The 115,343-nt window shown below is 27.7% G+C and carries 105 protein-coding genes, 1 pseudogene and 1 other annotated feature (2 of these 107 cut by a window edge); of the genes and pseudogenes, 25 read left to right on the top strand and 81 right to left on the bottom strand.

Annotation, left to right across the window (positions count from 1 at the left end; all coding sequences use genetic code 11):
- The 17 genes from RH95_RS01065 to RH95_RS00990 form a co-directional block, all read left to right on the top strand.
- Positions 1-795, top strand: the 3' portion of a protein-coding gene (locus tag RH95_RS01065) for a DHH family phosphoesterase (protein WP_026038554.1). It extends 183 nt beyond the left edge of the window; only the last 795 of its 978 coding nucleotides appear in the window; its start codon lies off the left edge, out of view; it ends in the stop codon at positions 793-795.
- Complete coding sequence (truB, locus tag RH95_RS01060; protein WP_010242397.1) at positions 792-1,679, top strand: tRNA pseudouridine(55) synthase TruB; 888 nt, start codon at positions 792-794, stop codon at positions 1,677-1,679. Before RH95_RS01065 ends, truB begins: the two co-directional genes overlap by 4 nt.
- Complete coding sequence (locus RH95_RS01055; protein ID WP_010242396.1) at positions 1,676-2,584, top strand: bifunctional riboflavin kinase/FAD synthetase; 909 nt, start codon at positions 1,676-1,678, stop codon at positions 2,582-2,584. Before truB ends, RH95_RS01055 begins: the two co-directional genes overlap by 4 nt.
- Before the next feature lie 113 nt (positions 2,585-2,697).
- Positions 2,698-2,964 carry a 30S ribosomal protein S15 gene (gene rpsO, locus RH95_RS01050; RefSeq protein WP_010242395.1) on the top strand — a complete coding sequence of 89 codons (267 nt, stop codon included), beginning with the start codon at positions 2,698-2,700 and terminating at the stop codon, positions 2,962-2,964.
- 43 nt (positions 2,965-3,007) lie between these two features.
- Positions 3,008-5,116, top strand: coding sequence for a polyribonucleotide nucleotidyltransferase (locus RH95_RS01045; RefSeq protein ID WP_010242394.1), 2,109 nt, complete (start codon positions 3,008-3,010; stop codon positions 5,114-5,116).
- 57 nt (positions 5,117-5,173) lie between these two features.
- Positions 5,174-5,605: a dUTP diphosphatase gene (dut, locus tag RH95_RS01040; protein ID WP_010242392.1), complete on the top strand. Its 432-nt coding sequence runs from the start codon at positions 5,174-5,176 to the stop codon at positions 5,603-5,605.
- Positions 5,606-5,644: 39 nt separating this feature from the next.
- On the top strand, positions 5,645-7,999 hold the full coding sequence (locus tag RH95_RS01035; RefSeq protein WP_010242390.1) for an FtsK/SpoIIIE family DNA translocase: 2,355 nt from the start codon (positions 5,645-5,647) through the stop codon (positions 7,997-7,999).
- Positions 7,992-9,308 carry a 30S ribosomal protein S12 methylthiotransferase RimO gene (gene rimO, locus RH95_RS01030; protein WP_010242388.1) on the top strand — a complete coding sequence of 439 codons (1,317 nt, stop codon included), beginning with the start codon at positions 7,992-7,994 and terminating at the stop codon, positions 9,306-9,308. The genes RH95_RS01035 and rimO overlap by 8 nt, the downstream gene beginning before the upstream one ends.
- Positions 9,305-9,838 (top strand): CDP-diacylglycerol--glycerol-3-phosphate 3-phosphatidyltransferase, encoded by a 534-nt coding sequence (pgsA, locus tag RH95_RS01025; RefSeq protein WP_010242386.1) that lies wholly within the window; start codon positions 9,305-9,307, stop codon positions 9,836-9,838. The genes rimO and pgsA overlap by 4 nt, the downstream gene beginning before the upstream one ends.
- An 8-nt stretch (positions 9,839-9,846) precedes the next feature.
- Entirely contained in the window at positions 9,847-11,079 is a 1,233-nt protein-coding gene (locus RH95_RS01020; protein WP_010242384.1) for a competence/damage-inducible protein A, read from the top strand.
- 2 nt (positions 11,080-11,081) lie between these two features.
- Positions 11,082-12,149 (top strand): recombinase RecA, encoded by a 1,068-nt coding sequence (gene recA / locus RH95_RS01015; RefSeq protein WP_010242382.1) that lies wholly within the window; start codon positions 11,082-11,084, stop codon positions 12,147-12,149.
- Between the two features lie 11 nt (positions 12,150-12,160).
- The gene (locus RH95_RS01010; protein WP_010242380.1) at positions 12,161-13,135 is read left to right on the top strand and encodes a metallophosphoesterase family protein; all 975 of its coding nucleotides are present in this window, start codon (positions 12,161-12,163) and stop codon (positions 13,133-13,135) included.
- Entirely contained in the window at positions 13,135-14,175 is a 1,041-nt protein-coding gene (locus RH95_RS01005; RefSeq protein ID WP_010242378.1) for an AAA family ATPase, read from the top strand. Before RH95_RS01010 ends, RH95_RS01005 begins: the two co-directional genes overlap by 1 nt.
- Positions 14,162-14,587 carry a hypothetical protein gene (locus RH95_RS09740; RefSeq protein WP_010242376.1) on the top strand — a complete coding sequence of 142 codons (426 nt, stop codon included), beginning with the start codon at positions 14,162-14,164 and terminating at the stop codon, positions 14,585-14,587. The genes RH95_RS01005 and RH95_RS09740 overlap by 14 nt, the downstream gene beginning before the upstream one ends.
- Entirely contained in the window at positions 14,588-14,821 is a 234-nt protein-coding gene (locus RH95_RS01000) for a hypothetical protein (protein WP_010242374.1), read from the top strand.
- A gap of 5 nt (positions 14,822-14,826) precedes the next feature.
- Positions 14,827-15,477 carry an ATPase gene (locus RH95_RS00995; RefSeq protein ID WP_010242372.1) on the top strand — a complete coding sequence of 217 codons (651 nt, stop codon included), beginning with the start codon at positions 14,827-14,829 and terminating at the stop codon, positions 15,475-15,477.
- A gap of 103 nt (positions 15,478-15,580) precedes the next feature.
- Positions 15,581-15,892: a YerC/YecD family TrpR-related protein gene (locus RH95_RS00990; protein WP_010242370.1), complete on the top strand. Its 312-nt coding sequence runs from the start codon at positions 15,581-15,583 to the stop codon at positions 15,890-15,892.
- Between the two features lie 21 nt (positions 15,893-15,913).
- Here RH95_RS00990 and RH95_RS00985 read toward each other — a convergent pair whose 3' ends face one another.
- The 5 genes from RH95_RS00985 to RH95_RS00965 form a co-directional block, all read right to left on the bottom strand.
- A complete protein-coding gene (locus tag RH95_RS00985; RefSeq protein ID WP_010242368.1) occupies positions 15,914-17,632 on the bottom strand; it encodes an Rqc2 family fibronectin-binding protein in 1,719 nt (572 codons plus the stop codon).
- Between the two features lie 493 nt (positions 17,633-18,125).
- Complete coding sequence (locus tag RH95_RS00980) at positions 18,126-18,764, bottom strand: copper amine oxidase N-terminal domain-containing protein (RefSeq protein ID WP_010242366.1); 639 nt, start codon at positions 18,762-18,764, stop codon at positions 18,126-18,128.
- 18 nt (positions 18,765-18,782) lie between these two features.
- Positions 18,783-19,754, bottom strand: a complete 972-nt coding sequence (locus RH95_RS00975) for a tyrosine recombinase XerC (protein WP_010242364.1) — start codon at positions 19,752-19,754, stop codon at positions 18,783-18,785.
- A gap of 52 nt (positions 19,755-19,806) precedes the next feature.
- Positions 19,807-21,342 carry a ribonuclease Y gene (gene rny, locus RH95_RS00970; RefSeq protein WP_010242362.1) on the bottom strand — a complete coding sequence of 512 codons (1,536 nt, stop codon included), beginning with the start codon at positions 21,340-21,342 and terminating at the stop codon, positions 19,807-19,809.
- Between the two features lie 123 nt (positions 21,343-21,465).
- A complete protein-coding gene (locus tag RH95_RS00965) occupies positions 21,466-21,762 on the bottom strand; it encodes a LysM peptidoglycan-binding domain-containing protein (RefSeq protein ID WP_010242361.1) in 297 nt (98 codons plus the stop codon).
- A gap of 202 nt (positions 21,763-21,964) precedes the next feature.
- Here RH95_RS00965 and lexA point away from each other — a divergent pair, with 202 nt between their 5' ends.
- Positions 21,965-22,585, top strand: coding sequence for a transcriptional repressor LexA (gene lexA, locus RH95_RS00960; RefSeq protein WP_010242360.1), 621 nt, complete (start codon positions 21,965-21,967; stop codon positions 22,583-22,585).
- A gap of 150 nt (positions 22,586-22,735) precedes the next feature.
- On the opposite strand, the gene RH95_RS00955 is transcribed toward lexA, so the two are convergent.
- The 15 genes from RH95_RS00955 to der form a co-directional block, all read right to left on the bottom strand.
- Entirely contained in the window at positions 22,736-24,022 is a 1,287-nt protein-coding gene (locus RH95_RS00955) for a methionine gamma-lyase family protein (RefSeq protein ID WP_010242359.1), read from the bottom strand.
- Positions 24,023-24,116: 94 nt separating this feature from the next.
- Positions 24,117-25,028 carry a tRNA (adenosine(37)-N6)-dimethylallyltransferase MiaA gene (miaA, locus tag RH95_RS00950; protein WP_010242358.1) on the bottom strand — a complete coding sequence of 304 codons (912 nt, stop codon included), beginning with the start codon at positions 25,026-25,028 and terminating at the stop codon, positions 24,117-24,119.
- Position 25,029: 1 nt separating this feature from the next.
- The gene (mutL, locus tag RH95_RS00945) at positions 25,030-26,904 is read right to left on the bottom strand and encodes a DNA mismatch repair endonuclease MutL (RefSeq protein ID WP_010242357.1); all 1,875 of its coding nucleotides are present in this window, start codon (positions 26,902-26,904) and stop codon (positions 25,030-25,032) included.
- The gene (gene mutS / locus RH95_RS00940) at positions 26,901-29,519 is read right to left on the bottom strand and encodes a DNA mismatch repair protein MutS (RefSeq protein WP_316054580.1); all 2,619 of its coding nucleotides are present in this window, start codon (positions 29,517-29,519) and stop codon (positions 26,901-26,903) included. The genes mutL and mutS overlap by 4 nt, the downstream gene beginning before the upstream one ends.
- The gene (miaB, locus tag RH95_RS00935; protein ID WP_010242353.1) at positions 29,500-30,900 is read right to left on the bottom strand and encodes a tRNA (N6-isopentenyl adenosine(37)-C2)-methylthiotransferase MiaB; all 1,401 of its coding nucleotides are present in this window, start codon (positions 30,898-30,900) and stop codon (positions 29,500-29,502) included. Before miaB ends, mutS begins: the two co-directional genes overlap by 20 nt.
- 80 nt (positions 30,901-30,980) lie before the next feature.
- Positions 30,981-32,357 carry an NAD(P)/FAD-dependent oxidoreductase gene (locus RH95_RS00930; RefSeq protein ID WP_010242352.1) on the bottom strand — a complete coding sequence of 459 codons (1,377 nt, stop codon included), beginning with the start codon at positions 32,355-32,357 and terminating at the stop codon, positions 30,981-30,983.
- 1 nt (position 32,358) lies between these two features.
- Positions 32,359-33,261 carry an RluA family pseudouridine synthase gene (locus RH95_RS00925; RefSeq protein WP_010242351.1) on the bottom strand — a complete coding sequence of 301 codons (903 nt, stop codon included), beginning with the start codon at positions 33,259-33,261 and terminating at the stop codon, positions 32,359-32,361.
- 3 nt (positions 33,262-33,264) lie between these two features.
- The gene (lspA, locus tag RH95_RS00920; protein WP_010242350.1) at positions 33,265-33,720 is read right to left on the bottom strand and encodes a signal peptidase II; all 456 of its coding nucleotides are present in this window, start codon (positions 33,718-33,720) and stop codon (positions 33,265-33,267) included.
- Between the two features lie 9 nt (positions 33,721-33,729).
- Complete coding sequence (locus RH95_RS00915) at positions 33,730-34,512, bottom strand: YlmH family RNA-binding protein (protein ID WP_010242349.1); 783 nt, start codon at positions 34,510-34,512, stop codon at positions 33,730-33,732.
- Positions 34,506-34,955, bottom strand: a complete 450-nt coding sequence (locus RH95_RS00910; protein WP_010242348.1) for a cell division protein SepF — start codon at positions 34,953-34,955, stop codon at positions 34,506-34,508. The genes RH95_RS00915 and RH95_RS00910 overlap by 7 nt, the downstream gene beginning before the upstream one ends.
- A 9-nt stretch (positions 34,956-34,964) precedes the next feature.
- Positions 34,965-35,675: a YggS family pyridoxal phosphate-dependent enzyme gene (locus tag RH95_RS00905; protein WP_010242347.1), complete on the bottom strand. Its 711-nt coding sequence runs from the start codon at positions 35,673-35,675 to the stop codon at positions 34,965-34,967.
- A gap of 9 nt (positions 35,676-35,684) precedes the next feature.
- Positions 35,685-36,857, bottom strand: coding sequence for a biotin/lipoyl attachment domain-containing protein (locus tag RH95_RS00900; protein ID WP_010242346.1), 1,173 nt, complete (start codon positions 36,855-36,857; stop codon positions 35,685-35,687).
- Positions 36,858-37,000: 143 nt separating this feature from the next.
- Positions 37,001-38,008, bottom strand: a complete 1,008-nt coding sequence (locus RH95_RS00895) for an NAD(P)H-dependent glycerol-3-phosphate dehydrogenase (protein WP_010242345.1) — start codon at positions 38,006-38,008, stop codon at positions 37,001-37,003.
- Positions 38,005-38,595, bottom strand: coding sequence for a glycerol-3-phosphate 1-O-acyltransferase PlsY (gene plsY / locus RH95_RS00890; RefSeq protein ID WP_010242342.1), 591 nt, complete (start codon positions 38,593-38,595; stop codon positions 38,005-38,007). Before plsY ends, RH95_RS00895 begins: the two co-directional genes overlap by 4 nt.
- Entirely contained in the window at positions 38,592-39,932 is a 1,341-nt protein-coding gene (gene der, locus RH95_RS00885) for a ribosome biogenesis GTPase Der (protein WP_010242340.1), read from the bottom strand. Before der ends, plsY begins: the two co-directional genes overlap by 4 nt.
- A gap of 107 nt (positions 39,933-40,039) precedes the next feature.
- Between der and RH95_RS00880 the strand changes: the two genes are divergently transcribed.
- Complete coding sequence (locus tag RH95_RS00880; protein ID WP_010242338.1) at positions 40,040-40,819, top strand: threonine/serine exporter family protein; 780 nt, start codon at positions 40,040-40,042, stop codon at positions 40,817-40,819.
- A complete protein-coding gene (locus RH95_RS00875) occupies positions 40,816-41,262 on the top strand; it encodes a threonine/serine exporter family protein (RefSeq protein ID WP_010242336.1) in 447 nt (148 codons plus the stop codon). The genes RH95_RS00880 and RH95_RS00875 overlap by 4 nt, the downstream gene beginning before the upstream one ends.
- 43 nt (positions 41,263-41,305) lie before the next feature.
- Here the strand turns inward: RH95_RS00875 and RH95_RS00870 are convergent, their stop codons facing one another.
- From RH95_RS00870 to crcB, 52 genes and pseudogenes are all read right to left on the bottom strand, one after another.
- Entirely contained in the window at positions 41,306-42,457 is a 1,152-nt protein-coding gene (locus RH95_RS00870) for a TraB/GumN family protein (RefSeq protein ID WP_026038549.1), read from the bottom strand.
- A gap of 26 nt (positions 42,458-42,483) precedes the next feature.
- On the bottom strand, positions 42,484-43,455 hold the full coding sequence (locus RH95_RS00865) for a hypothetical protein (protein ID WP_010242334.1): 972 nt from the start codon (positions 43,453-43,455) through the stop codon (positions 42,484-42,486).
- On the bottom strand, positions 43,439-44,266 hold the full coding sequence (locus RH95_RS00860; protein WP_010242333.1) for a hypothetical protein: 828 nt from the start codon (positions 44,264-44,266) through the stop codon (positions 43,439-43,441). Before RH95_RS00860 ends, RH95_RS00865 begins: the two co-directional genes overlap by 17 nt.
- Positions 44,267-44,273: 7 nt before the next feature.
- Positions 44,274-44,696, bottom strand: a complete 423-nt coding sequence (locus RH95_RS00855; protein WP_010242332.1) for a SoxR reducing system RseC family protein — start codon at positions 44,694-44,696, stop codon at positions 44,274-44,276.
- A gap of 11 nt (positions 44,697-44,707) precedes the next feature.
- Positions 44,708-46,489: an aspartate--tRNA ligase gene (aspS, locus tag RH95_RS00850; protein WP_010242331.1), complete on the bottom strand. Its 1,782-nt coding sequence runs from the start codon at positions 46,487-46,489 to the stop codon at positions 44,708-44,710.
- Between the two features lie 148 nt (positions 46,490-46,637).
- Positions 46,638-48,173, bottom strand: a complete 1,536-nt coding sequence (locus RH95_RS00845) for a Mur ligase family protein (RefSeq protein WP_010242330.1) — start codon at positions 48,171-48,173, stop codon at positions 46,638-46,640.
- A 2-nt stretch (positions 48,174-48,175) separates the two neighbouring features.
- Positions 48,176-49,444, bottom strand: a complete 1,269-nt coding sequence (hemZ, locus tag RH95_RS00840; protein WP_235777701.1) for a coproporphyrinogen dehydrogenase HemZ — start codon at positions 49,442-49,444, stop codon at positions 48,176-48,178.
- A 56-nt stretch (positions 49,445-49,500) separates the two neighbouring features.
- Positions 49,501-50,127, bottom strand: coding sequence for an MBL fold metallo-hydrolase (locus RH95_RS00835; protein ID WP_010242328.1), 627 nt, complete (start codon positions 50,125-50,127; stop codon positions 49,501-49,503).
- Positions 50,128-50,134: 7 nt separating this feature from the next.
- The gene (dtd, locus tag RH95_RS00830; protein WP_010242326.1) at positions 50,135-50,584 is read right to left on the bottom strand and encodes a D-aminoacyl-tRNA deacylase; all 450 of its coding nucleotides are present in this window, start codon (positions 50,582-50,584) and stop codon (positions 50,135-50,137) included.
- Positions 50,585-50,588: 4 nt separating this feature from the next.
- Positions 50,589-52,736 (bottom strand): RelA/SpoT family protein, encoded by a 2,148-nt coding sequence (locus RH95_RS00825; protein WP_010242324.1) that lies wholly within the window; start codon positions 52,734-52,736, stop codon positions 50,589-50,591.
- A complete protein-coding gene (gene recJ / locus RH95_RS00820; RefSeq protein WP_010242322.1) occupies positions 52,720-54,510 on the bottom strand; it encodes a single-stranded-DNA-specific exonuclease RecJ in 1,791 nt (596 codons plus the stop codon). The genes RH95_RS00825 and recJ overlap by 17 nt, the downstream gene beginning before the upstream one ends.
- A gap of 186 nt (positions 54,511-54,696) precedes the next feature.
- Positions 54,697-59,925 (bottom strand): CehA/McbA family metallohydrolase, encoded by a 5,229-nt coding sequence (locus RH95_RS00815; protein ID WP_010242320.1) that lies wholly within the window; start codon positions 59,923-59,925, stop codon positions 54,697-54,699.
- 139 nt (positions 59,926-60,064) lie between these two features.
- Entirely contained in the window at positions 60,065-61,417 is a 1,353-nt protein-coding gene (scfB, locus tag RH95_RS00810; RefSeq protein WP_010242318.1) for a thioether cross-link-forming SCIFF peptide maturase, read from the bottom strand.
- Positions 61,418-61,467: 50 nt separating this feature from the next.
- Positions 61,468-61,614: a six-cysteine ranthipeptide SCIFF gene (gene scfA / locus RH95_RS00805; protein WP_010242317.1), complete on the bottom strand. Its 147-nt coding sequence runs from the start codon at positions 61,612-61,614 to the stop codon at positions 61,468-61,470.
- A gap of 8 nt (positions 61,615-61,622) precedes the next feature.
- A complete protein-coding gene (gene yajC / locus RH95_RS00800; protein WP_010242314.1) occupies positions 61,623-61,922 on the bottom strand; it encodes a preprotein translocase subunit YajC in 300 nt (99 codons plus the stop codon).
- Between the two features lie 69 nt (positions 61,923-61,991).
- Complete coding sequence (tgt, locus tag RH95_RS00795; RefSeq protein WP_010242312.1) at positions 61,992-63,104, bottom strand: tRNA guanosine(34) transglycosylase Tgt; 1,113 nt, start codon at positions 63,102-63,104, stop codon at positions 61,992-61,994.
- A 5-nt stretch (positions 63,105-63,109) separates the two neighbouring features.
- A complete protein-coding gene (gene queA, locus RH95_RS00790) occupies positions 63,110-64,129 on the bottom strand; it encodes a tRNA preQ1(34) S-adenosylmethionine ribosyltransferase-isomerase QueA (RefSeq protein WP_010242310.1) in 1,020 nt (339 codons plus the stop codon).
- A gap of 12 nt (positions 64,130-64,141) precedes the next feature.
- Positions 64,142-65,263, bottom strand: a complete 1,122-nt coding sequence (locus RH95_RS00785; RefSeq protein WP_010242308.1) for a SpoIID/LytB domain-containing protein — start codon at positions 65,261-65,263, stop codon at positions 64,142-64,144.
- 1 nt (position 65,264) lies between these two features.
- A complete protein-coding gene (ruvB, locus tag RH95_RS00780; RefSeq protein ID WP_010242306.1) occupies positions 65,265-66,266 on the bottom strand; it encodes a Holliday junction branch migration DNA helicase RuvB in 1,002 nt (333 codons plus the stop codon).
- Between the two features lie 4 nt (positions 66,267-66,270).
- Positions 66,271-66,855: a Holliday junction branch migration protein RuvA gene (ruvA, locus tag RH95_RS00775; RefSeq protein WP_010242304.1), complete on the bottom strand. Its 585-nt coding sequence runs from the start codon at positions 66,853-66,855 to the stop codon at positions 66,271-66,273.
- Complete coding sequence (ruvC, locus tag RH95_RS00770) at positions 66,855-67,349, bottom strand: crossover junction endodeoxyribonuclease RuvC (protein WP_026038547.1); 495 nt, start codon at positions 67,347-67,349, stop codon at positions 66,855-66,857. The genes ruvA and ruvC overlap by 1 nt, the downstream gene beginning before the upstream one ends.
- Before the next feature lie 38 nt (positions 67,350-67,387).
- Positions 67,388-68,149, bottom strand: a complete 762-nt coding sequence (locus RH95_RS00765; protein ID WP_010242300.1) for a hypothetical protein — start codon at positions 68,147-68,149, stop codon at positions 67,388-67,390.
- Positions 68,150-68,232: 83 nt separating this feature from the next.
- Positions 68,233-69,228, bottom strand: a complete 996-nt coding sequence (asnA, locus tag RH95_RS00760; RefSeq protein ID WP_010242298.1) for an aspartate--ammonia ligase — start codon at positions 69,226-69,228, stop codon at positions 68,233-68,235.
- 56 nt (positions 69,229-69,284) lie between these two features.
- Positions 69,285-69,902 (bottom strand): zinc dependent phospholipase C family protein, encoded by a 618-nt coding sequence (locus RH95_RS00755; RefSeq protein ID WP_174265920.1) that lies wholly within the window; start codon positions 69,900-69,902, stop codon positions 69,285-69,287.
- Between the two features lie 90 nt (positions 69,903-69,992).
- Positions 69,993-71,633, bottom strand: a complete 1,641-nt coding sequence (locus tag RH95_RS00750) for a glycosyl hydrolase family 18 protein (RefSeq protein WP_010242295.1) — start codon at positions 71,631-71,633, stop codon at positions 69,993-69,995.
- A gap of 71 nt (positions 71,634-71,704) precedes the next feature.
- Positions 71,705-72,052, bottom strand: coding sequence for a 50S ribosomal protein L19 (gene rplS, locus RH95_RS00745; protein ID WP_010242293.1), 348 nt, complete (start codon positions 72,050-72,052; stop codon positions 71,705-71,707).
- Positions 72,039-72,782, bottom strand: coding sequence for a tRNA (guanosine(37)-N1)-methyltransferase TrmD (gene trmD, locus RH95_RS00740; protein WP_010242292.1), 744 nt, complete (start codon positions 72,780-72,782; stop codon positions 72,039-72,041). The genes rplS and trmD overlap by 14 nt, the downstream gene beginning before the upstream one ends.
- A complete protein-coding gene (rimM, locus tag RH95_RS00735; protein ID WP_010242291.1) occupies positions 72,779-73,282 on the bottom strand; it encodes a ribosome maturation factor RimM in 504 nt (167 codons plus the stop codon). The genes trmD and rimM overlap by 4 nt, the downstream gene beginning before the upstream one ends.
- A complete protein-coding gene (locus tag RH95_RS00730) occupies positions 73,269-73,502 on the bottom strand; it encodes a KH domain-containing protein (protein ID WP_010242290.1) in 234 nt (77 codons plus the stop codon). The genes rimM and RH95_RS00730 overlap by 14 nt, the downstream gene beginning before the upstream one ends.
- Positions 73,503-73,523: 21 nt before the next feature.
- Positions 73,524-73,823: a 30S ribosomal protein S16 gene (gene rpsP, locus RH95_RS00725; RefSeq protein WP_010242288.1), complete on the bottom strand. Its 300-nt coding sequence runs from the start codon at positions 73,821-73,823 to the stop codon at positions 73,524-73,526.
- Positions 73,824-73,872: 49 nt separating this feature from the next.
- Positions 73,873-75,210, bottom strand: a complete 1,338-nt coding sequence (ffh, locus tag RH95_RS00720; RefSeq protein WP_010242286.1) for a signal recognition particle protein — start codon at positions 75,208-75,210, stop codon at positions 73,873-73,875.
- 11 nt (positions 75,211-75,221) lie between these two features.
- The gene (gene ylxM / locus RH95_RS00715; protein ID WP_010242284.1) at positions 75,222-75,578 is read right to left on the bottom strand and encodes a YlxM family DNA-binding protein; all 357 of its coding nucleotides are present in this window, start codon (positions 75,576-75,578) and stop codon (positions 75,222-75,224) included.
- A gap of 179 nt (positions 75,579-75,757) precedes the next feature.
- Positions 75,758-77,134, bottom strand: a complete 1,377-nt coding sequence (ftsY, locus tag RH95_RS00710) for a signal recognition particle-docking protein FtsY (protein WP_010242283.1) — start codon at positions 77,132-77,134, stop codon at positions 75,758-75,760.
- A gap of 9 nt (positions 77,135-77,143) precedes the next feature.
- Positions 77,144-80,665: a chromosome segregation protein SMC gene (smc, locus tag RH95_RS00705; protein ID WP_010242282.1), complete on the bottom strand. Its 3,522-nt coding sequence runs from the start codon at positions 80,663-80,665 to the stop codon at positions 77,144-77,146.
- A gap of 4 nt (positions 80,666-80,669) precedes the next feature.
- Positions 80,670-81,719 carry an elongator complex protein 3 gene (locus tag RH95_RS00700; protein WP_010242279.1) on the bottom strand — a complete coding sequence of 350 codons (1,050 nt, stop codon included), beginning with the start codon at positions 81,717-81,719 and terminating at the stop codon, positions 80,670-80,672.
- Positions 81,712-82,410, bottom strand: coding sequence for a ribonuclease III (gene rnc / locus RH95_RS00695; RefSeq protein WP_010242277.1), 699 nt, complete (start codon positions 82,408-82,410; stop codon positions 81,712-81,714). The genes RH95_RS00700 and rnc overlap by 8 nt, the downstream gene beginning before the upstream one ends.
- Positions 82,411-82,414: 4 nt before the next feature.
- Positions 82,415-82,642: an acyl carrier protein gene (gene acpP / locus RH95_RS00690; protein ID WP_010242275.1), complete on the bottom strand. Its 228-nt coding sequence runs from the start codon at positions 82,640-82,642 to the stop codon at positions 82,415-82,417.
- Positions 82,632-83,624, bottom strand: coding sequence for a phosphate acyltransferase PlsX (gene plsX, locus RH95_RS00685; protein WP_010242273.1), 993 nt, complete (start codon positions 83,622-83,624; stop codon positions 82,632-82,634). Before plsX ends, acpP begins: the two co-directional genes overlap by 11 nt.
- 182 nt (positions 83,625-83,806) lie before the next feature.
- On the bottom strand, positions 83,807-87,340 hold the full coding sequence (gene nifJ / locus RH95_RS00680; protein WP_010242271.1) for a pyruvate:ferredoxin (flavodoxin) oxidoreductase: 3,534 nt from the start codon (positions 87,338-87,340) through the stop codon (positions 83,807-83,809).
- Between the two features lie 205 nt (positions 87,341-87,545).
- Positions 87,546-88,469, bottom strand: a complete 924-nt coding sequence (hprK, locus tag RH95_RS00675) for an HPr(Ser) kinase/phosphatase (protein WP_010242268.1) — start codon at positions 88,467-88,469, stop codon at positions 87,546-87,548.
- Positions 88,459-90,321 (bottom strand): excinuclease ABC subunit UvrC, encoded by a 1,863-nt coding sequence (gene uvrC, locus RH95_RS00670; RefSeq protein WP_010242266.1) that lies wholly within the window; start codon positions 90,319-90,321, stop codon positions 88,459-88,461. The genes hprK and uvrC overlap by 11 nt, the downstream gene beginning before the upstream one ends.
- Positions 90,322-92,082, bottom strand: a complete 1,761-nt coding sequence (locus tag RH95_RS00665) for an aminopeptidase P family protein (RefSeq protein ID WP_010242263.1) — start codon at positions 92,080-92,082, stop codon at positions 90,322-90,324. It lies immediately after the preceding gene.
- Positions 92,083-92,187: 105 nt separating this feature from the next.
- Positions 92,188-92,418 (bottom strand): hypothetical protein, encoded by a 231-nt coding sequence (locus RH95_RS00660; protein ID WP_010242262.1) that lies wholly within the window; start codon positions 92,416-92,418, stop codon positions 92,188-92,190.
- A 492-nt stretch (positions 92,419-92,910) separates the two neighbouring features.
- Positions 92,911-93,135 (bottom strand): hypothetical protein, encoded by a 225-nt coding sequence (locus tag RH95_RS00650; RefSeq protein WP_010242261.1) that lies wholly within the window; start codon positions 93,133-93,135, stop codon positions 92,911-92,913.
- Between the two features lie 326 nt (positions 93,136-93,461).
- Positions 93,462-94,049, bottom strand: coding sequence for a phospholipase A2 family protein (locus RH95_RS09165; RefSeq protein WP_010242260.1), 588 nt, complete (start codon positions 94,047-94,049; stop codon positions 93,462-93,464).
- A 29-nt stretch (positions 94,050-94,078) separates the two neighbouring features.
- Positions 94,079-94,528, bottom strand: a complete 450-nt coding sequence (locus tag RH95_RS00640; protein ID WP_158309956.1) for a TlpA family protein disulfide reductase — start codon at positions 94,526-94,528, stop codon at positions 94,079-94,081.
- An 81-nt stretch (positions 94,529-94,609) separates the two neighbouring features.
- Positions 94,610-94,750: pseudogene (locus RH95_RS09905) on the bottom strand (stalk domain-containing protein); the annotation flags it as partial.
- Positions 94,751-94,959: 209 nt separating this feature from the next.
- Positions 94,960-96,333: a M56 family metallopeptidase gene (locus tag RH95_RS00635; RefSeq protein WP_010242257.1), complete on the bottom strand. Its 1,374-nt coding sequence runs from the start codon at positions 96,331-96,333 to the stop codon at positions 94,960-94,962.
- Entirely contained in the window at positions 96,330-96,713 is a 384-nt protein-coding gene (locus RH95_RS00630; RefSeq protein ID WP_010242256.1) for a BlaI/MecI/CopY family transcriptional regulator, read from the bottom strand. The genes RH95_RS00635 and RH95_RS00630 overlap by 4 nt, the downstream gene beginning before the upstream one ends.
- A gap of 151 nt (positions 96,714-96,864) precedes the next feature.
- A complete protein-coding gene (locus RH95_RS00625) occupies positions 96,865-98,946 on the bottom strand; it encodes a sensor histidine kinase (protein WP_235777699.1) in 2,082 nt (693 codons plus the stop codon).
- Positions 98,943-99,641: a response regulator transcription factor gene (locus RH95_RS00620; protein WP_010242254.1), complete on the bottom strand. Its 699-nt coding sequence runs from the start codon at positions 99,639-99,641 to the stop codon at positions 98,943-98,945. Before RH95_RS00620 ends, RH95_RS00625 begins: the two co-directional genes overlap by 4 nt.
- Before the next feature lie 77 nt (positions 99,642-99,718).
- Entirely contained in the window at positions 99,719-100,081 is a 363-nt protein-coding gene (gene crcB, locus RH95_RS00615) for a fluoride efflux transporter CrcB (protein WP_010242252.1), read from the bottom strand.
- Positions 100,082-100,214: 133 nt separating this feature from the next.
- Here crcB and RH95_RS09735 point away from each other — a divergent pair, with 133 nt between their 5' ends.
- The 3 genes from RH95_RS09735 (at position 100,215) to alr (ending at position 101,781) form a co-directional block, all read left to right on the top strand.
- Positions 100,215-100,370 carry a solute carrier family 23 protein gene (locus tag RH95_RS09735; RefSeq protein WP_010242250.1) on the top strand — a complete coding sequence of 52 codons (156 nt, stop codon included), beginning with the start codon at positions 100,215-100,217 and terminating at the stop codon, positions 100,368-100,370.
- Positions 100,371-100,398: 28 nt separating this feature from the next.
- Complete coding sequence (locus RH95_RS09865; RefSeq protein WP_010242248.1) at positions 100,399-100,521, top strand: hypothetical protein; 123 nt, start codon at positions 100,399-100,401, stop codon at positions 100,519-100,521.
- Positions 100,522-100,623: 102 nt separating this feature from the next.
- Complete coding sequence (gene alr, locus RH95_RS00610) at positions 100,624-101,781, top strand: alanine racemase (protein ID WP_010242246.1); 1,158 nt, start codon at positions 100,624-100,626, stop codon at positions 101,779-101,781.
- Between the two features lie 105 nt (positions 101,782-101,886).
- Here alr and spoVG read toward each other — a convergent pair whose 3' ends face one another.
- Positions 101,887-102,207 (bottom strand): septation regulator SpoVG, encoded by a 321-nt coding sequence (gene spoVG, locus RH95_RS00605; protein WP_010242244.1) that lies wholly within the window; start codon positions 102,205-102,207, stop codon positions 101,887-101,889.
- 163 nt (positions 102,208-102,370) lie between these two features.
- On the opposite strand from spoVG, the gene murC reads away from it, so the two are divergent.
- Positions 102,371-103,753 carry a UDP-N-acetylmuramate--L-alanine ligase gene (gene murC / locus RH95_RS00600; RefSeq protein ID WP_010242242.1) on the top strand — a complete coding sequence of 461 codons (1,383 nt, stop codon included), beginning with the start codon at positions 102,371-102,373 and terminating at the stop codon, positions 103,751-103,753.
- 131 nt (positions 103,754-103,884) lie between these two features.
- Here murC and RH95_RS00595 read toward each other — a convergent pair whose 3' ends face one another.
- The 7 genes from RH95_RS00595 to RH95_RS00565 all read right to left on the bottom strand — a co-directional run bounded on the left by RH95_RS00595 (position 103,885) and on the right by RH95_RS00565 (position 112,921).
- Positions 103,885-106,158 (bottom strand): stalk domain-containing protein, encoded by a 2,274-nt coding sequence (locus tag RH95_RS00595; RefSeq protein WP_010242240.1) that lies wholly within the window; start codon positions 106,156-106,158, stop codon positions 103,885-103,887.
- A 163-nt stretch (positions 106,159-106,321) separates the two neighbouring features.
- Positions 106,322-107,413 (bottom strand): PIN/TRAM domain-containing protein, encoded by a 1,092-nt coding sequence (locus RH95_RS00590; RefSeq protein ID WP_026038546.1) that lies wholly within the window; start codon positions 107,411-107,413, stop codon positions 106,322-106,324.
- Between the two features lie 33 nt (positions 107,414-107,446).
- Positions 107,447-107,929, bottom strand: a complete 483-nt coding sequence (locus tag RH95_RS00585) for a CarD family transcriptional regulator (protein WP_010242236.1) — start codon at positions 107,927-107,929, stop codon at positions 107,447-107,449.
- Between the two features lie 258 nt (positions 107,930-108,187).
- Positions 108,188-110,671, bottom strand: a complete 2,484-nt coding sequence (locus tag RH95_RS00580; protein WP_010242233.1) for an ABC transporter permease — start codon at positions 110,669-110,671, stop codon at positions 108,188-108,190.
- The gene (locus tag RH95_RS00575) at positions 110,668-111,324 is read right to left on the bottom strand and encodes an ABC transporter ATP-binding protein (RefSeq protein ID WP_010242231.1); all 657 of its coding nucleotides are present in this window, start codon (positions 111,322-111,324) and stop codon (positions 110,668-110,670) included. The genes RH95_RS00580 and RH95_RS00575 overlap by 4 nt, the downstream gene beginning before the upstream one ends.
- An 83-nt stretch (positions 111,325-111,407) precedes the next feature.
- The gene (locus RH95_RS00570; RefSeq protein WP_010242230.1) at positions 111,408-112,280 is read right to left on the bottom strand and encodes a sensor histidine kinase; all 873 of its coding nucleotides are present in this window, start codon (positions 112,278-112,280) and stop codon (positions 111,408-111,410) included.
- Positions 112,268-112,921, bottom strand: a complete 654-nt coding sequence (locus RH95_RS00565; RefSeq protein WP_010242228.1) for a response regulator transcription factor — start codon at positions 112,919-112,921, stop codon at positions 112,268-112,270. Before RH95_RS00565 ends, RH95_RS00570 begins: the two co-directional genes overlap by 13 nt.
- Before the next feature lie 118 nt (positions 112,922-113,039).
- Positions 113,040-113,281, top strand: a binding site (T-box leader).
- Between the two features lie 107 nt (positions 113,282-113,388).
- Here RH95_RS00565 and RH95_RS00560 point away from each other — a divergent pair.
- Positions 113,389-114,669, top strand: coding sequence for an O-acetylhomoserine aminocarboxypropyltransferase/cysteine synthase family protein (locus tag RH95_RS00560; protein WP_010242226.1), 1,281 nt, complete (start codon positions 113,389-113,391; stop codon positions 114,667-114,669).
- A gap of 186 nt (positions 114,670-114,855) precedes the next feature.
- On the opposite strand, the gene RH95_RS00555 is transcribed toward RH95_RS00560, so the two are convergent.
- Positions 114,856-115,343, bottom strand: partial view of a YkvI family membrane protein gene (locus tag RH95_RS00555; protein ID WP_010242225.1) — the 3' end only. 742 nt of this gene lie beyond the right edge of the window; 488 of the gene's 1,230 nt are visible here — the last part of the coding sequence; the start codon falls outside the window, past its right edge; its stop codon occupies positions 114,856-114,858.

Raw genomic sequence — 115,343 nt, 5'->3', positions numbered from 1 at the left:
TCTTTCAAGTTTCTTCCAAATCTAGGTTCTGCTAAAAATCCCAAGGATTTAAGAGAAGATTTTGACTTATTTATAGCGCTCGATTCCTCTGATTTAAATAGAATGGGTCCTAATGTTTCAAGAATATTTAAAAATTCAAAAAAAACTATAAATATAGATCATCATTTTAGCAATGATAATTTTGCAAGCTTGAATATTGTTGACGATAAATCTCCAGCAACATGCGAACTTCTTGCAAGAATTTTTGAGTCACTGGATTTTGAGCTTAATAAAAATATTGCAACATCTTTATTTACAGGAATTTCTACTGATACTGGTTCTTTTAAATACGATTCTATAAATTCTAATACATTTATAATAGCATCGGAACTTTTTAAATATGACATCAATATAAATGAAATAACTGTAAACATCTATCAAAGTAGAACTAAATCTAAAACAGATTTGTTAATTAAATCAATGAATTCTATTGAATATTTTTGTGATAATAAAATAGCTGTTGTTTATGTCACAAAAGATGATATGACAAAAACAAATGCAGAGAAATCTGATGCAGATGGAATTGTCGAATTTGTTAGAGATATTGATACCGTTGAGCTTGCAGTTTTATTAAAGGAAAAAGATGATTGTATTAGGCTTTCTCTAAGGTCTAAATCAAAAATTGATTGTACTAAAATTGCTTCTCAATTTAATGGTGGAGGTCATGTTAGAGCATCTGGAGGAACTATTAATCATTTAGACTTAGAAAAAGCTAAAAATGATGTAATAGAAGTAGCAAAAAAACAATTATTATGAACGGCTTAATAATTTTTGATAAAGAAAAGGGAATTACTTCTCATGATTTAGTCTACAAAGTTAGAAAAAAGACAGGGATAAAAAAAGTTGGTCATGCAGGTACTCTTGATCCCATGGCAACTGGTGTACTCATTATAGCAATTGGTAAAGCTACAAAAGTGAACGAGTATTTACTTTTAAAAGACAAAAAATATATTGCAAAGATAAAACTTGGAATCTTAACAGATACTTTTGATATAACAGGAAATATTTTAGAGAAAGAAAATGTATCTGTGTTAAAAAAAGATATAGAAGAAGTTTTGAAAAGATTTACAGGTAAGATGAGCCAAACTCCTCCAATTTATTCCGCATTAAAAGTTAATGGAAAAAAGCTTTATGAATATGCTAGAGAAGGTAAAGAAGTTAAAATTAAAAATAGAAATATTGAAATTTTTGAAAATAAACTAATTGATTTTAATGGAAAAGACGAGTTTTCTATTGAAATTGAAGTTTCTAAAGGTACCTATATAAGATCAGTTGCTTATGATATTGGAAAAGCAGTAGGGACTTATGGTACTATAACTGAACTAAGAAGAATAAAGAGTGGGAATTTTGATATAGAAAATTCCATAAAAATCTCTGATTTTGAAAATATGAGCTTAGACGAATTAAAATCAAATTTGATTCCCATGGAATTAGCTTTAGAAAATTTAAAAAGAATCGAAATACCAAAAAGCTTTAAACAAAACTTTTTAAATGGACAATTTTACAAGCTACAAGATAAGTGTGAAATTGAAAATTACAGAGTTTATTGTGAAGACTTGTTTTTAGGAATTGGTGAAATTCGAATAGAAAATGGTAGTTTTTTTCTTAAAATGAAGAAAAAATTAATAGGTGATTTATGAGAATAATTGAAATTGATTTAAATTATGTTGCAAGTGAAGAATCAGTAATTGCCCTTGGAAATTTTGATGGACTTCACAAAGGGCATATAGAACTTATAAATAAAGCGATTAAAGATGCACAAAAATTAAATATTAAGTCAAGCCTCTTACTTTTTAAAGAGCACACTGATAATGTTATAAAAGTTGGTAAAAAAGATATACTAACTACAAATAAGACGAAGTTTGAAATACTTGAAAGTCTTGGAGTAGACATAGTTTATTTAATAGATTTTACAAAAGAATTTATGACTTATAGTCCTATTAATTTTTTAAAAGATTTTTTATCTAAAAATCTAAAAATTAAAGGAGTTGTAGTAGGGTATGACTATACTTATGGTTATAAAAAATCAGGAAATATTGATTTTTTAATAAAAAATAAGTATCTATTTGACTCTGTTTATATTGTTGACCAAATAAAATTCAAGGGCGAGAAAATCTCATCATCTCATATAAGAGAATTAATTGAAAAAGGAAGAATAGGAGAAGCAAATTTATTGCTTACAAGACCTTATAAATTAATTGGAAAAATTATTCATGCTAAAGGTCTTGGAAAAAAAATGGGTTTTCCAACTGCAAATCTAGAACTAATAGATAATTTTGTAATACCAAAACATGGAGTTTATGATACAAATATTTTAATTGACGGAAAAAAATACAAGGCTTCTACAAATATTGGAACCAATCCAACAGTTGAAAATAATGGAGTAAAAATCGAATCACATATTTTGAACTTTAATCGTGATATATATGGAAAACTTGTTGAACTTGAAATTTTAAATTTTGTAAGACCTGAGCTAAAATTTAATAATGTAGAGGAATTGTTTGAACAAATTGCAAAGGATGTTTTAATTACAAAAAACAGATAACTTTACATTAATATAAATTCATGGTAAGATATATAAGGTTAAATAGCTATTCACAGTTCGACGCTCCTCGACGTGTACTTTGATTAGCTTTATTAAAATTTAGGAGGAAAAATATGTTAGAAAAAGAAATGAAACAAATTATTATTGATGAATTCAAGACTCATGAAGGTGATACTGGATCACCAGAAGTTCAAATTGCAATTCTTACTAGAAGAATTAACGATTTAAATGAACATTTAAGAACTCACAAAAAAGACCATCATTCAAGAAGAGGGCTTCTAAAAATGGTTGGTAAAAGAAGAAATTTATTGAGATATTTAAAAAATAAGGATATAGAAAGATATCGTACACTTATTAAAAAATTACAAATAAGGGGATAATAGGAGCGGTAATTCCGCTCTTTCTTATTAAAAGGAGGAAATAATGGAAAAAGTTTATACAATGGATCTTGCTGGTTCCCAACTAAAGGTAACAATTGGAAAAGTTGCTGAACAAGCAAATGGCGCTTGTTTAGTTCAATATGGAGAAACTGTTGTACTTGTTACAGCCACTTCTTCTTCAAAGCCGAGAGAGGGAATCGATTTTTTTCCTCTAAGTGTTGATTATGAAGAAAAAATGTATGCCGTTGGTAAGATTCCTGGTGGATTTATAAAAAGAGAGGGAAGACCAAGTGAAAAGGCTACACTTTCTGCAAGATTAATTGACAGACCTCTTAGACCTCTTTTCCCTGAAGGATATAGAAATGATGTTCATATTGTTGCAACTGTCCTAAGTGTTGATCAAGATCATTCTCCAGAGATAGCTTCAATGATAGGATCATCCATTGCACTTTGCATCTCAGATATTCCTTTTGACGGGCCTACTGGATCTGTTGAAGTTGGGTTTATTGATGGGAAATATGTTATAAATCCAAGTGAAGAGGAAAGGAATAAATCATTAATTAACCTTTCTCTTTCTGGAACAGAATCTGCAATTATGATGGTTGAAGCTGGAGCACAAGAAGTAAGTGAATCTGAAATGTTAGAAGCAATTTTAGAAGGACATGAAGTCATAAAAGAAATCTGCTCTTTCATTAAAGAAATCACAAATGATATTGGAAAAGAAAAATCAGATTATGAAGTCTTTAAAGCTGATGAAGAAATTGTTTCTAAGGTAAAGGAATATGGACAAGAACTTCTTATAGACGCAATCAGGCAAAAAGATAAAGTTGTAAGAGTTGAAAAAACTAATGCCGCAAAAGAAAATATTCGTGAACATTTTAAGGATTTAATGGAAGAGAATGCAAATGACATTGAAGCGGCCTTAGAAGAAATTGAAGTTACTGAAGTAAGACGCGGCATTTTAGAAGATGAAAGAAGACCTGATGATAGAAAGTTAACTGAAATAAGGCCACTTTCATCAGAAGTCGGGATTTTACCAAGAACTCATGGTTCTGGACTATTCACTAGGGGACAAACTCAAGTACTTTCAATTGCAACTTTAGGGGCAATATCTGAAGAACAGGTTATAGATGGACTTGGCGATGATAAACCTAAAAGATATATACATCATTACAATTTCCCTGGGTTTTGCGTAGGAGATACTAAACCATCAAGATCTCCTGGAAGGCGTGAGATAGGACATGGTGCTCTTGCTGAAAGAGCTTTGATTCCAGTAATTCCTGACAGTGAAACTTTTCCATATACTATTAGAGTTGTATCTGAAGTATTATCTTCTAATGGCTCATCTTCACAAGCCTCTATATGTGGTTCTACACTTGCACTTATGGATGCAGGAGTTCCTATAAAAGCACCAGTTGCAGGTATTGCCATGGGATTAATAGAAGAAAATGAAATAATAAAAATTTTAACAGATATACAAGGACTTGAAGATCACTTCGGAGATATGGACTTTAAAGTAGCTGGAACTAGAAAAGGTATAACAGCTATTCAAATGGATATTAAAGTTGAAGGAATAAAAAAAGAAATATTAGAAGTTGCTCTTGAAAGAGCTAAGGTTGCAAGATTTGAAATTCTTGATCACATCGCAACTACAATAGAAAAACCAAGAGAAGAACTTTCTAAATATGCACCAATAATTCATATGATTTCAATTGATCCTGAAAGAATTGGAGAAGTTATAGGTGTTGGTGGAAAAATTATAAATAAAATCATCGAACAAACTGGTGTTAAAATCGATATTGATGATGATGGAAGAATTTCCATACTTTCCGATGATGATGATAAGGCAAAAGAAGCGATATCAATTATAGAAGATATTGTTAAGGATATAGAAGTTGGAGAAGTTTACACTGGAAAAGTTAAAAAAATTGTGAAATTTGGTGCTTTTGTTGAAATTAAAAAAGGAACAGAAGGACTTTTGCATATATCAGAAATTGCCCATGAAAGAACAAAAAACGTAGAAGATGTTTTAAAAGTTGGAGATACTGTTGAGGTTAAAGTAATAGATATTTCTGATGAAACTGGAAAAATTTCACTTTCAAGGAAAGCTATTCTAAAAAGAGAAGATAGTAAAGAAGAACAAGATAAATAGTATAAAAATTCAGTCGCATTAATATATATTTTAATGCGATTTTTTAAAGGAGATTTTATGAAATTAAAAATTATAAATAAAAGTAAGCATCCTTTACCAGAATATGAAACCTCTGGATCATCTGGCATGGATTTGAGAGCTAATTTAGATAATGAGTTAATTATAGAACCTTTTGATAGGGTATTAGTTCCAACTGGATTATTTCTTGAATTTGAAAAGGGATATGAAGCACAAGTAAGAGCTAGATCTGGGCTCGCATTAAAAAAAGGTCTGGGTCTTCCAAATGGAATTGGTACTATTGACTCAGATTACAGAGGAGAATTAAAAATAATTTTAATAAATATGAGTAAAGAAACTGTTGTAATAAAAGATGGGGAAAGAATTGCGCAACTCGTATTTATGAAAATAGAAATCCCAGAAATACAAGAAGTTGAAAAAATAAATAACACCAAAAGAAGTGACGGAGGATTTGGTCACACTGGTCTTTAAGAGCACAAATTGTTATAATATTAATGAGGTGCTATCTTCGTGGTAAAAAACAAAAATGTTAAGAAAAAAAGTACAAAAAAAGTAAAAAAAAGAAATAATCGTTCTAGCAGCACTTCTGGCAAAGAAATTATGGGACTATTTTTAATAGTAATTGGAATAGTATTTTTTATTTCTCTTTACAGTCAGAATATGGGATTAATTGGCAGTTTAATTTATAAATTATTTTCAGTTATAGCTGGTTCTGCAAACTTTTTGATTCCGCTTCTTTTAATCTTTTGGGGTATTCTTTTTAATTTAACTTCTACAAAACTTCATATGAAAAGATATATAACTTGTTCTCTTGTAATATTTTTGTGTATTTTAATCTTTTTAGACGGTTCAAAAGACACAGACATGACTTTAATTGACAGAATTATTAAATCCACTGAATATATGGACATAACAAGAAGCGGAGGAGTCATAGGTGCTATCTTTGGATTTTTTTCATATAAACTTTTAGGGCCACTAGGCACTTATTTAGTTCTTGGAATTATAATTATAGCGTCAATTTACTTTATGCTTAAAATAAATATAGATCAAATAATTATGTTTGCAGAAGATATTGGAGAATATTTTGAGGATAAAAAGAAAAATTTTCAAGAAAAGAAATCTGAAAGAGAGCTAAAACTAAAAGAAAAGCAAAGAAAAAAATTGGAAAAAGAAAAATTAAAAGAAAAAGGGAAAAAAAGAAAAGATTTATCAACTTCTGGAACTAATCATTATAATTCAGAAGAAGAAATTTTTACAGAAAATTTAATTATTAAAGATTATTCTGATGAAAGTATTGAAACTAATAAATTAGGAAGTCGAGAAAATAAGAATGTTGACAACAATTTAACAGATTTTCAAGTATTAGAAATAGAAGATGTCAAAGATACTCTAAAAGATGATATAGAAAATAAAAATAAAGAAGAATTTATTTATACTTATCCTGATATTGCATTGCTTGACTTTGCAAAGGTAAAAGGACGATTTTCAAAAAATGAAGTAATTGAAAAGGGAAAAATTATTGAAGAAACAATGAAAAACTTTGGTATTGATGCAAAAGTTGTAGCTATAAATCGCGGCCCTGTAATTACTTCATATGAATTAAAACCAGCTCCTGGAATAAAGTTGTCTAAAATTGTAGGATTAAGTGATAATATTGCAATGGCTCTTGCAAGTTCAGACCTTAGAATTGAAGCTCCTATTCCTGGGAAAACCGTTGTTGGCATAGAAGTTCCAAATAAAGAAAAAGATGCAGTTTCTCTTAGAGAACTAATTGATTCAAGAGAATTTAAAAATATTAAGTCAGAAATTCCACTAACTTTGGGTAAAGATGTTGAGGGAAATATTCTATTGTCGGGAATAGAAGATATGCCTCATCTTTTAATAGCTGGAGCGACAGGTTCTGGTAAATCAGTTTGTATAAATTCAATTATAACTAGCATTATTTATAAATCATCGCCAAAAGATGTAAAACTAATGTTAATTGACCCTAAAGTTGTCGAACTTAGTGTTTATAATGGAATACCTCATCTCTTAATTGATGTAGTAACTAATCCAAAAAAAGCAGCTTTTGCTTTAAATTGGGCTGTTGATGAAATGGAAAAAAGATATGAGTTATTTGCAGAAAATCATGTTAGAGATTTGAAAGGGTTCAATATAAAAATGACAGAACAAGGTAGGGAAGATGAAAAATTACCTAAAATTCTGATTATAGTAGATGAACTTGCTGATCTTATGATGGTGGCGTCAAAAGAGATAGAAGAATATATTGCAAGACTTGCACAGAAAGCAAGAGCCGCCGGTATGCATTTAATTTTGGCAACACAAAGACCTTCAGTCGATGTAATAACAGGTACAATAAAAGCAAATATTCCTTCCAGAATTGCTTTTGCTGTGGCATCTTCTGTTGACTCCAGGACTATCCTAGATATGGGAGGAGCTGAAAAACTCTTAGGCAAGGGGGATATGTTATTTTATCCTAGTAAGTACCCTAAACCAAAAAGAATTCAAGGTGCTTTCATAAGTGATGCTGAAGTTGAAAGAGTTGTAGATTTTGTTAAAAATAATAATCAAATAAAAAACAACGTGGAATCTAAAATTGAAAAGGCAATTGAAAACAAAAAAGTTAAAATTGATGATGATAAAGATCCTCTTTTCAAAGAAGCCGTTGAACTTGTAATTAATGATGAACAGGCATCTATATCTTATATACAGCGAAAATTAAAAGTTGGATATTCAAGAGCTGGAAGAATTGTAGATCAAATGGAAGAAATGGGAATAATTGGTCCTCATGAAGGATCAAAGCCTAGAAAACTTTTAAAAACTAAGGATGAAATAGAAATAATTTTAGGTGATAAAGATGAATAATGTGCATATAGTTACACTCGGATGTTCAAAAAATGAAGTGGACTCTTCTATGATGTATTCTCTTCTGAATAGAGATAAATATAAAATGGTAAATAATCCAAATGATGCTGATATATTGATAGTAAACACTTGTGGATTTATTGATGCTGCTAAGGAAGAATCTATTGACACTATTTTGGAATCTATTGAATATAAAAAAAGTGGAAAGTGCAAAAAAGTTCTACTTTCTGGTTGTTTGGCACAAAGGTATCCTGAAGAACTCTTGAAAGAAATACCCGAAATTGATGGAATTATTGGGACTGGTAACATAAATTATATTAATGAACTTTTAGATAGAAGTCTTAAAGGAAATATTTTTGTAAAAACTGACAATTTAAATTCAGCATATATTGAAGGTGTTAAAAAAGAGATTGTTAATATTACAGAATATGTAAAAATATCTGAGGGATGTAACAATAATTGTTCTTATTGTATAATTCCATCACTTCGAGGGAAGAATAGATCTCGAAAAATTGAAGATATTTATTCCGAAGTTGAATACTTAGTAGAAAAAGGTACAAGAGAGATTATTCTAATAGCACAAAATACTACTGATTATGGTATTGATCTTTACTCTAAATATTCTCTTGCAAAATTAATTAAAGAAATTTCTAAAATAGAAAATCTAAAATGGATAAGAGTTATGTATTTATATCCGGATCATTTTACAGAAGATTTAATTGAAGAATTTAGAGATAATGAAAAGCTTTTAAAATATGTCGATATGCCATTACAACATATTTCCGATAATGTTTTAAGAAATATGGAAAGAAAAACTAATAAAGATCATATAATAAAAACAATTAATGAATTGAGAAAATCAGTACCAGAAATTATAATAAGAACAACACTTATTGTCGGATTTCCAGAGGAAAGTGACAATGATTTTAAAGAATTAGTTGATTTTGTAGAAAAAACAAAATTTGATAAATTAGGAGTTTTTGAATATTCTAAGGAGGAAGGGACAAAAGCTTCACTTATGAGAAAACAAATAGATGAAAATACTAAAAAAACTCGAAAAGAAGAAATAATGTATATTCAAAGTGAAATTTCAAGAGAACTACTTTCTAAAAACTTAGGTAAAAATTTAGAAGTTTTAATAGAAGAAAAAATTGATGAAAATAATTATGTTGGAAGAACATACATGGATGCACCAGAAATTGATGGAGTTACCTATGTTTTTTCAGATAAGAATTTAGAAATTGGAAATTTTATAAATGTAAATATTGTAGATACTTTAGATTATGATTTAGTAGGTGATGTAATATGAATACTCCAAACAAATTGACACTTTTGAGAACTCTTATGGTTCCTATTTTTATAATATTTATGTATTTAGATTTTAATGGTTCAAGAATAATTGCAACTTTAATATTTGCGATTGCTTCTTTTACAGATTTTTTAGATGGATACCTTGCAAGGCGTGATAATTTAGTAACTAATTTTGGAAAATTTGCAGATCCTCTTGCTGACAAAATTCTTGTATGCTCTGCAATGATTATGCTTGTTAGTTTTGATGAGATACCTGCATGGGCAGTAATTATAATAATTGCAAGAGAATTTACTATAACTGGTTTTAGGATTATAGCTGCATCAGAAAATATTACGATAGCTGCAAGCCCCCTTGGAAAATTTAAAACTGTTACTCAACTAATTTCTAATATTTTACTTTTAACGGGAGTTCAATCTCTAAGACATACAGGAATGGGTATATTTTATTTAGCAGTTATTTTTACAGTAATATCCGGAGCAGATTATATTATTAAGAATAAAAAAGTTCTTGATTTGGATAATATTTAAGGTGATTTATGAAAGCTTCAATATTGACAATAGGAAAAGAGATTTTAATAGGATCTATTTTAAACTCAAATTCAAAATATATATCGGAAAAATTAACAGATATCGGAATAGAAATTATTAGACAAGTTTCTGTTGATGACAACTTAGATGAGATTGTAAGAGAACTAAATTATTGCACTAAAAATTCTGATTTAATAATTATTAGTGGAGGTCTAGGTCCAACTGAGGATGATATTACAAAAGAAGCAGTGGCAAAATTTTTAAATAGACCCATCTATATAGATGAAGAAGAAAAATTGAAAATGGAAAATAGATTCTCAAAGTATAGAAGTACAATGACTCCTAATAATTTAAAACAAGTTATGTTAATTGAAGGCTCTGAAAAAATTGAAAACAATTGGGGTGTTGCTCTAGGAGAATCTATTGAATTTGAAGGTAAAAAAATAATTTTATTACCTGGTCCGCCTAATGAAATGGAACCTATGCTTGACTTTTATCTTTCAAATAAATCTTTTACTGAAGATAATATAATCGTAAAATCAGTAGACATTATTGGTCTTGGAGAGTCTATAATAGAAGATAGAATTAGAAAAATGAACTTTGACAGAAATGTAAGTATAAATACATTTGCTCACGGAACTTACACAGAAGTCAAAATAATTGGAAAAGATAAAGAAAAAGACATTTTAACTACATCAATTCAAAAAGTTGTAGAATCCCTTTATTCTGAATTTAATACTCATGTATATTCTGAAAATAATGAAGATGTATCTGAACAAATTGTTAGAATTTTGAGAAAAAATAATTTAAAAATTTCCTTTGCAGAATCAATTACTGGAGGAATGCTTAGTTCAGCAATAACTGATATAAGTGGGGCTTCAAAGGTCATGGAAACTTCTTTCGTTACTTATTCTAATGATTCAAAAAATAAAAATCTCTCTGTTCCTACAAAAACTTTAAAAGAGCATGGTGCCATTAGTTATGAAACAGCTTATGAGATGGCAAAAGGAATAAAAAATAAATCTGGATCTGATATAGGTGTTGCAACAACTGGAGAGGCTGGGCCAAACTCTTCTGAAACTGAAGTTGGAAATGTATATACATGTATTTATTTTTCAGATGATGACTATTATGTTAAACATTATTTTTTTAATGGAGATAGAAATAAAATAAGAATGAGCACTGTGAATAGAGTATTATCACAAATACTTTTTGTTCTTAGAAAAAATTTTAAGGAGTAAATATGAAAAATAATAAAATTGATAACGAAAAACTAAACAAAGAAAAACAAGATGCTCTACACAATGTTTTATCAAAAATTGAAAAACAGTATGGTGAAGGATCTGTCATGATTCTTGGAGATGATGTGAGGCTTGATATTGATTCTATACCAACAGGTTCTCTCGCTCTAGATATAGCTCTTGGCATAGGTGGTATTCCAAAGGGAAGAATTATTGAGATTTATGGACCAGAATCTTCTGGGAAAACTACTTTAGCTCTTCATATGCTTGCTGAAGCACAAAAAATGGGGGGAACTGGAGCCTTTGTAGACGCTGAACACGCACTTGATCCTGGGTATGCAAAAAATTTAGGTGTAGATATTGAAAATTTAATTATTTCACAACCAGATACAGGAGAACAAGCTCTAGAAATTACAGAAGCTTTGGTTAGATCAAATGCTGTTGAATTAGTAGTTATTGATTCTGTTGCAGCACTAGTTCCTAAGGCAGAAATTGATGGTGAAATGGGTGCAACACAAATAGGTCTTCAGGCACGACTTATGTCTCAAGCACTTAGAAAACTCACTGGAGCAATTAATAAGTCTAAATGTACTGTAGTTTTTATAAATCAACTTAGAGAAAAGGTTGGAGTAATGTTTGGCAATCCTGAAACTACAACAGGTGGAAGAGCTTTAAAATTTTATTCTTCAGTTAGACTTGACATTAGAAGGTCAGAAAACATAAAAAAAGGTGACGAAATAGTTGGAAATAGAGTTAGAGTAAAAGTTGTAAAAAATAAAATTGCTCCACCATTTAGACAAGCGGAATTTGATGTAATGTATGGGAAAGGTATTTCAAAAACAGGCAATATTTTAGATGTAGCTGCAGAAGCAGATATAGTAAAAAAAGCTGGAGCTTGGTATTCTTACGAAGAAGAAAGGCTTGGACAAGGAAGAGAAAATGCAAAAGATTATTTAGAAGAACATCAAGAACTTTTAGATGAAATTGAACATAAAGTGAGAGTTCATTACAATTTATTAGATGATGAAAATGATGAAACTGCTTCTGAAAATTTTCTAGATGGTGAATAAGGCGTGATTTCTTGAAATTACTTTATTTTACAGATACTCATATTAGAGGTACTAGTCCTCAAAATAGACTAGATGATTATCACGAAACTTTAAAAGACAAATTAAATGAAATTTCTAATATTGTAAAAGAAGAAAAAATAGATTTTGTTCTACATGGTGGAGATTTATTTGATAGGCCAGATGTTTCTGTCAGTATAGTTTCTGAATTTGCAAAGATATTTCAAGATTTTAAAGCTCCCATATATATAATAAGTGGGAATCATGATATTTTTGGCCATAATCCTGATACATTAGATAGAACAATGCTTGGACTTTTGTGCAATCTTGGAGTTATGAATTTGGTAAATTATAAAAAAATAATTCTAGAAAAAGATATTAGAGTCCAACTCACTGGTTCGCCTTATGTTTATTCTATGGACGAAAAAGAAAATCGTAAAAATTACATTATTGATGAAGTCGATAGTTCTTGTAAATATTCTATTCATATGACTCATGGCTTTCTCATTGATAAACCTTTCATTAAAGAAGTTTCTCACACTTTAATTGATGATATAAAAGACACTAAAGCTGACATTACTTTAGCTGGACATTATCATTTTGGATTTAATACTGTAAAAATAGATAACAAATATTTTGTCAATCCAGGGGCTTTGATGAGGATTTCAAATTCTAAGGCGGAAATTTCACGAAAACCTAAAGTGAATATTATCACTTTAAATGATGGTATAAAAATAGAAAATAGATATTTAAAATCTGCTAAACCAGGAGAAGAAATTCTAGACAGATCCGAGATGGAAAGGCATCAATTTAAAGGTATAAAACTCGCTGAATTTAAAGAAATTATTGATTCTACTTCAGATTATAGAAGTTTAGATATTTTTGATTTGCTTTTAAAAATATCTAAGAGCGAGAATATTTCTGATAATGTAAAAAAAGAAGCCTTAAAAAGAGTTGAAAAAGCTCAAATAGATGGAGCTGACTATTAATGATATATATAAAAAAAGTTGAACTTAATAATTTTCAGTCTCACGATTATACAGAAATGAAATTTGATCGAGGATTAAATGTAATTTTAGGAAATTCTGATGTAGGTAAAACTGCAATATTGAGAGCTATAAAATGGGCTTTATATAATGAACCTAAGGGTGACTATTTTATTAGACAGGGAGAAAGAGATGTTTCTGTTAAAGTCGTTTTTTCCAATGGAGTTGTGGTTCAAAGAAAAAAGACGCCTTCAAAAAACTCTTATTATTTATTAGACACTTCAGGAAATGAAAGGCTTTTTGAAGGATTTGGAGTTGACGTTCCAAAAGAAATATCTGATATTACTAATATGTATAAGGTGGTACTCGATAGTTCTAATAGTAAAGTTATTTTAAATATAGCAGAACAACTTGATGGTCCCTTTCTTTTAAATGAACAACCTTCATTTAGAGCTTCTGCAATTGGAAGACTTCTTGGAGTAAATTATTTAGATGATGCTCTAAGAAGTGTTGTCAAAGATAATAAAAGAATAAGACAGGATATTGATTCTCTCAATTTATCTAAAAAAGAACTTGAAAACAAAATAAAAGAATTTGAATATATTGAAAATTATAAATTAAAATATGAAAAAATTTTAAAAATTAGAAATAATATATATGAGCTTCAATCTAGATTGGAAAATGTTTCTCACTTAAAAAAGGTTTATAATACTAATAAAAGTGAAATAAAAGAGAATGTTAATTTAATTAACAAACTAAAGAATTTAGAGAATATAGACTTAATATATGAAAAACTTAAAGTATATACTTTGAAGAAAAATAATTTTGAAAATCTTTTATATAAATATAATAATACTGATACTGAAATTATTTCTGTAAAAAATGATTTAAATAAACTAAAAAACTTAGAAAAATATTCTGATGTTATACACGCCATAAATAGAAAAAAAGATAATTTGGCATTATACGAAAGTTTAAATAAAACTTTTACTAAAATCTCTAAATCTATTTATAAGACAAATACTGAAATTGAAAATTTTTAAAAATGCTGAAAAAATAGAAAATTTAATAAAAAAAATTGAAACTAATTTAAATGAATACTATTTAATTCATAATAATAGTGAAAATTTGAAAAAGATTCAAACTAGTTTAGACTGCGGAAAAGAATATATAAAGAATTTTACAAATAATGAAGCTTTAGATGAAATTTTCCAAAAGATTACTGCCAATGTATTATTATTAAATAGTTTAGAGAAATTATTAAATGATTTAGATAATAAATCTATTGAAATTGAAAGAGAAAGAAAAACTATTAATAAACTAAATTATGATATAAAAAATAACACTGATATTTATGAAAAAACAATTTTAGATTTGGGAGTTTGTCCTTTTTGTTACAGTACTATAACTAAGGATTCAGCACAACATATTAAAAACCATTTGAGGAATGATTAAATGAATTACGAAGAAAATTTAAAGAATTTAAAAGACCAATTAGATAGATTAAAAAACATGAAGTATAAGTCTGAAGCAAGACTTGAACAATTAAACACACAGAAGAAGGATTTGCTAGAAGAGATTGAAAAACTTGGTATAAAACCTGAAGATCTCGAGAGTGAAAGTGAACGTTTAAAAGACGAAATAGATAATCTATTTAAACAAGCCGATGATTTAATGCCTAGGTTGTGATTTTTTTGGATTTAAAAGAGCTTGATTTAAAATTAAATAAATTAAACAATAAAATTGTAAGTGAAGAGGGCAAAGTAGAAATTTTAACTGAACAGTTAAATAAAATCAATGATGAATTAGAAGAGAAGCAAAAATACGAAGATGTACTCACGCAAGTTTCACTTTTATTTCAGAAAACATCTGAATTTGCAAGAGAACAATCTAAAAGACAAATAGAAGATACTGTAACAAAATGTCTCCAATTTATTTTTGAAACTGATATTGAATTTTTAATAGAGCTTTCAGAATCTCGATCTGTGCCTGTTGCAGAATTTTTTGTCAGAAGTAATTATCCAGAAGGGTACAGTGTCAAGACAAAACCTGAAATAGCAAGAGGTGGTGGAATTGTAGATGTTATTTCACTTGCGCTTAGAATTGCTTTTGTTGAATTAAATCAACCAAAATTATCTGGTCCTTTAATTTTAGATGAACCTGGTAAGCATGTGAGTGATGATTATATTTTTAATTTGGGAGAGTTCTTAAAAAAATCTAGCAATTTATTTGATAGACAAATAATTATGGTTACACATAATTCTCATTTATCTCAAATATGCGACAAAGCGTTTCAAGTTAAAAATAAAAAAGGTATAAGCGAAGTAAGTGTATATAATCAATGATTTTAATCTTGACTTTAGTTAGTAAAATTGTTAATATATTAGTGGAAATACTAATTGTTCATATATTTTAGTATATTTACTTTAAGTAGGAGGAGAAAGTGTAATGATTTACGACTCAAAAATAAAAAGTAGAGATGTAGATGGCTTATTTGAAGCTATTTTACTTTTAGAAAATGTAGAAGAATGTTATAGATTCTTTGAAGATATTTGTACTGTAAAAGAATTACAAGCAATTGCACAAAGACTAGAAGTTGTGAAATTACTTGTAAAGAATAAAACTTATCATGATATCGAAAATGAAACTGGTGCATCTACTGCCACTATTTCAAGAATTAATAGATCTTTAAATTATGGGGCAGATGGTTATAAATTAGTTCTAACTAGACTTAATATATTAGACGAAGATGAAGAATAAGGGAAGCACCTTATTCTTTTTTTATAGATTTATATTTATTGTTTTATAACTTGTGTAAGTAACAAGACCAGGTTTTTTTGCTGGGTGTCTTTTTACATTCATTTTAAAAGTGTAATCAATGGGGATATTTTGCGATTTAGAAAGAGAACTATATTTTGCTGCAAGTTTTGCAGCACTTAAAAGTGCTTTATTTGAAAACTCTCTATTATCATTTTTCAATATCACATGAGAACCTGGGGCATCTTTAACATGAAACCAAAGGTCATTTTTATTTGCCTTTTTTAAAGTTAAATAATCATTTTGTATATTATTTTTACCTATATATATATCAAAACCATCATCTGTTTTTATTTTAATATAATTTTCTTTTGAATCTTTTTTCTTATTTTTCTTATTTTTATTTTTCTTTTTTAAATATCCAGATTTTTCTAATTCCTCGTAAAGTTCATCTATTTCATCAGGTGTTTGTGCAAAATCTATGTTTAAAAGTATAGATTTTAGATAATTTATTTCAGAGTTTCCCATTTCTATTTGTTCATTTAAAAAAATTGCTGCATTCTTAAGTTTTGAATATTTTTTATAGTATTTAGAAGCATTGGATGGACCATCTAATTTCGGATCAAGAGGAATTTCTATAGATTCCATTTCATTATAAAAATTTTCAACAACAACAGAATTATCTCCTTTTTTTATTTTATGAAAATTAGAAGATAATAAATCTGCATAGACTTTAAATTGCTCACGATTTAATGCAATATTTAATTCATTAGATTGGTTAGAAACTTTTTTAGATAGCTTATTAATTTGTTTGTTTATAGATTTTCTTAGCTCACTGCTTTTAGAACCTAATGAATCTCTTAAAAATTTAGAATTATAAAATTCTTCTAATAGAGAAGAGATACTATCAACCTTTATTTTGTCTTTAGCGTTAATTGATTCTAAATCAATTGAATAGAAGTCTTTAAAAATACCGTCTCTATAAATTTTTATTGGAGTAAAATTATTATTTTTAACTTCTCTAAAAATTTGCAAAAACGTATTATCTATATTAATTATTTCATTTTCAGATAGAGATGCTAAAGTTCTTTTAAAATCTATGTAACATCTACTTTCAATTTCTGTACACATTTGAGGACTTATACCAGTAAAAGACTTTATAAAAAAAGACTTTAAGTTCAAATTTTTTTCAGATTTTGTAATTACATTAGCAATATTTTCAGTTTTAGTTGGATCAAATCCATTTGATATATCTTCTGGATTATAAAATAGTCCTGGAAGAATTTCTCTTACTCTAGACACATTGAAATTCACTCTAATAAGAGAATCAATTATTTTTTTAGAATCGTTATCAATTAAAATAACATTTGAATGTTTTCCCATTAATTCTATAACTAAAGCTTTTTCACTAAATTCACCTAATTCATCCTTGGATTTAACTAAAATTTTTATAATTCTATCCATTTTATATTGGCAAACACTGATAATTTGGTTATTTTCAAGGTGTTTTCTAAGAAGCATACAAAAAGCTGGAGGATTTTGTGGACTATCAAATAATTCGTTACTAAAATACATTCTTGGACTTCCAGAAAGGGAAATAAATAGCCTCCTTTTTTCTCCATGAGCCCTAATATTTATAAGTAAGTCATTATTTTTTTGATATATTTTATCAATTCTTCCATTTACAATTTCATTTTTTATTTCATAAACTAAATTTTTTATAACAGTACCGTCTAAAGACATTTAATCACCTAAAAATAATTATAACATACTTTTACAAGTTAGAAAATAAACTTTAGAACAAATGCACTAAACGTACATTTCACTTAAAGATAAATTTGAATACAGATGTACAATAAAATATATAATTTAACATTATTAAATAAGAACAACAATAGTTTTTAAGTTACAAAAGAATATTCATAACATATAAATAACATAAAAATTATTTTTTAGTTTAATCTCAAAACTCAAATTAAATTATATTACATTGAATAAATATTAATCTAATGTAATTTTATAATTATTAAAATGATTAAGATACATGGATTAATTGTAGTTTTATAAAAATTACATAAAAAAATAGTCACAAAATTATCATTTTGTGACTATTTTTTTGACTTTATATTTAAAATTTTATTTATAATGAACTCATCTCTTCTATCAACTATTGTTTAATTCATCAATTATATAAATTTATAATTACTAAATCATTAACTATAAATTTTATTAGTTTTTAATCAAATAATGAATTTGAATTATCTTTATTATTTTTTTCTTCTATCTTTTCTAATTTATTAGATACTTTATTTTTGTCATTATTTTTTATTTTTGAATCTCCAGAGGATTCCACGCTGTTTTCTTCGTGCCCATATCTAGCTCCTTTTGTTTTAAAAGATCCAGAGATATAAACAGAGTCATTTTTCCACTCTACATCAAGACCAAGAGTTTCAGAGATAAATCTTATTGGAACATAAGTCCTACCATCACATAATATAGCGGCAGAATCGAGATCTACAATTGATTCTTGACCATTTTTATTAACTTTAGCTTTTGTAGAATCTATATCAAGCTCAACTAGTACATCTATTGCTCCTATTAAAATCCCTCTAGTATTTGATTGATTTTTTTGATAAAAATTTATTTTTGCTCCTAAATTTTCAGAAATGTATCTTATTGGAACCATAACTCTATCAGTATTTTTGTCTAAATACGCTCTTCCCATATCTTCTGGTATAGACTGCAAAGAATTATTAATATATATATTTACATTTTGATCTAAAGCGCTTTTTGGAAGTTTACCTGCTGCAAAAACAGATGTAGATAGAACAACTGACATAATTCCTATTGACAATAATGATCTTAATTTTTTCATTTTTTCCTCCTGATTTGACTATTTATTATTTTCATCTTTAATATTTGCAAGTGGATTAGACTCTACCATTTTTTTCAATGATTTTTTATTCACATGAGTATAAATTTCAGTTGTATTGACAGACTCGTGTCCCAAAATTTCTTGAAGAGACCTTATATCGGCATTGCCATATTCATATAAAAGTGTTGCCGCAGTATGCCTTAATTTGTGAACAGAATATTTATTTGTATCAAGACCAGAATTTTTCATATGTTTTTCAATCATATGCTGAATTGATCTATTGCTCATTCTCTGTTCTCTCATTGAAAGAAATAAAGCATCATCCTCAATTTGAGGTCTTAACTTCAAATATTCTTGAATTGCATATACTGAAGCCTCATTTAGATAAATTGTCCTCTCTTTATTACCTTTTCCTATTACTTTTAAAGTATTATCTTCTTTTAGATGTGAAATATTGATTCCTGAAAGTTCAGAAAGACGCATTCCGCAATTTAAAAATAAAGTAACTATTGCATAATCTCTTTTCTTATAAACTAATTTCATTTTAGATTTTTCAATGGTTTTCAATAGATTTAAACTTTCATCTAAGGTTAAGTAAACTGGAAGTGTCTTTTCAATTTTTGGCATGTCAATATCTATAATTGGATTTTTCTTTATAACTTCAATCTTTGAATATAAATAATTATAAAAACTTCTAACAGAAGATATTTTTCTAAATTTAGATCTATTGGAAATTTTTCGTTCTCTTTCCAAAAAAGCATTGTAAGCATAAATATCTTGTTTAGTTACACTTTCTAAAATCTCTGGAGTAATATCTTCAACAGGTATATCATCAAAATTTTCTATTCCTTCTGCAAGATTTTTTCTTCTTTTTATAAATCTTACGAAAATTCTAAGATCATAATAATATTCTCTAATTGTATTATCAGAAGAGCCTTTGGTAGCTTTCATATAGTCTAAAAAATCGTCTATTAAATTCGAATTAATCAAATTTTATCACCTCCAAATACAAAACAAAAACCTGACAAATGTCAGGCTTTCTTTATTTAGCGTATTCAACTGCTCTAGTTTCTCTTATGACATTGACTTTAATTTGTCCAGGGAAATCTAGCTCAGATTCTATTCTTTTTACAACTTCTCTAGCAGTAATAGTAATTTCTGCCTCAGAGATTTTTTCAGGTTTTACTATTATTCGAATTTCTCGACCAGCTTGAACAGCATAAGAATTTTCAATTCCTTCAAATTCATTCGCAATTTCTTCAAGCTTTTCAAGCCTTTGAATATAAGATTCAACAGTTTCTCGTCTAGCTCCTGGTCTTGCAGCAGAAATAGCATCAGCTGCTTGAACTAGTACAGATTCTACACAATTAGGCTCTACATCTCCATGGTGAGATTCTATTGCATTAATTACATATTCAGATTCATGATATTTTCTTGCAATTTCAACTCCTATATCTACATGAGGAGCATCAAGATTTCTATCAATTGATTTTCCTAAATCGTGAAGAAGACCGCCTCTTTTAGCAAGCTTAACATCAGCTCCAATTTCGCTAGCTAAAATTCCAGCAATTTCAGAAACTTCGACAGAGTGTTTAAGATTATTTTGTCCGTAACTTGTCCTATATTTAAGTCTTCCAAGATATTTAATAATTTCTGGATGAAGTCCATGCACGCCAGCATCATAAGCTGCTTGTTCTCCTGACTCTTTGATAATTGTTTCAACTTCATTTCTTGCTTTTTCAACAGTTTCCTCTATCTTAGTAGGATGAATCCTTCCATCATTTACTAATTTTTCAAGAGCCACTCTTGCAATTTCTCTTCTAATTGGATCAAAACAAGATAAAACCACAGCCTCTGGAGTGTCATCTATAATAAGATCAACTCCAGTTATTGATTCAATTGCTCTAATATTTCTACCCTCTCTGCCAATAATCCTTCCTTTCATCTCATCATTTGGAAGACTAACAACGGCGACAGTAGACTCAGCAACTTGATCAGCTGCACATCTTTGAATAGCTTGTGCAATTATATTTCTTGCATATTTTCCAGATTCTTCTCTTATCCTATTTTCATTTTCTTTAATAATAAGTGCTGACTCATTTGTGATTTCTTTTTTCAGTTCACTAAGTAAGATTTCTTTACCTTCATCTTTAGTAAGACCGGCAACTCTTTGAAGTTCCTCTTCTCTCTTTTTAATAAGTTCATCAGCTTGATCTTCTTTTTCTCTTAAGCCTTCCAATTTCTTATTAAGTTTTTCATCTTTTCGTTCAACTTGATTTGATTTTTTATCAAGTGACTTTTCTTTAGATAAAATCCGATTTTCTAATTCTTTGATTTCTGCTCTTCTAATTTTAGCTTCATTTTCTTGTTCAGATCTTAACTTTTGAATTTCTTCCTTAGCTTCTACAAGTAAAAGTTTCTTTTGTGTTTGAGCTTGATTTTCAGCATCATAAATCATTTTCTTAGATAATTCTTCAGCATTTTTTATTTTTCCTTCAGAAATATATTTTCTAATGGCATAACCACATGCTACACCAATAATACCAATAATAATAGATATTAAAGTACTAAAACCCATTCATACACACCTCCTATTTAGTTTTCATGTTTCAATTTAAAATCATATTTAGGCATAAGCCTTAAAATAATTGTATATCTTTTAAAAGAATAAGTCAAACAGAAAGATGTGTGTAACTATAATCTATTTATTTTCATAAATAGGTATTGCTATTTTATATCCAGGCTTTAATTCATAAGAAGTTATATTATTTAATTTTTCAATTTCCATTACAAAGTTCATTTTATTGTTATATTCATATCTATCAGATATAGTCCAAAGTGTATCTCCTTTTTTTACAGTATAAACATCATAAGTTAAATTAGAATCATCTAAATAATTCATATCTTCTGAATCTATAACCATTAAGCCTGAATTAAATATAAATATTAACAATAAAAATAACAAAACTTTTTTCTTTTTGATAATAATTTTTTTCATAAAATCTCCTCAATAAAAATATTTTGTTTTAACTAAAGTTTAAACCTTTATTTCGAACAAAAGTATCAAATAACAGTTCTAAACAAATGTTACAACTTTAGTTCTATTTTGTCAATAGCTCATTTTTATTTATTTAAACTTTAGTTTGAAATACCTGTTTAAATGTGATATTATTATATTAATATAAATAAGGAGGAAATCTATGTACGAAGATTTAAACCAAAGAGAACTTGAAATTTTATTTTTTATTAAGAGATTTATTGAATCAAAATCCTATCCCCCAACTGTTCGTGAAATTTGTTCAGGATGTAATATTAAATCTACTTCTACTGTTTATTATGCTCTTGAAAAGCTTGAAAGTACAAATTATATAAAAAAAGATGCTTCAAAAACTAGAGCTATTGAAATAGTTCCTCAAGATGATGACATTTTAATGTTAAAGAAAAAAACTGTTGATGTTCCCATAGTAGGAAAAGTTACAGCTGGTGCACCTATATTGGCAGTTCAAAATATTGAAGATACAATGCCTCTTCCTATTGAATTTGCAACAGATAAAGAATTATTTATTTTAAAGGTTTCTGGGGAAAGCATGATTAATGCAGGAATTTTTGATGGAGATTATGTAATAATTGAAAAATGTAATTCTGCGAGAAATGGAGAAAAAGTTTTAGCTTTAATAGATGATGAAGCAACTATTAAAACATATTATAAGGAAAAGAATAGATTTAGATTGCAACCTGAAAATGATTCAATGGAGCCTCTTTATTTCGATAATATTGATATATTAGGAAAAATTGTTGGACTTTACAGAAAAATAAATTAAAAAATAACCTTGCTGTTATTATACAGTAAGGTTATTTTTTTATACATTTTTATATTATTCAATTAAATTTAGTAATCAAAATGAAAATAAAAGTACTAAATTTGACTTAATTTTAGAATATTAGAAACCAACAAAAACATTTTAACACTATTAAATTACAATTAAATTTTCTTTATCAAGGGCATTTAATAAATGAATTAGTGCAAATTTAATATGATAGTAAGAGAGTCCTCCTTGAAAGTAAACATAATAAGGTTCTCTCATTGGCCCATCTGCTGAAAGTTCAATTGATGATCCTTCTATAAAGTCTCCTGCTGCCATTATTACTTTGTCATCATATCCTGGCATATCCCAAGGCATTGGTGTAAATTCTGAATCAACAGGAGAAGAAAATTGAATATATTTGCAAAAAGTTTCTAGTATATCTGGATTTTTAAGTTCAATTGCAGTTACAATATCACTTCTTTTATCCACACTTGATGGAATTGTCTTAAATCCTAATTCTTCAAAACATTTTGAAAAAAGTGTGGCTCCCCTTAATGCATCTTCAACAATTTTTGGCGACATAAATAATCCTTGAAGTATTTGTCTAGTCATTCCAAAGGTAAGTCCACAGTCCTTGCCTATTCCTGGTGCAGTTAAAATATTTGCAGCACGATTTACAAATTTAGATTTTCCAGTTATATATCCTCCTGTGTATGCAATTCCACCACCTGGATTCTTTATAAGTGATCCTGCCATTAAATCTATTCCAATTTCACTTGGTTCTATTAACTCTGTAAACTCTCCATAACAGTTATCTACAAAAATTTTTATATTTCTATTTATTTTTTTAACTTCATCTACAGCCTCTTTAAGTTCATCAACTGTAAAAGCTCTTCTATTTGAATATCCAGTTGATCTTTGCATTATTACAAGAGTTGTATTTTCTCTTATATAATTTCTAATATTTTTTACATTAATCTTATTATTTAAAAGAGGCACTTCAGAATATTCATAACCTCTATTAATAAGCGAATCAGGATTATCTCCACGAAGACCGATTACTTTTTGAAGTGTATCGTAAGGAGTTGATGTGACAGATAAAAAATGATCACCTGGATTTAAAATTGATTTAATTGCAATTGTTATAGCGTGAGTTCCTGAAACTATATTTGATCTTACTAAGCTATCTTCAGTTTTGAAAATTTTCGTATAAATACTTTCGACTTTATCTCTTCCAACATCTCCATAGCCATAACCAGTAGTCCAATTAAAATCTGTAGACTTTAATTTTTCAGCTTGCATAGCTTTTAAAACTTTAACTTGATTGTACTGAGCAATGTCACTAAATTTTTTGAAATCTTTTCGAAGTTTTTCTTCATTTTTATTTACAAAATTTATTATCTTTTCATCTATATTGTATTCGTTTTTAAATAAATTATTATATATTGTCAATTTTATCTCCCATTTATTATTTTTATTTTATTTTAATATTAATAAGAACTTAGTGCAATGAAAAAAGACGACGAAGTCGCCTAATTAAATGTTTTTAATTTTCTAATTTAGATTCTATATATTCTTCTAATAATTTTAAAATATTCTCAGATTCTCTGTCAAACCACTTTATTCTGTCATCTCGTCTAAACCAAGTTAGTTGTCTTTTTGCATAGTGTCTTGAATTTTTCTTTATTAATTCAATCATTTCATCATAGGAAATCTTACCATCTAAATACCAAATAACTTCTTTATATCCAATAGCTTTAAGCGATTGTGAGTTTTTATCAAGTCCCTTTTCAATTAAACTTTTCACTTCTTTCACAAGACCCTTATCTATCATCAAATCAACTCTATTATTTATCTTTTCATAAAGTTTATCTCTATCCATATTAAGTCCAATGTAAGTTAAGTTATAATCATCATTTTCCTCTCTAAATTTATCTTCTTTTTTATTTCCATTTTTTAAAATTTCAAGAGCTCTAATTATTCTTTGACCATTGTTTTTATGGATTTTTTTTGCCATATCTTCGTCAATTTCAAAAAGCTTATTATATAAAACTTCACTACCATTTTTCTCTAATAAGTGATTTAACTTAATTCTATATTCATAATCTGGCTCAGTCTCTGTAAAGTTTAAATTATAAACAATTGAATTTATATAAAGTCCAGTTCCTCCAACTAAGAATGGTATCTTTCCTCTTGTATTAATATTACTAATAATTTTTTTTGTTTCTTTTTTGAAATCAGCAACAGAAAATTTATCTTCTGGATCAATTATATCTATCATGTGATGAGGTATATCCGTTTTATTCAAATCAATTTTCGCTGTTCCAATATTTAATTTTTTATAAATTTGCATAGAATCTGCTGAAATAATCTCTCCATTATATTTTTTCGCAAGTTCAAGTGACAATTCAGTTTTCCCAATTCCAGTGGGGCCTGTTATTATTACTAAATTTTCCATTTTATTCCCTCAAAAATAATTTTGAAATAGTGTGCTTTGAAACTTCTATAACTGTTGGTCTTCCATGAGGACAAGTGTAAGGATTTTCACAATTTTTTAAATCTCTTATAAGAGCTTCGACTTCCATATCTGAAAGATCATCTCCCGCTTTTACAGATGCTTTGCAGGCCTTTTTCATTATTTTATATAAATCTGCTTCATAATTTGATGAGATGTCTTTATCAAGAGAATCTATAATATCTCTTATAAAATTTACATAAGTTGGAAGTCCAAAAATCATGGGAACTTCACGCAAAACTATTGTATTGTCTCCAAAATCTTCTATTTTAAATCCAAGTTTTACAAATAAATCTAAGTAATTTTCTATTTTATCGTATTCAACTTGATTTAATTCAATTATTTCTGGCTTAATTAAGATTTGTGAAGCAATATCACTATTTAAATACATATTTAAAAATTTTTCATAATTTACTCTTTCATGTGCTGCATGTTGGTCTACAATATAACAAATTGAATCTCTTTTATTCTCTAAAAGTATATAGGTTTTAAAAAGTATTCCCACAATTTTTGTATTTAAAAGTTTTTCATCAATGTGACCTTTTTCATTAGGTTCTAAAAAGCTTTTTTCCTCATTAGCAAAGTCTTTATCTGTAAAAGTCACCTTGTTGAAACTATCCTTTTTATATAAAACATCGTCTTCTTTAAAATTACTTAGACTATTTAAATTTTCTTCTAAAGATTTACCTTCAATATCCCAAAGACTCCTTAAATTTGTAGTTTCCGCTGTATCAGTGTCATTTGGAATATCACTATCTAATTCTTTACTTTCGTTAAAAATATCAAAAATATTTATATTTTTCTTCGTATCTTCGATTTCTATCTCTCCAATACTTCTATTAGGAAAAATTACTTCTTGTACAACTTCAGATAAAAGAGCTGTCAAAATATTTTCATTAGAAATTTTTACCTCATTCTTCTTAGGATGAATATTAACATCAATTAGTTTAGGATCAATGTCAATATATAAAATAAATACAGGATATCTATTTAGTGGAATAAGTGAATTATAATTTTTTTCAACTGCTTTAGAAATATTTATATTCCTGATGTAGCGACCATTTATAAAAATATATTGACTATCTCTATTTGATCTAAATAATTTATTATCAGAAAAAAATCCCTTTATCTTATAATTTTCTGACTCAAAAAATCCTTCATTTAAAGAAGACGCAATTTCTGAACCTAAAATACTAAAAATCCTATTTATATAATCTTTGTCATTACCTGTATTTAAGATTGTCTTGCCATCGCGAATAAGTGTGAATTTTACATTATTGTTACTTAAAGCAATTTTTTGCACAATATCAATTATATTATTAATTTCAGAATTATTTTTTCTTAAAAACTTTTTTCTAACAGGTGTATTATAAAAAACATCAGTAACTATAAATGTAGTTCCTCTTGGCATTCCTATTTTATTATTTTTTATAATTTTCCCATTTTCAATTAAAAGAGAATTTCCTGCTAGTTCATCTTCTGTCTTAGTCATTAATTTTATTTTTGAAATATTTGAAATGCTTGCAAGTGCTTCTCCTCTAAACCCAAGAGTTCTCAACTTCTCTAGATCTTCTATTTTTTCAAGCTTAGATGTTGAGTGACGCAAAAAAGCAAGATTAAGGTCTTCCTCTGAAAAACCAGAACCATTATCTGATACTTTTATAAAATTCGTACTCTCGCCTCTTATTTCAACCAAGATATCATCAGCACCTGCATCTATGGAATTTTCTACAAGTTCCTTTACAATAGAAGCTGAATTTTCTATTATTTCACCTGCTGCAATTTTTGATATTGTTGAGTCATCTAAAAGTCTAATCATTCTAACTCCTTAGATTTATTTATAATTTCATTTAATAAATTAAAAGCTTGCATTGGACTAATCTTCAAAATATCTATTTCTTTTAATTTATTTACAAAATTTATAATTTCTTGATTTGTACTTTCTTGTCTTATATATTCTTTATTTACATCAATACTTATATCTTTATTTTCTCTTTCTATTACATCTAAAACTTCCTTTGCCCTGTTTATAATCACATTGTCAATCCCCGCAAGTTTTGCAACATCTATTCCATAGGAATTATTTGTAAATCCATTTATAATTTTTCGAAGAAATATAATATCATCGTCTTGTCTATCTACAGCAATAGTAAGATTTTTTATACAATCATATTTTTCTTCTAGATTCACAAGTTCATGATAATGAGTAGCAAAAAGTGTTTTGGCTTTAATATTTTCTGCAATGTATTCAACTATTGCATTTGCAATTGCAAGACCATCAAATGTACTAGTACCTCTTCCCACTTCATCTAGTATTAAAAGAGATTTTGACGTTGCATTTTCTATAATATCAGCAACCTCTTTCATCTCAACCATAAATGTCGACTGACCCTTAGAAAGATTGTCACTTGCACCAATTCTAGTAAAAATTCTATCAACTAAAGAAATATCTGCACTCTCTGCTGGCACAAAGGATCCTATATGAGACATAATCGTAATAAGTGCAACTTGCCTCATATAAGTCGATTTCCCTGCCATATTAGGCCCAGTTATTATGTGAATCATTTCTTTTTTATTATCTAAATATGTGTCATTTGGAACAAAAAAATCATCATTCATGTAAGATTCAACTATTGGATGCCTTCCTGATTTTATTTTAATTATTCCTTCTTTGTTAAATTGTGGTTTAACATAATTATTTAAACTTGCAACTTTTGATAAGGATAATAATGCGTCAAGACTTGATAACTTTTCAGACAAAATCTGAATATTATAAATTTCCTTTGCAATATATTCTCTTAACTCATTGTAAATCCCATATTGAAGTGTCAAAGCTCTATCCTTAGAACCTATTAATTTTCCCTCCATGTCTTTTAATTCAACAGAGAAAAATCTTTCAGACCCAACTAAAGTTTGTTTTCTAATATAATCATCAGGAACATCATCTAGATAAGATTTTGTTACTTCAATAAAATATCCAAGAATCTTATTGTGTTTTACTTTTAATTTTTTTATCCCAGTTCTTTCTCTTTCTCTTTTTTCAAAATCTAAAAGCCAATTTTTCCCTTCCAGTGAAACTTTAAAAAGTTCATCTAAATCTTTAGAATATCCCTCTTTTATTATTCTATTTTCTTCTATCACTACTGGAGGATCTTCTATTAAGATAGAATCTATTTTATTATAAATATAAGTTAAATCAATAAAGTCTTCTGTAAATTTTATTAAATATTTATTTTCAGATTCTCTTAACATATTTTTTATCTTTATCGAATTTATTATCGTACTTTTCAGTGAATAAATTTCACGAGGATTTATGCTTCCCTTTGAAATCTTTACTACAAGTCTTTCAATATCATAAACTTCTTTTAAGATTTTTTCTATTTTATCTTCTAATATTAAATTTTTTGTAAAAGATTCTATTATATTTTGTCTTTCAATTATCTTATCTAAATTTATAAGTGGACTTTCCACCCATTTTTTTAATTTTCTAGAACCCATTGAAGTGTTACATTTATCAAGGACTTCCAAAAGAGATCCCTTTTTAGTAAAAGTATTTAAACCTCTTACTAGCTCTAAAGTTCTCTTTGAACTTTCATCTAGAACTAAAAAATCAGAACTATTATAATATTTAACAGTATTTATATGTTTCAAATTTATTTTTTGTGTAACTATCAAATATTGAAGCAACTTTTTAAGAGAAGTAAAATCAGACAAATTATTTCCCATAAATTCATTCAAATTATTTTTAAAATTATCACTAAAAAATTCTTTAAAACCTTTTAATAAGTCTAAATCTTTTAATTCTTCAGAAATATAAGAATTTATAAATACATTATCCTTCTTTATTTTTTCTTTGAAAAAAGGAATTGCTTCTTCATTTAATAAGATTTCATTGGGACTTATCCTATCAATTTCATCTCTTAGAAAATTATAAGGATCATCTTTAGATAAAAAAGTTTTTTCTGTGAAGTATATTTCTCCAGTGGAGTAGTCAGAATAAGTAAAATTAAGTGAGTATCCATCTATAAAAATTGAAAGAAGGTAATTATTTAAATCACTTTTTAAATATTCAGTATCTGTAAAAGTTCCTGGAGTTATAATTTGAGTAACTTCTCTTTTTACAATTCCCTTTGCCAGCTTTGGATCTTCAATTTGGTCACATATAGCAACTTTATATCCTTTGTCAATTAATTTTGATATATAACTAGAAGCAACATGATATGGAACGCCACACATTGGCGCCTTTTCATCCAAACCTGCATCTCTTTTTGTAAGAGTGATTTCAAGTTCTCTTGAAGCCAAAAGAGCATCCTCGAAAAACATTTCATAAAAATCACCAAGTCTGAAAAATAAAATAGCATCTGGATTTTCATCTTTTACTGCTAAATATTGTTTCATCATGGGAGTTAATTTTTCACGATTCAACTTTTTCACCTACTAAAGAAAAACTATTTGCATCTTTAACTTTGACTTTTAAAATTTTTCCAATATCACTTTTATTTCCTTTAAAATTTATTAACTTAAATTCATCAGTTCTTCCACTTACATTAGTGCTATCTTTTTTAGAAAAATCTTCTACAAGTACATCTACATTTTTACCTATAAACTTTCTGTTTTTCTTTTCTTGTATTGGATACAAAACATCTAATAATCTTTCGAACCTTTCGTGTTTTACTTTATCTGGAACTTGATCATCTCTTTTGGCAGCTGGTGTATTTTCGCGAACCGAATAAATAAAAGTAAAAGCTGTGTCATACTCAACTTTTTTAGCCAGATCCAAAGTATCTAAAAAATCCTCTTCACTTTCACCAGGAAATCCTACCATAATATCTGTTGAGAGTGCAATATCTGGATTTATACTCTTAATTTTATCGATCTTTTTTAAATAATCTTCCTTTGTATATTTTCTATTCATCATCTTTAAAACTCTAGACGATCCAGCTTGAACTGGCAAATGTAAAAAATTACAAAGTTTATCTAAATTATTAAATGAATAAATAAGTTCATCAGAAATATCTTTTGGGTGAGATGTCATAAATCTAATTCTTTCAACACCATCTATATCATTAATTTGTTCCAATAAATCTGCAAAAGAAAATTCATCTTCAAAAGTTTTCCCATAAGAATTTACATTTTGACCAAGAAGTGTAACTTCTTTTGTGCCTTTTTTAGTCAAATTTTCTATTTCTCTAATAATTTCAACAGGTCTTCTACTAGTTTCTCTTCCTCTAGTATAAGGAACTATACAATAAGAACAAAAATTATTGCAACCATACATAATATTTACATAGGATTTAAAAGAATAAAGCCTATTTGCTCCTAATGTATCATCAAAATTAACAGGGTTTTCTTCAATATCTATTGCAAGTTTTTTCCCATTGTAGGACATAGACAGTAATTCTGGAAGCTTCCAAATATTATTAGTTCCAAAAATTATATCTACATTAGGAAATTTTTCAATAACATAATTTCTTGATTCTTCCCTTTGCATCATACATCCACATACTGCTACTTTAATATTTTTTTTCTTAGACTTTAAATTTTTTAAATTTCCAAGTTGTCCATAAACTTTATCTTCCGCAGAATGTCTAACTGAACAAGTATTTACTATAACTAAATCAGCATCTTTTATATCTTTTACTAAATCATATCCCATTTTTTCTAAAAGCCATTCTATTTTTTCAGAATCATGTTCATTCATTTGACATCCGTGAGTTATAACAATAGCTTTTTTATAATAAATGTTTTCTTTTATATTTCTAATATATTCATTAATATTAATATTTATATCATTAATCAATTCTTTATTTTCCATTTACATCCTCATTTCATATTTCTATATTATACCTGAAAAAACACTTAATTATCAAGAAAAGAGTATGCAAATACATACTCTCAAACTATAAGATTATTAATATATCTGGCAACATATACACCAGAAGCTGACGCTTGTGAAAGTGAATGTGTTGCTCCTCCTCCATCTCCTACTACAAAAAGACCTGACACAGAAGTTTCAAAATTAGAATCTGTTTCTACCCTTGAATTATAAAACTTAACCTCTACTCCATAAAGAAGTGTGTCATCATTAGCAGTACCTGGTGCAATTTTATCAAGTGCATAAATCATTTCAATAATAGAATCAAGTTGTCTTTTAGGTATAACTAAAGAAAGATCTCCTGGAGTTGCTTTTAATGTTGGTTCTGTAAAACATTTAAGCATTCTTCTTTCATCTGACCTTCTTCCTTTAACTAAATCTCCAAATCGTTGAAGAAGAACTCCTCCACCTAGCATATTACTAAGTTTTGCAATAGATTCGCCATATTCATTAGAGTCCTTAAAAGGTTCTGTAAATTTATTACTAACTAATAGTGCAAAATTTGTATTGTTAGATTGAAGTTTTGGATCTGCATAGGAATGACCATTTACAGTTATAATTCCATTAGTATTTTCAGCTACAACTTGACCATAAGGATTCATACAAAAAGTTCTTACTAAATCATTATAACCTTTTGTCTGATAAACTATCTTAGACTCATATACCGCATCTGTAATGTGTTTAAATACTTCTCCGGGAAGTTCAACTCTAACTCCTATATCCACTTGATTCGAAAAAAGATTTATATTAAATTTTTTACAAATTTGTGAAATCCACTTAGACCCGCTTCTTCCAGAGGCAAGAACAAGTTTATCGCATTGAAATGTTTCTCCTTTGTCAGTCCTTAAAATAAAATTATCATTTTTATCAACATCTACAATAGTTGTGTTAAAAATCATATCAACTTTATCTTTTGTCCATTCATATATTTTTTCTAAAATTTTTACATTTCTATCAGTACCAAAATGTCTAACTTTTGCATCTAAAAGATGAAGATCATGTTTTAAAGCAAGCATTTTTAAATTTGAAGTAGTGGTATCATACAATTTAGAATTTCCACCATCAAATTCGCATAAAACTCCATCTACATATTCCATAAGTTTTAACGATTCATTTTTCCCAATGTAATCATGCATTTGACCGCCAAATTTTGTAGTTATATTATACTTTCCATCAGATAAAGTTCCAGCACCACCATAACCGTTCATAATATTACAAGGCTTGCATCCTATACAATTATCCACTAGGCCCATTTTTATTGGACATTGTCTTTTATATATAATATTACCTTTATCTATTACTAAAACTTTTAAATTAGAATTTAACTTTTTAAATTCATAGGAAGCGAAAACTCCACTTGCTCCTGCTCCAACTATTATAACATCATATTTATCCAATTTATTTCTCCTCACTTAAAAATTCAATAAATTTTCTAAATCTACTCGGAAATTCATCTGTTATATCTAAATATTCTCCAGTTATAGGATGAGTGAATTTAAGTTTATAAGAATGGAGTAATTGTTTATTAATTTTAAATTCATTTTTAATGCCATAAACACAATCACCGACAATAGGATGTTTAACATATGATAAATGAACTCTTATCTGATGAGTTCTACCAGTATGAAGATGTGCATCTAAAAGAGTAAACTTATTAAAGTTTTTTAAAATTTTAAAACTCGTCAATGCATTTTTAGAATTTTTATCTGTAACCTTCATTTTAACCCTGTTATTTGGATCTCTTCCAATTGACTTATTAATTTGAAAGTCTTTATAGATATTTCCATGAACAATTGTTAAATAATGTTTCTCTATTTCACGATTTTTAAACATTTCTACAAGTTTATAATAAGCTTCATCTTTTTTTGCGATAATCATAAGACCTGAAGTATCTTTATCTAATCTATGAACTATTCCAGGTCTTTGTTCGTCAATTGGATTTGACAAATTTTCAAATTTATTAAGTAATCCATTTACAAGAGTACCATTTTTATTACCAGCACCAGGATGTACTACAAGATTTTGAGGTTTAGAAATTATGGCTAAATATTCATCTTCATAGATAATTTTAAAATCAATATCCTCAGGCAATAATTTAAACTCATCTTCGTAGGCGACAGATATTTTATCCTTCTCTTTTAAACTATATCCTGCCTTTACATTTTTTCCATTTACCAAAATACTTTCAGATTTAATATATTTCTTTATTTGTGATCTATTAATTTCAAGTTTACTTTCCAAAAATTTGTCGAGCCTATTTCCTGCATCTACTGATTCTATTGTAAAATTATTTTTATACATAAATCACCTATTATTGTCATGAAGTATAATTCCAATTGAAATTAGAACTGTTCCCACAACAATAAAGACATCTGCCATATTAAAAATAGCAAAATCATAGGAAAAAAATCTCATACTTACAAAATCAACTACATAATTAAGTCTAACTCTATCAATAAAATTGCCAATTGTACCCCCAATTAAAAAGCTAAAACTTATAAGATAGATATGAGGAAGTTTATTATAATTTTTAAACAAAAATATCATTAATATTAATAAAACAGCAATAGTTATAAATGTAAATAAAGATTTAAATCCTTGTAATATCCCAAAAGCTGCCCCTCTATTTTCTATATAATAAAGTTTTAAAAAATTATCAATTAAAATTATAGGACTTTTTCCCGCAATATTTTTAACCACTAAATATTTCGTAAATTGATCTATAATAACTAAAATGATGCTAAATATGGCAACAAACATAAAATCTCCTTATTTATTTAATCTTACTTCAATGACAAAATTTCCTTTTCTTGTATTTCCTCTTACATTAAAAACTCTAAAACGTCCAAAATTTCTAAGAGAAACTAAATCCCCACATTCAAGTTCAAAATGCGGCCTAGTTTCTTTTACAAAATTAACTTTTACAAGTTCAGAATCAATCATTTTTTTTGCTTTTCCCCTTGATAAATTAAATACCTTAGAAATTAAATTGTCAAGCCTAAAAGAAGAAGCGACAATATCTTTATAATAATACTCTCTTTTAGGTAGATCATAGGGTTTTGCCTCTCTTGATAAATTTATATTATATTTTGAAATTTTTGTAAGATTTATTTCTACGAAATTTGCGACTTCTCTTTTAACAAAAAAATAAGTGAATTTTTTTCCAATCAAAATATCACCTATTTTTCTTCTATCAATACTAAGAGCTAATAAAGCTCCTAGTACATCACTATGTTTAATTTTTTCGTTAGATTTAAACTTTAATGCTACAATATCATCTATATCCCTTTCATACTTATAACTTGGGTAGATGTATATTAAACTAGCTTCACTATCTTCGTAGCCTCCATCTATTTCATAAGAAATTTTATCTTTAAATCTATTCAAAATGGAAATAGATAAATTAATCTCATGAGGATTTAAAAAATTTGTAGAAATAGTTATATGATTATTAATAACACTTTCAATTTTGTCTATAACTTGTCTAATTGAAGTCCTGTCCTCTACTCTATTGATATGATTAACTAAATCTATTCTATCTAATTTTACCAAGGAAATATTCCATCATTTTTTAATTGTTCTTTGAGTCCATCAATTTCTACATTATTAGGTGCTAAAATAAAAATATCTTTATTTACTTTTTGCATTTTTCCATCAAGAGCATAAAGTGCACCACTAACAAAATCAAAAATTTGTCTTTTAACATCAACATCAAGTTGTTCAAAATTAAGTACTACCGCTTTATAATCTCTTAAATCATCAACTATTAGAGGAGATTCGTCATAAGAAAGTGGTTCGTGAACGGTAATCACCATATTGTTTCCTGATACCTTAGGTTTAGAACTTTTATGTGTAATACTTTTTGCTGTAACTACTGGTTCAACTACCTCATTATCATTAACATCATTTTCAAAATCGTCATCAAAATCCTCATATTCATATTCATCTGCAAACCCAAAAATTTTTTTAAGTTTATCCATAGTTTTTTCTGCCATAATATCCTCCTAATTATAATTTCTATTTCCAAATAACTTAGAGCCAACTCTAATCATATTTGATCCTTCTTCTATAGCCAATTTAAAATCATGACTCATACCCATAGACAAATATTTCATCTCTACACCTTCATAATGTTTATCTGAAATATTTTCAAACATAATATCCATTTTTTCAAATAACTTTCTAAGTAAAAGCTCATCTTCTGTGTTTGGAGCAATTGCCATAAGTCCTTTTACATTAATATTTTCATATTCTAAAAGTTCATATATAAATTTCTCTGTTTCCTCATATCTTATACCAGATTTGCTATCTTCTTCTCCAATATTTATTTGAACTAATACATCTACATGAATGCCATCTTTTTTAGCTCTCTTATTTATTTCTTTTGCCAATTTAACTCGATCAAGTGACTGAATTAATTTTACTTTGTTATAGATATATTTTACTTTATTTGTCTGCAAATTTCCAATTAAATGAAAATTTATTTTATTATTTTTAATCTTTTCTTCTATTTCATTATCTTCCATTTTGGATACAAGTTCTTGAACTTTGTTTTCTCCAAAATCTACTACCCCTAATTCATTAAAATCTTTTATCATATCAACTGGATGAGTTTTAGAAACTGCAACTAAGTTTATATTTCTATTAAAATTTGAATTCTCTTTTGCAATTTCTATATCTTCATAAAGTTTTTTTAAATTATCATTTAAATCCAAAATATCACCTCAATTTAAAATTCTAGATTCATCAACAGTTTTTGGATTTATTACCAAAGCGTCATTAACAGTTACTGTCTGATAACTTTTTTCTCCAATATTAATTACAGATTGTTTATTACCTTTATTAATAAAAACACTCTCATTGGACTCACTTATAATGTCAACAGGAACAAACTTAACAAGCCCCTTTATTTCTTCAACATATACACCTATTAAATTATTTCTTTCAATTAATGTAGATTTAGGAATTTCGAATACTTTAGTTTTATTAACAATAATTTTTCCTTCATGAATTCTATTTGAATACATATTCTCGAAGTATCGATCTAAATTTACAATAATAACTGCATGATTACTATCCTTATTAATTCTTTCTACTCTACCATAAATATCTTGCATATCAGGAATTTGAATTTTTACAGAATCTCCAATGTTATAATTAGATATTTGGGACACATCAATTATAGTGCAAGCTAGTTTCCAATTTAAATTATTAATGATTTTAAAAAGAGGATCTCCCTTTTTAACTTGTGTTTCCATTTCTATATTTTTAAAATCATAATTTTTATTTAAATATTTATAAGTAAACTTATCTAGATTATCTAGTTTAAAATGTTTTTCATTGCCATCAATTTTATAAGAAACTATACCACTGAATTCTGCAAGATAAGAATAGTTATACTTTGAAATTTTATTTTCCAAATCAGATTTTTTATTGAGCAAGTTTTCCTTAGACATTTCTAAATACTCTTTTAATTCCGACTCATTTAAATTTGGATTAAAATCATTATCTGGAGAATTTATATCAAAATACAAATTCTGATAATCCTCGTTTTTTATTGAGTCCTGAATATTCTTAGTGAAACTTTTAGGATTTTCTTTTTCGTGAGGTTCTATTCCATTTTTTATTTTTATAGCTGAGTTTACTTTATTTAATTCATCTTTTAAAGAAGATACATCTTCCATTAAATTTAAATTTGCAACCTCATATCCTAAAGGTACTTTTTGCCCTTCACTTGTATGAAAAACAGCTATTCCATCTCCCTTTGCAAAATAAGCTTTTTCCTCAAAAAGATTATAAATTTTAGTATCAATATCTTTCTCATATGTGGTCAAAGTTGGAAAAATTGTTTTATAGTTATTTACACGATTTGCCCTTATTAAATTTGTAAAAAACATGAGTAAAAGTAAAAAAATCAGAAGAGCAAATAATCTCCTTCGCAAAAATTTATTTTTTTTGAATTTTTATTTTTTTTTAAGTTATTGTTCAAAAAACCACCTATTTAATAAATAATTATAACATAAACATTTTTAATATGTTGTTATTCAAAAAAAATTTGCTCTATTTCATCCTTGTTCTTTCGTGTCATTAATTCATAAACTGCTTTTCTTGGATCGTAATTTTTATATAATATTTCATATAAGACTTTTGTTATTGGCATTTCAATATTATAAATTTTAGAAAGTTTATAAGTAGATTCAACAGTTTTTACACCTTCTACAACTTGTCCTACTTCTTTACATGCATCTTGCATAGACATACCCTTTCCAATTAAAATACCTGCACGTCTATTTCTTGAGTGCATACTTGTACAAGTTACTATTAAATCTCCTATTCCAGAAAGTCCGTTAAATGTATGAGGATTAGCTCCAAGTGTAATTCCAAGCTTACTCATCTCATAAACACCACGAGTCATAAGAGCTGCTTTTGAATTATCTCCATAATTAAGACCATCATTCATTCCAGCTGCAAGAGCAATTATATTCTTAAGAGCTCCTCCAATTTCAACTCCAATTAAATCTGAATTAGTATAAATTCTAAAAATTGGAGTCGAAAATTCCCTTTGAATAATTTTAGAAGCATCTAAATTTTCAGAAGAAGCTACTACTGTTGTAGGTATGTCTTTACCTACTTCTTCTGCATGTGACGGTCCTGAAAGTGCCACAAAAGGATTTCTTGGTAAAATTTCTTTAGAAATTTCAGAAATTCTCTTCAATGTATCAACTTCAAAACCCTTAGATAGGTTTACAATTATTACATTTTCACCTAAATAATTTTTTATTTCTTCTAAAATTTCTCTAGAACTTGTAGTTGGAACAGCTAAAACAAATATATCTATATCCTTTAACACGCTTAATAAATTATTAGTTAAATTAATCTCATTTTCAAATTTAGCTCCTGGAAGATATTTCGAATTCTCTTTATTTTTTTTAATATCATAAATCACTGATTTATTCCTGATGTAAAAGTTTACATCATGTCCTTTATTTGATAAAAGCCTTGCTATTGCAGTTCCCCAACTTCCACCACCACATAATGTGATCTTCATTTTTTTCCTCCTATTTTATTTTCATTTCCATTAATAATTCTCTTTAGATTTTCTTTATGTCTTACAATTCCTAAGACTGCAACTATAGTTATTATAAAAATATTTAAAAACGATAATTGTGACATTAAAGTATAAACTATAATTAAGGAAATAAAAAATAAAATCGAACCAATAGAAACTATTTTTGTTAAAAATGTGCCCAAAAACCAAACTACAAAACAAATTAAAATTAATGGAAGATTAAAAGCAGATAATGCCCCTAAAGTCGTTGCAACTCCTTTTCCGCCCTTAAAATTCATATAGAAAGGAAAGTCGTGTCCTATAACAGCTCCAAGTATTCCAATAGGTACATAATTTTTACCAAAAATTTTACCAATCAAAACTGTAACGATAATTCCCTTTATAAAATCAATTAAAAAAGTCATTATACCTGCTTTTTTCCCAAACACTCTCATTGCATTTGTTGTGCCGGCATTTCCGGATCCAAATTTTCTAATATCTTTGTTTAAAAGAACTTTTCCAATTATATAGGAACCAGAAATTGAACCTATAAAATAAGATATTATAAAAGCTAAAATATAATTCATCTTCTAGGACCCTTGTCTTTTCTTTCACTCCCACGATTTTTAAGATCTAAAATTATTGGAGTTCCGTCAAAAGGATAAGTTTCTCGAATTTGGTTTTCAATATACCTAATATAAGAAAAATGGAATAAATCTTTATCGTTAACAAATAATAAAAATTTTGGAGGTCTAACACTAACCTGTGAGCCATAATATAACTTTCCTCTTTTTCCCTTGTCAGAAGGAGGTTGATTCATTAAAACTGCTCTATTTAAAATATCATTTAATACTCCTGTTTGAATTCTATGATTGTAATTATTATTTACAATTTCTATTAAATCTAAAAATTCATTTACTCTTTGGCCTGTCTTGGCTGAAATAAAAATAATTGGAGCATAAGGAACAAAAGGAAGTTTAATTCTTATATCTCTTTCAAAATTCTTCATTGTCTTTGTTTCTTTTTCCAATGCATCCCACTTGTTAACAGCAATAATTATTGCCTTATTGTTGTCATTAGCATAACCAACAATTTTTGAATCTTGTTCTGTTACACCTTCAAGTGCATCAATCATAAGTACACATACATTTGACCTTTCAATCGCAGTAAGAGTTCTTATTACAGAATATCTCTCAACTCCAGGAACTATCTTTTTCTTTTTTCTAAGCCCTGCTGTGTCTACAAAAATATATTCATTATCCTTATATTTTATCAAAGAGTCAATGGAATCTCTTGTTGTCCCTGGTATATTTGTAACAATAGATCTTTTTTCTCCAGTCAAATAATTTAAAAGTGAAGACTTTCCAACATTTGGTTTTCCTATTAACGTAACCCTTATATTGTCATCTTCTTCAATAGCATCAACTGGAATCATATCTTTTACTACTTCATCTAAAAGATCCCCAACTCCTGTACCTTGCTCTGCGCTAATACCGACTGGATCTCCTAAGCCAAGTTCATAAAAATCAAAAATGTTTTCCTTGGTTATTTTTGAATCATACTTATTTACTGCTAAAACTACTTTTGTTTTAGACTTTCTTAAAAATTGTGAGATTTCTCTATCCGTCGGGCTCAAACCTTCCGCTCCGTCAACTAAAAATATTACAACATCGGATGTTTCAAGAGCCATATCAATTTGAGCTTTTATGCTAGACATAAAAATATCTTCATCTTTTAAATCAAGTCCACCTGTATCTACAAGTAAAAATTTATAATTAAGCCAAGTTGCCTTCTGATAAATTCTATCTCTAGTTACCCCTGGAGTATCTTCAGTTATTGAAACTTTTCTGCCAACAATTTTATTAAATAAAGTAGATTTACCTACATTTGGTCTACCAATTATTGAAACTATGGGCATTTCCATATAATCACCCCTATCTTAATCATTATAACAAAATAAATTATTAGATTCAATTTACTATTTCCGTTGAGAATGTAAAATCTCAATAGTATAATTAACTTGGTGATAAAATGGCTAAAGTTTTAAATAATATAAAAGAAGCTAAAGATTTAATGAATTTATCTTTATATACAGGTGCTCTTTTAATTCAAAATGGAGCAGAAAGTTATAGAGCAGAGGATACAATTGAAAGAATTTGTAAATCAGTTTCAAATATTTCCAATGTTTCCGCATATGCTCTTCCTTCAGCTATATTTATTTCTATGGAATTTGAAGGAGAAACTCTAAGTAATTTTAGAAAGATTACTATTGCTGATACAAACTTATATAAAATAGATAGAGTAAATTCTTTTTCAAGAGAATTTGTTTCCAGTGACTTTTCCATAAAAGAAGCCTATGACAAACTTTTTGAAATTGATAATACAGAAGAAAAAGAAGAAAAAATTTATTTGTCTGGAGGAATAGCTGCCTCTTTTTTCTCTGTACTATTTGGCGGAGATTTAAAAGATTTTTTTGCAAGTTTTTTTATTGGGATTTTAATTCCTATTATTTTGGATAAATTAAGTCACTTTAAACTTTCTTTTTTTATAAATAATATTATCTGTGCTTTTATAACTTCAATACTTGCAATTACTTTTGTTCATTTTAATTTTGGTTCAAATATCGATAATATTATAATTGGTGTTATTATGTTATTAGTACCTGGTGTAGCTATAACAAACTCTGTAAGAGATATTATGAGTGGTGAATTTATAACAGGTGCAATTACAATGATTAAAGCCTTCTTTATTGCCCTTGCTATTGCCTTTGGAGTTGGTGTAGGACTTAAAATAATGAGGTTTATATTATGAATAATTTAATACAATTTTTTTTATCAACTTTCGCAACTTATGGATTTACGATTTATTTTAAACTTCCAAGAAATGTTCGCCTCATCACTTCTGCACTAAGTGGATTTTTATGGGTTTTATACGAATATTTATTTGACTTTAGCGGAAATTATATGATTTCGTATTTAATTACTTCTTTTCTAATTGGAATTTTTTCAGAAACTTTTGCAATGTACTTTAAAAAACCTGCTACTGTTTTCACTTTGCCATGTCTAGTTCCTCTTGTTCCAGGAGCAGGAATGTATTATATTATGTATTATTTTATTGAGTCAAACTATGTATTAATGCGTGAACAAGTCATAAAAACAACTTTAACAACATCAGCTCTTGCACTTGGTATAGTTCTTTCTCAAGGTATTTTCAGAATAATTCGTGAAATTATAAAAAATTCAAAACTTAAATGAACCTAAAAAAGGTAATGGACAAATCCCATTACCTAAATTTTTATTAAATTATACTTTGTATTATTTTACTGCCTGCAATTATAGTCCCTATGGATGATCCTAGATTTGCTAGAATTACAACTAAAAGTGCTTTTAAAAATTTATTCTTTATCCATCTTTTAATGCTAAAAACATCATCAGGAATATTATTCACATCTTCAACTGTTGGTTTTTTTAAAGTTGCCTCTACAATTCCCGCAAACCATCCACATGCAAGCATAGGATTCATTGATGTAAAAGGGGCCATTACAAAAGCCGTCAATATACTCAGTGGATGTGGCAAACAAAGTGCTGTAAAAGCTCCAGCAAAAACAGAATTAAACAAAAACCATGATTTTATTTGATCAACTCCAGTATCAGAATTTTGTCTAAATCCAATAGCAATTAGTACAATAATTAATATTGGAATTATCCAAGGAATAATTTTACTAGAAAGACGTTTTGGTGGAACTTTATTTAACTCTTCAATATCTTGATCTTTAAATATTTCTTTCTCTACACCTGGTGTATGTGCTGCTCCCAAAATTGCAATGACCTTTTTACCTGGAGCATTTTTTATATTGTAAGCTAAATATTTATCTCTTTCGTGTAGAAGAGTTGCTGCTATCTCAGGATAATCCTTACCCATATTTTCTATTGCAAGCTCAAGATTATCTCTTTCTATTAACTTTTGCAAATCTTCTTCAGAAACCTCTTCATCATCATCTACTGCCATTAAAGAAAAAAAAAGTTTTATTCTTTCAAAAAATCCCATTTTTCTCCATATACGCATAAAAGTTTTTTGAATATCTCTATCAGCTAGCACTAAATCTTTTCTCATTTCCTCTGAAGCCTTAATTCCTTCAACCATCTCTTGACCTGGTTTTGTTTTAAGTTTTTTTGCAATATTTTTTTGATAAGAAGAAAGAATTAAATTTGCAATTAAAAGAGTAACTTTTTTTTGTTTGATTATATCAATAATATTTGTATTTTTCCAAGCATCTGGATTTTTTAAGTTTTTATACCTTTGATCGTCTAGCTCAATGCAAATTGAATCAGGGTCTTCTTCTTTTATAGTTTCTCTTACTAAGTCTGCACTCTCAGAAGATACATGTGCTGTTGGAATTAAAATTATTTCTTTCTCATTATAATTTAATCTAATTAATTTATCTTTCATTTTTCTCCCATTTAAGAATAATGGCATCATTCTTTTTCTTCTGTAATCACATAAAAATTATTACTAACTTTGTTATGATAAGTAGTAATTTTATCTTTGTGGTTTATTTTTTCTTGCATCATTACAAAATCTTTGTTTCTCAAGATTTTTTCATCATTTGAATCTACAATTTCAAAATTATATAAATAATTTACAGATGAATTTAAAATATCTATACATAAGGCGTTCAAAACTTTAAAACTATCTTCGTCTTCAACTTTTATATTATAACTTTCAAGATATTCATCAGCTTTATCAATAAAATATTTTGAATCATTAGAGTTTTCAAAAATATTTTTATAAACTAAAAAAAATTGAAACTCATCTTTTAAAATATTATCTTTTCCATCCTTTAATTTTGAAATTTTTGAATTATCATTTAAAAGAATTGACTTTAAAAAATAATTATTTCCATTTTTTAAATAATCAATAATTCCTAACATCTCAAAACATTTAACATTGTGCTTTGCAATATTTCTATTTAAATCAAAATTAATATAAGAATTAACTATATAAGGAGTAATAATTAAGTTAGAGTTAACTTCATCTTCATTCAAGTTATTTGCTATAAAATTTCCAGAAAGAGGCTTAAAATTATTTAATTTCTTATCTGACATTTTATAGAAATTATCAAAATTATTTTTTTGAAAAGGAATTATAGATTCACATACAGATTCATTGACCTCATCTATCTCCATGGATTTATCTTCTATAATATCAAATTTTTTTAGTTCATTATCTATTGTGTCAATCTTAGATCTCTTATTGTTCAAATCATCACTTAAAATTCTTAATTTTTCTTCCGATTTGCTTTTTTTTTCAACAAGAGAAGAATTTTCTCTTGAAAGATTAAAATAAGATTTCTTTAAATTTTTCAAATTAGAAAAACCAATGATTGACAAAAATATTCCAAGAGCAATAAAAACAAACGAAAATACGATTTTAGTTGATTTCTTCATTTTTATCACCATTTTCTAATGTTTTTAATATTCCAAGATTTTTATAATAAGAAGATATCTTTTCTTCTAAATTATTTTTTAAATAAATCAAATTTTCGGCACTTAAATTTCCTGTATTATAACCTTTTTTTTCTATCTCTGTATAAATATTTAATAAATTATTTAAATCAGCATAAACATCTGATAAAGAAGACTTTTCACCATTTAAAAAAGAATTTATATTTGAACTATAAATTGAAGCATAAAAAAGCAAAACTTTTAACTCCTTAGAATCTTTATTTTTAACCAAAATATTCTTAGAAAATCCAGAAGATTTTTCTATATAATTTTCAATTTCAAGCTCATCATAAATATCTCTATGTTTTTCCAAATTATCTTCATTCGCCAATTCTAAAAAATCATTAATGGATTTCTCATAACCTTCTTTTTCATAAATATTTGATTCAAAATAAGCCCCATATGCTTTTAAACTTTCTTTTATTTCTGAAATAAGAATTTTATTCTTATCTTGATATTCTTCAATTAGTCTTCTTATTTCATCAGATTTATTTGAATCAAATTGATAACCATATTTTTCATAAAACTCTTGAGATTTTAAATTAAACTCTATTTCTAGTGAATCTATATCTTCTTCAATAACTTTAGATTTATTTTCAATTAGATTTATATCGTTTTTAATCTTTTCATTTTCTAAAATTAATTTAGAAGAGTATTTTTTATTTGCAACTGAATATATAAAAAAGATTAGAGATAAAATAAATATAATAATCGAAAAAATATATAGAATCTTATACCAGCTTTTGCTATTCATTTTTCACCTACATTTTTTGAAGAAAAATAGCACCTTTACTTGATTTTTGGAATTTATAATCAGCTTTTTTTAAAATAAAGCGTGAAATTAATAAAGATAAAACTCCAATCAATAGAGAAATAAGATCTTTATTTTCTACTGAAGTATTATTCAACAGAAAATAAGACGCACTCACTGTTGCCATAAACAAAACTAGTGGAAGTCCGTAAACTAAAAATTTATAGGAAAGCACGGACTTATCGTCAGTTTTTAATTTTACTAAATCCCCTATATTTGCAGATATCGTATTTGGAAATTCGAAAAGTTCTGTCTTTGACTCAGCACATTTTGCACTGCAAGTAGCACAACTCTCTCCACATGCACTCTCTCTAGTGAATTCAACAAATATTTTATTATTATTTTTTGCTCTAACAATACCAATACTTTCCATTTAAAACCACCTTACTCTTTATCTTCAACTACTCTTATATGAACTTCATCTAATTGTTTTTCTGATAATTCAGTTGGTGCTCCTGTCAATAAACAAGTTGCCGCTTGAGTCTTTGGAAATGCTATTACATCTCTAATACTACTTGCTTTTGTAAATAACATAACAAGTCTGTCCAAACCATATGCAAGCCCACCATGTGGCGGTGCTCCATATTTAAAAGCTTCAAGCAAGAATCCAAACTTTTCTTTTGCATCTTCTTCAGATAAACCAAGAGCTTTAAACATTTTTTCTTGAACTTCTGGATCATTTATCCTTATACTTCCACCGCCCATTTCATCTCCATTTATTACTATGTCATAGGCTTTTGCTCTTGCATTTTCTTTATCTATTTCAAGTTTATCTATATCTTCATCTAATGGACTCGTGAAAGGATGGTGCATTGCAACATACCTTCCCTCATCTTCATCATATTCAAACAGAGGAAATTCTGTAATCCAAAGAAGTTTATAATCATCTTCATCTATTAAATCCATATCTCTTGCAACCTTGTTACGCAAATTTCCAAGTCCGCTGTACACAACAGAATTTTTGTCAGCTAGTATTAAAATTAAATCACCTTTTTTGGCACCAAAAGATCTAATTATTTCATCCATTTTATATTCTGAAATAAACTTTGCAATAGGAGAGTCAATTTTCTCATCCACTCTAATCCAAGAAAGACCCATTGCCTTATAATCTTTTACAAAAGATTCTAATTTTTTAACTTGTTTTTTAGAATAAAAATCACTTCCACCATCAACCTTTATTCCTCTAACAGATTTTCCTTTTTCGCAATTTCCTTCGAATACTTTAAAACCACAATCTTTAACTATTTCAGAAATGTCATTTAGTTCCATTCCAAATCTCAAATCTGGCTTGTCAACACCAAATCTATCCATTGCTTCAGAATATTTCATTCTCTTTATAGGGAGTTCAATATCTTTATCTAAAATTTCTTTAAATAATTTTTGTAGAAATCTTTCATTTAATTCCATCACATCTTCTTCATCTACAAAACTAAGTTCCATATCAATTTGTGTGAATTCAGGCTGTCTATTTGCTCTTAGGTCTTCGTCCCTAAAACATTTTGTAATTTGTATATATCTATCTAATCCAGAAACCATTAGAAGCTGTTTCATAAGTTGTGGTGACTGAGGAAGTGCATAAAATTCGCCTGGATTTACTCTACTAGGAACTAAATAATCTCTTGCTCCTTCTGGAGTTGGCTTTGTGAGCATTGGAGTTTCCACTTCAATAAATCCATTTTCATAGAAAAAGTCACGAGTTATTTTATAAATTTCTGATCGAATCATAAGATTTTTTTGCATACTTGGCTTTCTTAAATCTAAAGTCCTATACTTTAGTCTCATATTTTCAGAAACATTGTCATTATCTTTTATATAAATTGGTGGAACATCAGACTCACTTAAAATTTTAAGTTCGCTTGCCAATACTTCAACTTTTCCCGTTTTAAGTTCTTCATTTATTGAAGATCTTTCTCTAATTTTTCCTTTTACTGCAATTACAAACTCTCCACGAAGTCGATTCGCCTTTTCCAAGAGTTCTCTATCTGAAGTATCATCAAAAACAATTTGTGCTATTCCACTTCTATCTCTTAAATCTACAAAAATTATTGATCCAAGAGATCTCTGTTTTGCGACCCATCCCATTAGCGTAACTTCTGTTGAAATTAAATCTTCGGAAATCTCATTACAATAATGAGTTCTCTTTAGATTTCCCATTTTTTCAGCCATATTTCCTCCTAAAAATTAAACTCCAAGCCTCAAATGGTTTGGAGCTTAGTCGTTAATAATATAATAATAACAACTAGTTATCTATTTAATTGGTTTTCATCATAATTTTCTAGTTTAATTATAAAACAAGAAATTTAAAAATTCAACTTTAACAGATTCTATTGTCTATCCTATCAGTAAACTGTCCTATATTTTTAACTTTATTTTCTTTTAAAAGTTTCTCTTTAACAAATTTTGCACCTTTATCCATTCCTTGACAACCAGCAAGTAAAAGAACATCTTCATCTTTTACTTGATCAATAGAATTATATACTGCTTCTTCTAAATTATCATAAATTTTATATTTTATATTATTTTTTTCTAAAACACTTTTAAAAACATTTAACTCTTCATCAGTAACCCTGTCTTTTTCAGAAACAGTATCCTTTGATAAAGTTGCAGAGAATGTCTTAGGTTTTAGAATATTTATCCATTTTACAAGTCTTTCTGTTATTTCTCTATTTACTTCAATGCCCCTTTTACCTCTTATCGCATATAAAATATTTAAATTTTTGTATTCCATTTCTTTCAATGTTTCCATAGTGGCATCAATATTTTTTTCATTTGCAAAGTGATCATCTAAAATTTTAAACTCTTCATCATAAATAAGTTCGAATCTTCTTTCAACACCTTTAAATTCCAAAAGAGATTTTTTTATTACATTTTTTTCAATTCCAAGACATAAAGCAACTATTATTGCTACAACAGAATTCATCACAGATGAATAGCCAACTGAACCTAATTTTACATCAAAATCTGATTTTTTTATTACAAATTTCCCTAAATCTATATCTCTATTTATTTTAAAAGTAAAATTTCCCTTTCCTGTTGACAAATCCAAATTAGAAATTCCAAAATCTGCATCATTATTTTCTAAGGAAAAGCTCAAAACTTTTGCTTTTGTATAATCTTTAAGCGAATAAATTTTTTCATTATCCTTATTTAAAATAACTACTGCATCTTTTTTTGCATGTCTTATTAATCTTGATTTATAGTGAAAATAATTTTCAAAACTTCCATGCTGATCAATATGTTCTCTACCCAAATTATTAAATGTAACAATATCAAAATCAATGTTCTTATTTCTAAATAGTTCTTGAGCAGAAGAAGAAACTTCCATTGTTACATCTGTTATCTCTCTATCTTTCATATCTCTTAGATAGGATTGTAAAACTAAAGATTCTGGTGTAGTTAAAACAGATGGAATTTTAATATCATCGTATCTAGTTAAAACAGTCCCAATAATTCCTGTTTTTCTCTTGTCACGCTTTAGGATAGAGTCAATCATAAAGGCTGTAGTTGTCTTTCCATTTGTCGCTGTAATTCCAATTATATTCATTTCCTTTGAAGGGTTTTCATAAAAATTTGTTGCCATATCAGCTAATGTAATTCTTGAATTTTCAACTTTTATTTGTTTTATATCTACATCGACAAAATATTCTACAATTGCAACCTCTGCACCTAATTCTTTTGACTTTTCTATAAACTTATGTCCATCTGTAACATATCCTTTTATAGCAACAAAAATAGATCCCTTTTCTACATCATCTGTATGAAAGGCAATCTTTTCTACATCCTTATTCTTATCTAATTTAAAATTTGTATCTATAATTTCTACATTATTTAAAATTTCACTTAATTTCAAAATTAACCCCTCTTTAAATAATCTTCTAAATTTTTAGAATTTAAATCTCTTTTAAAATTTCCCTTAGAGTTTAAAATCTTTGTACTTGCACCTAATCCAAATCCAATAATATTCTCAAGTTCTTCCATCATCACGATATTATAAATAGATTCATGACCTAGTTTAGAATATCCAATATTTTCAGAACTAATGATAGACTTTTTCTGTCTGTACATATAATAAGGTTCATAACCAGCGTTAGACATAATCCATTTAGAATCTTTAATTAAATTAGTGTAACTTTCTTTACTCGCGTAATTATTTTCAAAAAGTTTCGAACCATTTTTTAATGCCAAAGTATGAATAGTAATATTTTCCGCACCAAAATCAGTTGCTTTTTTTATGGAATCTATTATACTACTTTTATCTTCTCCTGGAAGACCCATAATTAAATCCATATTTATAACTTCAAAACCAATATCTTTGGCAGTATTATACCAATATTTCATATTTTTATTAGAAATACGATTTAAATTACTTAAAACTTCTTCATTAAAAGTTTGAGGATTTAAGCTTATTCTATTTACACCTTTTGACTTTAACATTTCTAAAACTTCAATGCTAAGACTATCTATTCTTCCACATTCAACGGTAAATTCTTGAGAATTCCCAAACTTTTTAATAACCGCATCTATAATTCTTTCTAAATTCTCTATTCCAATGGATGTTGGCGTACCTCCACCTATGTAAATAGAATGCGGATTCGTTTCAAATTCTAAATTGTAATTATAAATATCATAAACTATATTTTCAGTATAAAGCATCATTTTGTCTTTATTCTCCAAAGTTGTGTCAAAGGAACAATAAGAACATCTACTTGGACAAAATGGTATATGAACATATACATTGTAATTATTTATATTGGAATAATTTCTAACTTTATTCTGATTTTTGTAAACTTTAAATAAAAACTTAGTATCTTCTCCATTTACTCTATATTTTTCAAATATTATTTTAGAAGAATCTTCAAAACTATTTTTATCAAAAATTTTTGCAATAAGTTTTAAAGGTCTAACACCTGTGAGTATACCAAAACTACTGTCAAAATTTTCATAGTCGCAAAATAAATCAAATAAATATCTCTTTATTAAAAAATGAGTTTTCTCTTCATTAATAATTAATTTATCTTTTCTATCTAATCCTTTACCTTTTATTTCAATCAAAATTAATTTATCATTAACCTCAATTTTTAAATCTAAGTCTAATTTTTCATAATCTTGTGGTAATTTCATCCTAAAGAACTCAAAAATAGATTTTTTTAAGGCTTCATTATTATTTTCAATAAAAATCATAATCTTCTAAAATAAGGATTTGAATTTTTTTCATAATTCATTTGCGATTCAGGGCCATGTCCAGATAAAACAAAAATATCATCATCAAGATTTTTTAATTTCTTTAAAGATTCCATCATTAGATTATGATCCGATTCTGGAAAGTCAGTTCTTCCAATTGAGCCATTAAAAAGAGTATCACCAGAAAATAAAAGATTTTTAAAAAGGTAACAAACTGATCCAATTGTATGTCCAGGAGTTTCTATAACTTTTATTATATCTTGAGAAAATTTTATTTCATCTTTATCTTTTACAAAATAGTCAACTTTAGCAGGTTCTATTTGAATTCCAAAGGCAGATGCTCTAACTTCTTCTGGTTTCTCTAAAAAGTTTTTATCTTTTTCTGATAAATAAATAGGGACATTATATTTCTCTTTTAATGCAGCTACTGCACCAACATGATCAAAATGTCCATGAGTTAGCAAAATAAATTTTATACTTAAATTATTTTTTTCAATTACATTTATAATATTTTTACTTGAATCGCCTGGATCAACAATAAAGGCATCTTTATTTTCATCAAAAAGAATAAAACAATTTTCCTGAAGATCTCCAACTACTAATTTTATAATTTTATATTCCATAATTCACCTAAAACTTTTTACTTGAATCTAACAAAATAGTCACAGGTCCATCATTTACAAGAGCTACATCCATATCTGCTCCATACTCTCCATGCGAAACTTTCAAATTCATCTTTTCTAATTCTTCAATAAATTTTTCGTATAAAACAATCCCTTCATTAAATTTTGCAGACCTTACATAGCTTGGTCTATTGCCTTTTCTAGCATCACCATAAAGAGTAAATTGACTTACAACTAAAATTTCAAGATTATAATCAATTAAAGATTTATTCATAACTCCATCTTCGTCATCAAAAATTCTAAGTTTAGTAACTTTTTTTAAAATATACTCTAAATCTTTTTCATCATCATCTTCTTCGACTCCGAGAAGAACCATAAGTCCTTTTTCTATTTCTGAAATTATTTTTCCATCCACAGAAACACTTGAACTTTTAACTCTCTGAACTACTGCTCGCATTATATCACGCCTTTATCCTATATACTTCTAAAACATTATTAATTCTTTTTAATTTTTCCATGAGCCTTTCTAACTCTTCACCATCGGTAATTTCAACAGTGATGTCAATAATCGCATCACCATTTTTTGTAGTCTTTGCGTTTAAATAAGAAATACTCAATCTAGAATCATTAACTCTATTTGCAACATCACCTATTACATTTGGTTTATCAAAAGCCCTGATTTCAATTGAAGCACTATAATTTGTAGAATTGCTATTTTCCCACTTAACTTCAACAAGTCTAGATGGATCAATATTATTTTGCATATTTTTACAATCTTTTCTATGGACAGAAATGCCTCTTCCAATTGTAATATATCCTATAATTTCATCTCCCGGAACAGGGGTACAACATTTTGCAATCCTAACATTTACGCCATCTGCACCTTTAACCTCAATGCCTTGATTATTATAGCTCTTTTTCGATTTTACTATGTCTTCTACATCTTTTTGGCCTTTATTATAAAATTTATTATAAGAGTCAACTAATTTTGCAGTAACTTGCATTGTCGTTATAGTTCCAAAACCAACAGCTGCATACATTTCATCGAGGCTTATCATATTTAACTTATTGCGAACATCTTCTAAGAAATCATCTCGTAAAATTTTGTGAACTTGATATCCTTGTTTTTTAACTTCACGCTCAATGGCTTCTTTTCCTCTTTCAATATTTTTTTCTTTGTCTTTAACTTTAAAATATTGAGATATCTTTTTTCTAGCTTGAGGACTTTTTACAATATTTAACCAATCAAGTGATGGACTTGTGTTAGGATTTGTAATCACTTCAACAATGTTTCCGCTCTGCAAAGTATAATTTAATGGAACAATCCTTCCATTAACTTTTGCACCGACACAAGTGTTACCAACTTGAGAGTGAATTCTGTATGCAAAGTCTATTGGCGTTGATCCCTCGGGCAAGTTAATTACATCTCCCTTTGGCGTAAACACAAAAACTTCATCAGCAAAGAAATCTATCTTTAATGTATCCATAAAATCTCCAGGATCATTTAAGTCTTTTTGCCATTCCAAAAGTTGTCTTAGCCAAGTTAAATTTTCATCAAAAGCTGTTTCTTTTGAAACTCCAGCTTTATATTTCCAATGAGCTGCAATACCATATTCTGCAGTTTGATGCATTTCATAAGTTCTAATTTGAACTTCAAAAGTTTCGCCATTGTTGTCAATTACAGTTGTGTGCAAAGATTGATATTTATTTGGTTTAGGCATTGCAATATAATCTTTAAATCTTCCAGGTATTGGTTTGAAAAGTGTGTGAACTACTCCAAGTGCACCATAGCAATCTTTAACAGAATTAGTTAAAATTCTAACAGCTGATAAGTCATAAATTTCATCAAAAACTTTTCCCTTTTTCTTCATCTTTTTATATATTGAATAAAAGTTTTTTGGTCTTCCTTTTATTTCACATTTAATGCCAACTTTATCTAAATTTTCTTTAAGAACTTTAATAATATGATTTATTAAATCTTCTCTTTCATTTCTTCTCTTGTTGACCATTTCCACTAGTTCGTAATATCCATCTTCGTCTAGATATCTTAGAGATAAATCTTCAAGTTCCCACTTGATTCTACTCATACCAAGTCTATCTGCAATTGGAGCATATATTTCAACTGTTTCCGTTGCTTTCTCAACTTTTTTAGCATCAGTCATATATTCCAAAGTTCTCATATTATGAAGCCTATCAGCAAGCTTTACAATAATAACTCTAATGTCCTTTGCCATAGCAAGAACCATTTTTCTAATATTTTCCGCTTGCTTTTCTTCTTTGTTCTTATAATTTAATTTTTTTAATTTAGTGACACCATCAACTAAATCAGCTATCTCTTCTCCAAATTCATTTTTAACATCTTCTAAAGTAACATCAGTATCTTCCACAACGTCATGAAGAAGACCTGCAACAATAGTTGCAGTATCCATATTCATATCTGCAAGAATCAAACTAACATTTAAAGGATGTATTATATAATCTTCTCCAGAATTTCTTTTTTGTCCTTTATGATGTTCTTCCGCCATTTTATATGCACGCATAATAAGATCTATATCTGCATTTTCATTATAAGATTTGACTTTATTTATTAATTCATCTATTAACAACATTTTCTTCACCTGTAACTCGATAGTTTTTAATCTTCAACTGAATATTTGTATTTCCATTAAAACTATTTAATTCTAAATTGAAGACTATATCTATTGAGATATTTGAAGGCCTACCATTTATTAAGGCCAAAATTTCTTCCCTTCCATAAAACTTCGCTAAATTATTTAAAAATACATTTGAATCTTCGAATAAAATTGCTGTATAACTTATATTATCTTCAGACAAAGTCATCTTTAAAAAATTTTTATTCTTTCCAAGTATATTTAAAGTCTTTACTTTTAAATTTTTAGTCCCAAATTTTGGAGCTAAATTTCCATTGCCAAAAGGTGCCAATCTTTCTATATTCTTAACTAAATTCATAGAAATATATTTCAGTTTCAAATTACCATCTATATATACTTTTCTAATTAAATCACTTTTAGTTAAATTTTCTTTTTTATCCACATCATCTATAAAAGAGTCTAAATTATTGGGGACAATGGACAAACCACAAGCCATCTTATGTCCACCAAAAGAATTTAAAAAATCTTTAGATTTAGAAAATTCTAAAAACATATTGTATTCATCAATACTTCTTCCTGACCCTTTAATTAAATCTTTAGAATCACTTAAAACAACAGTTGGTCTATAATATTTCTCTTTTATCTTACCAGCAACAATTCCAAGTATTGATTCGTTCAAACCTTCATTATAAATAATTAAAACATTATGCCTATCTAAAAGATTTTCTTTTTCAATTTTTTTATCTATTATTTCAAAAGCCTTATTAGTAAGTTCTTGTCTTTCATAATTAAGCTCTCTTAGACCTTTTGCCATTTCAAATGCCAAATTGTAATCTTTCTCTAAGAATAACTTTATAGAGTTTTTTGCAGAATCAAGCCTTCCACTTGAATTAATAGTAGGCCCAATTATAAATCCTAAATGATATACATCTAATTTATCTTTGTCAATATCGCACGCATTTATCAGTGCATTTAACCCTACGTGTTTAGTACTTTTAAGATATTTCAATCCCTCAGACACTATAATTCTATTTTCATCTATTAAAGGCATTACATCGCATACAGTGGCAAGTGCTGCAAATGGCAAAAATTCTTCATAAAGTTCTTCTTTATCAATTCCCTTAATCAAAAAAATGTATTCTATTAATTTAAATGCTACAACTGCACCGCAAATTTCTTTAAAGGGATAATTGCATTCTTTCTGCTTTGGATCTATAACTGAACTGGCATCCGGAAGAATCTCCACTTCTTCTTTTTGAATCATTTTTTTTGGGACTTCATGGTGATCAGTTACAATAATATCTATTCCCTTAGATTTAGCATAATTCACACAATCTCTTGCAGCTATCCCATTATCACATGTAATGATAATTTTTACATTATCATCAAAAGCTTTGTCAATAAGATTATTATTTATTCCATAACCATCTTCTACTCTATGAGGAATATCATAACTTACATCTGCCCCAACTCTTTTTAGCCCCGTATAAAGTATATAAGTAGAAGTTACACCATCAACATCATAGTCACCAATTATTCTAACTTTTTTTCCCTTAGATATGCAATTTAAAATAATATTAGATCCTTTTACCATATCTCTTAAAAGGATAGGTGAATTTAAATTTGAAAGATTAGGCTCTAAAAAATTTTTTATACTTTCTTCTGTATTAATTTCTCTATTTAGTAAAATTTTATAAATTACATTATTTATTCCAAGTTTTTTATAATCAATTCCTGGATCACTTTTATTTTTTATAAACCATCTTTCCATTTAATCACCACTTTATATAATAAACAATTATAACAAATATTATGATTTAGGTAAAATTATTATTAATTTAATATAATTTATGTTTGATTAAACTAACAATATTTTTAGTAATTAATAAAAAAATCTCAAATTGACATTTTAGTTAATTTGAATGCCTCTTTGAGATTTTTCTTTTATTCAACTTTTTTATTTAATTTTATGGAAATCTGAAATTATTTTTGCAAGCTCTGCCCTCGTAATACTTTTTTTAGGTTTTAGCGTTAAGTCTTCGTAGCCTGTAACTAAGTTATTTTTTACAGCCATACTAAAGGCATCTTTTGCATAATCGGATATTTCTTCTGAATCTTTAAACTTTTTCAAATCTTCATTTTGTTCTAGATTCGTATTTTTATATAAACTATATCTATAAATTAAAGTTACCAATTCTTCTCTCTTTAAATTTTCATCTGGCCCAAATTTATTTTCTGTGATGCCCTTTACAATATTATTTTCATAGGCCCATTTCAAAGCATTAATATAATAAGCATTCTCATCGATATCATCAAAAGGTAGATCTATATTCTTTGAATTTTCTCCAGATAATCTGTACAATACCTCGACTATCATAACTCTTTTTACATTATCTTCAGGACCAAATTCGTTTTTTGAAGTCCCTACCATCAATTCATTTTTATAAACATAATCTACATAATTTGAAAACCAATCTGATTTTTTTACATCCCTAAAATTAGAATTTGATTTTTTAACTTCATTTTTACTTTCTTGTAAAATCGATTTTTCTTCTGATTTTGTATTAGTATTTACATAGTAAACCTTACTCTTAGATCTGTGTTTTTTGATGCTATGAATGCTTGATGAACTATTACTGTTAGAACTTTTTTCAATCTTATCATCTGTATTATTTTCTTCACTTGATTTTTCATAAGGCTTTTCGTTTGGTTTTTCTTTAGGACTTTCATTTGGTCTTCCTTCAGGATTTTCATCTTGATTTTCATTAGAATCTTTCTTATTTAAATATTCAATATCATCTCTATTTCTAATTCTTATTCTATTCCCTTCTGGATCTATAGAAGATAAACCAGTAGTTTCTATTTCCTCTCCAATTTTATAATTAGGCATAGACTTATCTTCTGATTTGAATCTTCCTATATAACCATCGATAAATACTCTAATATCGCCACTTCCATCATTTATAATTATTGATTTTATTAAAGCATTTTCTGTATCTATTTTCTTAATAATTCCATTAACTTTTACAAGAAAACCTAAATTTTTAGGAACATCACCAGTATTTATTTTTTTAGGATTTATCTTTTCTATATTTTCATCAATAACTTCAATACTTGAAATATTAATTTGATGTTCTCCTTGATAAGATGAAGTATATCCTTTTATTCTAACTTTTTGACCTTCCTCATACTTTCCAGAAATTGGGAAGATATTAATACCTCCTGACTCATCTTCTACATAAGCTGAGTCAAAAAAGGCTGTGTTTTTATCAAACCCACTAGCATTTGATGTCAATCTTCCTTCAATCATAACTTGTTTATTTTCATCTAATTTGAAAACTTCTTCAATTTTATTAGTCTTCATATCCTTAGGATATACATTTACTTTTATAGATTTAGTATAAGGTTCATCTTCTCCCTCTAAGAATACCTTCATTTCTAATTCGTATATCCCCTCTTCTCTAAATATAATCTCTTCGTCAATATTATTTTTACCAGCTTTTAATGTTTTATTCATACTAACTTCTTTAATTACATTTCCACTTGATTTATTTATATATTGAATTTTAGAAATTTTCTTTCCTTCTTCACTATTAAATACAGCATTAATATGTGTAGCTTTGCCAACTTCTTCAATCTCTGTATCTTTATTTATTGAGTCAATTCCAGTATTTTTAATCTCTCCTGTCCACACTGGAGATGTCACTGCAATATCCCCATCTTTTTCAGTTAACTTAAGATAATAATAAGTTCCGCTATTATTAACTGTTACTTCATCATTAATTGAATTTGAATTATTCTCTTTGGAGTAAACTACATTTCCTCCGTTTGAAATAATCTCAATTTTTGAAATTATATCATCTTCATCTGGATCATGTGCTTCTATCCTAACTTTTAAATTATTAGTTGGTTCAATCTTTGACCCCATAATATTTTCGTTCACATAATAATCTATTCTAAGATTATTATCTTCAGTGGAATACCATCTATTATTTTTCACTGCATCAAGTATTTCATCATAAGTTAAACTTCTAGCTATGGCAACATTTCTTGCAGTATTTGCGTTCCCCCATTTACCTTTGTGATTATCCTGATTGTTCGAAGGAGATAGTTTCCATCCTTTATCAAGTGCTTTAGTATATTCATTTATGGATCTAAAATATCCATTGGATCCAATTTGACCTTCCCCATTTCCAACTTCGACAAGTTTAATATTTTCGTTGTATTTTTCATCAAAATGTCCAAAGTCATCAAAAGTTCCAAAAATACTTCCTGGATGATTAAATTGTGAGAAAGTATTTTCATCTAAACTTGCCAATAAATCATAATATTTCAAAAGTCCCTTAGAATTTTGTTTGTCATTATATTCTGGATCATTTCTTGATATAAATCCTGTCGTATTATAAGTATTGATATGTCCATAATTTGCACCAGTTTTTGTCCAAGTCATCTCATAACCATAAATTGGCAAGAAATCATCTGTTTTATAACTTTGTATAATATTTTTATAATTTTTCCATTTTGATTTTATTCCTGAATTTTCATCATCAATTCTTCCTAAATTATCTTCTGTATCAAAATAATTTGAATGATCTGTAATTGCAAAGAAATCAATTTGTTCTGCATTTTTGGCATATTCTACTGCTTCTTCTGGAGTGCCAGCTCCATCTGAATAATTTATATGAGAGTGAAGTTGTCCATAATAATGCTTGAATTCTGAACTTCCTACATAAAAAGACCATTTAAATTCTTCTGAAAGTACCCCATCTGACCTTTTAATAGTGATTATTGGAGAAATCTTACCATCTTTTAAATCTTTTTTAGGAGTGAACGTAGCAGTTGATCCATCTACTTCCATATTTTCCTTTTCGCCATTAATTTCTATTGTTACTTCTGGATTTTCTCCTTGATTAAATAGATTAACCTTAATGACAGGTCTTTTATTTTCTTTAGTTTCAAATCCTGATTTTGGCTCAACACTTTCTACGAAAGGTTTATCATCTACTTTTATTTCTATTGGAAAATCTAATTTTCTACTTTCACCATACACAAAAGGATTTTCATAATAGCCATCTGATACATTGTCTGATCCATCAATTGCTTTAATATTTAACTTTAAAGTTCCCTTGGAATTTATAAAACTTGCAGGGATTTTACCTTCCCATCTTCCCTTTTCTAGTTTTTCAGTTAATTGAACTTGTCCCTTTGTTCCATTTAATTCATAGTTACATAATACATTTTTTATGGTAGTATTTTCCTCAATATTTACTGCAAAATTGTAGTCTTTATTTAAAATTGCATCTTGAAATTGATTAACTACAACAAATGGAGCTAATGTATCATTTTTCAAAATATAACTTTTTTTAGAATTAATTGAAATTTGATAATTTTCATAATGTTTGTTCCCAATCGCTATTATATCAACTTTATCACCAGCATTTGATCCAATAGGATATTCAGGGGCTCTATATGAAGAAACTTTATTTCCATCCTCAGATTCAAAAGAAATTGCACCTTTTCCTCCATCGTATTCCGGTAATATTAAATCATTAATTCTAATAAGTTCATTGACATATTTATTCCCATTAATATTGAATTCTTTAGCTGTTATTATTTGTGGATCTGGTGCATCAGTTTCTCCCACTATTTTCATATTTTCTATATTACTCATTTCAGGTAGTCCATAGAAATTTGTTACTTTTCCTTCTGCAACAACAATATCTCCAGGTTTAGTTTCAATTGGAGGGCCAAATATTTGATATCCAACTACTTCCCCATTTACAGTATCTTGGATAATTAAATTATTGCCTCCTCCATACCAACCTGCTACCACTCCAATAACAGTAGTATTTTCTCCTTCATTCATGTTTAAAACTTCTGGTATTAATTTTGCATTATTTTCTTTTATTAAATTATCATCTATAATATCAGAATTATAAATCTTTTCTTCTTGGTGACCATTTTTTAAAATTTTTATATCATCACTATTTGTTATAATTAATTGTTCTTTTTTAAACATTGAAGCTGTTGCTTTGATATCAATTGTATCATTTGGTGTTAATTCATTAGGTCTATTTAAACTATTTTTATCAAACACAACAATGCTTTTTCCATCTTGTGAAATCGGTATATTCCAATCACTTGCTTTATAATCTAAAACTTTAGCACTCTTTATTAGAATTTTTCTAGATTCATATTTATCAAAATTATTTAAAAGTTCCTCAATAGTAACTTCTGCTGGCTCTATAATATTATTACTTGATAATACTTTTACTTTGGGGTTTTGTATTTGTTTAAGTCCATTAAATTCACCACGAACTCCAGAAACTTCTACTTCATCATAAAGTTTAGCTCCATTTAAACTTTCTTGAGGATAAATGGCAATTCCTCTATCTGAATCTTCTATAAAAACAGAATTACTATCAATTGCAGTAATTATGCCCTTAGTCGTAACTTCTTCATTAACATCTTTTTCTCTAACTTCTTCTATAGTTAATAAATTTGTGTCTTTTTCTAAATCAGTTTTTGAGTCATTTGGACTTACTCGCTCTTCTAAATTTTTAGGAATTGTTGTCCCTTCAGAAATGTCAGCTTTATCACTATCACAATTAGTCCATCTAATATTATCAATTGTAACTTGTGCACTAGATGTATTAGGGTTTATTCTTTTAATCTCAACTGTAACAGGTCCTTTTTTATTTACATCTGCAAAAAGATTTACTACATCGCTATTTTCCTCACCAGAATTAGGAACTTCAATTTGTGAAGAAAGTTCTCCATCAATATATAAACCATAATTCCTTTTAGTTTTTCCTTTGTATGCTTTTCTAAGATCAACTTTTATTCTTCCAATTCCCTTTGGAAAAGTAGCCTTAATAAAAGAATTGTCTTCTTCTTTACTCCTTAAAATCACACCTCTTTCATCAATTTGATAAGTATCTTGATCTCTTGATCCATTTGTTTCCCAATGAATATCATTCACACCAGTAAAACTATAACTAGTATATTTAATTCCACTTCCAGGAAAATTATCAAAAGTTTCAATATTATCCCATTTTTCACTTTCCTCTTGCGACATTAATGTCAAAAAAGGTTCTTCCATTGCAAATGTAGGTGTCAATACGCTTGTAATTAATAAAAAAATCCCTAGCAAAAATGCAATACTCTTGTTAATCTTTTCTTTCATTATTAATCCTCCATTATTATTTTTATTCATATCTTCATTCATTATAAATTACAATTATAGAAATTTTGTAAACAAAATTACTATAATTGGTAAACTTTAAATAAAAAAAGAACCCCTAAGGGTTCAAAGTAATGATAAATTATTCTTCATTTGCTAATACTGATATTGCACATTCAATTCTCTTTTTTTCCATTTCACAACCAACTTTATAAGGCTTATTCAAATCATTATTGCTATAATATGCATTTGCATGGCATCCACCTGAGCAATAATATCTTGCCCAACAGCTTGGACAACTTTCATTTGTATACACATTTGAATTTTTAAAAGTATTTCTGAGCTCTGTATTTAAAATTCCATCATCTACATTTCCAAGCAAAAATTCTTCTTCGCCTACAAATTGATGGCAAGGATAAATCTCTCCTTGAGGAGTTATTGCCACATATTCTGATCCAGCTCCACATCCAACAGTTCTCTTTACAATACAAGGACCTTGTGATAAATCAATTATAAAGTGGAAGAAAGAAAAATCTTTATCTTTTTTTCTAATCTCGATATAATCTTTACTCATTTTTTCATACTCATCTAAAATTCTATCGAGGTGTTCTTCTCTTATTGCATAACTTTCTTTTTCATCAGTGACAACAGGTTCAATGGAAGTCTTTTTAAATCCATTTTCATAAAAATCTCTTAAATCTTTAGAAAAATCTAAATTTTCATTAGTAAATGTTCCTCTGATAAAGTAATCTTTATCTCCTCTTTTTTCAATTAATTCCTTAAATTTTGGGATAATTACATCGTAAGAACCTTTTTTATTTATAGTTGGACGCATTTCATCATTAACTTCTTTTCTTCCGTCAATAGAAAGAACCACATTGTCCATATTCTCATTAATAAAATTTTCTATTTCTTCATCTAAAAGCATTCCATTAGTTGTAATTGTAAATCTAAAATGTTTGTTGTATTTTTTTTCTTCTTCTCTACCATACTCAACAAGTTTTTTAACTAAATCAAAATTCATAAGTGGCTCTCCACCAAAAAAATCCACTTCTAAGTTTTTTCTATTCCCAGAATTTTTAAGAAGGAAATCTAATGCTTTCTTTCCTGTTTCAAAAGACATCAAACTTCTATCTCCTTTAAAATCACCTTGAGAAGCAAAACAATACTTACACCTTAAATTACAATCATGAGCAACGTGAAGGCAAAGTGCCTTGACAACATTTTGGGGATTATACTTTGGAAGTTTAAAATGCTCATCTTCTGAAAACAAAAGACCTTCCTTAGTTAAGTAATCTATTTCTTCATAAGCTTCTACTGCATCTTCTTTATTATATAGTTTTGAAAATTTATTTATGATTTCATCTTTACGTAAATTTTTATAATCATCTATCATATCATATACAATCTTTTCTACTACATGAACTGAACCACTTGCAATATCAAGAACTATATATTTATCATTTAAATAAAATTTGTGAATTCTTTCTACCATCTCTTCACCCTCTGCACTTTTTAAATAAAATAAAGCAAGGTTTCCCTTGCTTAGTTTTCAGAATTTTCGCACTTTTGATTTCCAACTGTGCAACTAGTTTTACAAGCTGATTGACAAGATGTTTGACATTCTCCACATCCGCCTTTTTCATAAGTTTTCTTTAAATTTTTATTAGTAAGTGTTTTTATATGTTTCATAAATTCTCCTATTCTTCTTCACTATCTTTAAGTTCTTTATTATTTTTGTAAGTACCGTTAATTCCCCACTTCATTATTTCAATTTTAGTATTGTCAGTTGAAGTTTCAATAACTAAGTAATCTTCTTTTACAAGAACAATCTTTCCAATTATTCCACCTATTGTTATTACTTTATCTCCCACTTTTAAATTTTCACGCATAGCGCTAACTTCATTTGCTTTTTTCTTTTGCGGTCTAATTAAGAAAAAGTAAAATATAACAAACATAATAATTAGAGGAATAAGATTTACCATTGCATTTTGATTCATTGATAACCTCCTTTTTATATCATCATTTATAATTATATTATACATATAATTTAAAAACTTCACAAGAAATTATTTGTATCCATATTTTTTGTAAAAATCATTTTTATACTCTAAAAAATAATCTCCCTTTATAGACTCTCTAATATTTTTCATCATATCTAATAAAAAATATAAATTGTGAATTGTCGCAAGCCTCATGCCAAGAATTTCATCTACATTAAATAGATGTCTAATATATGCTTTAGAAAAATTTTTACAAGTGTAGCAATCACATTCTTCATCTAGTGGAGAAAAATCATCTTTATAAATTGCATTTTTAATTGCCATTTTACCCTTATGAGTTAGCACTGTTCCATTTCTTGCAATCCTTGTTGGAAGTACACAATCTGCCATATCAACACCACGTTCAACAGCTTCAAATAAATAATCTGGACTTCCTACTCCCATTAAATATCTAGGCTTGTTTTCTGGCATAAAATTAGTTGTATGATCTAAAATTTCATTCATTAAGTCAATGGGCTCTCCAACTGAAAGTCCTCCGACAGAATATCCCCTAAAATCCATATCAGCCATCTCTCTTGCAGAAATTTCTCTTAAATCTTTATACATTCCACCTTGAATAATTCCAAAAAGAGTTTGATTATCTATGTTTTTATGATGTTCTTTACACCTTTCTGCCCACCTCAGCGTTCTTTTCATAGAATTTTCAATATATTCATAACTAGAAGGATATGGTGCACATTCATCAAATGCCATTATAATGTCTGATCCTAAAATATTTTGTATATCAATTGACTTTTCTGGAGAAATAAACATTTTACTTCCATCAATATGGCTTCTAAAATATACTCCTTCTTCTGTTATTTTTCTATTGTCCGAAAGAGAAAAAACTTGAAATCCTCCTGAATCAGTTAAAATTGGTTTATCCCAATTCATAAATTTATGAAGCCCTCCAGCTTTTTCGATAATTTCAGTACCTGGCCTTAAATATAGATGATAAGTATTTGATAAAATTATTTGTGACCCTATTTTTCTAAGTTCATCAGGTGTCATTGTTTTTACTGTTGCTCTCGTTCCAACAGGCATAAAAATTGGAGTTTCAATTTCTCCATGATTTGTTGTTATCTTACCAAGTCTTGCTTTCGAATTTTTATCTGTCTTTAATAGTTCAAACTTAAACATATAACCTACCTTATAAACATTGCATCTCCAAAACTAAAGAATCTATATCTTTCTTTTACAGCTTTTTTGTATGCATTTAAAATAATTTCTCTAGATGAAAGTGAAGATACTAACATTAAAAGTGTTGATTCTGGCAAATGAAAATTCGTAATAAGTGCATCTACACATTTAAATTTATATGGCGGGTAGATGAAAATATTTGTAAAACCACTTTTTTCGCGAACTTTTCCACTTTCATCTGCAATTGATTCCACTGTCCTTACACTAGTAGTCCCAACTGCTATAACTCTATTTCCTCTTTCTTTTGCAGAATTAATTTTATCTGCAACTTCTTCAGTCATTATATAAAATTCAGAATGCATCTCATGTTCATCAATATTTTCAACTTTTACAGGTCTAAAAGTTCCTAGACCAACATGAAGAGTTATATAACAAATTTCCACACCTTTATTTTTAACTTTATCAAGAAGTTCCTTTGTAAAATGAAGCCCTGCAGTTGGAGCTGCAGCCGATCCTTCTTCCCTTGCATAAACAGTTTGATATCTATTTTTATCTTCTAATTTTTCTGTAATATAAGGTGGAAGTGGCATTTCACCAAGCTCATCTAAAATTTCTTCAAATATTCCATCATATTCAAACTTCAAAAATCTTGAACCATCATCAGATATATCAACTACTTCAGCAGATAATTTGTCGCTAAAAATAATTTCCGTTCCAATTTTTGCTTTTTTGCCAGGTTTAGATAGACATTCCCATACGTCATTTTTTCTATTTAAAAGAAGAAATTCAATTTTTTCTTCTTTATCTTTTCTATGACCATAAATTCTTGCAGGCATTACCTTTGTGTCATTCAAAACTAAAACATCGCCTTCATTTAAATAATCTATTATGTCATAAAAATGTTTGTGCTCCATTTCTCCAGTTTTTTTATTTAAAACAAGGAGCCTAGAGTGATCCCTTCTTTCAGTAGGATGTTGTGCTATTAATTCCCTTGGTAAATCATAATAAAAATCTTTTGTCTTCATTTTGTCCTTCTATCAATTTAATTTTTCAATATTTGTTCCTGGAAAATAAAAATCAATGATTTTTTTGTAATCTTGTCCTTTTTTTGCCATTTCAACTGCCCCATATTGACTCATTCCAACACCATGTCCATATCCATTGCCAGAAACAAGCACTTTATTTCCATCAACCTTTATATCAAAAAGTGTGGATTTTATAATAGTATTCCCAATTTTTTTTCTAAAATCATTTGCTTTTAATTTCACATCACCTTGAGAAGTATTAAAGATAATATTGTCTACTCTTTTTGAATCTTTAAAACTCTCCACATTAACGCTATTTATACCAGATATTCCAAGTTTTTCAAAATCCTTATCCTTTAATTCATATTTCCATGGATGAGTTGAATATGGATCTTCATGTGTTATTAAATAAGGAACAGAATTTCCGCCCCAAGCTTCATCCGATGCCACAGTAAAACCTCCAGAAGATGCACAAAAAATAGTTTCAGCAACCTTTCCATTATATTTTATAACTTCATTTAAAGTAGAATCCACTGCTTTATTTGTTTTTTCATCTTCTACATCTTTTCCAAAGTAAACTTGTGAACTTGTTGTATCGTCTAAATTGTATCCTTTTTTAATAAATTTATTGTAATTATTTATTGCAAAAGATCTTGAGCAAAGGGCTTGTGCTTTTAAAGATTCCATTGGAAACTCTGGGCTCATTTCTTTTGGCAAAACTCCCTTTAAGTAATCATCCATATTCACATTATTTATAATGTCTAATTTCCCATTATTTATTCTAAAGCTAATAGACCCCCTATAACTTCTTTTTATCTTATCAATATAAATTGGTGATTCTGAATTTATCAAGAAAGCTCCATCTTGAGGAAATTTTTTTATTTCAAAATTTTTTCCTTCTACATTAATATCCTTGCCATCAAATAAAATAGTTATTTCTTTATTCTTTGTATCATTTACTATTTGGTCATCAGAAGTTATAATTTTTAAATCAATTAAAGACTTTAACTTCACTTCTTCCTTTGCTTTAACAGAATTCCCTATCTTTATATCTAGTTTGTCATAATTTTCTTTTGCGAAAATATTTAATGGCAATAGTATTAAAAAAATAGTTAAAAATAAAAATTTTTTCATATCAATCTCCTTTATACGCTATACCGAAATGGTCATAAGCTCTTCTAGTGGCTATTCTCCCTCTTGGGGTTCTCGTTATAAAACCTATTTGCATTAAATAAGGCTCATATACATCTTCAACAGTGACCTTATCTTCTCCTATTGCCGCAGAAATAGTATCTATTCCTACTGGTCTTCCATCAAACTTTTCAATCATAGTCAAAATTATCCTTCTGTCTATATTATCAAGACCAAATTTATCAATCTCAAGAAGATTAAGACCTTTAATTGCTACTTTTGTAGTTATAACTCCATTTTCTTTTACTTCTGCATAATCTCTTACTCTTTTTAAAAGTCTATTTGCAATTCTTGGAGTTCCTCGAGATCTCTTTGCTATTTCTCTTGCTCCCTTACTTTCAATAGGTATATTTAAAATATTAGCAGACCTCATAATTATTTCCACTAAAGATTTCTCATCATAAAGATCTAATTTTAACATTACACCAAATCTATCTCGAAGAGGAGAAGTTAGCATTCCAGCTCTAGTAGTTGCACCAATTAACGTAAAAGGTGCGAGATCTAGTCTTATTGATCTTGCAGAGGGGCCTTTACCTATTATTATATCTAGTGCATGGTCTTCCATAGCTGGATATAATATTTCTTCTACAGACTTGTTGAGTCTATGAATTTCATCTATAAATAGAACATCGTCATTATTAAGATTTGTGAGAATACTAGCCAAATCTCCTTGTTTTTCTATTGCAGGTCCTGAAGTAACTTTAAGATTAACTCCCATTTCATTTGCAATAATTCCAGCAAGAGTAGTTTTACCAAGTCCTGGTGGACCACTTAATAATGTATGATCAAGTGGTTCCATTCTATTTTTTGCAGCTTCAATAAAAATTTTTAAATTGTCAACTACTTTTTCTTGACCAATATATTCATCTAGCCATTTTGGCCTTAAACTAATTTCTTTGGTATCGCCATCAATAAAGTCAGGCTCAACTAGTCTATTTTTATCCATAATATCAACCCATCAATTTTAATGCTTCTTTAATTCTTTCAGATATATCAAGAGAAGCATCTACTTTTTCTAATGATTTTTTTGCATCATATACATTATAACCCAATGAAATAAGTGCCTCAACAGCTGGATCCTCATTTTTTTCAAAAATTAAAGACTCATCTTTTTCACATTTGAAACTCAAATCTAACTTTTCAACTTTATCCTTTAATTCCACAATAATTCTTTGTGCAGTTTTTTTTCCCACTCCTGGCAACTTAGTCAAAGACTTTTCATCTTTTGATAAAATATATTTTGCAATATTATCTACATAGTCCCCGTCTAAAATTCCCATAGCAAGTTTTGGTCCAATTCCCGAAACAGTTGTTAGAAGATCAAAAAATTTTCTAGTTTCACTATCTTTAAAACCATATAAAGTAGCTCCATCTTCTCTAAGAATAAACCTTATATTAATAAAAACTTCTTCATTGTCATAAAAAGTATGAAGTTCTCGAGATATCATATTTACAATATATCCAATTTTATTTGATTCTAAGACTAAATATCCATCCTCAATAGAATGAACACTGCCTCTTAAAAATTCAATCATTATACCATCCTAAAACTTTCTTTAAATTTTATAGAACTTCCATGTGTTATTGCTACGGCTAGAGCATCTGCAACATCATCTGGTTTAGGAACTTTATTTAAGTTTAAAATAATTTTAACCATATCTTGAATTTGCGATTTTGTTGCTCTTCCATATCCTACTAAGGCTTGCTTCACTTGAAGAGGAGTATATTCATATAAATTTGCTCCACTTTTTTTTGCTGCTAAAACTTCTACACCTCGAGCTTGTGCGACTGTTATGGCAGTTTTAACATTTTTATTAAAAAATAATTCTTCAAAGGCAATATCTTCTGGTTTATATTGATTTATCAAATCATTCATTTCTTGATAAATCAAATCCAATCTATCTGGTAAAGGTATCTTTGCCTTAGTAGTTATAGCACCATAATCTAGAACCTTATAAGAATTCCCAAAAAGTTCTACAAAGCCATATCCAACAATTGCAATTCCTGGATCAACTCCCATTATTATCAAATTACCACCACTTTAAAAAGGATAGCACAAAACTATCCTCATTTATATCTCTTTATAACTCTATCATTTATTCCATCCCAGAAACCATTTCTAAAAATTCTAAATCCGTTTATGTAAAGAAATTTAAAAATTTTATTATTTAGGATTTCTATCTCACTATCAGTTAAATAGGAATCTAGCTCTTCAATTTGTACGTCATTGTCTTCGCTTTTAAAAACAAGTTGTAAATCAAGATGATCATTAATTTTATTAATTTTATCATCAATTAATCTTTTCTTTACATCTGTAACTGTATTTCTTATAAAAACCCTAATTTGCCTGTCTTTTCTAATTTCTTTAAAGATTAATTTCTTAAAAGATAAAACTTCTTCATTTTTAAATTCATATTGGAAAAGCTTTTTCCTATTATAAAGTTCATCAATAGTTAAATATTTCAAAGCTATCATTTCAAGAGTATTAATATGCTTTTTAGAGTTGAAACCCAACCTATATCCCTCTAAATACAAATAAAGTTCTAATCTATTGACATCATCATGTATTAAACTAGATAAATTTCTAGCAATAAGCTCAATTCCATCTTTTTGTCTGTAAATTTTTATTATATCTTTTCTCAAATTTTCAAGGGTAACATATCTTGGATAAATATTTTCAATAGACTCGTAAATGTTGTAAATATTTAAAAGAATATTTATACTATCCAAATCCCCTTTATATAAGAAATTCGCAATTAGGTATTTTTTTATATCTTTAAAGGCAACAGTTTTTAAAGGTTTTTGATTTAATTTTCGTGCCAATTCCATAAAAAAATCCTCCGATAGTTCGTATAAAAATATTATACTATAACTTCAAGAGGATTTAAATCTAATTTATAAATTTATTAGAATTATAATAACTTTATTTTATTTTCTTTACAAAAATTCAAACTGTTTTCGTCCCAAACCCCAACTTGCACTTCTCCTATATGACTTTTTTCTAAAAAGAACATGCAAATTCTAGATTGGCCTATTCCTCCTCCAATTGTGTAAGGAAGCTTTGCATTTAAAATGTCACTGTGATAAGGCAACTGAAATCTATCAGTAGTATTTGTTTTTTCGCATTGATCCTTTAAAGAGTTTTCATCAACACGAATACCCATACTTGAAACTTCTATTGAGTTTTTTAACACTTCATCCCAAAGTAAAATATCTCCATTTAAATTCCAATCATCATAATCAGGACTTCTATCGTCGTGTGGTTTTCCAGAATTTAACTTATTTCCAATACCCATTATAAAGACAGCACCTTTGTCTTTACAAATCAATTTTTCTCTTTCTTTAGAAGTTTTATCAGGATATAAATCTTCTAATTCCTGAGAAGTTATAAAGAAAATTTCATCTGGTAACTTTTTTGACAAAATATAAGGATAAGTTTGATTTATATACTCTTCTGTCCTTTTGAACACAGAATATATTTCTTTTACAGTTAAAAAAAGATATTCTTTATTCCTATCAGATTTATCAATTATTTTTTCCCAATCCCATTGATCAACATAAGATGAATGAATTTCATCAAGTTCTTCTTCTGCTCTTATGGCATTCATATCAGCATAAATACCTTCATACATATTAAAATCATATTCCTTTAAAGCGTTCCTTTTCCATTTTGCCAAGGATTGTACAATTTCAACATTTATGCCATATTGTCTAAGATTGAAATCAACTGCTTTTTCTCCATTTAAATTGTCATTTAGGCCTGTTTCTGGTCTTACAAAAAGTGGTGCAGAAACTCTTTGAAGGTTTAAAGTATTTGCCAAATCTCTTTGGAAATAATCCTTTACAGATTTTATTGCTATCTGAGTTTCTCTAAGGTCTAATTCTGTCGCACTCGAATTGTTTCTCATCTTTTTCCTCCATAATTTTAAAAAAACTTTCACCCATAATGGATGAAAGAATTTTATCAAATAAATTGTATATCTAATTCCTCGCCGTAATCAAGTATTGATTCTATTACTAAAAGCGAAATATTTGTAGACAAATTTAATGCAAAGTTTAAATCATTATCAAAACTATGATTTGAACTTTTATATTCTTTTATTACCTCAACTAAATAATTCTTTATTTTGAGTTCTAATTTTTGGTCTATATTTGCAAAGAAATTAATATTTTCGGATTTAATTGTATCAATAAAATGTTCTTCTAAATACTTATTCTCTCTTGCATAAATAGCTAAATCTTGTTCATATTTGACATGTTTTCTAAAATTATCTACAAAAGTCATTCTATAAGCATGAGGATAACAAACAAAATCACATAGATAATGCATAATTATCCCAAGTTTTTTACTGATATAATTAATAAATAATTTACTTTCATTTCCTTCAGAATATGAGTACCTTGAAAAATAAATTAATTTACTTATTTCCCTTGCAATATAATCTCCAGACTCATCAAAATAATGTCTTTTAGTTTTATAATAAGGGAGCACATCAGGAGCTATTGAACCCCAAAGCATTTTTTCTAAATTTAAATTAATTTCGTATTTCTCTTTTATTCTATCGTGAACAATTTTTGCCACAATTTTGTGTGTATCAGGTAAAATTTTAAACACATCCTATTAAAAATATTGTTAAATACATCTTAATTCTATACTTATAAAGCGAAATTGTCAATTTTTATTTGTTTTATCTAATTCTTTTGATATTACATCCCAAATATTATTAGTTTCAAATCCAAGTCTCCAACTTCCAACTCCAGCTAAATTATATTTATTTACCAAAGAAACTTTTTTCTCAATAGAATTTGCATCTTCAATCCAAATTTTATAAGTTGAACCATTTTCTTCATATTCAATATAATTTTGTTGAGATTCCTTATCCCATGTTGGTTTTAAATCTTTTGAAGCAATTAAATTTGCCACATCATCCATAGAAATTGTTTTAGATGTAACTTTTCCACCACTCTCTTTCCAAAGTCTAGTGTAAAGAGGAACGCCTAAAATCATTTTTTTGTTAGGAATATTTTTGAATAAAACATTTATACTACCTTCAACCCATTTATATTGAGCAACTGATCCTGATTCATCTGATGAAGCCCAATGTTGATCATAAGCCATTACAACAATATAGTCAGAAATTTCTGAAAGGGCTTTTCTATCATATGGCTCTTTAGTCACATCAGAAGATATTTGTGGTGTAACATCAACGGTAATTATAAAATTATCTCCAGCACTTTCTCTTAATTCCTCTACAAAAGCTGTTATATTATCTCTATCATCTACATAGGTATGTTCGAAGTCTATATTGATTCCTTTCATATTATATTTATTACAAAGTTCTAAAGTTTTATTTATAATCTTTTTTCTAGTTTCTTTGTTTGACAAAGCCTTATGGGTTATATCTGGGTCAAAAGAATTATCAAGGTATGCCCAAACATCTACTCCCATCTCATTATATTTCTTAATATAATTTTGATTTCCTCTGTCAATCATATCCCCATTTTCATTCCTTATAGAGAACCATGTAGGGATAATCACATCAAGTCCATTTATATTTTTTATACTTTCAATTTTTTTATCAGAATGTTCTGCATAAGTATAATCCCAAGTTAAATTGATTAAATCTGTTGAAATATTTTTATTTGATGTTTTTAAAACTTTTTTTTCAAAATTTTCATCTACATCTTCCTTTGATACATAACCAACATAACCTTCTACCATTCTAACTTTATAAGAATTTCCTTTTTCACCATAAACATATAGTTCTTCTTTTTCAGGTAGTTTTTTTATTATAGGACTTCTCTTAGAACTGTCTTCTCTAAGAAGAGTTTCTTTTTTAGTCTTAGTTAAATTATATTCTTTATCTTTATAATCCAATAATAGAAGTCTAATATCTTTGTTGTATCTTAGATTAACATCGTAATCATATATAAATGCTTCAATTGGAAGCATAATTTTGCCATTTTTTTTGATAACAGGAGATCTCAAATCAATCTCTCCATTATTAAATTTTGCCTTGTATTCATTTATTTTTAAAATTTTATTAGCATGATCGTTTTTAAGTTTTACTTCATCTGTTGATTTATCATAGCTAATATTTTTATCTAAATATTTTTTAATATAGTCGTAAGAAAGATAAATCATTCCATCTTCAATGCAGAAATCATCTTTGTCTATATCTCTATCTTCTGTTATAAAATTAAAGTCATCGTATTTTGTGGAAATTTTAGTAGTTCCTCTATTTTCAACAAATAAAAAAGCACCTACCGCCAAAATTAAGATCAAAAAAATTCCTAGAAAAAGTTTTTTCATAAATATCACCCTTTTTTTTAATTATTTGTTCAAAATAAAAGATACTAAAAATAGGACTTAAAGTCCCATTCTCAGTAATTATTTCTTTCTTTAACTTTTGCAGCCTTACCTTGTCTATCTCTAAGATAGTAGAGTTTAGCACGTCTTACACTACCTTTTCTTGTAACAACAAGATCCGCAATTCTTGGAGAATTAAGAAGGAAAGTTCTTTCAACTCCAATTCCGTAAGAAATTCTTCTAACTGTAAAAGTTTTTCTTGAACCTTTACCTTGAATTTTTAATACAGTACCATCAAAAACTTGAACTCTTTGTCTTTCGCCTTCAATGATTTTGTAGTGAACACTTACAGTATCTCCAACATTAAATTTTGGTAAATTTTCATTTATTTGTTCATTTTCAATAGCTTTAATATAATCCATTGTATTTACCTCCTTCCAATAAATCTTTTAATATATCTTTTTCTTCATCATTTAAGTTTTTATTTTCTAATAAATCTGGCCTTTTCTGTAAAGTATTTTTTATAGATTCAATAAGTCTATATTTTCTAATTTTCTCATGATCTCCACTTAAAAGAATATCCGGGACAGTAAGCCCTCTAAATTCTTTAGGTCTAGTGTATTGTGGATGTTCCAATAATCCATTGTAGTGAGATTCATCTTTAAAAGATTCATCACTAGAAAGAACTCCATCTAATAATCTAGATACTCCATCTATTACAACCATAGATGCCAATTCTCCACCAGTTAATACATAATCTCCAATAGAAATTTCTTCATCAACATAATTTTCAATAACCCTATTGTCTATTCCTTCATAATGACCATTTAAAAGTATTATATGTTCTTCTTCTTTTAACTCTTTTAATTTTTGCTGAGTTAAAACTTTTCCCTGTGGCGACATATAATAAACTTTAGAATTATTCTCTTTTACAGATTCTATTGCTTCTACTATTGGTTTTACTTGCATTAACATACCAGGTCCACCACCATAGGGATAATCATCAACTTGAAGATACTTATTTATAGCAAAATCTCTTATATCAACCGTTTCAAGATCTAATTTTCCTTCTCCAATGGCTCTTCCTACAATAGAAAAATCTCTAATGTGATTAATGAAATCTGGAAATAATGTCAAAACACTAATCTTCACAAAATCATTCCTTCTATTAACTTTATAGTTATTGTGGAATCTATTTTTTTAACAAATTCTTTAACTGCAGGTATCTGATAAATTTCTTTATCATCACTTTCAATTAAAAAAATGTCATTAGCTGGATATTCAAGAACATTTTTCAAAACTCCAATATAATTTTTATCAGTATCATAAACCTTTTTTCCAATTATATCAGAAATGTAGTACTGATCTTTTTTTAAAGTTAGTCTATCTTTATCATTAATGTAAATTTCACTACCCTTTAAATTTAAAACTTCATTTATATCTTCATAGCCCTCAAAGGTTATATAAATAAAATTATTTATCCGAGCTTTTTTTATATAAAATTCTTCTAAATTATCCCCAACATAAACATTTTTTAACTTTAAAAATCTTTTGTTATCAAAAGTATAAGGTTCAACTTTAAGTTCTCCCTTTATGCCATGAGTGTTTATAATTTTACCAATACAGGTAATTGAATCTTTAATATTCTTCAATTTCTAAATTAACCTTTACATTTTCTTTAAGTGAAACAGCCTTTATAATTGCTCTAATTGCCTTTGCAATTCTACCTTGTTTACCAATAATTTTTCCCATATCACTTGATGCTACTTTAAGTGTAATGTTAATAACATCACCATTTTCTTCACTTTTTACATCAACTGAAGAAGGATCATCAACTAAAGATTTAGCAATATATTCAATTAATTCAACCATTTTGGTCCTCCAAACATACTGTTATTCAGTAGCTTCTGATTCACTTGTTCCTGTTGTATTTTTAGAATTTTCATTTGAACTATAAACTGAATTTTCTCTAAAAAGTCTATCAACTGTATCAGTAGGCTTTGCACCATTTTTAATCCAATTATTAGCCTTTTCTGCATCTACAACAACTTTCTTAGGAGAAGTTAGCGGATTATAATAACCAATCTCCTCAATGAACTTTCCATCTCTAGGGCTTCTAGAGTCTGCTACAACTATTCTATAAAAGGGTTTTTTCTTAGCACCCATTCTTCTTAATCTAATTTTAACTGACAAATTATTCACCTCCAAAATAAAATTTATATATTAAAATATATAAGCTACTTTAAAAGGAAAAAGGTAGTTTAAACTTTCTTCTTCCCATATTTTTAGACATGTTACTAAATTGTTTCATCATTTTTCTCATATCTTTAAACTGTTTAATAAGTTTGTTGACATCTGCTGGACTAGTTCCAGAACCTTTTGCAATTCTTTTTCTTCTTGAAGAGTCAATTATTTCAGGCTTTAACCTTTCTTTCTTAGTCATAGAAAGAATTATAGCTTCAACCTTTGCAAACTCATTTTCAGGAAGATTTATATTTTTTAAAGCTTTGTTGTCAACTCCTGGAATCATTCCAATAATATCTTCAAGAGGTCCCATATTTTTCATTTGTTGCATTTGATCTAAGAAATCCTCAAAAGTAAAAGTTGACTTTCTCAACTTTTCCTCAAGTTCTTTAGCCTTTTTATCATCAACTGCATTTTGTGCTTTTTCGATTAGGGAAAGCACATCTCCCATTCCAAGTATTCTGGATGCCATTCTATCTGGATGAAAGACTTCTATATTATCCATCTTTTCTCCACTGGCAATAAACTTAATTGGAACATCTGTAACTGACCTAATTGATAGTGCCGCACCACCTCTTGCATCTCCATCAAGTTTAGTAAGTATTACACCAGTAAGCTTTAGCATATCGTCAAAAGTGTCTGCAACATTAACTGCATCTTGACCAGTCATTGCATCAAGAACAAGAAGAACTTCTGAAGGATTTATTTCCTCATGAATATCTTGAAGTTCCTTCATTAATTTTTCGTCTATGTGAAGTCTACCTGCGGTATCAATGATAACTACATCATTTCCATTTTTCTTTGCATGTTCTAGTGCTGCTTTAGAAATGTCCACAGGAGAAATTTTATCTCCCATAGTAAAAACTGGAGTGTCTACTGATTTACCAACAACTTGTAACTGCTTTATGGCAGCTGGTCTGTAAACATCACAAGCCACTAAAAGAGGTCTTTTTCCATCTTTTTTTAATTTATTTGCAAGTTTACCACTAGTTGTGGTTTTACCTGCTCCTTGAAGACCACACATCATAATAACTGTCGTTTTTTTAGAAAGATCCAATTTGACTTCATTTGTTCCCATTAAGTTTGTGAGTTCTTCATTTACAATTTTTATAACTTGTTGGCCTGGAGTTAAAGATTCTAAAACTTCTTTTCCCAAAGCTCTTTCTTTTACAGTTTTTACAAAATCCTTTACAACTTTAAAATTAACATCAGCTTCAAGAAGAGCAAGTTTCACTTCTCGCATAGCTGCGTCAATATCTTTCTCGGTTAACTTTCCTTTGCCTGTCAAGTTTTTTAAAGTATTTTGCAATTTATCGGATAAACTTTCGAATACCAAAAATCCACCTCCTAGTCAATAAGTATTTCTTTAAGTTCTTTAATTTTTAAGATATTATTTTTTGTTAAAGAATCCTCTTCAATACTTTCTAAAATAGTTTCAATTTTTTTTCTTTTTATTTCTTTATTTTCTTCTTCTGTCTTAGAATTTTTTATTAATTGAAGTTTCTCTTCAAATTCTTCTAAATTATTCTCAGCTCTTTTTAGATTGTCAAATACTGCTTGTTTAGAAATGTTTAACTCATCTGATATTTCATTTATAGTACAATCATAAATATAGTACATATAAGCAGCTTTCTTTTGCTTTTCTGTAAGAAGATTTCCATAAAAATCAAGTAAGCTGTTCATCCTAAAAAATTTTTCATCCATTTATATCACCATTTTTCTAGCGAGGTCAACCTTTTTACTTGACCTATATTATTTTAACTAATAGATTTTAATATGTCAACAAATTTTTTAATTATTTCTTAACCGATTTTATTACTAATAACTAAAAAAAGTAGGCATCAAAACCTACTTATAATAATTTTTAAATTTTATTTTTATAATCAACTAAAAATTGTTTCTAAGAAATTATCAATGTCAAAATCTTGCAAATCGTCAATTCCTTCTCCCACTCCTATTAATTTTATCGGAATATTAAGTTCTGATTGAAGTGCAATTACAACTCCACCTTTAGCAGTGCCATCAAGTTTAGTGAGTGCAATTCCAGTTATGTCTGTCACTTCTTTAAAAGTTTTTGCTTGATTAATTGCGTTTTGTCCTGTAGTTGAGTCTAAGACTAATAAATTTTCACGATTCGCTTCAGGAAATTTATTTGAAATAATTCTATTAATTTTTTCGAGCTCCTTCATTAGATTAGATTTATTGTGAAGTCTACCAGCAGTATCTACAATTAACACATCAGTACTCCTAGCCTTGGCTGCTTCAATAGCATCAAATACAACAGATGCAGGGTCAGAGCCTTCATCATGACTTATAACATCTACATTCGCTCTATTGCCCCATTCTCTTAGTTGATCAATAGCAGCTGCTCTAAAAGTATCCGCCGCACATACTAATACAGATTTATTTTCACTTTTAAATCTTGCAGAAAGTTTTCCAATAGTTGTTGTTTTTCCTACGCCATTAACTCCTACTACTAAAATTATAACAGGTGGGTCTGTATTTATAGGAGTATTGAGTTCTGGGTTCATAAGTTTCTTAGCTTCTTGCATTAAAAGTGGTTTAACTTCCTCTGGGTCGTTAATCTTTTCCCTTATAATAGTTTCACGAAGATTATCAATTAATTTCATCGTGGTTTCCATACCAACATCAGCTGAAATTAAAATATCTTCCAAATCTTCCAACATTTCATCATCAATTTTTACATAAGAGCCAATTACAGTATTTATTTTTATTCCGACTTCTTTTCTAGTTTTATCTAATCCCTCTTTTAATCTTTGGAATAAAGAAGTCTTTTTCGGTTCTTCTTTTTCTTTTATCTCTTCACTATTATCTTCTTTAATAAAATCTGTATTTTTATCTAAATTCTCTTCTTCACTTGTTGTTTCTTTATCTTCTAGATTTTTATCTTCAATAGCTTCATCTTTGTTCTCTAAATTTTCTTCTTGAGTTTCTTTTTCTTCTTTTATATTATCTTCTTTAGTAGAATTTTCTTCATTTACTACTTGTTCTTCATCTTTTTCAATTTCATCAGTTATTAAGTCCTTCTCATTACTTTCTGATGTTTTAAAATTTTCGTCATTCTCTTTTTTTAATTCATCCTTATCTTCTAATTCAGAATTCTCGCCATTTCCCTCTAAAGGATCATCTATTTTTATTTTCTCGATACTCTCTTCTACATTTTCCTCTAAATTATCATTTTCTGCATTTTCTTTTTTATCTTCTTGTTTCTTTAATTTATCCTTTAACCACTCAAACATTTTTTTCTCCTAATCTTTTAATTTCACAGAATATAATTTACTTATTCCTTTTTCTTCCATTGTAACACCATACATAGTATTTGCAATCTCCATTGTCAATTTTCTATGAGTAATAATTATAAATTGAATATCCTCTAAGGTAAGAAGATAATCAGCATATCTCTTAATATTCGCATCATCTAAAGCTGCGTCAATTTCATCGAGAATACAAAAAGAAGCTGGTCTATATTTTAAAAGTGCAAACAAAAGTGCCACCGCTGTTAAAGATCTTTCTCCACCTGACAATAAAGAAAGTGATTGCAGCCTTTTGCCAGGAGGAGAAGCTTTAATTTCAATACCAGAACTTAAAACATCTCCTTCAATACTTATCTCTGCACGTCCCCCATTAAATAGAATCTTAAAAATTTCTGTAAACTTATTTGAAATTTCTTCCATTGCTTCATTAAATATTTTTTTCATTTCAATATCTAATTTGCCAAGTATTGATTTTATTTCTTCTTTTGAATTTATTAAATCATCTCTTTGAGAAGCATAAAAGTCTAATCTCTCTTTTACAAGTTTATACTCATCAATGGAAGAAATATTTACTTCTCCATAATCTCTCACTTTCTTCTTTAGCTTTTTTATAGAACTTTCGGAGATATCTTCTAAACTTTCATCTATAAAATCGTGATAATCGCAGATATTGTATTCATCATTAAGCCTTTCAATTTCATTAGATATTTTATTTTTATTAACATCTATTTTAAGAGTTAGCTTTTCTATTTCAGAATTCAGAGTAACAGACCTTTCTTTTAAATCGCTTAAAACATCTTTGTTCTCAAAATAAATTTTATTATTTTTCTCCAAAAAATCTTTATTATCACTAATTTTAAATTTTAAATCTTCAATATTTTTGGTTATTTTTTGTAAAGTTATACAGTTTTTTTCATGTAATATATTTTTTTCATAAATGGCCTTATTTTTTTCTTCTAAAAGGTCAAAATTATTTTTTAACCTTTTTTCTGTATTTTCTATTTCAAAACTTATTCTTTCTATTTCTTTTATATTATAGACTAACTTTTCACTATTTTCTTTCTCTACTAATTGAATTTCAACTTTCTCATTATTTAGATTGTCCAATTTTTCTGAAAGTTCCTTTAATCTCGTACTATTATCAACTTCTTTTTCCATTTCATTTAAAATCAGATTTTTTTTATTAATCTCTGATTCATTGTATTCCAAATTAGAAATATCTATTTTTATATTATCCTCTAAATCTAGCTTTTCCTTTTCATATTTATCTAAATAATTAGTATTTAAGTTTCTATCATTTTTATTTTTATATAAATTCTTTTCAATTTCATTAATTTTAAAAATATACGAATTCTTTCTTTCAATAAAAGAATCCTTTGAAATATTTAAATCTTTAATTTCTTTTTCTAAATCTAATTTTTCCTTTTCAAGTTTTGAAACTTCTTTCAAAATTTTTTTCTTTTTTTCTTGTAGATCGTTAATTTCATTTTTACGCAAAATAAAGCTACTATTATAATTATTTAAACTACCACCAGTGATTGCTCCAGATGGATTGAAAACCTCTCCCTTTAATGTTACAACTTTTAATTTATATTTTTTAGAAATTAGAGTAGCGTTTTTAAAATTATCTACAATCAACACTCTTCCCAATAAATTATAAAAGATATCTTTAAACACTTTATCAAAAACAATTAAATTACAAGCCACTCCAATAATTCCTTCATCTTTATAGTTAATATTTATTTTATTGCCCACGACCCTATCTAAAGGTAAAAAAGTAGCCCTTCCCATTTTATTTTTTTCTAAAACTCTTAACATTTCAGACGTTTCACTTGTCGAAGATACAATAATATTTTGAGACATGGAACCTAGTGCCACAGAAATTGCCTTTTCATACCTTTTTTCAACATTAAATTTTTCAGCAACAGGTCCATACAAAGAGGCCGTGAATATATTATTTTTTGAAGTGAAATTCATAAAAGATTTTACAGTTCTGTTATATCCTTCATAATTAGACTCCATATTTTCGAGAATTTTTAATCTAGCAATAATTTCATTTGCACTATTTTTTCTTTCATTAATATATTCATCTTGTTTTTTTAATTTTTCTTGTAAATTTTCTAATTTTTCGTCTATATTTTTATAATCTAAATTTTCTTTTTCTAAACTGTTCCTTAAACTTTCTATTTCAGAAGAATCCTTTGAAATAATTTCTATAAATTCATTTTCATTTTTCCTAAAATTTTCAATACTTTTTTCTAAACTAATTTTTCTATTATTTTTTTCTTCTATTATGTCCTTTAAAGTTTGATTTTTAAAATCCAAATTTTCGATCTCATTTTTTAATTTATTTTTATTTTCAAAATTTAAATTTCCAATCTCTTCTAAATTTTTTAATTCATATTCTAATTCTTTTATTACTTTAATCTTTTCAGTAAGATTATCCGCTATTTTTTTCTTTTCACAATTTAGATCTTTCTCATTAATTTCTAAATGTTCAATATTTTCTTTATATTCTGAAAGAATTCCTTGTAAACTTTCTATTTCTATTTGAATTCTTTCCACATCTCTTTTAAGGGAATTAACTTTTTCATTTTCTAAATTAATCTTTAAATTTAATTCTTCATACTCCCCTTTGTAATTATTAAATCTCTCATTTAAATTATCATTTTCCACAGAAATGTCAGAAATTTTTTCTTTTGATTTTCTTAAATCTTCTGTTAATACCTCCCTTTTATTCAAAACTTCTTTAAATTCTTCTTTTAATATATCAATACTTTTTTCTAGTTCTCTTATCTGAATCTCTCTTTTATCAATATCTTTACAAGCCAGGTTTATATCTTGAACTCTTAAAAGTTCATAATCTTTTAAATAAGATTTAGCTTTATCAGATTGTGCTTTTAAATTTTTTTCCTGCATTTTAATTTCAGATAAAATATCTTCTATCCTTATTAAATTTTCTTCAGTTTTTAAAAGTTTATTAGTAGATTCAATCTTTTTATATTTGTATTTTGAAATTCCTGCCGCTTCTTCAAAAATATTTCTTCTGTCCTCTGGCTTTGAACTTAAAACAGATTCAATTTTTCCTTGACCTATTACTGAATAGCCATCTTTTCCAATTCCAGTGTCCATAAAAAGTTCTTTTATGTCTTTCAATCTGCACTTTTTATTATTAATTAAAAATTCACTTTCAAGAGATCTATACATCCTTCGAGTTACAGAAACTTCATTGTATGGAAGATTTAGAGATTTATCACTATTGTCGAAAACTATTGTGACTTCAGCCATTCCAAGTGGTTTTTTTGTATCTGTACCAGAAAAAATAACATCTTCCATTTTATTTCCTCTTAGATTTTTTACAGAAGTTTCTCCAAGAACCCAAGTTATTGCATCCGTTATATTACTTTTCCCACTCCCATTTGGTCCTACAATAGCTGTCGTCGTCTTATCTAATTCAATTTTAGTTCTATTTGCAAAAGATTTAAATCCTTGCATTGTAACTGCTTTTAAAAACATCCACTCACCTATAATAATTTCTTATATCGATAACTTCTTTATACATTGCCTCTATTTGTACTTCAAAATTCCCTAAACCTTTTTCTCTTAAATTCAATTTTTTTATATTTAAATTGGAACATATTTCTTTTTTATTCTTTGATTTCTGTCCACTAATATTCGATATATTTTTCCCATTTGCATAAATATAAATTTCATCACTTAAATTTTTTGATTCTTTAAAATAATTTAGAAGTCCCTTCTTAAAGTAAAAAGATTCTACTAATTGTCTGTATGCAGGGTGAAAAGCCCCTGCTACAATATCCCCATCATAATTAATATTATCTGTCGGTTGGAGTCCAACTCTAATAACATTAATATTATTTTTATAATAAATATTAAGTAAATCAGATACGAATTTTATAGACTCATCTAAATCTAAAGATTTATAATCTCCACTCCTCAAGCTATTATAAAGTTTTGTTTCCTTTATAACAAGAGTTGGGTAAATTCTAACACAATAGGGCTTAAGTTTTACAAATTCTTTTGCCGTATAAATTGATTTCTCTAAATTATCTCCTGGTAAACCAACCATCTGTTGTAGACCAAGTAAAAATCCATATTCTTTAATTAAACTTGCCGAATCATAAACACAATTTACATCATGGCCCCTATTAGAAAGTTTTAAAACATCGCTATCCAAACTTTGGACCCCAAGTTCAACAATATCAACTCCATATTTTTTTAAATTTAATAAAATCTTATCATCTATTGCATCTGGTCTTGTGGACAGCCTTATGTATTTTACAAAACCATTTTTCTTATATTTGCAAGCAACTTGCAAAAATTCAGATTGTTTTTCTAATGGAATTGCAGTAAAACTTCCACCATAAAAAGCAACTTCTACATTATCTTTCCTTTTAAAATAAGAAAGATATTCCAAAATAGTCTTTTCAACGTCACTATTTGAAATATCTGTAGATACTCCTGTAATTTTTCTTTGATTGCAAAAAACACAGTCATTAGGGCATCCATAATGTGGGATAAAAATTGATATAATATTTCTTTTAGACAATTTTATCCATCCCCTTAAATGCTTCCTTTGCCGCCTCTTGCTGAGACTCCTTTTTCGTTTTGCCTTTACCTTTGCCTACTAAAACTTCATCTAAAAATAATTCAGTATAAAAAGTTTTATTATTATCAGGTCCTTCTTCTCTAACTAATTTATATTCTACTTTCTTCCCAGATTTTTGAACTTTTTCTTGTAATTTAGTTTTAAAATCTATATTAAAAAGTTTGTATCTATCTTTTTCTAAAAATTCTTGAAATAAATATAAAACTATTCTTTTTGCTTCATTAAAATTTGAGTCCAAATAAATTGCACCTATCAAAGCTTCCAATGCATCAGCAGAAGTTGATTCTCTCATTCTTCCACCATTTTTAATCTCACCTTTGCCAAACCTAATAGAATCTCCAAGATTTAAATTCTTAGATATAAAAAAAAGGACCTTTTCATTTACAGAATCCGCTCTCATTTTACTCAATGAACCTTCTAAATCTTTTGGATAATTGATATAAAAATATTCTCCAATTATAAGTCCTAAAACTGCATCTCCAAGATACTCTAGCCTTTCATTACTTTCATAAGGTTTCATATTATTCTCGTTTACATAAGAGCTATGAGTTAGTGCTTTTTTTAATAATTTTATATCTTTAAACTTATAATTTAATTTCTTTTCGAGAAGTTCTAAATTAGTAAAAGACATGAAATCACTGTTCCAAATCTTCTACATAATCAATTACATCTCCAACAGTTTTTAACTTGTCAAGATCATCTTCAGAAACTTCAGTATCAAACTCTTCTTCAATAGTCATTACAAGTTCTACAAGTTCAATTGAATCAGCATTTAAATCATCTTGAAAGTTCATATCTTCATCAAGTTCATTTACATCCATATTAAATTGTTCAGCAATGATTTCTAAAATTTTATCTTTCATTTTTTTCCACCTTCTCTTTAATTTTTTTTACTATATTAGATTCTACTATATCTATCGCATATTTTGCAGCATTTTTTATCGCTTCACTATTAGAATTACCATGAGCTTTTATTATACTTCCATCGATACCCAAAAGAAGAGTTCCACCAACTTTTTTTGCATCTAAATCTTTAAAACTACTCATTAAATTTTTATTTAATTTATTTTTGATTTCATTATCAAAATTAGATTTTTCAATAGTTTGTAAAATATTTTTTATGGAAAACTCCACAACTCCTTCAATAGATTTTAACAAAATATTTCCATCAAATCCATCACAAACTACAAGATCTAAATCATTATTTGTGATGTTTCGTGCTTCAATATTTCCAACAAAATTTAACTCGGAATTTTTTAATTCTTCAAATGTTTCTTTTGATAAACTATTGCCTTTTCCTTCCTCAGTCCCAACGTTTAAAAGACCAACCTTAGGACTTTCAATTTTATAATACTCCCTTAAAAATATATCTCCAAGCATTGCAAATTCTTTTAATAAATCTGCATCAGTATCCATATTTGCACCCGAATCAATTATCATAGTGTTGGATTTTAATCCTGGAATTACAGTTGGAAGAACTGCTCTTTTTATTCCCTTAATCCTTCCAACAATAAAAATTCCTCCTGCAAGTAGAGCACCAGTACTACCTGCAGAAATTATTGCATCAGCTTTTTTAGATTTCAATAATTCCATTGACTTTACAATAGAAGAATCTTTTTTTCTTCTAAGAGCAAAGGCAGGATCTTCATTATTTTCTATATTTTCTTTTGCATCAACTATTTCTATTTTATTTCTATCGTAATTTAGTTCACTTAGATTTTCACTTATAAAATCTTCTCGTCCAACTAATATTACTTCAACATTAAATTCATTAGAAGCTTCAATCGCTCCTCTTATAATTTCAGACTTATTATCTCCGCCATTTATATCAAATATTAATTTCATTCCTACCTCCCACAGCTATTTTAATATATCTCATAGAATTAAAAAAATCAATATTTATAATTTAAAAATAATAAATAAGAAAATATTTGATATTATTAAAATTTAAAATGACTTTTTAATTAATCTAAAAAAAATCTCGCCTAGTTTCCCAAGCGAGATAAATCATTCTTTTTATTTATAAATTATTCTTCTTCTGAGAGAGTTAAATAATTTTCATATCTTTCTTTAGCATTTTCTTCTGCCACTTCATAAAGTTTTTCTGCTCTTTCAGGGAATAACTTTTTAAGTGAAGTATATCTTACTTCTCCATCAAGGAAATCCCTAAATGATTTTGTAGGTTCTTTAGAATCTAAAATAAATGGATTCTTTCCTTGTGCTTTAAGCTCTGGATTAAATCTATATAAATGCCAATAACCAGTTTCGACAGCTTTCTTTTCTTCTTCAATAGAGAATCCCATACCAACTCTAATTCCGTGGTTTATACATGGTGCGTAGGCAATTATTAATGATGGTCCATCATAAGCTTCTGCCTCTTTAATTGCTTTAAATGCTTGAGCTTTGTCTGCACCAAGAGCAATTTGAGCAACATATACATATCCATAAGTTGTCGCCATTAACCCAAGATCTTTCTTCTTAGTTAATTTACCAGCCGCTGCAAATTGTGCAATGGCAGCAGTAGGAGTAGACTTAGAAGCTTGTCCACCAGTGTTTGAATAAACTTCTGTATCAAGAACTAAAACATTAATATCTTCTCCAGATGCCAAAACATGGTCAAGTCCACCATATCCAATGTCATAGGCCCATCCATCTCCACCAATAATCCATTGGCTCTTCTTAATTAAGAATCTTTCAAGACCTTGTAATGTATCAATTATTTCGTCAGCTTTATCATTTCCAAATTTTTTGTCAAGAACCTTAAGAACTTTTGCACTTGCTGCCTTTGAAGTCTTGTAATCATCTTTTCCTTCGATCCAAGCTTTAAATGCTTCATTTGCATCATTATCTACATTAAGTTCAATAAATTCATTCATTAGTTTTTCAATTCTATCTCTTGTTTGACCTTGAGATATCGCCATTCCATATCCATATTCAGCATTATCTTCAAATAATGAATTTGCCCAAGATGGTCCATTTCCACATTCATCTGTACAATATGGCATTGAAGGAGCAGATCCACCCCAAATTGAAGAGCATCCTGTTGCATTAGCAATACTCATTCTATCTCCAAATAATTGAGTTACAAGTTTTACATAAGGTGTTTCTCCACAACCTGCACATGCTCCAGAAAATTCAAGATATGGAGTTTGGAATTGACTGTTTTTAAAATTGTTAGGTTCGATATTTTCTTCCTTAGATTTTATATTTTCAGATGCATATTCCCAATTAACTGCTTGTGTGTCAATTTCATCTTCATAAGGACTCATAACTAAAGCTTTTTCTTTAGCTGGACAAACTTGAGCACAATTTCCACATCCAGTACAATCTAATGGAGAAATTTGAATTCTATATTCATAATCTTCAAATCCCTTGCCATTTGCTTTTTTAGTTTCAAAACTTTCAGGTGCATTTTTCTTTTCATCTTTATCGACTAAGAAAGGTCTAATTACAGCATGAGGACAAACAAGTGAACATTGGTTACACTCTATACAATTTTCAATCTTCCAGTGAGGAACATTTACTGCAATACCTCTCTTTTCATAACGACTTGTTCCAGCTGGAAATGTTCCATCTGGCATATCAACAAACGCAGATACAGGAAGATCATTTCCCTCTTGTCTATTCATTGGAATAAGCATATTATTAATAAATTCTGGTGCTCCATTTATATTGAAATCTCTAGTTGTGTCTGAATCCTTCCAAGAATCTTTTACTTCGATTTTCTTTATGGCATCAATTCCACGATCAACGGCATCATAGTTCATTCTAACTATGTCATCACCTTTTGCACCATAATCTTTTACAATTGCTTCTTTTAAAAGTTTTACTGCTTGATCAATTGGAAGCACTTGAGAAAGATTAAAAAATGCTGCTTGCATTACCATATTAGTTCTTCCACCAAGCCCAACTTCTGCTGCAATTTTTGTAGCATTAATTGTATAAAATTCAATTTCATTATCAGCGATATATTTCTTCATATATCCTGGTAGATGCTCGTCAAGTTCATCTTCATCCCAAATAGTATTTAGTAAGAACTTTCCACCTTTTTTAAGACCTCTAAGTAGGTCATAAGAATATACATAGGATTGTTTTGAGCAAGAAATAAAATCAGTTTCAGTTAATAGATAAGTTGACGTAATCTTATTTTTACCAAATCTCAAGTGAGACATTGTGACTCCGCCAGATTTCTTAGAGTCATAGTCAAAATAACCTTGAGCATACATATCTGTATTATCACCTATAATTTTTATCGCTGATTTATTTGCTCCAACTGTACCATCAGATCCAAATCCCCAAAATTTACATCTGATAGTTCCTTCTGGTTCAGTTGTAATAGTTTCTTTAATTGGAAGTGATTTGTTAGTTACATCATCTACAATTCCAATTGTAAAATCATTTTTAGGGTTTTCGTCTTTAAGATTATCAAATACTGAAAGAATATCTGTTGGATTAGTATCTTTCGAACCCAATCCATAAATTCCTCCAACTATAAGTGGCTTTTTGTCAGATTCATAAAAAGCATCTCTTATATCTAAATATAGAGGTTGTCCCACTGCTCCTTTTTCCTTAGTTCTATCAAGAACAGCAATTCTTTCCACTGTTTTTGGAATTGCTTCCATTAAGTGTTTAATAGAAAAAGGTCTGTAAAGATGAACTTTTATAAGACCAGTTTTTTCTCCTTTTGCATTTAAATAATCTACAACTTCTTCAATAGTTTCTGTTACTGAACCCATTGCTACAATAATATCTGTGGCATCTTTAGCTCCATAATAATTAAATAAATTATACTCTCTTCCTGTTAATTTAGAGATATCTTTCATATAGCCTTCTGTCACATCAATTATGTCTGTGTAATAATTATTTGAAGCTTCTACTTCTTGAAAATAAATATCAGGATTTTGTGCAGTACCCCTAACTTTAGGTCCATTAGGATTTAGAGCTCTTTCTTTAAATTCTTTTACTGCATCTTTATCAACTAATTTTTCTAAATCATCATAATTAAGTACTTCTATTTTTTGAACTTCATGAGATGTTCTAAATCCATCAAAAAAATGAAGAAAAGGAACTCTTCCTTTAATTGAGGATAAATGAGCAACTCCTGCCAAGTCCATTGATTCTTGAACTGAACCTGATGCTAAAAGAGCAAATCCTGAAGCTCTTGCTGCCATAACATCTTGATGATCTCCAAAGATTGAAAGTGCATGAGATGCTAATGCTCTTGCTGCTACATGGAACACACCAGGAAGCAATTCTCCAGCTATCTTATACATGTTAGGTAACATAAGTAATAAACCTTGAGAAGCTGTGTAAGTTGATGTAAGTGATCCAGCTTGAAGTGCTCCGTGAACAGCTCCTGCAGCTCCCCCTTCTGATTGTAACTCCTTAACCATTACTTCTTGTCCAAAAATATTTTTTCTTCCATGAGAAGCCCAAGCATCAATGTGTTCGGCCATTGGTGAAGATGGAGTTATGGGATAGATACAAGCAACATCAGAAAAGGCATAAGCCACATGAGCGGCTGCTTCATTACCATCCATAGTTTTAAATGTTTTTGACATATTAGCCTCCTATTATTAATAATATAAATATAAATTAATCATACTGTTTATATTATATGACTTTATTTAATAAATTTCAATAATATTGTTAATAAACATTGTTTGAATATTTGAAAATAGCGAACTACGAAAGGCGTTTCATATAATGGAATGCAAATTTTGAATAAATTTATTTTATAACCATTCATAAAAATAAATAAACAAATTATTGGGATCTCGATTTTTTATTCTTAATCATTCTTTCATTTAGAGCTAATGCCGGATTATAACCCAATTCTTTTTGTTTGTAATTCTTCGTAGCCACTTCTACAATAAGTGCAGTATGTCTGCCAGGTTTTACGGGAATATCAAATTTTGCAACATTTATTCCTAATATTTCTTGATAGTTATTTTCTAACCCAAGCCTTTCATATTCCTTTGACTCATCCCAATCTTCTAAATTTATAATTATCTCAATAGATTTTTCTTCCATTACAAACCCAATACCAAACATTTTTTGTATATCAATTATTCCGACGCCTCTTATTTCCATAAAATATTTTGTTATATCAGGAGATTTTCCAATTAATTTATTATCAATATTTTTTATTATTATAGAGTCATCTGAGATGAGTCTTGCTCCATTTGATATTAAATCTAGTGCAGTTTCACTTTTACCTATTCCACTTCTTCCTGTTATTAATACTCCAATTCCTGAAATATCTAAAAGAACTCCGTGCATTCTTGTAGTAGGAGCAAGAGCTTCATCTACTAAAGAAATAATTTTGCTGAAAATTTTAGAAGTTGAATCTGGGCTTCTTATAATTGTCACATTGTGCTTCTCTGCCAAAACTTTAGCCTGTGGAAAAATTTCATTATTCCTTGAGAAAACTACTACTGGAATATCGTATTTAAATAATTTCTCTAAAGATTCATATCTTTCTTTTCCGCTTAAGGAGTTTATATAATGCCATTCTTGTGTTCCAATTAATTGTATTCTGTCTTTTACAAATTTTGAATAATACCCGCAAAGTTGAAGACCTGGTCTATTTATATCACTACTATTAATTTCTATATTTTCAAAATCCGTGGACTTGTGAACTATCTCAAACTCTAATTCTTCAACTATATATTCTAACTTAACTGCCATTTTTTACACCTCTAAAATGCTTATAAAGAGAATTAGCACTTGCTTCATTCATTGACTCTACTTCCATAAGTTCTTCTACACTTGCTTTTTTTATCTTATCTATGGACTTAAAATGTTTTAATAAACTTTCCTTTCTTTTTGGTCCAATTAATTTAATATCGTCAAGTTCAGATTTAAACATGGTTTTTGATCTTAAATTTCTGTGATAATTTATTGCAAATCTGTGAGCTTCTTCTTGAATTTTATAAATCATTTTGTAAGCTCGTGAATTTAATTCAACATTATACTCCTTATTATTGTAAATAATTCCACGAGTTCTATGAAAATCATCTTTTACAAGACCACAAATTTCTAAATTCAAATTTAACTTATTTAAAATTTCCTTTGCAGCATTTACTTGACCTTTTCCTCCATCCATCATTATTAAATCAGGAAAGCTTGAAAAAGAAGTATTTTTATTAGCTTTCTTCTCCTCCACTCCCCTAATAAATCTTCTTTCAATAACTTCTTTCAAGCTTGAATAATCATCTGGTCCAACTACGCTTTTGATTCTGAATTTTCTATAATCGCTTTTCTTTGAGTCCCCATTTTCAAATACAACCATAGACCCAACAGATTCAACTCCAGAAATATTAGAAATATCGTAAGCTTCAATTCTTCTTGGCATTTCACTCAAACCAATTAGATCTCTTATTTCTTCAAGAGCAAGTTTATTTGACTCTGCACGTTTTTTATACTTATCTCCATATTTTTCAATCATATCAAGAGCATTTTTCTTAACCATTCTAACTAATTCTTTTTTATTTCCCTTTACTGGGACAGTTATAGTGACTTTACCTTCTCTTTTTTCAGATAACCACTTTTCTAAAAGTTCTATATCACTTGGTTTTTCTTCTATTATTATTTCTTTGGGTATATAACTTGCTCCAATATAAAACTGTTTTATAAATGACGAAAATATTTCTTCATAGCTGTCGTTGTAATAATCTCTAATTATATAATGTTCACGACCAATAATTTTTCCATTTCTAAAAAAGAAAATTTGAATCAAAACTTCATCTATACCTTTAGCTAGTGCAATAATATCTTTGTCATCATGTGCCTCAGGATCACTTATCAATTGCCTTTCTTTTAAATATTCAAGATTTTTTATTCTATCTCTAATATCTGCAGCATTTTCATAGTCAAGTTTTCTTGAATAACCCAACATTTTACTATGAAGTTTATCTATTAATCTTTCATCAGAACTAGAAAGAAAATTTAAAACTTCTTTTACCATCTCATTGTAATCATCATCAGAAACATTGCCAATACAAGGGCCTACACACTTTCCAATATAATAATTTAAACAAGGTCTATAACTTTTCTCTTCTACATTTTCTAAATTTAAATTGCAAGTCCTAAGTGGGTAAACTCTTTCAAAAGTTTCAATTGAATCATTTACTGCAAAAACATCGGGATAGGGCCCAAAATATTTTGCCCCGTCTTTTAAAATTCTTCTAGTCTTCATGACTCTTGGGTATCTTTCATTTACTTTAACTTTAATGTAAGGATATTGTTTGTCGTCACGTAGTAAAATATTATATTTTGGAAGATTATCCTTTATCAAGTTTGATTCAAGAACAAGGGACTCCACTTCGTTTTCAACAATAATATATTCAAAGTCGTGAATTTTAGATACCATGTTGGAAACTTTTTTCGAACTCTTTCCGTAAGACCCAAAGTACTGTCTAACTCTTTTTCTAAGAGATTTAGCTTTCCCAACATAAATTATCTCATCTAATTCATTTTTCATAATATAAACTCCTGGTTTATCTGGGAGTTTATCAAGCCTTTCTCTTAAATCTATCAATTATCTTCTAACCTCTCTCGTAGAATTTTTAAGATCTTCTAAGATTTCTCCTTCAAAATAAGGACTTAACTTTTCATAAACTTCTTTGTGATAAGAATTTAAAACTTGAAGTTCCCTGTCAGTGAGTAAACTTATATCAATTGCGTCTAACTCAAAAGGGCAAAAACTAATTGTTTTAAATTTATAAAAAACTGAATCCACAGTTTCAGAGTCAAACACAACTCTTAAAATATTTTCAATTCTTATACCATGTTTACATTCTTTGTAAACACCTGGTTCATTAGAAACAATCATATTAATCTCCATCTCTGTAGCAGGAAGGCCACGTGATATCCTATGAGGTCCTTCGTGAACTGATAAAACAAAACCAATTCCATGACCTGTTCCACATTTGTAATCTTGTCTGTCTTGCCACAAAGCATATCTGGCAATCCCATCAAGTGTAATATCATAAGTTCCTTTTAAAAACACAGTATCCATTAAATCTAAATGAGATTTTAAAGTTAAAGTATAATCTCTAATCTCTTCATCTGTAAGTTCTCCCATGGCAATAGTTCTTGTTATATCTGTTGTTCCAGAAAAATATTGTCCACCAGAGTCAACTAAATAAAATCCCTTCGTTTTTATCTTTGCATTTTGTTCTTTTGTTGCATTATAATGCATCATAGCAGCATTTTCCCCATAGGCAGAAATTGTTTCAAAAGAATTGGAAATATAAAGAGGATCCTCTGCCCTAAAACTGTCGAGTTTCATTGCAGCCTCATATTCATTTATCTCTTTCTTTTTAACATTTCCCTTTAACCAGTGAATGTATTTAAAAAGATAAGCTCCATCTCTTATATGAGTCTTTTCAATATTTTTTATTTCAATATCATTTTTAACAGCTTTTAATTTTTCAGAAATATTTTCTCCGAAAACTATTTTATTTTTTTCGTAAACACTTTTATAAATTCTTTCATTAATAGAATTTCCATCCAAATAAATTTTTTTATCTTTGTAATTTTCTAAATAATCATAAAATTCAAAGTAATCCCTTATCTCAATAAAATCACAGATTTCATCTTCAATATTTTTAATTTTTGATTTATCAATAAATAAAATTACTTTCTCGCTTTCAATAATCATAAAAGAAATTAAAACTGGTGTGTCCTTTATATCCATACCTCTAATATTTAAAGTCCAAGCAATATCAACAAGCGAAGAAACTATTGTCATATCAGCCCTTTTGTCCTTTAAAACCTTTCTAATTTCAGAAACTTTATCTTCACGAGATTTACCAGCATACTTCACATCAAGAATAAAGGCATCTTCACTTGGAAGAGGATATCTATCTTCCCAAAAATCTTTTATTAAATCTACATCTAAAATTTTTACATTTTTATCTTCTACTTTTTGTGATAGAGAATTATAACTATTATGGGAAAAATATTCTGTGTTTAAAGCCAAATTCATATTTTCCTTTATATTTTCTTTTATCCATTCATCATAATTTAAAACTCCAGCAAGTCCTTGTTTTTTTAATTTAAAACCAAAATCTTTTATTTGGTTTTCAGCCTGAATAAAATATCTTCCATCAGTCCAAAGATAAGCCTCATCCATTGTAATAACGGCAGTCCCTTGTGAACCAGTAAAACCAGTTACAAACTCTCTTTCTTTAAAATAATCTGGGAGATATTCCGAACCATGAGGATCATTAGTTGGAACAATATAAAAATCAATATTTCTTTCTTTCATTTTTTCTCTAATTTTATTTAAAATCACATAATCACATCCTAAAGATATATTATCACAAGGATAAAATAGAGCAAAGAAAAAAGTCCGGCAAAATAAATTTTTAACCGAACCTTCTTATATTTTTAAATTTTCTTATTTATCTGATTTAGTATAAATTTGTGTAGGTCCATTAGCCCCACCAATCATTTCTACATCACCATCTTGAGTCATTTCATTCCACTCCTCTTTGGAAATTTCTCTATTAAGTAATTTTTCCATTTGAGTTTTTGTCAAGCCCTGATTTTTCTTTGCAATAGTATTATTTACGAAAAATCCAGCAAAAAATGACAAACATATAAGAAAAATAGCTAAACCTTTCTTCAAAATTTCACCTCCCTTTATGGAATTCTAGCACTAGTAGTCATTCTAAATTATCTGATTTTTCTACAATATTTTTAAAATAAAAAATAATATGCAATACCCCACCACGTGTAACTAATATATACTAAAAAAAGTAATAGTATCAGCAGGATAATTTTAATAATTAAAGCTTGATTGTCCTTGAAATTTTTCTTAATAACATAAAAATCTATAGTTTTATATCCTCCAAATAAAATAGGAATATTAATTATAATGCACATTAACTTTAGATAAGTATTTATAAATTTATCGGAACCTAAAAAGTCAATATTATATTTACTGCCTAAGTATTTAAGCCCAACTAATAATATTAAACTTATTATTGAAATTCCATACATAGTTCTTTTTTATTTGTGCGTCTATTTAATAAATAAACTAAAATTAAGTATATTATTATACTTATAATATATATTAAAAGCTGTTTTGTCCTCAACTTATATCTCCCTTTAATATCTATTAATCAGTCCACATTCTTCCATCACTGACATATAAGGAAACACTGTATCCACTATGGTTAGCTGTATATTGTGTTGATGAAGTTGTAGTAAAATAACCACCTCTTTTCCTATTCAAAGTAATATCATATCCTCTTAAAATTTTGCTTCCATTTCCACACTTCGGATCTACCAAAGCGACATCCGCTGTGAATTGTATTCTGTTGCCATCAATCTCTTTGTACACATAAAGACCTCTTACATTAGAATAACATGCCCCAGAATCCCAGCTACCTCCACTGTAATCATAAGACTGTATTTCAGGAAGCAGAATAGCGCCTGATTCAACTATTGTTCCATCATTTAATGTATCTTGCTTAACAAATTTATTTTCATTTTCTTCTAATATTATAGTTTCTACTACTTCTGAATTATCATAGTTTGAATAGTTTGAACATTTTTTGCTAAAGTTATGCTTGGAATTAATACAAAAACTAATAATAAACTTACAATTTTTTTCACATCAATCACTCCTACATTTAAAATTTTTTTTTATATTTGCTTTCATTAATATTAATTACAAAAAATTAACTTAGCGGCTCTTGCATAATTAACCTTTAGAGTTCCACTTCCAAAATTAATTATTTCCTCCAATGCATTACAAAATCTTTCATTGCAAATAGTATTATCTCCTCCCCAGACATAACACCTATCATGGTTTTGGCATGCTGCATCTAACTCATCAATTGGAGTTTTATCCCAGCCATCATTACCTTTACCGCAATAATGACCATATCTACCTAATCCACTTAAATTCTTAGAAGAATATTCTCTTAACCCATTTCTATTATAGCTAAAATTATTGTTTTTATAGCTTTCGGTAATTTCATTTACTATTTTTCCAACTTCTATTACATCTTTAGAAACTCTATCTTTTTGAGCTTTTTGTATATCAAAGTATACATATCCTTCCTTATCCTTTAAAATATAGTTCTTAGCTTGCTTAATAATTAAATCTTCTTGGTCATAAAGATCAGCATTTGTAGAAGATGCAAATACCATGTTATTAAAAATAAATATGAAGCTGATTAAGAACATCAAGTTTATTAATAATATTAATTTTCTCTTATTTGATAAAATATATTTAATTTCATATAGCATAATTTTAACTCCTTATAATTACTTTATTTTCAAATATCATCAAAAAACATCGAATTATTGAAAAATCCTAAAATATCATCACTTCCTACTATGATATTTTCAATATCATTATCGGAAATTACGAACGCAGTAGGTACATAATTTCCATTAAATGCTTTGAAAGTTTCCTTTTTTGGATCATTCATAGCTATAAAATGATTGGATTTTTGAGGGATACTATCAATACTAATAGTAATTATTTTTATATTACTCATATCTTTAATATTATGATTTTCTAAATAATTTATTACTTCATCACAATTTGGACACCAAGAAGCCCAAAATATTATTATTGTTTTGTTATTTTTATCCAATATATCGTAAAGATCATGGATTTCATTATCTTTTACATATATAAAATTTGGCACTCTACTACCTTTTTTTAAATTTAAAAATCTTTTATCTTTGTAAGCTATTTGAATCTCCCTATTAAGATCCATATTACTAATAAACTTACTTTTTTTTAAATCTTTCAAATTAAAGTATGCTTTGTTACCTAATAAAATAATATTATTTTTAGAAGTTTCTTTTCCAAAAACAAATATTACATTTTCTTTTTCATCTATAATATAAACATCTTTTGTTTTAGCATTCCATCTAACTTCATAACCACTTTTTTCAAAAAAATCTCTAACTGGTACTAATACCTCTTTATTGTTAATAGTATCATTTGCAAAAACATTAGCACCAATAAAAAGACAACAAAATATAGTGATAATAAATAAGCATATTTTTTTTATAAAATCTCCTCCTTAAAATAAAATATCAATTGTATGACCAATATTTTGGGTTATTATATAACATCCTAATAGTAATCTTTCTAATCTCCATTCTTATACCTCTGTGGATTCAAATATCTCATATACTCCTCCTATCTTACATAACTACTTATGTTTATTTTATAAGTCAATGGATTCTCAGACTCATTATCTATAATAACTCTATAACTACTTCCAACAAAGGCTTTAATTTTTAAATTTACTCCTTGATAATATCTTGATTCATATATTATGTTTCCATTTTCTTTTATTACTATTCTATAATCTACACCGCCTCTACAATACATTTCACTCGTTCTTATAGTAAATCCATTATGGTCTTTTCCAAAAATTGAATTCATGTTGAATGTATAAAAATCACTTGAAGCTCCTGCTAATTTTCTATTTTCATCTATGTTAGCTGATCTTAAACCATTAGTTGGGATTTCATATAAATCTAACTTCTCATACTCTTCATCTGTTATTTCTTTAACTCTATTGTCCACATTTACATAAACTTCTTCTATTCCTTTTGTATCTGATATAACTTCATTTTCGTCTACTACTACGGCATTTGTAATTACTGGTATGTATAACATTAATAAAAATACTAAAGTAAATGTACCTGACATTGTTTTTTTCCAATTTTTCATCGTCAACATCCTTTCCTTAGTTGGACTTAAATTTAAGACAAATTTATCATTTTCTCTTTGCCTTTCTATCAATTTAAGCAGTGACTGGCAATAATTTTTCCTATTTTCTAAGCTATCTCCTATTTTTCCTATAACTATTTGGTCGCAGTTTATCTCTATATCTTCTTCAAAATATCTTAAACTAATTATTAAAAAAGGATTATACCAGTAAAGACATATTATTAAATTTTTTAAGTGACTAAGTAAAATATGATATTTTTCTATATGTACTAGCTCGTGAGTTAATACATGGTCTAATAAATCCCAGTCTTTCAAAATGCTTTTTTGTAAAATTATTTTAGGTCTAAATATTCCATAAGTTATAGGGGTGTCTATTTCATCATTAATATAAACTTTCACTTCTCTTTTTATATTAAATTTTTTTAGAGATTCATTTAAATGAGTCCTGTCTTTTAGTTCAATAGAATTGCTTATAACTCTTTTAAATTTTATAAATTGATATACTGTATAAATAATAACTAAAATTGAGCCTACTATCCTATTAATCCATGATAATGATGGAAATTTATATGTAATATTTATTACTGCTTGATTTATCAAAATTGATGGTGCAAAAATTATTTTTATAAATTTTGATCCTTCATAGGTTTCTAAACTGAATAGTATATCTTTTGGAAATATTAAATATATTAAGAGAAGAGTCCATAATATGGTATTGGCACCTTTAATACTTTTTAAATTTAATCTCTTTCTAAAAATTAAAATTATAAATATTATTAAAATAGACTTTAAACTTTTATAAAGAAGTGCTGAACTTACTAGACCTATTCTCATTTTTCTAACTTTTCAAAATCTTTAATTATATTTTTCATCTCTTGAACTTCTTCTTTACTTATTTTTTTATCCTTTAAAAATGTTTTACAAAAACTTATAAAAGAATTTTGAAATAATTTATCTATGGCTTCTTCTCTTTGTTTTTCCAAAGCTTCTTCCCTTGTGACAATTGGTTTTATTGTGTATTTAGGATATCTTCTGGTTATTGCTCCCTTTTCTAAGAGCCTCCCAAAAAAAGTGTAGCAAGATGTTTTACCCAAGTCATATTTTTCCTTTAATACTTTTGATAATTCTAGAGCTTGGATTTCTCCATTTTCATCTAAGCATTCACCTTCCCATAAAACTTCCATTACCATTAATTCTCCATTTGATAGTTCCATTTTTCTCACCTCTTATTATTTATTATTGCTGGCATTTATATTTTCGCCTTGAGTATATAGTATCGTTTTACCTTTGTCAAGTTTTAATAAATAGAAAAAAGTCCGGCAAAATAAATTTTTAACCGAACTTTCCTTTAAATCTTGTTAAATTTTAAAATTCTATTATTACTTTAAACAAATCTCCATCAATATTTATATCAAAACTTGCTCCATGAGCTCTTACAAAGGAAGATGCTATTGATAGGCCAAGTCCTGAACCAGATGTAGTCCTAGACTTTTCTCCACGAGTAAATCTTTCCATTAATTCCTCTGAGGAAATATTTAGCGGATATTTAGAAATATTTTTTATAGTTAATTTTATATTTTCACCATTTTTTAATTCCACATATACTCTTGAGTTTTCAAGTGCATACTTTGATATATTTGAAAATAAATTGTCCAAAACTCTTGAAAATTTTTGTCCATCTATATCAAGAATTACTTTTTCCTGTGGAAGATTTTGAATTATTTCTATATTCTTTTCTGCAATTTTATCTTCCCACTCTCCAACAGATTGTGCTACAAGAGAATTAAAATCCAATTCTTGTCTATTTAATTCAATATTATTTGATGCTGCCTTTGACACTTCAAATAAATCTTCTATTAAAATTTTTAGTTTATTAGACTTTTCGTTTATTATTTTTGAATATTCTTCTATTTCATCCTTTGTATTATTTTTCTTTGAAAGTAAATCAGAATAATTAATTATTGAAGTAAGTGGAGTTTTTAAATCATGACTCACATTTGTGATTAGTTCCGTCTTTAATTTTTCAGATTTTATTGCTTCTTCAACTGCCACATTTAAATTTGATCCTATGTTATTAAAGTTATTAACTATTCCTTCATAAAGCCCCTCACTTCTTGATATTTCATGAGAATAATTTCCCTTCACAATTTCACTAGATTCTATATTAATTCTTGCAACTTCATTAATGTTTTTAAGAAGTATATAGTAAATAAAAATTCCAAATAATATCATTGGGAATATTATTCCTTTATTTGTAGAACTAGGGATGCTTGCCAAGAATAAAAATAATATAAAAAGTACTAAACAAATCCCAAAATAAATCATGGTAAATTTAGTTTTTGCATTTTTTATTTTTTTATAAGATTCATCACCTAATTCATTTTCTGAAAATTCCGCAAGTAAACCTTTAAAAATCCTATTAATTATAGAATTTTTCACTAAATAATTATCAGTATCTTTATTAAATATACTTTTTAGTAAAATTATGAAATAAGAAACTGTAAGAGATATTATACATAGTCCTATGAAGTACAATGAATAAAATAAATATAAATTTGAGTAAAGAAGATTTATATCAAGCACCCTTAGGCCAAAAATTAAAAATATTATTAGAAGTAAAATTACAGCCTCTATTGGAAATTTGAAAACTTTTTTTAATTTCTCAACTTTATCTATCTCTTCGACTTTTAAGAAAAGTGAAAATACTAATGACAATATTGACGCAAAAACTATGCTTATTAAAATTTCTTTAAAAGAATTATCTCTAAATATATCTCTATCAATACTGTTAAAAACTTCATCATCTAGAGATGTGTAGTAAGCAAACTTCATATTTTTAATATTGTATTTTCCATTTATATTTCTAAGATTTTCATTTAATTTATTTACAAAAGATTTATCTAAAAATTTGTACTCACTGTCTTTAAGAGCTTGACTCTTTTCCACCTTATCAATTTTTACTTTATTATCTTTTACAGTTCCTGTTATTAAAAGATCATTATCTCCAAGTTTTAAATCCAAGGGTTCAAATTCACTTTTTTCATAATTATTTGTAAGATAAAAAGTCTTATATTCAGATTTTATTTCTGGATTAGATACCATCCAATCTTCCAAATACTTTTCGGGATCAAGTCCTCTTTCCCTTAAGTCATCTTTTTTCTTTTGTACTTCAATGCTATCTGGGTCTGTGACAACATTTCCGTCTTTATCAAAATATTTTAACTTGTATGACTTAATGGCATAATTAAAAATTTCATTATATCCATAATCATCTCCAATTAATGAACTATCAATAGTTTGATAAATAATATTCTCTGTATAGTTTTTACGATACACTGAATCTTGTTTTTCTGGAGATAAAAATGCAACAACAAGAATTGATATTAAAGAAATTAATGCAATTGCCAAAACAAAATAACTAAGTTTGTAAGAATTTTTTTTCATCATTTTCGCCTCAAATCTTCAAATTTGTAACCCAAACCCCACTGAACTTTTAGATACATTGGCTTTTTAGGGTTAACTTCTATTTTTTCTCTTATTCTTCTAATGTGAACTGTGACAGTCTTTGCCTCCATTGCAGGCTCATTCCACACGCTTTCATAAATTTCTTCAATAGAAAAAACTCTATTTGGATTTTTCATCAAAAGTTCCAAAATTTTAAATTCGATAGAAGTTAAAGTGACAGGCTTCTCATCTACGTAGACCATTTTTTCTGAAAGGTCTAATCTTATATTTCCTATTTCAATAAAATTTCTTTCATTTTTTAAATCATAGGCATAGAATCTTCTAATATTGCTCTTAACACGAGCAATAAGTTCCATGGGACTAAATGGCTTTTGAATGTAGTCATCAGCTCCAATATTAAGTCCAAAAATTTTGTCAGTGTCCTCTGATTTTGCAGATAAAATAATTATTGGGACAACAGAAATTTCTCTAAGTTTTACAATCGCCTCTTCCCCAGTTAATTTTGGCATCATAAGATCCATTATAATTAGGTCAATTTTTTCACTTTTAAAAACTTCTATTGCTTCTAGTCCATCATATGCATAGAAAATATTAAAATTTTCATTTTTTAAGTAAATTCCAATAGATCTGGCAATTTCTTTGTCATCTTCTGCAACTAAGATATTATAATTTTCCACTTCATCCCTCCTTGTGTAAATATAATAACAAACAAAAATTACAAAAAACCGAACAAAATTCTTACAAACTTATTAAATTAAAATCTTCCAAAAATAATATATTTTGCAAGATAAATTAAAATAATTGAGAAAATTATACTTGCAAGGGGATAAAAAATTGTAAAAAATATATTTCCATTCTTCTCTAAATTAAATATTTCAAAAGCAAATGTAGAAAATGTTGTAAATCCTCCACAAAATCCAACTTTTAAAAATAAAACTAATCTGCTGTCTATTTTATTTTTTTCTACATAAAATGAAATAAGTGCAATTAAAAATGCTCCAAACAAATTTATGATAAAAGTTGGAAGCGGAAAATTTCCTCCATCTTTTATATTACTACTTAGAAAGTATCTAAACATTGAGCCTAAAGCTCCTCCTAATGCTACAAATAAATACATTATACCTCCATTAAATTTATCGTCAGTGATTTTTATATATACTAAAATTTATTTACTATAATTATAGTAGATAAATTGACATTAGAAAAGGAGTTTGCTTTGAAAAAGTACAATACAATGAAACTTGAATATAATGAGTTTTTGTCCAAAACTTGAAACTCTAGTTTCAATTATGCCTACATCAATACTTGGTGGTGCAGGAATTTTAATGTTTGGAACAATTTTGGCATCTGGAGTTCAATCTTTAAGTCGTGCAAAATTTTATACAAAAAATATTATAATAATCTGAAGGAATTGGAGTTGGAATTGGAATCACAATGCGACCAGATATTATTTCAAAACTTCCAACAATTATAACTTCACTTCTTTCTTCGGGCATTTCTGGAGGAACAATATTAGCCGTAATTTTAAATATACTGCTTGTTGAAAAAGAATATTAATTTATGACTTCCTTTTGGCAGTTTTTATTTTTTAAATTTTTGTATTCTTCAATGTGATATAATGTTTAAAGATTATAAACAAAGAATGGAAAGGAAATTAAAATGAAAGATTTTCTAACAAGACCAGCATGGATTGAAATAGATCTTGATGCTTTTGAAAACAATATGAGAGAAATTTTAAATAAATTAAGTCCAAATACAGAAATTATGAGTGTAGTAAAAAGTGATTCTTATAAATTGGGTGCAAATCCTTTAAGCCATGTATCTTGCGACCTAGGAATAAAATATTATGCAGTTGCAACTTTAAATGAAGCTTTAGTTTTTAGAAAAGAGTTCCCTAATGTAAATATACTAATCCTTGGATACACTCCTCCATATTTATTTGAAGATTCAATTAATAACAATATAACTCTTACAATTTATTCTCTCGAAGATGCTCTTAAACTAAATGAAACTGCAAAAAAATTAAACAAAAAAGCTACAATTCACATTGCAGTTGACAGTGGAATGTCTAGAATAGGATTTTTTCCAAAGGACGAGTCAATAGACGAAATTTTAAATATTTTTAAATTAGAAAATATTTATACAGAAGGAATTTTTTCTCATTTCGCAGCTTGTCACTCTGATAAAGAATTTACTAAAAAACAATTTGAAATCTTTAAATCTTTTACAGATCAACTTATAAAGAATGGTTGCTACTTTAAATATAGACACATAGCAAATTCTCTTTCTATTTTATTTCACAGAGAATACGATCTCGATATGGTAAGACCTGGTATAATCCAGTATGGCTGTACAGATGTCGAAAATCTTCCAGAAGAATTTAATTTAAAAGAAATACTTTCAATAAAAGCACAAATTGCTTCAATAAGATATGTAAAAAGTGGAGAAACCGTTGGTTATGAAAGATATTATAAATGCGAAAAAGATACAAAAGTTGTAACCCTTCCCCTTGGATATGCTGATGCATTTCCAAGAATTTTGTCAGGGAAAATTGAAGTTTTGATTAATGGCAAAAAGTGCAAGCAGATTGGTTTAATATGTATGGATCAGATGATGGTTGATGCCACTGGAGTAGATTGTGAAATTGGCGATGAAGTAGTTTTAATTGGTAAACAAGGTAGTGAAGAAATAAAAGTTCGAGATATTTGTGAATACTCTGGTGATTGCGAAACATCTTTTATAAGTCATTTTAATAGACGACTTCCTAAATATTATTACAAAAACAATGAAATAGTTTTTGTTAGTGATATAAATTAAAATTTAATTAAAGAATTTTTTAAAGGTTAAGAAAAAACTTCAATTCTTAACCTTTTTTAATTAAAAAGAGAGAGATAAACTCCCTCTACGCCTTTAAACATACTATTAAATTAATTCTTCTTTTTTTTCGGGAATGCTTTCCTCAAATTTTTCTTCTTCAGAATCTAGCTTTTCTTTTACTTCATAATATTCTTTGAAAATTGCATCTTCAAGTTCTTTTCTTGCTTCAGAATTAATAGGGTGTGCGATATCTCTGTATTCTCCATTTGAAAGTCTTCTACTTGGCATTGCTAAAAATAAAGATTCATTACCCTCAATTATTTTTATGTCATGAAGCACAAATTCGTCATTAAAGGTTACAGATACTATTGCTTTAAGCTTCCCTTCTGTTGGTAATTTGCGAAGTCTAACATCTGTTATGTTCATACAAGTATCATCCTCTCTTTCTTTATCATATTATAGCACAAAATAAATATATATTAAATATATTAGTTAAAAATCTAACCTTATTTTACTTAATTTTTGAGATTTATTATTTATTTTCTTTATGAAATTTATGTTATAATTATAAAGAATTGGAGGAAGTAAATTGTTTGAAATAAATATAGATAAAAGTACTTATAAAAATATATTTTTTATAGGAATTGGTGGAATAAGTATGTCTGCCCTTGCAGAACTAATGCTTGAAAAAGGCTACAATATTTTTGGAAGCGACAGAAGTCCTTCCGTTAATACAGAAAAATTAGAAAAAAATGGAGCTACCATTTATTATGAACATAAAAAAGAACACATAAAGGGAATGGATTTAGTTATCTTTACAGATGCAATTAGTTTTGACAATGAAGAATATAGAGAAGCTGTAAAAGAAAAAATTGATCTTGTAGACAGGGCCACTTTTCTAGGTGCTATAATGAAAAATTATAAAAAATCTATTGCTGTTTCTGGAACTCATGGCAAAACTACTACGACTTCAATGATTACAGAGATTATAAAAGATCTTGAAATAAATCCGACTATTATGCTAGGTGGTCAATTAAAAGATATAAATGGAAATATAAAAATTGGCGATTCAAATCTATTTTTAACAGAAGCCTGTGAATATAAGGCAAATATTTCGAAATACTTTCCAACTACAGAAATTATTTTAAATATTGATGAAGATCACCTCGACTTCTTTGACAATATTGATCATATAATTCGAACTTTTAAAACTTATGTTGATAATCTTAAAAAAGACGACTATGTAATTTTAAATATTGACGATGAAAATGTAAATACTCTTTTTCCGATAAATAATTGTAAAGTTGTAAGTTTTGGTATAAATAATGATGCCGATTTTATGGCAAAAAATATTAAATTTGATAAATTTGGTTTTCCTTCTTATGACTTATACCTAAAGGGTGAAAAAGTTAATCGTGTTGAACTTTCTGTTCTTGGAAAGCATAATATTCTAAATTCTCTAGCAGCAATTGCCGCAACTTATGTAAATAATATTTCATTGGAGGATACAATCATAGGAATAAAAAATTATAAAGGCGTAGAGCGAAGACTAGAAGAAAAAGGTTTCTATAATGGTGTTAAAATAATGGACGACTATGCACATCATCCAACTGAAATCAAATCATCTGTTCACGCAATTAAAAGAAGTTGCAAGGGCAAATTATATGTAGTTTTCCAACCTCATACTTTTACAAGAACTAAACTTTTATTAGACGCATTTGCTAATTCATTTGATGAATCAGATGTTATTATAATAACAGATATATATGCAGCTCGAGAAAAAGATTATGGAGATATACATTCAAAAACATTGAGAGATGCGATTTCTTCCCACAGAGAAAATGTCTTTTATATTTCAGGATTCGAAGATATTTTAAAATTTTTAAAAGAAAATACTAAAAAAGATGATACCATTGTCACAATGGGTGCTGGCGATGTTTATAAAATTGGTGAAATGATATTAGAAAATTAAAAAGAGAAACTACTTTAGAGTTTCTAAGTTTAATAATAGACCCAGGAAATTTTCCTGAGTCTATTTATTTTGCTATTATGTTCTATCTACTTTTTTAGCATATTATAGTAAGATCTACCAAAAGAATGTCCTTAGTTAAATGAAATCACATTATTAGAATCATTATCTTCATTAACTAATTTATCATTATTTTTTCCATCATTATTTAAATTATTTTTAGAATTAACCTCTACATTCTCAACTACATTTTGGTTTTCTTCCACTTGATTTTGGTTTACACTATTTTTATTTTCTAATTTATTCTCTTCTTGATTCATATCTAAGACATCAACTTCATTTTTGGTTCCGTAAGAAGATATCTCAATTTCACGAGTTTCATTTATATAATTTACACTCATATCCAAATTTTCTGCAATAAATCTAATTGGAACATAAGTCCTGTCGCCCTTAATTATGGCAGGTTGATCTATTTTAAAGCTTTTGCCATTAATTTTTATTTCATTTGAATCAATTGTAAGTTCAATAACTTTTCCATTATTATTAACTGTAACGACTCTGCTTTCGCCATTCCAATTAACTTCTCCGCCAATTGCTTCTACAATAAATCTAAGTGGAACTAAAGTCCTTGAATTTCTTATAAAAGGTTTGGCATCCATTTTTTTAGAGATTCCGTTTATTTTATAATTCACATCATCAACTTTCATCTTTATTAATTTTGTATTTTCATCATATAGTGAAAGAGTTGAAACTTTATTTCCAATTTTTGCAATTATTTTTGGATTTTTACCATAATCTTTTATATTGATATTAAAATTATTAGGATCGACACTTGCGTTTAAATCTTCAAAGGAATAATTTATTACTCTTGGAGAAATATTTACCTTTCTGCCATTATATTCTCCAGTAGCATTAATTTTTAAATTCATTCCCCTTTTTATAATGTTATTTTCTGTTGTAATATCAAATTTACTATAATTTGAAGCATCAGCTACATTTATTTCTTTTGTGAAACTTTCTCCTTTATTTGTTTTAAGAGTAATAGGATATTTTCCTGGGACTTTTGATAAATAAGTAGATCCATTTAAAATATTTTCACTTTTTTGATTTTCAGAGATACTATACGTTCGATCTTTAATACCAATTGGATTTAAAAATTCATCCCATGCTGATTTTAATTTTAAGTTAATTTGTTCTCCAACAATTGCATTTAAATCGCCTTCAAATTTTCCATCTACAATTATTCCTGTATTATTTGTAGTATTAAAAACTCCAAGACCATTTACAACTTTTCTCTCTGTCCCATTTTTTTCAGGGTTTGTTACTCTAGTTCTTTTAATATCACCTAAATTTCTAACAGACATCGCAGTTGAACCGCCACCATCTAAATTCATAGCTTTATATGAACCAAGTTCTAACATGAATTGTGATAGTTCATCTAGCGAAAGTCCTGCTGATCTACTAGTCCTTCCTTCCGAGGTAACAATATAAACAGTTTTTCCATCTTGACTAATTCCTACTGCAGTCCTAGCTCTAACTCCGCCAATTGATGTAACATCTTTTGTATATTTTTTTATGGCACCGTTATCGACTAAAAGAGCATGTCCGCCTATCATCATTTTCCAATTTCTATTGGGCTCAATATTAGTTTTTATTTCTAATTTATCTCCAACTTTCACATTATCTCTCATAAATCTTTCAGATCCACCGCTTACCTGTAAAATTTTCTTTCCATTAGGTATTTTCATATCTAAATTTTTTCTATATACAATTTGTTCTACAACATTATTTTCTGAAAGGAGAATTTCTCCAGCAGTGCTATCTCCCCTTGATTTAGATGTCCAAAAAGAATCATACATTTGAATTTTTGATTCATGAGAGTATTCCTTTGATGGTTGATACCAATAATATGTCTTATTGAGTCCATCAATTGGATAAGATTTTCCATTTGGTGCAGTAACTACTCCAACAAATTTTGTACTATCTATAAAAGCTGTATTGTTTGAATCAATTCCAAAAGACCAAATATCAGTTAAAACTGCAGGAGAAGATTTGATTTCTCCATCAATTATAGAAGCACCAAGAGGCACTCCTTGAAGCTGCATAGTAAAAAAATCTCCATTTACAAGAGCAACTGCATTAGTTCTATCTGCCATTTGTGAAACAGTTGCTCTGTTTGTATAAGTCCCTCCTCCTGCAACTGTATTTATTTTTATATGTGGATTATTTAAATCTACTGTAACTACATTTGCCTGAGCACTTTTTTTATTTTTATGAATTTCATATTTATACCTGACAACTCCTGGAGCAATTGGCTCTTGAAATAATAAGCTATTATCCGCAAAAACCTCTGTCATAAGAGTTAGCATAAATAAAATCATAATAAGACTAATTCTTTTTTTATTCATTTTATCAACCTCACTTACTTAAAAAGTATAAATCATGTGAAAACTTTTCTCAAAGCCTTTTTACATTTGTAATAAAAACTTAATTATAAAGTACTATACTATTAAGAATAAAAATTATTTATAAAAAACTCTGCACAAATTTATATTGCACAGAGTCATTAAATTAATATTTTAATTTTGCAAAAATCATTTTACCTGCAGAAGTTTGAAGTGCACTTGTTACAATAACACTTACACTTTGACCAATAAAGTCCTTTGCATCTTCAACAACAATCATAGTTCCGTCATCTAAATAAGCAAGACCTTGATTTTGTTCTTTACCTTCCTTAACAATTAAAATATTCATTTCTTCGCCTGGAAGATATAGTGGTTTAACCGCATTTGCAAGTTCATTTACATTTAAAACTTCTAAATTTTGTACTTTAGCAACTTTATTTAAATTAAAATCATTAGTAACAATCTTCCCACCTAAATCAGTCGCAAGTTTTAAAAGTTTCGAATCAACTTCTGGAATTTCTTCTATTTTTCCTTTATATATAATAACTTCCACATTTTTAAGCGCTTGTATTTCTGCAACTGTATCGAGTCCTCTTCTACCTCGATTTCTCTTTAAACCATCAGCAGAATCTGCAATATGTTGAAGTTCTTCTAAAACAAAAACTGGAACAACAAGAGGTCCTTCAATAAATCCAATCTTAGCAATATCTAAAATCCTTCCATCAATAATAACAGAAGTATCGAGTACTTTTGGAATGCCTTCACCTGTTTTTATAACTTCTTTGGCTTTATTATTTCTTTTAACTGCCAAAGAATTTAAATCTTTTACCTTTTCTGAAATAGTGTCCCTGTTAGACATTCCAATACTTAGACCTAAATATCCAAGCATTCCATATAAAAGTATAGAAATTATTGCACCTACATAGGGAATTGGAATCTTGTATATAGGTTGAGAAATTAAAAACGCTATTATAAGTCCAAGAATAAGGCCTACCGCACCAAGGATAATTTCTGTAATAGATTTCTTTTGAATTCGTCTTTCCCAAAAAGCCAAAAGATCTTCCAAAGCCTTAAAAACTTTTGAAGATAGTAAAAAAAATATAAATCCAAATGATAATATAACAACAGTATTTATTGCTGTAACAAATCTTTGACTTCCAATGTTCTTTACAAATTCAATTTCTGATAAAATCGATACTACAAAAACACCTAATAATGCTCCCAATAAAGTAAATAGCACTTTAAATATTCTGGACACAATTCTTTGGTTCTTGCTAATAAAAATCCCTCCTTAACCAAAAATGGCATTATCAACTAATTTAGTTACTTCTTCCACCTCTTTATCAAAAACAAGTGCCATTTCTGAAATAATAATTTGCCTTGCTTCTGTCAAAATTTTTCTTTCTCCTGTCGATAAGGATTTTTTGCTATCCAAACTTTCTAAGCATTTTATAACATGAGCAATTTCTATCAAATCTCCTGATTTAATTTTTCCCAAATTAAATCTATATCTCCTGTTCCAATTTTTGGGCATAGAAACTTTTTCATCAGAAGAAAGCACTTCTAATATATTTTCCATAGTTTCTGTATCAGAAATTTCTCTTACTCCTATTTCTTCTGCATTTTTTACAGGTACCATAACCTTAAGTTCGTTAATTGGAAGACGCATTATGTAGTATTTGTGAACATTGCCAAGAATTTCTCTTTCCTCTATCGCAATTATTTCACCTGCACCATGCATAGGATATACAATCTTATCACCAATATTAAACATATTTTACCTCCTATTGTCCCTATTATTAGTATATCAAACAATTTTTAGAAAGTAAAATATTTTACTATATCATAGATTTTTATATTATGCAAAGACTTTTTTTAGAAAATCTTTATTTTTCAATTTATTAATTTAGTATAAAATTATATTGTGAAATCTAATAAAGATTTATGTGAAATTTTTAATCAAAATTATAAATTTATAATATTTTTAAATACTAAAAATAAATAAACCGAAGCAATGCTCCGGCTAAATAATTTATAAATCTCTTATTCTATCAACTAACGATTCTTTTGTATTCTTCTTATAAAAATATATTGTAAATAAAACTCCGATTAATATATTTGCTATATTTACTATAACAAGTGGCATTATAGTAAATTTATATTCAGCCCAATTAAAAGAGTTGAATAAATATCTCAGAATAAAAGAGTCAATTAAAATCATTAAAATAATTGAAAATACAAAGGAACTAATAGAGTAAATAAAACTTTTTTTAATCAGATATTTTTCAATATCTCTACTAGTCATACCAATAGATTCTAAAATCGAAAGATTAATTTTATTCTTCAAAATTTCTGTAGAAATAATATTTATAAAATTTAAAATTGATATTAAAAATAAAATTGACGAAATACTTAAACCAACAAACTCTACTAAATTTTTCATATTTTCAAAGGAATTTATCTGCCTATCTCTTGAATCATACGAAAAATCTGGATTATTTTCCAAACTGCTTAATAGTGAATTAAATTTCTTCTTATCTGACTCTTTCACATCAAATCCAAAACTCATTATATTATTATTTTTCATAAAATTTTTATAATTTTCTGGAGAAATATATACATATAATTCTTCTAACTTTTTATTTTTCTCAGTTATCTCTGATGTTCCATCCTCTCCTATTATTAAGAAATATCTAAGTCCATTGGCAAAATTGTAATTCATCTTTCCCATTACTTTTAAAATAATTTCATTTCCCGAATAATTTAATTTAATCTCGTCCCCGACTTTACATTTAGATTTTTTATTTTCAAGTTCCCCTATTAATGCATAATTTCCACTATTCCATTTCTCTTTGTCAAATTCTCCTTCAACAAAGTTTTCCTTTTCGATTAAATAATCATCAATTCCAAATACTATTGGAGAAAGTTTTTTCTTTTCTATTTTTATTTTAGGATAATTGATTTCACTTCCAGCTGAATATATTAAACCTCCGCCAATATAACCCTCTTCATTTTTAATCTCTTCAATATATTTTTTATCTAACTTACCCTCACTATCATAATACATATATCTAAAATATCTAGGAGTCGCAACATTATAATCAGTAATTATTACATCAGAAAGTCCTTTTTTTATATTTATGTTACTTGTGTATGAAATAACACTATTTAAAATAATTGATGAAAGTGCCATTGATAAAATTATGGAAACAAATCGAAACTTGTTTGAAAAAATCTGCCTTCTTACAAGTTTATTAATAGAAATATTCTTACTTTTTATATTTTTTATTTTCACATTCTCTGCACTTCTGCTTGCTTCTATTGGACTTATCTTCTCAGCTTTTTTTGCAGGTCTATTTGAAGAAATAAGAACTGTAATAACTGAAAATAAAATTGAAAAAATTATTACCAATAAATAAATTTTTAAATCAAAATTTATACTTGCTAACATAAAATTATTTTCAAAAACTTTTTTCAAAATAATTTTTCCTAACAAAAATCCCGCTAAATTCCCAATTACAACAGAAGGAACTAATAAAATGACACCCTGTAATTTTACAAGTTCTTTGGTCTGTTCTCTTGTCATTCCAATAGTTTTTAAAAGTCCATAAAATTTAATATCTTCATTAATTGAAATCTCAAAAATATTATTTATTATTAAATATCCTGATAAAAATACAATAAAAACAAAGAATAAGATTGGCAAAAATATTTTATAATCAAAATTATCATCATTAGAAAAATATGCAAAATTTACACCAATTTTTAATTCCTTTTTATTATCATCTGACATATCATTCACAACATTATATCCACAATTATTTGCAATTTTTGTAAGTTTTTCTCTTATTCTAAAAGAATTTTTTAACATAACTTGCATATCTTTTGAGTTGCTCGGCAAATTTAATGAATCTGCGTAATCTTTTGAAACATAAAATTGTCCAACACCAACATTTGAATCAATAGAATTTTCAAAAATTCCCGAAACTATAAACTCATCAGATTTTTTCTCCAATACTTCAAATCTATTAGGTTCTAAAATTTCATAATTTAATTTTATTTTTTCTCCAATTTCCCCTTTATATCCCAATTTTTTCAAGGTATTTTTATCTGCAAAGATCTCTTTAAAATTTTTAGGAGGTCTACCCTCTACATTTTCTATTAAATCCCATTTAAATCCCAAATCATCTTGATTTGAAATTTCTGCCATAATTTTATTATCATCAATTATTCCAACTTTAGTCCTAATAGAATAATTTTTTATATCAGAATTTTTTGAAATAATTTTTATATCTTCATCTCTTAAATTTTTAAAAGATCCATGGCTAATTGTGCCAACAGATTTCATAGTTTCAAATTCCATGCTCTTTAAAATTCCAAATACGACTGCAAAGATAGTTGTAAATAAAATTGAAGTTAAGATAATAGCAATCATTAATATATTTCTTCTAATCTTATTTTCCTTCAAAATATTCTTCGCAATTTTTCTTATAAAACTTTTATTATTTACTTTCATAACAACTTACCATCTTCAATTCTTAAAATTTTTTCCGCCGATTGAGCTACTTCATCATCATGAGTAATCATTAAAATTGTATTTCCTAGTTCTTTGTTTATTTTTTTAAGAAGGAATACAACTTGTGAAGACGACTTTGAATCAAGGTTTCCTGTAGGCTCATCTGCCAAAATAACTGATGGTTTAGTAACTAGTGCCCTTGCAATTGCCACTCTTTGCTGTTGCCCTCCTGAAAGTTCATTTGGCATTTTATAAATTTGATCTTTTATCTCCAAAATATTAATTACATAATCAACATAATTTTCATCAATCTTTTCTCCATCAAGTCCAAATGGCAAAACGATATTTTCATAAACATTCATCATTGGAAGTAAGTTATAATTTTGAAATACAAAACCAATATTTCTTCTTCTAAAAATTGTTCTCTCGTCATCTTTTAAATTATAAATATCTACATCATCAATAAAAACTTTTCCACTTGTAGGATAATCAAGTCCCCCAATTAAATGAAGTAGTGTCGATTTACCTGAACCTGATGCCCCAATTATAGAAATAAATTCACCATTTTTAACTTCAAAAGAAACTCCATCTAATGCCTTTGTGATCACTTTATTTTTTTCATAATATCTCTTTAAATTTTCTACCTTTAACATATTTCACCTCACTTTTATTCTAGCAACCATTTCTTACAAAACTCTTTCAAAATTTCTTACAAAATTGTAAGAAAAAAGACTTCTCACAAAGGGAAGTCCACTTCAAATTTTATTTTATTACTATCTAATATCGACTTTATAGTTCCACCTTGTTTTTCAATTATTTCTCTTGTGATAAAAAGCCCAAGACCAAGTCCATCTTTTCCAATTGAATTTTTTCCTCTGTAAAATCTTCCAAAAATTTTTGCACTATCATCTTCATTTAATTTATCACAATAATTTTCTATATCAAGATTATAATTTAAATAGGATTTATAAATTTTTATATCAATTTCAGAATTTTCTGGTGTATATTTAATCGCATTTTCAATTAAATTGTGTATAGCTTCCTTCATCCATCTCTTGTCGACATTTAACCTTAACTCTTCAAAATAAAAATTAATTTTTAAATTTTTTTCATCAGTAAAAGCTTTTAATTCATCTATGACCTCTGCAACCAAATTAGCAAAATCCTCTTCCCTCTTGCACAAATTTATAATATTTGACTCAAGCCTCGAAGACTTAACTAAACTTTCAATTAAAAATTCTAATTTCCTCAACTCTTCATCCATGATTTCCATATACTCAAGTTTATTTTCTTTTTTCATTAAATTATTATACAAAACTAAATTTGCTATTGGTGTTTTTGTCTGATGTGAAATATCAGAAATCAATTTATTAGTTTTTTCTTTTTCATCATTAATTCTACTTTCCCGAACTGCATTTGCTCTTAAAAATTTAAGCACTTTGCTCTTTAATTTTGAAATTTCTTTTTCATCAAATCCAAAAAAATCAAAATTATCACCTTCAATATCGTCAATAAACTTAGAGAAGTCTTTTAATTCTCTTCTAAGTTTTAAGTCATCAAAGGTTAAAAATAAAACTGTAAACATTAAAATAACAATCAAAATTTCCACTTGTAACCAACTCCAAATATAGTTTCTATGGGATTTAATGGTTTTAATTTTGATCTGATTCTACTAATATTCACACTAAGAGTATTTTCATCTACAAAATTAAAATCACTATCCCATATTTTTTCAACTAAAATTTCCTTAGCGATTATTATATTTTCATTTATAATTAAGTAATAAATTAAACTTCTTTCTATTGGAGTAAATTCAATTTTCTTATTATCTTTCATAAAAATGTTTTTAGAAAAGTCAAAATAAAGAGATTTCTTGCTATAAACTTTTTCGTCAAAAGTCTTATTTTTCTCTATTAATCTTGCAATCTTTGCCTGTAAAATTCCCAGAGAAAATGGCTTTGTCATATAATCGTCTGCGCCAAAATTAATTGCAGATATTATATGTGTTTCAAAATCAATTGCAGACAAAACAATAATAGGTGTACTTGAAAATGTCCTCATATATCTTATAAATTCGAGCCCATCTCCATCAGGTAAATTTAAATCAAGCAAAATCAAATGAACTTCATTTAAAAAATTTTTCGCATCTGCAACTGTAAAAACAGACTCTACATCATAACTTTCTTTTAAAGCAATTGAAAGCCCTCTATTTAAATTCTTGTCATCTTCAATAATTAAAATCTTTTCCATAATCTCACTTCTTTTATTATCTATAAAACAATTATAACATTATAATCTTAGATAAATTTTTAAAATTCATATTTTATATTTAGGCTTGACAAATTTTAAAAACTTATTTATAATCCAATCATAGACTTTGAAGAGGAGAGTACATTGTAAAAGTTTCTACAGAGAGGTTTCGTTTGGTGAGAGAAATCGAAATGGATACTTTGGAACATGGCCTTGGAGTCTTCGCACCGAGACTTTTGTTTAGACTGCGATAGGTACGCCTGTTATAGCGTTCGGAGTATGTTGGTACTCTATGAGGTTATTTTAGCGATAAAATAATAAAAAAAGGTGGTAACACGAAGTTTAGCTTTCGTCCTTTGTTGGACGGAAGCTTTTTTTATTTCAATAAAATTTTTCACCTTAAATATTTTTTTAATCCTCTTTGAGATGCCGATATAGTTTTATAATTAAACTTTAGGAGGAAAACTATGACAAAGAAAAATTTAGGAACAATATGTGTTCAAGCAGGATATGAACCTAAAAATGGAGAACCAAGAGTTCTTCCAATAATTCAATCTACAACTTTTAAATACGATTCATCAGAACAAATGGGAAATTTATTTGATCTAAAAGAATCCGGTTATTTTTACACAAGACTTGCAAACCCAACAAATGACGCAGTTGCAAATAAAATCGTAGCACTTGAAGGCGGAGTTGCAGGAATTTTGACATCTTCAGGACAAGCCGCAAACTTTTATGCACTTTTAAATATTTTAAAATCAGGCGACCACATTATTTCTTCTTCAGCAATTTATGGTGGCTCTTACAATTTAATTGCCCACACTATGAAGGATATGGGAATTGAATCAACTTTTGTTGATCCAAACATTTCTCTAGAAGATTTAAATAAAGAATTTAAAGAAAATACAAAAGCTGTATTTGGAGAAACTCTTTCCAATCCATCATTAAAAGTTTTAGACATAGAAACTTTTGCAAAGGCAGCACATGAACATGGAGTTCCTCTTATTGTGGACAATACTTTCCCTACACCAATATTTTTAAGACCTATTGAATGGGGTGCTGATATTGTAACTCACTCTACTACAAAATATATGAACGGTTTTGCAAATTCAGTTGGTGGAGCAGTAATAGATTCTGGCAATTTTGATTGGTCAAAATATAAAGAAAAATATCCTGGACTAACTGAACCAGATGAAACTTATCATGGAGTCACTTACACTGAAACTTTTGGAAAAGCTTCATACATTACAAAAATGACTACAACATTAATGAGAGATCTTGGAAGTATTCCATCTCCTCAAAATTCTTTTTATTTAGGAATTGGACTTGAAACACTTCATCTAAGAATGCCAAAACATTTTGAAAATGCCCTTGTTGTTGCTAGATTCTTGGAAAAAAGCGAAAAAATTTCTTGGGTTTCTTTCTCTGGTTTAGAAAATGATTCACAATATAAATTGGCTCAAAAATATCTTCCAGATGGATCTTGTGGTGTAATTTCCTTTGGAGTAAAAGGTGGTAGAGATGTAGCTACAAAATTTATGGACAACTTAAAACTTGCATCAGTTGTAACTCATGTTGCTGATTCAAGAACCTGTGTACTTCATCCTGCAAGTACAACTCACCGACAAATGAATGATGAAGAACTTTTACAAGCAGGAGTAAAACCTGATTTAATTAGATTGAGCGTTGGTATAGAAGATGCAGAAGATATAATAAGAGATATAAAACAGGCACTAGAAGTACTTTAATTAGATTTAATAATTTAAAAATTATAAGCTTTCTTCGACTATAATAAAATTACTAAAAAATAATAATATTTGTATTTTTACAGATTTTAAGATAAAAATCTGTAATTAAGTAAAACTTTGAAATCAAAAAAAGACGGACTATAATTCTTTTTTATAAACTATAGCCCGCTTTTTATTTTTTATATTTTAACTATTTTTTTCCTCTTCAAGTTCTTCTTTTACAGCTTTCTTTATTTTTTCATTATCTATTATTGAAGATTCTGCAAGCTTGTCTAATTTTTCTTTCTCCTTTTTACCAAAATTTTCATCATCATCTAACTTTTTTCTAGTTAAATCACTTATCTTAGACCTCTTTTTATTCTCATGCTTTATTTCATCTCTTTCTTTTGACCATTCTATTACAAGAATAATTATTAGAACAAGACCTAAATATCCAAGTATAGGATATAAAATTGACATTAATTTTTTAAATCCGAAAAAAGAAAGACCAAAACCTAAAAGAGTAAATATAATTAAATTTCTTTTGAACTTTTCTTCTGTTAACGAAAGCCTTCTAGCAGCTGAATAAAAAAGCGAAATAGATGTGTTAAATATCATCCCAAAAATAATAAAAGACATTGCTATTCCCATATAGGGATTGACTTTATTTAGTATAATTTGCATTGGAATGTCTG

It is taken from the genome of Peptoniphilus rhinitidis 1-13 (assembly GCF_000246925.1).
Lineage (GTDB): Bacteria > Bacillota > Clostridia > Tissierellales > Peptoniphilaceae > Peptoniphilus_A > Peptoniphilus_A lacydonensis.
Note: the sequence above shows the minus strand (reverse complement) of the source record. Positions and strands in the feature narration are given on the sequence as shown.

Coding starts and splice junctions, on each gene's coding strand:
- alr (WP_010242246.1), top strand. CDS start 100,624: ATGAAAGATTTTCTAACAAGACCAGCATGGATTGAAATAGATCTTGAT.
- crcB (WP_010242252.1), bottom strand. CDS start 100,081: ATGTATTTATTTGTAGCATTAGGAGGAGCTTTAGGCTCAATGTTTAGA.
- recJ (WP_010242322.1), bottom strand. CDS start 54,510: ATGGAAAGATGGTTTATAAAAAATAAAAGTGATCCAGGAATTGATTAT.
- RH95_RS00750 (WP_010242295.1), bottom strand. CDS start 71,633: ATGAAAAAACTTTTTCTAGGAATTTTTTTGATCTTAATTTTGGCGGTA.
- RH95_RS09865 (WP_010242248.1), top strand. CDS start 100,399: ATGCGACCAGATATTATTTCAAAACTTCCAACAATTATAACTTCACTT.
- RH95_RS09165 (WP_010242260.1), bottom strand. CDS start 94,049: ATGCTATATGAAATTAAATATATTTTATCAAATAAGAGAAAATTAATA.
- RH95_RS00880 (WP_010242338.1), top strand. CDS start 40,040: ATGGCTAAAGTTTTAAATAATATAAAAGAAGCTAAAGATTTAATGAAT.
- RH95_RS00900 (WP_010242346.1), bottom strand. CDS start 36,857: ATGTTTTTTACAAATTTAATAAGGGCAAATCGTGTAAATAACTATAAA.
- spoVG (WP_010242244.1), bottom strand. CDS start 102,207: ATGAACATAACAGATGTTAGACTTCGCAAATTACCAACAGAAGGGAAG.
- RH95_RS00855 (WP_010242332.1), bottom strand. CDS start 44,696: ATGGAAAGTATTGGTATTGTTAGAGCAAAAAATAATAATAAAATATTT.
- RH95_RS00585 (WP_010242236.1), bottom strand. CDS start 107,929: ATGTTTAATATTGGTGATAAGATTGTATATCCTATGCATGGTGCAGGT.
- hprK (WP_010242268.1), bottom strand. CDS start 88,469: ATGGCAGTTAAGTTAGAATATATAGTTGAAGAATTAGAGTTTGAGATA.
- RH95_RS00580 (WP_010242233.1), bottom strand. CDS start 110,671: ATGAAAGTAAATAATAAAAGTTTTATAAGAAAAATTGCGAAGAATATT.
- rplS (WP_010242293.1), bottom strand. CDS start 72,052: ATGGATTATATTAAAGCTATTGAAAATGAACAAATAAATGAAAATTTA.
- ylxM (WP_010242284.1), bottom strand. CDS start 75,578: ATGGATGAAAAATTTTTTAGGATGAACAGCTTACTTGATTTTTATGGA.
- lspA (WP_010242350.1), bottom strand. CDS start 33,720: ATGTTTGTTGCCATATTTAGCATCATTTTAGTTATTATAGATCAATTT.
- RH95_RS00635 (WP_010242257.1), bottom strand. CDS start 96,333: ATGAGAATAGGTCTAGTAAGTTCAGCACTTCTTTATAAAAGTTTAAAG.
- RH95_RS00925 (WP_010242351.1), bottom strand. CDS start 33,261: ATGTATAAAAATAATTTTACAATAGAATCAGTAGATGCAGGAAATAGG.
- rnc (WP_010242277.1), bottom strand. CDS start 82,410: ATGTCTTTTACTAATTTAGAACTTCTCGAAAAGAAATTAAATTATAAG.
- asnA (WP_010242298.1), bottom strand. CDS start 69,228: ATGAGAAACAATTCGAGTGCGACAGAATTAGACCTTAGAGAAACTCAG.
- miaA (WP_010242358.1), bottom strand. CDS start 25,028: ATGGAAAATTTAGTAATAATAACAGGCCCCACTGGAATTGGGAAAACT.
- rimO (WP_010242388.1), top strand. CDS start 7,992: ATGAATAATGTGCATATAGTTACACTCGGATGTTCAAAAAATGAAGTG.
- RH95_RS01005 (WP_010242378.1), top strand. CDS start 13,135: ATGATATATATAAAAAAAGTTGAACTTAATAATTTTCAGTCTCACGAT.
- RH95_RS00835 (WP_010242328.1), bottom strand. CDS start 50,127: ATGGAATATAAAATTATAAAATTAGTAGTTGGAGATCTTCAGGAAAAT.
- RH95_RS01045 (WP_010242394.1), top strand. CDS start 3,008: ATGGAAAAAGTTTATACAATGGATCTTGCTGGTTCCCAACTAAAGGTA.
- rpsO (WP_010242395.1), top strand. CDS start 2,698: ATGTTAGAAAAAGAAATGAAACAAATTATTATTGATGAATTCAAGACT.
- nifJ (WP_010242271.1), bottom strand. CDS start 87,340: ATGTCAAAAACATTTAAAACTATGGATGGTAATGAAGCAGCCGCTCAT.
- RH95_RS01000 (WP_010242374.1), top strand. CDS start 14,588: ATGAATTACGAAGAAAATTTAAAGAATTTAAAAGACCAATTAGATAGA.
- RH95_RS09735 (WP_010242250.1), top strand. CDS start 100,215: ATGAGTTTTTGTCCAAAACTTGAAACTCTAGTTTCAATTATGCCTACA.
- lexA (WP_010242360.1), top strand. CDS start 21,965: ATGTACGAAGATTTAAACCAAAGAGAACTTGAAATTTTATTTTTTATT.
- ftsY (WP_010242283.1), bottom strand. CDS start 77,134: ATGTTTGAGTGGTTAAAGGATAAATTAAAGAAACAAGAAGATAAAAAA.
- RH95_RS00640 (WP_158309956.1), bottom strand. CDS start 94,528: ATGGATCTTAATAGGGAGATTCAAATAGCTTACAAAGATAAAAGATTT.
- dtd (WP_010242326.1), bottom strand. CDS start 50,584: ATGCGAGCAGTAGTTCAGAGAGTTAAAAGTTCAAGTGTTTCTGTGGAT.
- hemZ (WP_235777701.1), bottom strand. CDS start 49,444: ATGAAATTACCACAAGATTATGAAAAATTAGACTTAGATTTAAAAATT.
- truB (WP_010242397.1), top strand. CDS start 792: ATGAACGGCTTAATAATTTTTGATAAAGAAAAGGGAATTACTTCTCAT.
- RH95_RS00565 (WP_010242228.1), bottom strand. CDS start 112,921: ATGGAAAAGATTTTAATTATTGAAGATGACAAGAATTTAAATAGAGGG.
- RH95_RS00875 (WP_010242336.1), top strand. CDS start 40,816: ATGAATAATTTAATACAATTTTTTTTATCAACTTTCGCAACTTATGGA.
- RH95_RS00595 (WP_010242240.1), bottom strand. CDS start 106,158: ATGAATAAAAAAAGAATTAGTCTTATTATGATTTTATTTATGCTAACT.
- RH95_RS00765 (WP_010242300.1), bottom strand. CDS start 68,149: ATGGAATTGGCACGAAAATTAAATCAAAAACCTTTAAAAACTGTTGCC.
- RH95_RS00870 (WP_026038549.1), bottom strand. CDS start 42,457: ATGAAAGATAAATTAATTAGATTAAATTATAATGAGAAAGAAATAATT.
- RH95_RS00895 (WP_010242345.1), bottom strand. CDS start 38,008: ATGAAGATCACATTATGTGGTGGTGGAAGTTGGGGAACTGCAATAGCA.
- RH95_RS00815 (WP_010242320.1), bottom strand. CDS start 59,925: ATGAAAGAAAAGATTAACAAGAGTATTGCATTTTTGCTAGGGATTTTT.
- RH95_RS00785 (WP_010242308.1), bottom strand. CDS start 65,263: ATGAAAAAATTTTTATTTTTAACTATTTTTTTAATACTATTGCCATTA.
- RH95_RS00625 (WP_235777699.1), bottom strand. CDS start 98,946: ATGATGAAAAAAAATTCTTACAAACTTAGTTATTTTGTTTTGGCAATT.
- queA (WP_010242310.1), bottom strand. CDS start 64,129: ATGAAGACAAAAGATTTTTATTATGATTTACCAAGGGAATTAATAGCA.
- plsY (WP_010242342.1), bottom strand. CDS start 38,595: ATGAATTATATTTTAGCTTTTATAATATCTTATTTTATAGGTTCAATT.
- RH95_RS00730 (WP_010242290.1), bottom strand. CDS start 73,502: ATGGTTGAATTAATTGAATATATTGCTAAATCTTTAGTTGATGATCCT.
- RH95_RS00980 (WP_010242366.1), bottom strand. CDS start 18,764: ATGAAAAAATTAAGATCATTATTGTCAATAGGAATTATGTCAGTTGTT.
- plsX (WP_010242273.1), bottom strand. CDS start 83,624: ATGAAATTAATATTTGATATAAATGGCGGAGATAATAAGTCTGAAATT.
- RH95_RS00860 (WP_010242333.1), bottom strand. CDS start 44,266: ATGAATAGCAAAAGCTGGTATAAGATTCTATATATTTTTTCGATTATT.
- RH95_RS00560 (WP_010242226.1), top strand. CDS start 113,389: ATGACAAAGAAAAATTTAGGAACAATATGTGTTCAAGCAGGATATGAA.
- ruvA (WP_010242304.1), bottom strand. CDS start 66,855: ATGATTGAATTTTTAAGAGGCAGTGTTCATTCTATTGAGGATGGATAT.
- acpP (WP_010242275.1), bottom strand. CDS start 82,642: ATGAAAGATAAAATTTTAGAAATCATTGCTGAACAATTTAATATGGAT.
- RH95_RS01020 (WP_010242384.1), top strand. CDS start 9,847: ATGAAAGCTTCAATATTGACAATAGGAAAAGAGATTTTAATAGGATCT.
- RH95_RS00985 (WP_010242368.1), bottom strand. CDS start 17,632: ATGTCTTTAGACGGTACTGTTATAAAAAATTTAGTTTATGAAATAAAA.
- aspS (WP_010242331.1), bottom strand. CDS start 46,489: ATGGCTGAAAAAATGGGAAATCTAAAGAGAACTCATTATTGTAATGAG.
- scfB (WP_010242318.1), bottom strand. CDS start 61,417: ATGGTAGAAAGAATTCACAAATTTTATTTAAATGATAAATATATAGTT.
- RH95_RS00910 (WP_010242348.1), bottom strand. CDS start 34,955: ATGGCAGAAAAAACTATGGATAAACTTAAAAAAATTTTTGGGTTTGCA.
- mutL (WP_010242357.1), bottom strand. CDS start 26,904: ATGATTAGACTTTTAGATGACTCAACAATATCAAAAATTGCAGCAGGT.
- RH95_RS00990 (WP_010242370.1), top strand. CDS start 15,581: ATGATTTACGACTCAAAAATAAAAAGTAGAGATGTAGATGGCTTATTT.
- ruvB (WP_010242306.1), bottom strand. CDS start 66,266: ATGGATAAAAATAGACTAGTTGAGCCTGACTTTATTGATGGCGATACC.
- RH95_RS00865 (WP_010242334.1), bottom strand. CDS start 43,455: ATGAAGAAATCAACTAAAATCGTATTTTCGTTTGTTTTTATTGCTCTT.
- dut (WP_010242392.1), top strand. CDS start 5,174: ATGAAATTAAAAATTATAAATAAAAGTAAGCATCCTTTACCAGAATAT.
- recA (WP_010242382.1), top strand. CDS start 11,082: ATGAAAAATAATAAAATTGATAACGAAAAACTAAACAAAGAAAAACAA.
- scfA (WP_010242317.1), bottom strand. CDS start 61,614: ATGAAACATATAAAAACACTTACTAATAAAAATTTAAAGAAAACTTAT.
- smc (WP_010242282.1), bottom strand. CDS start 80,665: ATGTTTTTAAAAGCAGTTACAATGCAAGGATTTAAATCTTTTGCAAAT.
- miaB (WP_010242353.1), bottom strand. CDS start 30,900: ATGGAAAATAAAGAATTGATTAATGATATAAATATTAATATTAATGAA.
- der (WP_010242340.1), bottom strand. CDS start 39,932: ATGGAAATGCCCATAGTTTCAATAATTGGTAGACCAAATGTAGGTAAA.
- pgsA (WP_010242386.1), top strand. CDS start 9,305: ATGAATACTCCAAACAAATTGACACTTTTGAGAACTCTTATGGTTCCT.
- RH95_RS01055 (WP_010242396.1), top strand. CDS start 1,676: ATGAGAATAATTGAAATTGATTTAAATTATGTTGCAAGTGAAGAATCA.
- RH95_RS00825 (WP_010242324.1), bottom strand. CDS start 52,736: ATGTTGTTAATAGATGAATTAATAAATAAAGTCAAATCTTATAATGAA.
- RH95_RS00575 (WP_010242231.1), bottom strand. CDS start 111,324: ATGTTAAAGGTAGAAAATTTAAAGAGATATTATGAAAAAAATAAAGTG.
- yajC (WP_010242314.1), bottom strand. CDS start 61,922: ATGAATCAAAATGCAATGGTAAATCTTATTCCTCTAATTATTATGTTT.
- RH95_RS00630 (WP_010242256.1), bottom strand. CDS start 96,713: ATGGAACTATCAAATGGAGAATTAATGGTAATGGAAGTTTTATGGGAA.
- RH95_RS00965 (WP_010242361.1), bottom strand. CDS start 21,762: ATGAAAAAAATTATTATCAAAAAGAAAAAAGTTTTGTTATTTTTATTG.
- rny (WP_010242362.1), bottom strand. CDS start 21,342: ATGGGTTTTAGTACTTTAATATCTATTATTATTGGTATTATTGGTGTA.
- tgt (WP_010242312.1), bottom strand. CDS start 63,104: ATGTTTAAGTTTGAACTATTAAAGACAGATAAAAATTCGAAAGCAAGA.